At 59.1% G+C, this 113,187-nt stretch carries 110 protein-coding genes, 2 pseudogenes, 1 riboswitch and 1 other annotated feature (2 of these 114 running past the window's edge); of the genes and pseudogenes, 44 read left to right on the forward strand and 68 right to left on the reverse strand.

What is annotated here, in order from left to right:
- The 34 genes and pseudogenes from VV088_RS19035 to VV088_RS19205 all read right to left on the reverse strand — a co-directional run.
- Positions 1 to 454, reverse strand: partial view of a hypothetical protein gene (locus VV088_RS19035; protein ID WP_334602238.1) — the 5' portion only. The gene continues 278 nt to the left of window position 1, outside the view; 454 of the gene's 732 nt are visible here — the first part of the coding sequence; it begins with the start codon at positions 452 to 454; its stop codon lies off the left edge, out of view.
- Positions 451 to 1,548, reverse strand: a complete 1,098-nt coding sequence (locus tag VV088_RS19040) for a phage tail protein I (RefSeq protein ID WP_334602239.1) — start codon at positions 1,546 to 1,548, stop codon at positions 451 to 453. The genes VV088_RS19035 and VV088_RS19040 overlap by 4 nt, the downstream gene beginning before the upstream one ends.
- A 2-nt stretch (positions 1,549 to 1,550) precedes the next feature.
- Positions 1,551 to 2,348 carry an IS21-like element helper ATPase IstB gene (gene istB, locus VV088_RS19045; protein ID WP_334599536.1) on the reverse strand — a complete coding sequence of 266 codons (798 nt, stop codon included), beginning with the start codon at positions 2,346 to 2,348 and terminating at the stop codon, positions 1,551 to 1,553.
- A complete protein-coding gene (istA, locus tag VV088_RS19050) occupies positions 2,341 to 3,564 on the reverse strand; it encodes an IS21 family transposase (RefSeq protein WP_334599537.1) in 1,224 nt (407 codons plus the stop codon). The genes istB (VV088_RS19045) and istA overlap by 8 nt, the downstream gene beginning before the upstream one ends.
- 101 nt (positions 3,565 to 3,665) lie before the next feature.
- Positions 3,666 to 4,826: a baseplate assembly protein gene (locus VV088_RS19055; RefSeq protein ID WP_334602240.1), complete on the reverse strand. Its 1,161-nt coding sequence runs from the start codon at positions 4,824 to 4,826 to the stop codon at positions 3,666 to 3,668.
- Positions 4,823 to 5,149, reverse strand: a complete 327-nt coding sequence (locus VV088_RS19060) for a hypothetical protein (protein ID WP_334602242.1) — start codon at positions 5,147 to 5,149, stop codon at positions 4,823 to 4,825. The genes VV088_RS19055 and VV088_RS19060 overlap by 4 nt, the downstream gene beginning before the upstream one ends.
- Positions 5,150 to 5,154: 5 nt before the next feature.
- A complete protein-coding gene (locus VV088_RS19065; protein WP_334602243.1) occupies positions 5,155 to 5,556 on the reverse strand; it encodes a phage tail protein in 402 nt (133 codons plus the stop codon).
- 3 nt (positions 5,557 to 5,559) lie between these two features.
- Complete coding sequence (locus VV088_RS19070; RefSeq protein WP_334602244.1) at positions 5,560 to 5,922, reverse strand: hypothetical protein; 363 nt, start codon at positions 5,920 to 5,922, stop codon at positions 5,560 to 5,562.
- Complete coding sequence (locus tag VV088_RS19075; RefSeq protein WP_334602245.1) at positions 5,922 to 7,295, reverse strand: LysM peptidoglycan-binding domain-containing protein; 1,374 nt, start codon at positions 7,293 to 7,295, stop codon at positions 5,922 to 5,924. The genes VV088_RS19070 and VV088_RS19075 overlap by 1 nt, the downstream gene beginning before the upstream one ends.
- Positions 7,292 to 7,507 (reverse strand): tail protein X, encoded by a 216-nt coding sequence (locus tag VV088_RS19080; RefSeq protein WP_204789235.1) that lies wholly within the window; start codon positions 7,505 to 7,507, stop codon positions 7,292 to 7,294. Before VV088_RS19080 ends, VV088_RS19075 begins: the two co-directional genes overlap by 4 nt.
- The gene (locus tag VV088_RS19085; RefSeq protein WP_334602246.1) at positions 7,500 to 10,856 is read right to left on the reverse strand and encodes a phage tail tape measure protein; all 3,357 of its coding nucleotides are present in this window, start codon (positions 10,854 to 10,856) and stop codon (positions 7,500 to 7,502) included. The genes VV088_RS19080 and VV088_RS19085 overlap by 8 nt, the downstream gene beginning before the upstream one ends.
- A gap of 185 nt (positions 10,857 to 11,041) precedes the next feature.
- Positions 11,042 to 11,440 (reverse strand): phage tail assembly protein, encoded by a 399-nt coding sequence (locus VV088_RS19090; protein WP_334602248.1) that lies wholly within the window; start codon positions 11,438 to 11,440, stop codon positions 11,042 to 11,044.
- Between the two features lie 72 nt (positions 11,441 to 11,512).
- Complete coding sequence (locus VV088_RS19095; RefSeq protein ID WP_334602249.1) at positions 11,513 to 12,031, reverse strand: phage major tail tube protein; 519 nt, start codon at positions 12,029 to 12,031, stop codon at positions 11,513 to 11,515.
- A gap of 17 nt (positions 12,032 to 12,048) precedes the next feature.
- Positions 12,049 to 13,482, reverse strand: a complete 1,434-nt coding sequence (locus tag VV088_RS19100) for a phage tail sheath family protein (RefSeq protein WP_334602250.1) — start codon at positions 13,480 to 13,482, stop codon at positions 12,049 to 12,051.
- Between the two features lie 3 nt (positions 13,483 to 13,485).
- Complete coding sequence (locus VV088_RS19105; RefSeq protein ID WP_334602251.1) at positions 13,486 to 13,638, reverse strand: hypothetical protein; 153 nt, start codon at positions 13,636 to 13,638, stop codon at positions 13,486 to 13,488.
- Between the two features lie 95 nt (positions 13,639 to 13,733).
- Positions 13,734 to 14,587: pseudogene (istB, locus tag VV088_RS19110) on the reverse strand (IS21-like element helper ATPase IstB).
- The gene (locus tag VV088_RS22895) at positions 14,580 to 15,212 is read right to left on the reverse strand and encodes a Mu transposase domain-containing protein (protein WP_442913114.1); all 633 of its coding nucleotides are present in this window, start codon (positions 15,210 to 15,212) and stop codon (positions 14,580 to 14,582) included. Before VV088_RS22895 ends, istB (VV088_RS19110) begins: the two are co-directional and overlap by 8 nt.
- A gap of 35 nt (positions 15,213 to 15,247) precedes the next feature.
- Complete coding sequence (locus VV088_RS19120) at positions 15,248 to 15,613, reverse strand: DDE-type integrase/transposase/recombinase (protein ID WP_334599652.1); 366 nt, start codon at positions 15,611 to 15,613, stop codon at positions 15,248 to 15,250.
- Between the two features lie 81 nt (positions 15,614 to 15,694).
- Positions 15,695 to 15,844: a hypothetical protein gene (locus VV088_RS19125; RefSeq protein ID WP_334602252.1), complete on the reverse strand. Its 150-nt coding sequence runs from the start codon at positions 15,842 to 15,844 to the stop codon at positions 15,695 to 15,697.
- On the reverse strand, positions 15,844 to 16,146 hold the full coding sequence (locus VV088_RS19130; RefSeq protein ID WP_334602253.1) for a hypothetical protein: 303 nt from the start codon (positions 16,144 to 16,146) through the stop codon (positions 15,844 to 15,846). Before VV088_RS19130 ends, VV088_RS19125 begins: the two co-directional genes overlap by 1 nt.
- Positions 16,143 to 16,442, reverse strand: coding sequence for a hypothetical protein (locus VV088_RS19135; protein ID WP_334602254.1), 300 nt, complete (start codon positions 16,440 to 16,442; stop codon positions 16,143 to 16,145). Before VV088_RS19135 ends, VV088_RS19130 begins: the two co-directional genes overlap by 4 nt.
- Positions 16,443 to 16,457: 15 nt before the next feature.
- A complete protein-coding gene (locus VV088_RS19140) occupies positions 16,458 to 16,805 on the reverse strand; it encodes a hypothetical protein (RefSeq protein WP_334602255.1) in 348 nt (115 codons plus the stop codon).
- Positions 16,802 to 16,990: a hypothetical protein gene (locus tag VV088_RS19145; protein ID WP_334602256.1), complete on the reverse strand. Its 189-nt coding sequence runs from the start codon at positions 16,988 to 16,990 to the stop codon at positions 16,802 to 16,804. Before VV088_RS19145 ends, VV088_RS19140 begins: the two co-directional genes overlap by 4 nt.
- A complete protein-coding gene (locus VV088_RS19150) occupies positions 16,987 to 17,826 on the reverse strand; it encodes a Holliday junction resolvase RecU (protein ID WP_334602259.1) in 840 nt (279 codons plus the stop codon). Before VV088_RS19150 ends, VV088_RS19145 begins: the two co-directional genes overlap by 4 nt.
- Complete coding sequence (locus VV088_RS19155) at positions 17,823 to 18,719, reverse strand: DUF7768 domain-containing protein (RefSeq protein ID WP_334602260.1); 897 nt, start codon at positions 18,717 to 18,719, stop codon at positions 17,823 to 17,825. The genes VV088_RS19150 and VV088_RS19155 overlap by 4 nt, the downstream gene beginning before the upstream one ends.
- Positions 18,720 to 18,736: 17 nt before the next feature.
- A pseudogene (locus VV088_RS19160) lies at positions 18,737 to 19,157 on the reverse strand (DNA N-6-adenine-methyltransferase).
- A 7-nt stretch (positions 19,158 to 19,164) separates the two neighbouring features.
- The gene (locus VV088_RS19170; RefSeq protein WP_334602262.1) at positions 19,165 to 20,046 is read right to left on the reverse strand and encodes a rolling circle replication-associated protein; all 882 of its coding nucleotides are present in this window, start codon (positions 20,044 to 20,046) and stop codon (positions 19,165 to 19,167) included.
- Between the two features lie 290 nt (positions 20,047 to 20,336).
- The gene (locus VV088_RS19175) at positions 20,337 to 20,537 is read right to left on the reverse strand and encodes a hypothetical protein (protein WP_334602263.1); all 201 of its coding nucleotides are present in this window, start codon (positions 20,535 to 20,537) and stop codon (positions 20,337 to 20,339) included.
- Positions 20,538 to 20,541: 4 nt separating this feature from the next.
- Positions 20,542 to 21,480: a radical SAM protein gene (locus VV088_RS19180; protein WP_334602264.1), complete on the reverse strand. Its 939-nt coding sequence runs from the start codon at positions 21,478 to 21,480 to the stop codon at positions 20,542 to 20,544.
- A gap of 14 nt (positions 21,481 to 21,494) precedes the next feature.
- Complete coding sequence (locus VV088_RS19185; RefSeq protein ID WP_334602265.1) at positions 21,495 to 22,574, reverse strand: phosphoadenosine phosphosulfate reductase domain-containing protein; 1,080 nt, start codon at positions 22,572 to 22,574, stop codon at positions 21,495 to 21,497.
- Between the two features lie 5 nt (positions 22,575 to 22,579).
- Positions 22,580 to 22,846: a hypothetical protein gene (locus VV088_RS19190; RefSeq protein WP_334602266.1), complete on the reverse strand. Its 267-nt coding sequence runs from the start codon at positions 22,844 to 22,846 to the stop codon at positions 22,580 to 22,582.
- Positions 22,843 to 23,406 carry a hypothetical protein gene (locus VV088_RS19195; protein WP_334602267.1) on the reverse strand — a complete coding sequence of 188 codons (564 nt, stop codon included), beginning with the start codon at positions 23,404 to 23,406 and terminating at the stop codon, positions 22,843 to 22,845. Before VV088_RS19195 ends, VV088_RS19190 begins: the two co-directional genes overlap by 4 nt.
- A gap of 237 nt (positions 23,407 to 23,643) precedes the next feature.
- On the reverse strand, positions 23,644 to 24,051 hold the full coding sequence (locus tag VV088_RS19200; RefSeq protein WP_334602268.1) for a hypothetical protein: 408 nt from the start codon (positions 24,049 to 24,051) through the stop codon (positions 23,644 to 23,646).
- Between the two features lie 16 nt (positions 24,052 to 24,067).
- Entirely contained in the window at positions 24,068 to 25,048 is a 981-nt protein-coding gene (locus VV088_RS19205) for a hypothetical protein (protein WP_334602269.1), read from the reverse strand.
- Between the two features lie 96 nt (positions 25,049 to 25,144).
- Between VV088_RS19205 and VV088_RS19210 the strand changes: the two genes are divergently transcribed.
- The gene (locus tag VV088_RS19210) at positions 25,145 to 25,345 is read left to right on the forward strand and encodes a hypothetical protein (RefSeq protein ID WP_325307405.1); all 201 of its coding nucleotides are present in this window, start codon (positions 25,145 to 25,147) and stop codon (positions 25,343 to 25,345) included.
- On the opposite strand, the gene VV088_RS19215 is transcribed toward VV088_RS19210, so the two are convergent.
- From VV088_RS19215 to VV088_RS19225, 3 genes are read right to left on the reverse strand one after another with little or no spacing between them, the layout of a single operon-like run.
- On the reverse strand, positions 25,314 to 25,778 hold the full coding sequence (locus VV088_RS19215; protein ID WP_334602270.1) for a hypothetical protein: 465 nt from the start codon (positions 25,776 to 25,778) through the stop codon (positions 25,314 to 25,316). The genes VV088_RS19210 and VV088_RS19215 overlap by 32 nt on opposite strands.
- Positions 25,775 to 26,041, reverse strand: a complete 267-nt coding sequence (locus tag VV088_RS19220; RefSeq protein WP_334602271.1) for a helix-turn-helix domain-containing protein — start codon at positions 26,039 to 26,041, stop codon at positions 25,775 to 25,777. The genes VV088_RS19215 and VV088_RS19220 overlap by 4 nt, the downstream gene beginning before the upstream one ends.
- Before the next feature lie 38 nt (positions 26,042 to 26,079).
- Positions 26,080 to 27,564 carry a hypothetical protein gene (locus VV088_RS19225; protein ID WP_334602272.1) on the reverse strand — a complete coding sequence of 495 codons (1,485 nt, stop codon included), beginning with the start codon at positions 27,562 to 27,564 and terminating at the stop codon, positions 26,080 to 26,082.
- Positions 27,565 to 27,758: 194 nt separating this feature from the next.
- Between VV088_RS19225 and VV088_RS19230 the strand changes: the two genes are divergently transcribed.
- Positions 27,759 to 28,610, forward strand: a complete 852-nt coding sequence (locus VV088_RS19230) for a hypothetical protein (RefSeq protein WP_334602273.1) — start codon at positions 27,759 to 27,761, stop codon at positions 28,608 to 28,610.
- An 18-nt stretch (positions 28,611 to 28,628) separates the two neighbouring features.
- Positions 28,629 to 30,674, forward strand: a complete 2,046-nt coding sequence (gene metG, locus VV088_RS19235) for a methionine--tRNA ligase (protein ID WP_334602274.1) — start codon at positions 28,629 to 28,631, stop codon at positions 30,672 to 30,674.
- Between the two features lie 49 nt (positions 30,675 to 30,723).
- Here the strand turns inward: metG and VV088_RS19240 are convergent, their stop codons facing one another.
- Entirely contained in the window at positions 30,724 to 30,894 is a 171-nt protein-coding gene (locus VV088_RS19240) for a hypothetical protein (protein ID WP_334602275.1), read from the reverse strand.
- 371 nt (positions 30,895 to 31,265) lie between these two features.
- Between VV088_RS19240 and pyk the strand changes: the two genes are divergently transcribed.
- Complete coding sequence (gene pyk / locus VV088_RS19245) at positions 31,266 to 32,696, forward strand: pyruvate kinase (RefSeq protein WP_334602276.1); 1,431 nt, start codon at positions 31,266 to 31,268, stop codon at positions 32,694 to 32,696.
- 47 nt (positions 32,697 to 32,743) lie between these two features.
- Here the strand turns inward: pyk and ilvC are convergent, their stop codons facing one another.
- The 7 genes from ilvC to ilvB (VV088_RS19280) form a co-directional block, all read right to left on the reverse strand.
- The gene (gene ilvC, locus VV088_RS19250) at positions 32,744 to 33,763 is read right to left on the reverse strand and encodes a ketol-acid reductoisomerase (RefSeq protein ID WP_334602277.1); all 1,020 of its coding nucleotides are present in this window, start codon (positions 33,761 to 33,763) and stop codon (positions 32,744 to 32,746) included.
- Positions 33,744 to 34,310, reverse strand: coding sequence for an acetolactate synthase small subunit (ilvN, locus tag VV088_RS19255; protein WP_334602278.1), 567 nt, complete (start codon positions 34,308 to 34,310; stop codon positions 33,744 to 33,746). The genes ilvC and ilvN (VV088_RS19255) overlap by 20 nt, the downstream gene beginning before the upstream one ends.
- A gap of 13 nt (positions 34,311 to 34,323) precedes the next feature.
- On the reverse strand, positions 34,324 to 36,027 hold the full coding sequence (gene ilvB / locus VV088_RS19260; protein WP_334602280.1) for a biosynthetic-type acetolactate synthase large subunit: 1,704 nt from the start codon (positions 36,025 to 36,027) through the stop codon (positions 34,324 to 34,326).
- A 179-nt stretch (positions 36,028 to 36,206) separates the two neighbouring features.
- Positions 36,207 to 36,698: a YfbM family protein gene (locus VV088_RS19265; protein WP_334602281.1), complete on the reverse strand. Its 492-nt coding sequence runs from the start codon at positions 36,696 to 36,698 to the stop codon at positions 36,207 to 36,209.
- A gap of 13 nt (positions 36,699 to 36,711) precedes the next feature.
- Positions 36,712 to 37,506: an SMI1/KNR4 family protein gene (locus tag VV088_RS19270; protein ID WP_334602282.1), complete on the reverse strand. Its 795-nt coding sequence runs from the start codon at positions 37,504 to 37,506 to the stop codon at positions 36,712 to 36,714.
- Positions 37,503 to 37,988 carry an acetolactate synthase small subunit gene (gene ilvN, locus VV088_RS19275; protein WP_334602283.1) on the reverse strand — a complete coding sequence of 162 codons (486 nt, stop codon included), beginning with the start codon at positions 37,986 to 37,988 and terminating at the stop codon, positions 37,503 to 37,505. Before ilvN (VV088_RS19275) ends, VV088_RS19270 begins: the two co-directional genes overlap by 4 nt.
- A 12-nt stretch (positions 37,989 to 38,000) precedes the next feature.
- Positions 38,001 to 39,629, reverse strand: a complete 1,629-nt coding sequence (ilvB, locus tag VV088_RS19280; protein WP_334602284.1) for a biosynthetic-type acetolactate synthase large subunit — start codon at positions 39,627 to 39,629, stop codon at positions 38,001 to 38,003.
- A gap of 61 nt (positions 39,630 to 39,690) precedes the next feature.
- Positions 39,691 to 39,920 (reverse strand) — a binding site (T-box leader).
- A gap of 175 nt (positions 39,921 to 40,095) precedes the next feature.
- On the opposite strand from ilvB (VV088_RS19280), the gene VV088_RS19285 reads away from it, so the two are divergent.
- The 4 genes from VV088_RS19285 (at position 40,096) to VV088_RS19300 (ending at position 43,139) form a co-directional block, all read left to right on the forward strand.
- On the forward strand, positions 40,096 to 41,013 hold the full coding sequence (locus VV088_RS19285) for a diguanylate cyclase (protein ID WP_334602285.1): 918 nt from the start codon (positions 40,096 to 40,098) through the stop codon (positions 41,011 to 41,013).
- A gap of 92 nt (positions 41,014 to 41,105) precedes the next feature.
- Positions 41,106 to 41,885, forward strand: a complete 780-nt coding sequence (locus VV088_RS19290; RefSeq protein ID WP_334602286.1) for an HAD family hydrolase — start codon at positions 41,106 to 41,108, stop codon at positions 41,883 to 41,885.
- A gap of 157 nt (positions 41,886 to 42,042) precedes the next feature.
- Positions 42,043 to 42,423, forward strand: a complete 381-nt coding sequence (locus VV088_RS19295) for a polysaccharide biosynthesis C-terminal domain-containing protein (protein ID WP_334602287.1) — start codon at positions 42,043 to 42,045, stop codon at positions 42,421 to 42,423.
- Positions 42,423 to 43,139 carry an MATE family efflux transporter gene (locus VV088_RS19300; protein WP_334602288.1) on the forward strand — a complete coding sequence of 239 codons (717 nt, stop codon included), beginning with the start codon at positions 42,423 to 42,425 and terminating at the stop codon, positions 43,137 to 43,139. Before VV088_RS19295 ends, VV088_RS19300 begins: the two co-directional genes overlap by 1 nt.
- A 73-nt stretch (positions 43,140 to 43,212) precedes the next feature.
- Here the strand turns inward: VV088_RS19300 and nhaC are convergent, their stop codons facing one another.
- The 3 genes from nhaC to VV088_RS19315 form a co-directional block, all read right to left on the reverse strand.
- Complete coding sequence (nhaC, locus tag VV088_RS19305) at positions 43,213 to 44,646, reverse strand: Na+/H+ antiporter NhaC (RefSeq protein ID WP_334602289.1); 1,434 nt, start codon at positions 44,644 to 44,646, stop codon at positions 43,213 to 43,215.
- Between the two features lie 32 nt (positions 44,647 to 44,678).
- Positions 44,679 to 45,239, reverse strand: a complete 561-nt coding sequence (locus VV088_RS19310) for a hypothetical protein (protein WP_334602290.1) — start codon at positions 45,237 to 45,239, stop codon at positions 44,679 to 44,681.
- Positions 45,240 to 45,657: 418 nt separating this feature from the next.
- A complete protein-coding gene (locus tag VV088_RS19315; RefSeq protein WP_334602291.1) occupies positions 45,658 to 46,338 on the reverse strand; it encodes a FadR/GntR family transcriptional regulator in 681 nt (226 codons plus the stop codon).
- A 261-nt stretch (positions 46,339 to 46,599) separates the two neighbouring features.
- Between VV088_RS19315 and VV088_RS19320 the strand changes: the two genes are divergently transcribed.
- The 7 genes from VV088_RS19320 to VV088_RS19350 all read left to right on the forward strand — a co-directional run bounded on the left by VV088_RS19320 (position 46,600) and on the right by VV088_RS19350 (position 52,509).
- Entirely contained in the window at positions 46,600 to 46,779 is a 180-nt protein-coding gene (locus VV088_RS19320) for a YlcI/YnfO family protein (RefSeq protein ID WP_325228835.1), read from the forward strand.
- A 132-nt stretch (positions 46,780 to 46,911) separates the two neighbouring features.
- Positions 46,912 to 48,573, forward strand: coding sequence for a dihydroxy-acid dehydratase (ilvD, locus tag VV088_RS19325; protein WP_334602293.1), 1,662 nt, complete (start codon positions 46,912 to 46,914; stop codon positions 48,571 to 48,573).
- A 140-nt stretch (positions 48,574 to 48,713) separates the two neighbouring features.
- Complete coding sequence (locus VV088_RS19330; protein WP_325228829.1) at positions 48,714 to 48,917, forward strand: helix-turn-helix transcriptional regulator; 204 nt, start codon at positions 48,714 to 48,716, stop codon at positions 48,915 to 48,917.
- Positions 48,914 to 49,330 carry a hypothetical protein gene (locus tag VV088_RS19335; RefSeq protein ID WP_160572460.1) on the forward strand — a complete coding sequence of 139 codons (417 nt, stop codon included), beginning with the start codon at positions 48,914 to 48,916 and terminating at the stop codon, positions 49,328 to 49,330. Before VV088_RS19330 ends, VV088_RS19335 begins: the two co-directional genes overlap by 4 nt.
- A 14-nt stretch (positions 49,331 to 49,344) precedes the next feature.
- Entirely contained in the window at positions 49,345 to 49,809 is a 465-nt protein-coding gene (locus VV088_RS19340; protein WP_334602294.1) for a hypothetical protein, read from the forward strand.
- Positions 49,806 to 50,696, forward strand: coding sequence for an RluA family pseudouridine synthase (locus tag VV088_RS19345; protein WP_334602295.1), 891 nt, complete (start codon positions 49,806 to 49,808; stop codon positions 50,694 to 50,696). The genes VV088_RS19340 and VV088_RS19345 overlap by 4 nt, the downstream gene beginning before the upstream one ends.
- Before the next feature lie 85 nt (positions 50,697 to 50,781).
- Positions 50,782 to 52,509: a phospho-sugar mutase gene (locus tag VV088_RS19350; RefSeq protein WP_334602296.1), complete on the forward strand. Its 1,728-nt coding sequence runs from the start codon at positions 50,782 to 50,784 to the stop codon at positions 52,507 to 52,509.
- Between the two features lie 58 nt (positions 52,510 to 52,567).
- Here VV088_RS19350 and VV088_RS19355 read toward each other — a convergent pair whose 3' ends face one another.
- From VV088_RS19355 to VV088_RS19380, 6 genes are all read right to left on the reverse strand, one after another.
- Complete coding sequence (locus tag VV088_RS19355; RefSeq protein ID WP_334602297.1) at positions 52,568 to 53,638, reverse strand: PTS transporter subunit IIC; 1,071 nt, start codon at positions 53,636 to 53,638, stop codon at positions 52,568 to 52,570.
- 91 nt (positions 53,639 to 53,729) lie between these two features.
- Complete coding sequence (locus VV088_RS19360) at positions 53,730 to 54,116, reverse strand: hypothetical protein (protein ID WP_334602298.1); 387 nt, start codon at positions 54,114 to 54,116, stop codon at positions 53,730 to 53,732.
- A gap of 102 nt (positions 54,117 to 54,218) precedes the next feature.
- Positions 54,219 to 54,626 (reverse strand): helix-turn-helix transcriptional regulator, encoded by a 408-nt coding sequence (locus tag VV088_RS19365; RefSeq protein ID WP_334602299.1) that lies wholly within the window; start codon positions 54,624 to 54,626, stop codon positions 54,219 to 54,221.
- A gap of 120 nt (positions 54,627 to 54,746) precedes the next feature.
- Positions 54,747 to 55,397 carry a helix-turn-helix domain-containing protein gene (locus tag VV088_RS19370; protein ID WP_334602300.1) on the reverse strand — a complete coding sequence of 217 codons (651 nt, stop codon included), beginning with the start codon at positions 55,395 to 55,397 and terminating at the stop codon, positions 54,747 to 54,749.
- A 100-nt stretch (positions 55,398 to 55,497) separates the two neighbouring features.
- The gene (locus tag VV088_RS19375) at positions 55,498 to 56,910 is read right to left on the reverse strand and encodes an S-layer homology domain-containing protein (protein WP_334602301.1); all 1,413 of its coding nucleotides are present in this window, start codon (positions 56,908 to 56,910) and stop codon (positions 55,498 to 55,500) included.
- 157 nt (positions 56,911 to 57,067) lie between these two features.
- Entirely contained in the window at positions 57,068 to 58,009 is a 942-nt protein-coding gene (locus VV088_RS19380; RefSeq protein ID WP_334602302.1) for a D-2-hydroxyacid dehydrogenase, read from the reverse strand.
- Positions 58,010 to 58,184: 175 nt separating this feature from the next.
- Between VV088_RS19380 and VV088_RS19385 the strand changes: the two genes are divergently transcribed.
- From VV088_RS19385 to VV088_RS19395, 3 genes are all read left to right on the forward strand, one after another.
- Entirely contained in the window at positions 58,185 to 59,117 is a 933-nt protein-coding gene (locus tag VV088_RS19385; RefSeq protein WP_334602303.1) for a LysR family transcriptional regulator, read from the forward strand.
- Between the two features lie 194 nt (positions 59,118 to 59,311).
- Positions 59,312 to 62,149 carry a hypothetical protein gene (locus VV088_RS19390; RefSeq protein ID WP_334602304.1) on the forward strand — a complete coding sequence of 946 codons (2,838 nt, stop codon included), beginning with the start codon at positions 59,312 to 59,314 and terminating at the stop codon, positions 62,147 to 62,149.
- A gap of 16 nt (positions 62,150 to 62,165) precedes the next feature.
- Positions 62,166 to 64,301 carry an efflux RND transporter permease subunit gene (locus tag VV088_RS19395; RefSeq protein WP_334602305.1) on the forward strand — a complete coding sequence of 712 codons (2,136 nt, stop codon included), beginning with the start codon at positions 62,166 to 62,168 and terminating at the stop codon, positions 64,299 to 64,301.
- 56 nt (positions 64,302 to 64,357) lie between these two features.
- Here VV088_RS19395 and VV088_RS19400 read toward each other — a convergent pair whose 3' ends face one another.
- A complete protein-coding gene (locus VV088_RS19400; protein ID WP_334602306.1) occupies positions 64,358 to 64,915 on the reverse strand; it encodes a TetR/AcrR family transcriptional regulator in 558 nt (185 codons plus the stop codon).
- A 48-nt stretch (positions 64,916 to 64,963) separates the two neighbouring features.
- Entirely contained in the window at positions 64,964 to 67,990 is a 3,027-nt protein-coding gene (locus VV088_RS19405) for an InlB B-repeat-containing protein (RefSeq protein ID WP_334602307.1), read from the reverse strand.
- A 294-nt stretch (positions 67,991 to 68,284) separates the two neighbouring features.
- Between VV088_RS19405 and VV088_RS19410 the strand changes: the two genes are divergently transcribed.
- Entirely contained in the window at positions 68,285 to 68,791 is a 507-nt protein-coding gene (locus VV088_RS19410) for a hypothetical protein (protein WP_334602308.1), read from the forward strand.
- A gap of 69 nt (positions 68,792 to 68,860) precedes the next feature.
- Here the strand turns inward: VV088_RS19410 and VV088_RS19415 are convergent, their stop codons facing one another.
- Entirely contained in the window at positions 68,861 to 73,033 is a 4,173-nt protein-coding gene (locus tag VV088_RS19415) for an S-layer homology domain-containing protein (RefSeq protein ID WP_334602309.1), read from the reverse strand.
- A gap of 485 nt (positions 73,034 to 73,518) precedes the next feature.
- Between VV088_RS19415 and VV088_RS19420 the strand changes: the two genes are divergently transcribed.
- From VV088_RS19420 to srtB, 4 genes are all read left to right on the forward strand, one after another.
- Positions 73,519 to 74,115, forward strand: a complete 597-nt coding sequence (locus VV088_RS19420) for a recombinase family protein (RefSeq protein ID WP_325228841.1) — start codon at positions 73,519 to 73,521, stop codon at positions 74,113 to 74,115.
- A gap of 200 nt (positions 74,116 to 74,315) precedes the next feature.
- Complete coding sequence (locus tag VV088_RS19425; protein WP_325228844.1) at positions 74,316 to 74,801, forward strand: hypothetical protein; 486 nt, start codon at positions 74,316 to 74,318, stop codon at positions 74,799 to 74,801.
- 96 nt (positions 74,802 to 74,897) lie between these two features.
- Positions 74,898 to 75,000, forward strand: a riboswitch (cyclic di-GMP riboswitch).
- A 38-nt stretch (positions 75,001 to 75,038) separates the two neighbouring features.
- A complete protein-coding gene (locus VV088_RS19430) occupies positions 75,039 to 78,056 on the forward strand; it encodes a doubled motif LPXTG anchor domain-containing protein (RefSeq protein ID WP_334602310.1) in 3,018 nt (1,005 codons plus the stop codon).
- A gap of 57 nt (positions 78,057 to 78,113) precedes the next feature.
- Positions 78,114 to 78,881 carry a class B sortase gene (srtB, locus tag VV088_RS19435; RefSeq protein ID WP_334602311.1) on the forward strand — a complete coding sequence of 256 codons (768 nt, stop codon included), beginning with the start codon at positions 78,114 to 78,116 and terminating at the stop codon, positions 78,879 to 78,881.
- 116 nt (positions 78,882 to 78,997) lie between these two features.
- Here srtB and VV088_RS19440 read toward each other — a convergent pair whose 3' ends face one another.
- Positions 78,998 to 79,801 (reverse strand): S-layer homology domain-containing protein, encoded by an 804-nt coding sequence (locus VV088_RS19440; RefSeq protein WP_334602312.1) that lies wholly within the window; start codon positions 79,799 to 79,801, stop codon positions 78,998 to 79,000.
- Between the two features lie 134 nt (positions 79,802 to 79,935).
- On the opposite strand from VV088_RS19440, the gene htpG reads away from it, so the two are divergent.
- The gene (gene htpG / locus VV088_RS19445) at positions 79,936 to 81,852 is read left to right on the forward strand and encodes a molecular chaperone HtpG (RefSeq protein ID WP_334602313.1); all 1,917 of its coding nucleotides are present in this window, start codon (positions 79,936 to 79,938) and stop codon (positions 81,850 to 81,852) included.
- Positions 81,853 to 81,889: 37 nt separating this feature from the next.
- Here htpG and VV088_RS19450 read toward each other — a convergent pair whose 3' ends face one another.
- Positions 81,890 to 82,084: a ribbon-helix-helix protein, CopG family gene (locus tag VV088_RS19450; RefSeq protein ID WP_334602314.1), complete on the reverse strand. Its 195-nt coding sequence runs from the start codon at positions 82,082 to 82,084 to the stop codon at positions 81,890 to 81,892.
- A 116-nt stretch (positions 82,085 to 82,200) separates the two neighbouring features.
- Here VV088_RS19450 and VV088_RS19455 point away from each other — a divergent pair, with 116 nt between their 5' ends.
- The 10 genes from VV088_RS19455 (at position 82,201) to VV088_RS19500 (ending at position 87,615) form a co-directional block, all read left to right on the forward strand.
- Complete coding sequence (locus VV088_RS19455; protein ID WP_334602315.1) at positions 82,201 to 82,800, forward strand: hypothetical protein; 600 nt, start codon at positions 82,201 to 82,203, stop codon at positions 82,798 to 82,800.
- Between the two features lie 69 nt (positions 82,801 to 82,869).
- Positions 82,870 to 83,298, forward strand: a complete 429-nt coding sequence (locus VV088_RS19460; protein WP_334602316.1) for a CBS domain-containing protein — start codon at positions 82,870 to 82,872, stop codon at positions 83,296 to 83,298.
- A 48-nt stretch (positions 83,299 to 83,346) separates the two neighbouring features.
- The gene (tsaA, locus tag VV088_RS19465; RefSeq protein WP_334602317.1) at positions 83,347 to 84,018 is read left to right on the forward strand and encodes a tRNA (N6-threonylcarbamoyladenosine(37)-N6)-methyltransferase TrmO; all 672 of its coding nucleotides are present in this window, start codon (positions 83,347 to 83,349) and stop codon (positions 84,016 to 84,018) included.
- Between the two features lie 111 nt (positions 84,019 to 84,129).
- On the forward strand, positions 84,130 to 84,930 hold the full coding sequence (locus VV088_RS19470) for a YhfC family intramembrane metalloprotease (RefSeq protein WP_334602318.1): 801 nt from the start codon (positions 84,130 to 84,132) through the stop codon (positions 84,928 to 84,930).
- A 50-nt stretch (positions 84,931 to 84,980) separates the two neighbouring features.
- Complete coding sequence (locus VV088_RS19475; RefSeq protein ID WP_334602319.1) at positions 84,981 to 85,631, forward strand: MerR family transcriptional regulator; 651 nt, start codon at positions 84,981 to 84,983, stop codon at positions 85,629 to 85,631.
- On the forward strand, positions 85,615 to 85,779 hold the full coding sequence (locus VV088_RS19480; RefSeq protein WP_334602320.1) for a hypothetical protein: 165 nt from the start codon (positions 85,615 to 85,617) through the stop codon (positions 85,777 to 85,779). The genes VV088_RS19475 and VV088_RS19480 overlap by 17 nt, the downstream gene beginning before the upstream one ends.
- The gene (locus VV088_RS19485) at positions 85,763 to 86,017 is read left to right on the forward strand and encodes a hypothetical protein (protein ID WP_334602321.1); all 255 of its coding nucleotides are present in this window, start codon (positions 85,763 to 85,765) and stop codon (positions 86,015 to 86,017) included. Before VV088_RS19480 ends, VV088_RS19485 begins: the two co-directional genes overlap by 17 nt.
- Positions 85,998 to 86,255 (forward strand): hypothetical protein, encoded by a 258-nt coding sequence (locus VV088_RS19490; protein ID WP_334602322.1) that lies wholly within the window; start codon positions 85,998 to 86,000, stop codon positions 86,253 to 86,255. Before VV088_RS19485 ends, VV088_RS19490 begins: the two co-directional genes overlap by 20 nt.
- Before the next feature lie 27 nt (positions 86,256 to 86,282).
- Entirely contained in the window at positions 86,283 to 86,594 is a 312-nt protein-coding gene (locus VV088_RS19495; RefSeq protein ID WP_160665219.1) for a YbjQ family protein, read from the forward strand.
- Between the two features lie 121 nt (positions 86,595 to 86,715).
- A complete protein-coding gene (locus VV088_RS19500; RefSeq protein WP_334602323.1) occupies positions 86,716 to 87,615 on the forward strand; it encodes a hypothetical protein in 900 nt (299 codons plus the stop codon).
- A gap of 70 nt (positions 87,616 to 87,685) precedes the next feature.
- Here the strand turns inward: VV088_RS19500 and VV088_RS19505 are convergent, their stop codons facing one another.
- A complete protein-coding gene (locus VV088_RS19505; protein ID WP_334602324.1) occupies positions 87,686 to 87,934 on the reverse strand; it encodes a helix-turn-helix domain-containing protein in 249 nt (82 codons plus the stop codon).
- A 95-nt stretch (positions 87,935 to 88,029) separates the two neighbouring features.
- On the opposite strand from VV088_RS19505, the gene VV088_RS19510 reads away from it, so the two are divergent.
- Positions 88,030 to 88,263 carry a hypothetical protein gene (locus VV088_RS19510; RefSeq protein WP_334602325.1) on the forward strand — a complete coding sequence of 78 codons (234 nt, stop codon included), beginning with the start codon at positions 88,030 to 88,032 and terminating at the stop codon, positions 88,261 to 88,263.
- A gap of 19 nt (positions 88,264 to 88,282) precedes the next feature.
- On the opposite strand, the gene VV088_RS19515 is transcribed toward VV088_RS19510, so the two are convergent.
- On the reverse strand, positions 88,283 to 89,764 hold the full coding sequence (locus tag VV088_RS19515) for a DUF1846 domain-containing protein (protein WP_334602326.1): 1,482 nt from the start codon (positions 89,762 to 89,764) through the stop codon (positions 88,283 to 88,285).
- A 226-nt stretch (positions 89,765 to 89,990) separates the two neighbouring features.
- Here VV088_RS19515 and VV088_RS19520 point away from each other — a divergent pair, with 226 nt between their 5' ends.
- Positions 89,991 to 90,458, forward strand: coding sequence for a hypothetical protein (locus VV088_RS19520; protein WP_334602327.1), 468 nt, complete (start codon positions 89,991 to 89,993; stop codon positions 90,456 to 90,458).
- 66 nt (positions 90,459 to 90,524) lie between these two features.
- Here VV088_RS19520 and VV088_RS19525 read toward each other — a convergent pair whose 3' ends face one another.
- From VV088_RS19525 to VV088_RS19535, 3 genes are all read right to left on the reverse strand, one after another.
- Entirely contained in the window at positions 90,525 to 95,006 is a 4,482-nt protein-coding gene (locus tag VV088_RS19525) for an S-layer homology domain-containing protein (RefSeq protein ID WP_334602328.1), read from the reverse strand.
- 724 nt (positions 95,007 to 95,730) lie between these two features.
- Complete coding sequence (locus VV088_RS19530) at positions 95,731 to 96,615, reverse strand: DMT family transporter (protein WP_334602329.1); 885 nt, start codon at positions 96,613 to 96,615, stop codon at positions 95,731 to 95,733.
- A gap of 51 nt (positions 96,616 to 96,666) precedes the next feature.
- Complete coding sequence (locus VV088_RS19535; protein WP_334602330.1) at positions 96,667 to 97,509, reverse strand: MurR/RpiR family transcriptional regulator; 843 nt, start codon at positions 97,507 to 97,509, stop codon at positions 96,667 to 96,669.
- A 302-nt stretch (positions 97,510 to 97,811) separates the two neighbouring features.
- Here VV088_RS19535 and VV088_RS19540 point away from each other — a divergent pair, with 302 nt between their 5' ends.
- From VV088_RS19540 to VV088_RS19555, 4 genes are all read left to right on the forward strand, one after another.
- Positions 97,812 to 99,188 carry a sodium/glutamate symporter gene (locus VV088_RS19540; protein ID WP_334602331.1) on the forward strand — a complete coding sequence of 459 codons (1,377 nt, stop codon included), beginning with the start codon at positions 97,812 to 97,814 and terminating at the stop codon, positions 99,186 to 99,188.
- 51 nt (positions 99,189 to 99,239) lie between these two features.
- Positions 99,240 to 100,364, forward strand: coding sequence for a tyramine oxidase subunit B (locus tag VV088_RS19545; protein ID WP_334602332.1), 1,125 nt, complete (start codon positions 99,240 to 99,242; stop codon positions 100,362 to 100,364).
- A 93-nt stretch (positions 100,365 to 100,457) separates the two neighbouring features.
- Complete coding sequence (locus VV088_RS19550) at positions 100,458 to 101,366, forward strand: AEC family transporter (protein ID WP_334602333.1); 909 nt, start codon at positions 100,458 to 100,460, stop codon at positions 101,364 to 101,366.
- A gap of 149 nt (positions 101,367 to 101,515) precedes the next feature.
- Positions 101,516 to 102,046 (forward strand): hypothetical protein, encoded by a 531-nt coding sequence (locus tag VV088_RS19555; RefSeq protein ID WP_334602334.1) that lies wholly within the window; start codon positions 101,516 to 101,518, stop codon positions 102,044 to 102,046.
- A gap of 56 nt (positions 102,047 to 102,102) precedes the next feature.
- Here VV088_RS19555 and VV088_RS19560 read toward each other — a convergent pair whose 3' ends face one another.
- Positions 102,103 to 106,767 (reverse strand): S-layer homology domain-containing protein, encoded by a 4,665-nt coding sequence (locus VV088_RS19560; RefSeq protein WP_334602335.1) that lies wholly within the window; start codon positions 106,765 to 106,767, stop codon positions 102,103 to 102,105.
- Between the two features lie 461 nt (positions 106,768 to 107,228).
- Between VV088_RS19560 and VV088_RS19565 the strand changes: the two genes are divergently transcribed.
- Positions 107,229 to 108,527, forward strand: a complete 1,299-nt coding sequence (locus VV088_RS19565; RefSeq protein ID WP_334602336.1) for a hypothetical protein — start codon at positions 107,229 to 107,231, stop codon at positions 108,525 to 108,527.
- Between the two features lie 178 nt (positions 108,528 to 108,705).
- Here the strand turns inward: VV088_RS19565 and VV088_RS19570 are convergent, their stop codons facing one another.
- Together VV088_RS19570 and VV088_RS19575 are read right to left on the reverse strand one after the other, a co-directional pair.
- The gene (locus tag VV088_RS19570) at positions 108,706 to 109,137 is read right to left on the reverse strand and encodes an RrF2 family transcriptional regulator (protein WP_334602337.1); all 432 of its coding nucleotides are present in this window, start codon (positions 109,135 to 109,137) and stop codon (positions 108,706 to 108,708) included.
- A 49-nt stretch (positions 109,138 to 109,186) separates the two neighbouring features.
- Positions 109,187 to 110,386, reverse strand: coding sequence for a M20 metallopeptidase family protein (locus VV088_RS19575; RefSeq protein WP_334602338.1), 1,200 nt, complete (start codon positions 110,384 to 110,386; stop codon positions 109,187 to 109,189).
- 149 nt (positions 110,387 to 110,535) lie between these two features.
- Between VV088_RS19575 and VV088_RS19580 the strand changes: the two genes are divergently transcribed.
- The 3 genes from VV088_RS19580 to VV088_RS19590 are packed head-to-tail and all read left to right on the forward strand — an operon-like array spanning position 110,536 to position 112,577.
- Entirely contained in the window at positions 110,536 to 110,997 is a 462-nt protein-coding gene (locus VV088_RS19580) for a hypothetical protein (RefSeq protein ID WP_334602339.1), read from the forward strand.
- Positions 110,998 to 111,009: 12 nt separating this feature from the next.
- Positions 111,010 to 111,522 carry a hypothetical protein gene (locus VV088_RS19585; protein ID WP_334602340.1) on the forward strand — a complete coding sequence of 171 codons (513 nt, stop codon included), beginning with the start codon at positions 111,010 to 111,012 and terminating at the stop codon, positions 111,520 to 111,522.
- The gene (locus tag VV088_RS19590; protein ID WP_334602341.1) at positions 111,519 to 112,577 is read left to right on the forward strand and encodes a hypothetical protein; all 1,059 of its coding nucleotides are present in this window, start codon (positions 111,519 to 111,521) and stop codon (positions 112,575 to 112,577) included. Before VV088_RS19585 ends, VV088_RS19590 begins: the two co-directional genes overlap by 4 nt.
- A gap of 68 nt (positions 112,578 to 112,645) precedes the next feature.
- Here the strand turns inward: VV088_RS19590 and VV088_RS19595 are convergent, their stop codons facing one another.
- Positions 112,646 to 113,187 carry the 3' portion of a hypothetical protein gene (locus VV088_RS19595; RefSeq protein WP_334602342.1) on the reverse strand. Its footprint extends 241 nt past the window's final position, so 542 of the gene's 783 nt are visible here — the last part of the coding sequence; the start codon falls outside the window, past its right edge; its stop codon occupies positions 112,646 to 112,648.

Raw genomic sequence — 113,187 nt, forward strand, 5'->3', positions numbered from 1 at the left:
AGGCTTCTGGGGAATAGTCAATAATGACCGTGGCCCCCTCACCAATCGTAATATCCACGGGATACCGCCGCGTGTCAAGCCCCTGCTGCGAATAGGCGCTTACCCACTGGGGATAATCGCCCAGCGTGCCGTAATACAGCATTACTTCCGTGCCGTCCAGGTCTTTTGCGAATACGCCGAACTCCCTGATCCAGAAGCCCCGATCCAGGCCGCCGTTTAAGTCGCTGCGGTATTCCACCATCATGTGAACCGTGTCCCCGTCATAGGTCGGTTCTGTAGACGTGCCCGCCGCCACAGGCTCCACAAGGTCTTCCAGATCGCCGGGGAACACGTCTTCCGGGCAAACGCCCTGGCCCATCATGATCCGGGAAATTTTCAGCGGCATCTTTTCCGCAAGGATTTTTGCGATCAGCGCCCGGCCCCGCCTGGGGATAGTGCAACCGTACTGGCTCATAGTTTATTTTCCTCCTTTAGTTCTGGCAGTTTAGTTTCTGTTACCGTGGTGAACGCTCCAAAAGCCCGCGCCCGGCATACCGCCGGAATGGTGGTCAGGAAGTCTTCCAGCGCTGGCAGTCTGGTTTCCATGATAGCCGCGCCCTGTTTTGCGGCAATCGGCTGATATACCCTTAATTCGGGCTGTAGCGGGTCATACAGCGGCGGCAATGCCGTTTCCGATATAGAATGTACCCCCGCCGAAACACGGCCCAGAATCGGCGGAAACGGCGTTAATTCGGGTTCCGCCAGCGTTGGCAGGGCCGTTTCCATGATATTGTGCATGGCCGCCGAAACGCGGGCCAGAACCGCCGCCGCCGGGAAGTCCGGTTCCAGCGGCGGAAGCCGCGTAACCGCCATACCGTCCCCCAGCACAGGCGTAATGTATAGCTGCATCGGCTCCATAGCGGGTTCCAGTTCTGGCAGTTTCGTAATGGCAAGCCCCCGGCCCACGATCGGCGTAACGTATATGGTTTTTTCCATTTGCGTTTCCGTTATGATCGTGTCCAGCCAGCTTGACAGGCGCTTGACGTGCCAGATCCGCCGCTTCAAATCGTCCAGCACTTCCGGCGTTATCCCTCCCGGGAGTGGGATCGTAATGCGGAAGTGATGCGGTTCCCCCTCATAGTCGAACCACTCTTGAACCGTTCCCCCCGGAAAGAACGCCTGAATCGCCGTTTCCACGGCGTATTTTGTCCCCATGTGCTTATGTACTTTCACGCTGTCTCTCAGCGTCTGGCGCTTCACCGCCAGCGGGTCTTCGTAGCTGTACCAGTCAACGTGCATATCATAGGCCAGTATGTCCACCAGCTCTTCCGGTAGTTGGTCGATCCTGGAATAGATCAGCACGTCTTCCATGTGTCCGCTGACGGTCAGCAGTTCCGCCGTCAGGCTTTTTGCCAGCGCGATCATTTTCGGGTCATGCTGTAGGGCCGTGGGAAATATTTGCGTGAAGTCGATCTGGTAAATGTCGTTATTCATCTTGTCAACGCCAATTTGAAATTGTAAGAAAACGCCGAAGAAATTTTGTAGTTTTTCGGCGGTAAGGGGGGACAAAATCAAGCGTTTCCTTGCTCAAAAAGAGTGTTCACGATTTGCTGCTTCTGGCGCATAAATTCCTTGCGTTCTTTCAGGCGGTAAGACTCGCCCTTGATGTTAATGACAGTGCAGTGATGCAGGACGCGGTCCAGGATGGCGGAGGCGATGGTGACGTCGGCAAAGACCTCGTTCCACTGGGAGAAGGTCTTGTTGGAGGTAAAGACGGTAGACGTTTTTTCATACCTTCTGGCAATCAGCTGGAAGAACAGGTTTGCGCCCTGGATGTCCATGGGGAGGTAGCCGATCTCGTCAATGATGAGCATCCTGTACTTGGCGAGAACCTTGAGCTTGTCTGGCAGACGGTTCTCAAAATGGGCCTTCTTGAGCTGCTCAATAAGCTGATGGCAGTTGATGTAGTAGGTGGAAAAGCGGTGCTGTGCCGCCACAAGGCCCAGAGCGGAGGCCAGATGGGTCTTGCCCACGCCGGGCGGGCCAAGGAAGACCACATTCTCCCCGTTTTCCAGGAAGCGCATGGTAGCTAACTCATCGATCTGGCGCTTGTCGATGGAGGGCTGGAAGGAGAAATCGAAATCGTCCAGGGTCTTCTTGATGGGAAAGCCGGACATCTGGATCTGCTTCTCATAGGCCCGTCTCCGTTTGGATTTGGCTTCTTCTGAAAAAATGTGATCCAAAACCTCCACAATGTTGAGGTTTTCAGCCACGGCCCGTTCCAGGTAGTTATCCAGAATCTCCAGGGTGTTTTTCATTTTCAGGGCTTCCAGGTTTTCCCTCAGCCTGTCCATAGTAAATTCAGTCATACAGCACCTCGTCATATCTGGACAAATCGGAGGGCTTCAAGGGGAAATCTATCACTTTGCCCTGTTCCAGCAGAACATTTTCTGCGTCCATCGTCTGCTTCAACGTAAGCCTTCGGTAATGCTGAGGATTGACAACCATGTCCTTCCTTTGATACGATATTCGGTGCAGAGCGATCTGCTTGCCTTCATAGTAGGCTGCCAGCATACTGTCGAGGGCTACGACTGCCACATCTTTGCCGATGTACTCCGCTGGCACGGAGTACTGATTGCCGGCGTACGAGATGAGGCAGTCTTTTTGTACCCGCCTCAGGTTGATTTTGTCGATGATGTACTCACGGGAGAGAGGGCTCAGGCCCTCTTTTTTCAGCCGCTCAAAGGGAATCTCGTTGGTGGTGGCGTGAACCTTGCCATTGACCTTGTTGCACCAGGCCAGGGCCTGTCCGTTCAGGTCTGCCAGGCTGTTGTACTTGATTCCGACCATGAAGTTGTCCCGCACAAACTGCACCGTCCGCTCCACTTTTCCTTTCGTCTGGCCACGGTAGGGCCGGCACAGAATGGGTTTGAATCCGTAGAATCCCGCAAAATCCTCAAACTGCCGGTTCAGTGTGGAGTCCTCCTGCTTCAAAAGCCGTTTGATCACTACCTGCTTCATATTGTCATATAGAATCTCCTCTGGGTATCCTCCAAAGTACCGGAATGCGTTCTGGTGGCACCGTATCAGTGTGTTTGTGCTCATATCCGTTACAAACTCGATGTACCGCATCCGCGAATACCCTAGAATCATGAGAAAGCAGTACAGTTTCTTCCACTTTCCATCCTCGTACACCAGGTGATCCTCGAAGAATCCCCAGTCCATCTGCCCCTGCTTCCCCGGCATCGTCTCAAACCGCACTGTTGCTTTCTCATTCAAGTCCATCTTCCGGCTGCTCACATACGCCTTGACGATGCTGTAGCCCCCGTCAAATCCCATCTCCCGCAGCTTCTCCAGGATCCGCAGCGCTGAATACGGCGCCTCCTCCAGCCACTCGTCCACGATCTGCTTGTACGGGTCCATCTTTGTTGGCTTGGGTTCGCTCAATGTGTACTCCGGCTTCTGCGGCGATTCCGCGTACCGCTTTGCTGTTCGTGGGTCCATGTGGTACTTCCGGCCCAGCTCCACATAGCTCAGCCCTTTTTGTCTGTCGCTTCGGATATCCATCCACTGTACTCCTTTCATTTCCTGACTCCCTTTCCGGGCTCTTTTTCGCCCTGATTGGGAGTCTATCTTTTTTCCTTCACCTCCGCCACAAAACTACATTTTTTCCTCGGCGTTTTCTTTCATTTTATCATTGGCGCTGACACATCTTCCGTGCCCCCGTTCAGCACCGTTTCCGCCCCTTCCAGCCGCGCAACGGACGTTCCGGGCACAACGGCAAATTCCGGCTGCCGGATCACGACCCTTTTGATCCCTGCGTCCATCAAAAGGCGGTGTAAATAGGACGGGTTAATATCCCGTCCCATTTTCCCGGTCTGCCACTTGACATACGCGGCCACAGCCTTTCTTGCGTCTTCCTCAATGATCGCGCTGCTGGTTTGGCTGTAGCTGGGAAGATATACGGTCACGTCAATGTGGAACGGGACTTCCTCCGGCTTCTTCACGATCACTTTGTCAGTCAGCGGCCTAACCTTGCTTGTGTTCAAAGCGTCCTGTATTTCCTGCATGGTTGCTTCTGTTGGCATTTCCCCGCCGTTGATCAGCACCCGTATGTCAACCACCCCCGGTTCCGGTGTCGTGGCCGAAACGTCCGTAATGGCCGTGGAAACGCTCTTGACGTGGTAACTGTAGCCCCCTTCCGGCCCCGCCGTGCTGAAACTTTCCATGCTTTCCCGCAAGCGCTCATAGTAGCTTTGATCGCTTTCCTTGTCCGCGCCGCCCGCCGTCCGCGTGATATTTTCCACCTTCCAAAAGAAGTCGTAAGTATCCATGATTTCTTTGATCTGCCCGGCGGCTATGTTGTTCCCCACAACGCCCGGCGTAAGACATTCACCCAGAATGTCCCCATAGGCATCCCCGGCGCGGATCTCCAATTCTTCCGTTGTGGAAAAGACGATTTCCCCGTCAAAGTTGATCCGCGTCCCCTGCGGCACGATCACGCTTTGTTCCTGCGGCTCCGAAATGTAGAAGCGGAAAAGGGCGGTTGCCCTTGCTTCCGGCAACCGGAACGTGTCTTTGAACAGTTCCCCCAGGCTGTCCAGGTATTTCCCGTTCGCATAGCGCGGCACGTTCTTTTTTGCGGTTTCGTTGATTATGATCCGCTGCTGAATAACAATGCTGGCGGCCCAGGCAATGAAAAGCCGTTCCGGGGAAGCCGGGTAAACCTTTTTCGTTTTCCCGGTCATTTCCTTGTACATCAATTCAAACAGCGCGATCATGCTGTTTTCTATGGTTTCCGTGTCGGTTTCCACAAATTCAATGTCCGGGTATTCCCGTCTGATCATCCCTTCTTCACCCCCACGATTTCCACCGTTATGTCCATCATCCCTTGAACGTTGCTTGCGTCAACCGTAATCTCCCCCAGGATCGCCCGTGGTTCGTACTGCTCAAACTGATCGTGAATGTTTGCCACAATCTCATTTGCCACCACGTTTACAGGGCGGTGTAAGCGGTCTGTATTCATGCCCAGCCCCCGGATCAGCGTTACAGACTTTAAGTAGCTGTCCAGAATGATTGCGCCGTTTATCAGCACTTCTTCTTCCACCGTCTGCGGGTCAAGGCAAATGTCTTCCAGGATCTTCCCGTTGTTCTTCAAAATCCACGACACGGCTTCTACCTCCTGGCGTATTCTTTCAGTGACAGCGTGGTATTCGCCGCCCAGCAGTTCCCCCGGTTGTCAAAGGTCTTCAATTCTGCGGACATTTTGGTAATAGCCCATTTATAATCACCGTAGACGTGGCCGCCCAGCACCAGCCGTTCTACCGTCCCGCTCCTGATCATAGCCCGCAACCGCTCCACTTCCTGTATCGGGTTCGTGCCCAGGAAGACAGAAAACTTAACGGGCAGGCTGATTGTTTCCAGGTCAGGCCCCAGAAATTCCAGAAGATCCGGCATCATATGCCGGTCGTGCGTGGCGTAGCTTGCGCCCACGTCCCATTGCAGTTTTTCAAACGTCCTTATGGTATTGCTGGACACGACAAAGGACAGCGAACCAAAACCGCCCAGCTTCCCCACAGCTTACACCTCCCCTACAACGTACCCGTCCCCGCTCCCGTCCGGGCGCATGATGCACAGCACCCACGCCCCCGGTTTTGGGTTCCAGTCCATTACATAGGCTTCATGCTGGTGTGGGCAATGGTCACACGCTATTTTTACCAGATCGTCTTCCTGATCCGGCGGCTGCTTGTTCGGCGCAATGTGGCGGGGCCGGGCAACAAATTTCAGTTCCGAACTTTTCAGCCCGTTTTTGTCCTCGAACTTTACGCGCCCCTTCCGCGTTGCCGCGTCAAAAGACTGCACCACGCCGATCCTGATTATCCGTTTCAGCGCGTCCAGTATATCTTTGTCCATTTGCAGGGAAGCGCCGTTTTGTCCCGCCATCAATACCCCTCCAATATCTGCACTAATTCAATGTCGGTTGTGTAGCCGCCCAATAGCTTGTGTTTTGCGCTCTTGATGCGGTATTTCCGGTCAAAGGACTGGAAGCCCCGCAGTTGAACCACCACGCCCGCCACAAGCTGAACGTCCCCAACCATAGAAAAGCTGGCCGTTATTTCCCCTTCGTTCTTTTCCCGCAAGCGCTTTTTTGCAATGCGCATGGCTTCCGCCGTGTCTGCAACCTTTTCATTGATTTCCAGCACTTGCCCCGTTCCCGCGCTGCTGTCCGGCGTGAACGTGTATTCTATCGTTTCTTTCTTTTCGGAATCGGAATAGCTGACATGACAGCTGGTGTATGCTGTATCCTTCATGTTCGTAGACAGCCGGAAAGAAAGAATATCGCTGCTTCCATAAGTAATGGTTTTAATCGGCGGTTTCCCGTCATAGTCCTGCTTGTCAAAGATAACCACGGCTAATTCCGTGATTTTCAACGCTTTCCCTTCCGCGTGGCAAAGCGTCTGTAAAAACCGTATGTCCGATTGCTGCACCTGTTCTTTTTTTGTGTACTGCGGATTTTCCTTGCTTTCATACAGCAGGGACAGGCCAGCTTCCCCGGCGATCTGTCCGGCGATCGCCTTTAGGGTTGTATTCTCCCAGTTGCGGCACTTCTTCTGCATCCGCAACGTGGACGTATACGGAATGGAAGTTCCGCTTAATGTGGTTTTCATCGGCGGCCCCGCAAGGCTGGCGCTGTCGATCTCAAACGTGCCGCAGTTCAGCACGCCGGAACGCCCGCTGCCGTTCCAGTCCAGTTGTGCAAGCTGTACCTGCACCATTTTAACGGACGTGGCCGCCGGGCCGCTCCCTGCGCCGTTTCCGCCGCCGCTGTCTGCGTTTCCGGCTCCACCCTGGGTATCTGTACCCCCCGCCGCCTGCACGGCCTGTACGGCTTCTGTAGGCGTTGCTGTGACTTGTCCCCCGGTTGTGATCTTGAACACTTGCCCAGGATAAATTAAATCCGGGTTCTTGATCCCGTTTTCCTGCACGATCTGCGTATACTTTGACGCGCTGCCCAGGTACTTTGCCGCTATGCCGGAAAGAGTATCCCCGCGCTGCACGATATAGTCAATGGTTTCTGTTGGCGCTATTTCCCGCTGTACCAGCTTCCCCGTTTCTGGCGGCGCAATCGTGGTTTTTACCTCCACCCATTGACTGTTCCCGCTGTTTACGGCGTTGTCGTAGGATAGCTGAAAATCGTCCGCCGCGTCTTCTTCGTTGTCCGTGTACGTTGCGGACAAAAGGCGGTTTGTCAGGTCTTCCGGCAACGCCCCGCCGATTGCCACAACGCGCAATTCAACCCGCCGCGCAATGCTCATTCGAGTATCCCCCTTTTCCACGGCGGCAACTGCACATCTACGGGATCTTCCGCCGCCGGGATGGTCAGAACCACCCCGGCGGGGAAGATAACAATAGCGGCATGATCGGCGTTTGCCTTAATCAGCTGATCCGTGTATAAGACGCTCCCCATTTGCTCATAGGCGATCTTGTCCCACATATCGCCTTGAATGGTTCTGTATGTCTTACTCATAAACCGCCCTTCTTTCGTCTTCCTCGTCCTGCCGCTGCATTTCTCGGATTTCCCGGATCAGTTTCTGGTTGTTTGCTTCCAGCTTCTGTTCCAGATCGTCCGGCTTGTCCCCATTCACAACGATCGTGGGGGAATTGTTTACAGTTATGTTTTGTGTACCGCCGCCGCGTCCGGGGTTCCGTGTGACTTCCGGCGCGGTCTTCACTTCTGCCACGGGGTTTCCCTCGTAGCCGCCCACCTGCACCGCCGCTGGCGCGGCCTTTACCGCTGCGGCGGCCCGGTTGCTGGTTTCCAGGATCTTTTGCGTCCGCTCCGCCGTGTATACGGTCATGCCGGGCGCGTTGGTGATCAGTTCCGGCCCCTTCTCGCCCGCTATAAAGGTGCTGGGCGTTCTGGCCGTGCCCCGTGCGAACGTGGGCAGTTGCGGGATATTCACGCCCTTGCCGCCGACAACTGGCACCCAATCCGGGATCTTGATGCTGTTAAGCCCCGCAATAGCGCCGTTGATAATTCCGATTATGTTGTTGATAACGCCCTTTACAATGCTTGTCAGGGCATCCCACGCGCCGGAAAATACGCTTTTTATCCCCTCCCAGGCTTGCCCCCAGTTACCGGAAAAAACGCCCGTGATAAACTGGATCAGACCGGACAGGACGGTTGCAAGGCCGTTCACAACGCCGCCTATGGTGTTGAACACGTTCTGGAAGATCGCCAGCACGGACGGCAACACGGCTTGAACCGTTGTGAAAATCTGCTGCAAGATCGGCTGTATGATATTCCAGATGGTTGTAAATACGGTTTGCACCACGGGAAGCACGGCGGACAGCACCGCCGTAATAGTAGCTGCCAGGAATTGAACGCCGCTGACGATTGCCGGAAGGACGGTTGAAACAATAAAGCTGAAAATCTGCTGGACAATCGGGAAAACGTTCGTTTGCACAAACGTTATGATCTCGCTGATAACGGGCATGATCCCGGCAATGAATCCGCCGATAACCGGAATAATTCCCGCTATAAAATTCGCTATGGCTTGCACGATCTGCATGATAACCGGGGCCGCCTGCTGTATACCGCCGACAATTCCCGGTATCACATCGGACACGATTACGCCCAGCACTTGTTCCGCCACTGGCACAACGTGTTCCGTGATGAAGCCCACCAGGCTCCCGATCGCGCTTCCTACGGTCTGGGCGGCCCTTATGAAGCCGTCAAAAACCGCCGTTCCCTTCGCACCGAAAATGCTTTCTATCTTCTGGCGGGCCGCGTCCATGTTGCCGCCGGAAAATACGTTCTTGATCGCGTCCCCAGCCGCCGTTACAGCCGCAACGATCTTGTCAAAGATTTCAAGGCCCTTGTCCCCGAAAATCCGGCCTACCGCTTCCCGTACCTTGTCAAAGTTCTTCCGCAGAAGCTGGACAACGGTAATAACCGCCGCAACCACGGCCACTATAGGCAGTATCTTCCCGGCTATTCCGCCCATTCCGCCCAGCAGGTTTTTTATGCCGCCCAGCGTTGTAAGTGATTTTCCCAGGTTTTTTAATCTGCCAATCAGTCCAATGCTCCCAGCTTGCAGGATCAGGAACTTGCTTCGTAGTGTTTCGAGTACAATCTTTGCTGTATTTACTCCCAGGCTCATTTCCTGGAAGCCCAGTTTTAGGCCCAGCCCGCCCAGCTTCAGCGCGGCCAGCGCTCCAACCACCTTTAGGACGGTTTGCACCAGCTGCGGGTTTGCCTGGGCAAATTCTGATACCTTCGTGACCACCCCGGCCACTTTGTCCGCCACGTTGCCTACGATCGGCAAAAGGTTCTGGCCCAGCACAATTTGCAGGTTGTTTATGCTGTTTTTGGCCTTTGCCATTTTGTTTTCCGTGGTGTCCGCCATAATGCCGAACGCGGTTTCCGTTGCGCCTACGCTGTTCAGCATACCTTCAACGCTTTCGTTGAAGCCGTCCACCCCGTTTGACAGGATGGACATAGCCGCTTTTCCGGCTTCCGCGCTGCCGAACATATCAGCTATGGTTTTCCCGCTCTTTTGTGCTTCCTTTTGGAGAACGTCCAGCACTTCCGCAAGGCTTGATCCGTTCGCCATCAGATCGGAAAAACCGCCGCCCGCAACCTTCCGCAGAATCTTGTCCGCCGTGCTTCCACTCTTGCCCAACTCATTCAGCATGGAGTTTGCATAGGTGGTTGTTTCGGCTGCGGCAATACCCTTGGAAGTCATTATGGCGTATGTAGCGCCCAGCTGTTCCAGCGAAACATTATAGGCGTTTGCCGTGGGGATAATCTTGCCCATGACGGACGATAATTCCCCCACGCTCACTTTGCCCTTGTTCTGGATCTGGATCAGCATATCGCTGACGTTCCCCACCTTGTCCGCGCTCATTCCGTAGGCATTTAGAATGGTGGTTAATACGTCAAGCGTTTGTGACGTTTCCGCAAATCCCGCTTTCGCCAGCTTCGTACTGTAGGAAACAAAGTTGACGGCATCCCCGGTTTGCTGTCCCGCCGAAATGGCGTTGTAAACGTCTTCCGCAAGGGCGCTGGCTGCCACGCCCGTTTTATTGGACAGGGCCATAACCTCTTGCGAAATTTTTTCAAGCGGAACCTGCGTGGTATCCGCTATAGTGTTCACCTTCGCCAGCGCCGCTTCGTATTTCTGGGCCGCCTGGACTGGCCCGGCGTAGATCGCCGCCGCAACTGCGGTATAGGCTCCAACTGTGCCCAGTATTTGCGTTTTGGTCGCAGAAATATTTTGCTTGATCTTTTCCTGCTGCTGGTTAAGGTTTTTTAAGCGCTCCTGGGATGCTTGCAAGCGCTCATAGGAATTTTTCAGCCGTTCGTTTGCGCGTTCCAGATCGTCCGTGTTCAATCCGGCTTCCCGCAACTCCTGGGCCAGTTCTTCAAGGGATCTTTGCTGTTCTTCGATTTTGGCAGTAGCTTGTTGTAACTGGTTTTGATTCGCTTTGTACTTCTCTTTTAGCCTGCTGTATTCCTTGCTGGTTTCGGAAAGTTCCTTCTGTAGCCGCTTGTATTCCTCTATGTTCCCTTCTGCTTCTGCGGTTTCCATGGCCCGTTGAAGATCGCGCTTCTTTTGGGCCGTCTGGGCCAGCTCGGATTGCAAGCGGTCATGCTCCGCCGTCAATCGCTGCAATTTCTGCTGGTTTTGCTGGATAGCGGCGTTTGCTTTGTTGTAGCCGTCTATCTTCGATTGCAGGGCGTTGACGTTTTTAACGCTGTCAGACAGCCGCTTTTGCGCCTGTACAGCGGCGTTGAAGGTGCTATGGAAATTTCCGCCCAGGGAAGCAGTCAGCTTGAACAGAAGTTCAAAGTTTTTTTGCGCCCCTGCCAATTACTTACCGCCCCCTCGCTTTTCCTTCCGGGCGGCCTTGTCTTCTTCTTCCACTTCGTTTATGCTTTCTATCCAGTTGAAAAATTCGTGGAGCGGCAAGGCCATCCACTTAAACGGATCGGCATACGTCAGCCGGGCCAGCCTGTACGACTGTTTGCGGAACCAATTTCCGGGATACGCAATTTTTAGTATCCCACAGCCACTAAAAAATCCCGTGCGGCGTTCTTGATCTTGAGATAATGCCGCAAGGGCAGGCGTGCGATTTCATCCGCGCCGATCCCGGACGCACGGGCCGCAATGCCGCACTGGAACGCGCTGGATACTGTAGCATCCAGCACAATAATGTTGCGCTGCTGCAATTCCAGTTCCACCGCTTCCACGTCTTCCCCGGTCAGGCGGTCGAAATAGAAGGTCAGGCTTTTGTACTGCGTCCCCGTGATCTCAATGGGCGGGTTGAAGGTGTGCGTATAGTTCATGCTGTGCGTGTCCTGGGGCGCTTCCGCCGCCGTAGTGGTATCCATACCCGCCGCTTCCGTTGTTTCCTGGGTCACTTTTTCCGCATTCATATTCTCGTTGCTTGCCATTGTCGTTTCCTCCATAAAATTAAATTTAGGCGGGCCAGCAGCACAACGCCGCTGGCCCGCTCTGTGTTCCTGTTACTTGCCCAGTGCCTTTCTTACTTCCGCCAGGTAGTCCACGCCGTTAATAAGGCAGATGAAGTTCACGGGGTCAATCTCCGTTTCCTTCTTCCCGTCCCTGTAAATGGCGTAGTAGTATACGGCGTGTTCGCCGCTTGCGTCCGCCGGGGAAGCCACCGCCGCTTTACCCACGGCCAGCTTTTTCGGCATCGTCCGCAGAATGTGCTTTAACGATTCCTGCTTGTGCTGCCCCTGGTTGCTGTTGTAGCCCTGCTGGGATACGCGGCAATCCAGGTTATGAATACGCGGCTCGTTCATCTTCACGGCGGCGGGCGTAACCGTGCGGAAGCTGAACTTTGCCGTCATGGCTTCCAGGTGTCCGATCACAACGGCTTCAATGTTTCCGCTCAATCCCGCGCCTTTGATTTCCTCCACCAGCCACGCCAGTTCCGGGAACTCCACTTCCGCGATCCCGATATAGTCCACCGCGTCTTCGTACACGGCAAAGTTGTTTACCAGCTGATCAACTTTCGGCATTGTCTATTCCTCCCTTCTTACGCCGCCGGGGACAGCAGCACTTGCAGGTAGGAAAGATCGTATTCCATTACCCAGTCAAGCTGCTGCAACGGGGACGGGGGCGTAACGTAAATATGGAACTTCACCCGGCCCGCCATCAGGTTTGTAAGGGCGTTTTCGCTTTCCAGCATTTCCACCCGGCCCCCCAGGATCTTTTCCTCGGCGGTCAGGCTGTTCAGCCAATAGTTTACGCCCTGCATGATCGCGTCCAGCAGGCGGCGCGTGATCCGGCGGTCAACATCGTTCCAGGAAGTCAGGATCACCGTTTTGGCAATGTACTTGAACATCCGGTTGATGCTGTAGAAGTAGTCAACCGGATCTGTGTTGGCCGGAAATGCGGAAGTGTAGTTGCCCCAGGACACAAAGCCGTTGTAGAAGTTGACACAGGTAATAATACCGTTGTCGTTCAGATAGTTTGCTTTCGGCACGTCCAGCCGGACTTCCTCACCGTTTGCCAGCACCATACTGTCAGCACGCAAAACCTTATTGGACGCGCTTTCGCAAGGCGTGCCGTCCCCGAACTCCCCGCTGTTGTCCGTCTTGGACATACTGCCCGCCAGCTGTACGGTATAGTCAAAGACGCGATCCCCCAGCTTCACTTTCGGCCAGCAGCACAGCTGGTTCACGTTGAAAATGTTCATACGCTTTTTCAGCGCCGGAACGTCCGTGTACCATGTCGCGCCCTTTTCGCTGTCGCTGGGCAGTTCGATCAGCGCTTCCGCTTCAAACACGCCGTTGATATTTTCCGCCTTTGCGGACATGACCGCCGCAACCTCATTGTCGTGTGACCAATTCGGACACACGATAATGTCAGGCGCAAGCGTGTACTTCGGAAAAACATCGTCGATCAGTTCCAGGCCCGTTGTCTTGTGCGTTGTTACGCTGTATCCGCCGATAATATCACTTTTCGTAACCATAGACGGATCAACCGCGTCATAGCTTACCTGCTGGGCCGTGGTGGTGTCGGTCAGGAACTCGATCACGCAATTATCATCCGTGTAAAACACGGTATAATCGGCATCCCGCTCCATCCCTTCCACTTCCACCGTGTCCGCCAGGGCTTCCAGCGGCAAAAGGATCTGGTTTTCCACAGGCTCCATGCTGTCCGCCGCAACCTTCGTTTTGTGCTTTGCGGGGTCAAGCACGTTCACCATGATAACCGGGGCCACGTTGTACAGCGTGAACGCCGTGTAAATCTCCATGCACAGCGGGTATTTCTCCCAATCGTCAGAATACCCCAGGAAACGCACGGCTTCTTCGTAGTCATTCGCCATAATGACTTCGTTGGTCTTCCCGCCCACCATATGCACGGGGGCCGCGCCCACCGCGAAATGCACGCCGGAAGCCACTTTAATAGGCGTGGAAACGCTTGTTTTCAGCTTCGATGCGTTTACGCCGTGTGTCAGCGCCATCTATTATCCCTCCAATCCTTCCGTTGCCGCCAGGGAAGCAATGTCCGCGTAGAACTTATGCAGGGCGTTCCCGCCCGCCGCAATCTTCTGCTTCGCTTCCGCCAGCTTCGACACGGGCACAAGCATATTTTTGACAAGCGGGTATCTTTTCAGCACTTCCGCCATTTCCGGGTGTCAACGCCGATTTGAAATTGTAAGAAAACGCCGAAGAAATTTTGTAGTTTTTCGGCGGAGGGGGGGGGGTAACAAAACTAAGCGTTTCCTTGTTCAAAAAGAGTGTTCACGATTTGCTGTTTCTGGCGCATAAATTCCTTGCGTTCCTTCAGGCGGTAAGACTCACCCTTGATGTTGATAACGGTGCAGTGATGCAGGACACGGTCCAGGATGGCGGAGGCGATGGTGACGTCGGCAAAGACCTCGTTCCACTGGGAGAAGGTCTTGTTGGAGGTAAAGACGGTAGACGTTTTTTCATACCTTCTGGCAATCAACTGGAAGAACAGGTTTGCGCCCTGGATGTCCATGGGGAGGTAGCCGATCTCGTCGATGATAAGCATCCTGTACTTGGCGAGAACCTTGAACTTGTCCGGCAGACGGTTCTCAAAATGGGCCTTCTTGAGCTGCTCAATAAGCTGATGGCAGTTGATGTAGTAGGTGGAAAAGCGATGCTGTGCCGCCACAAGGCCCAGGGCGGAGGCCAGATGGGTCTTGCCCACGCCGGGCGGGCCAAGGAAGACCACATTCTCCCCGTTTTCCAGGAAGCGCATGGTGGCCAGTTCATCGATTTGGCGTTTATCGATGGAGGGCTGGAAAGAGAAATCGAAGTCGTCCAGGGTCTTCTTAATGGGGAAGCCGGACATCTCCCCGCAAGGGGGACGCGATAGCTCTAAGCGGCAAAGCCGCTAAGAGCTATCCAGTGGATCTGCTTCTCATAGGCCCGTCTCCGCTTGGATTTGGCTTCTTCTGAGAAAATGTGATCCAAAACCTCCACAATGTTGAGCTTGTCCGCCACCGCCCGTTCCAGGTAGTTGTCCAGAATCTCCAGGGTGTTTTTCATTTTAAGGGCTTCCAGGTTTTCCCTCAGCCTGTCCATAGTAAATTCACTCATACAGCACCTCGTCATATCTGGACAAATCCGATGGCTTCAAGGGGAAATCTATCACTTTGCCCTGTTCCAGCAGAACATTTTCCGCATCTATTGTCTGTTTCAGCGTAAGCCTTCTATAATGCTGAGGATTGACAACCATGTCCTTCCTTTGGTACGATATTCGGTGCAGAGCGATCTGCTTCCCCTCGTAATACGCAGCCAGCATACTGTCGAGGGCCACGACTGCAACATCTTTGCCGACATACTCCGCTGGCACGGAGTACTGATTTCCGGCATAGGAAATGAGGCAGTCTTTTTGTACCCGCCTAAGGTTGATCTTGTCGATGATGTACTCACGGGTAAGAGGGCTCAGTCTCTCTTTTTTCAGCCGCTCAAAGGGAATCTCGTTGGTGGTGGCGTGTACTTTCCCGTTCACCTTGTTGCACCAGGCCAGGGCCTGTCCGTTCAAGTCCGCCAGACTGTTGTACTGGATCCCCACCATAAAATTATCTCTGACAAACTGCACCGTCCGCTCTACTTTCCCCTTCGTCTGACCCCGATATGGCCGGCACAGAATTGGCTTGAACCCATAGAATCCCGCGAAGTCCTCAAACTGCCGGTTTAGCGTGGAGTCCTCCTGCTTCAAAAGCCGCTTGATGACTACCTGCTTTTGGATGGCTCTTAGCGGCTTTGCCGCTTAGAGCCATCGCATCCCCCTTGCGGGGACATATTGTCATACAGAATCTCCTCCGGGTAGCCTCCGAAATACCGAAACGCGTTCTGATGGCACCGAATCAGTGTATTTGTGCTCATATCTGTGACAAATTCGATGTACCGCATCCTTGAGTACCCCAGAATCATGAGAAAGCAGTACAGCTTCTTCCACTTTCCGTCCTCGTACACCAGGTGATCCTCGAAGAATCCCCAGTCCATCTGCCCTTGCTTTCCGGGCATCGTCTCAAACCGCACCGTTGCTTTCTCATTCAAATCCATCTTCCGGCTGCTCACATACGCCTTGACAATACTGTAACCTCCGTCAAACCCCATCTCCCGCTCCTGACTCCCTTTCCGGGCTCTTTTTCGCCCTGATTGGGAGTCTATCTTTTTTCCCTCCTCTCCGCCACAAAACTACATTTTTTCCTCGGCGTTTTCTTTCATTTTATCATTGGCGCTGACAACAGCACGCAACGTTCCGCCGCCACCGCGCTTCCCTCCTATCTTCCATTTCAGAACGTAAAGAAGCTGTTTTATGTACGGGTGTTTCTGTCTGTATCCCACTATTGCCAGCCCTCCAACTTCTCCACCCTCCGTTCCAGGTTGTGCGCCCGCTCGATCAGGTTGAAGACTTCCTGGGGAGTAAGCCCCGTTTCTTCGTACCTGTTCAGCTTCCGGGCGGCCTGCGTAACGGTTACACCCTTGCGCAAAACCGCCTTGCCGCTGGGCGCTGTCTCTGTCAGCGTGTAGGTTTTCTTTTTGGGCTGCGTTTTCGGTTCCCGTCCCGCTCCAACCTGCGGCATGGCCTTTTTCATGTAGCCATAGCCCGGCACGTTGTCTTTCATGATGCGGTCAAACTGCTTCACGGGGTTTCCCTCCCTTCCTGCGGCTCCACGTCCGCCCCGCACCTGATCGCCAGCCGCCGCAGTTTGCTTTCCCGGTACGCCGCCACGGCTTCCGCGCAACCGTGAAGCACCTTCATTTGTTCCGGCATGATTTCCACGTCCGCAATTTCTTCCGCGATCTGTTCCCGGTTGTCCTTCCCTCTCGCGGCCTTGCACAGTTCCTTTTGCAGTTCCGCCATTTCCTCAAACACCATAAGCGTTTGTGCGTCCGCGCCCCAGGCGGCCAGGGCGGCCCGGTAAATGCGCTGTTCATCCATTTTCCCGCGCTCCTTTCAGTTGTCCACATAGAGGATAATACACGGCTTCCAATACGGTTCATATTCCGCCATCCGGGCTTTGATATATTCCGCAAATTCTTCATCCGTCCCGGTAAAGTCGCATTTATCCTCCATTTCCTCTTGAAAATCGTCCCGATCTGTGAAGCACCGTTCATCATTCACCGTCTGTTCACAGTCCAGAAATTCCCCGATCGCCGCTTTCACGCTGCTACAGGACATATAGCCCCATTCGCCGTTATTGCTGTCTTCCCCAGCGAACACAAGCAGCGGCAATTCCGGGTTTTGCAGGATCAGTTCCCGCAGTTCGTCCGTTGCGTGAAGCAATCCGGTTTCCAGTTTCACCGTTTCCACCAGCCTTTCTTGATCCCGATATTGACGTACACGGCCCACAGACAAAGGCCGATAAACCATTGCCATTCATGCCGGGCCGACAAATACCCTTTTCCGCCGCCCAGGGCCACGGTTTTTTCGTTCCAGCGCGTGCGCCCATATGTCAGGCGGAACGGCCCCCATGCCTTTGTTTTCATCCTCCCCACGCCCTTTCTACGAAATTCCGCGCAAATACCTCCGCCATATCGTCCATTGTCTGGCAGGCGGAATAATCAGCGCCGCCCAGCGCCGCTTCCAGCGTGGTTTTCAGAAAAGCCGCGTGCTTTTCTTCCGGCTCCCGGCGTATGATCTCAAACAGGCGGTTTGCCGTTACCACCCCCACAACCGTTTGCAGGGCCGTTTCCAGCCGTTCAATTTCTGCGGCTTCTCCCACCGCCCGTTCTACTTCCCGGCCTAAATCCTGTAACTGCTTTTCTATCACGGCTGCCGTTGTCGGTGTCCAGTCCGCCACGTCCGGGTGAAGCGGGTCAAGGAACATACACGCCCCGTTGAAGCGCACCCGGTACGGTTCCAGGTCTTCCGCTGTCATGAACTTGCGCCCATAGATTTCCTGCATGGAGCGCCAGACAGGCCAGGGGATAAAGGCGTACACATTCCCGATCCCGGCGCACACGCCCGCTTTCGCCCCGGCTTTCCAATGCTGTTCCAGGCTGTCCCACTGTTCCGCCGTCAGGACGGTTTGCGCCAGCTTGTCCGTGCTGGTGTACTTTGCTTCAAAGCAGATGGAGCGCCCGCCGGACAGCGTGCCCATGAAGTCCGGCTGTGCGTGGGCAATGAAGCGGCCCTTAAATATGCCCCGGTCTTTCTTTTCCAGCACCATAAACGGTTCCGGCATTTTCTCCACGTATGCGATCCCCTTCTGCTTGTAGACGGCGCACGCGGTCTTTATGAAGCCCTCAAAGAAATGCCCCTGGGCATTGTTCTTCTTGCCCTTCCAGCTGTCCAGCGCCTTTTTTCTCTGCTGTTCGTTCATGCCTGCGGCCCTCCTTTTTCATCGAACCAGGTTGCTTCCATGTCCGCAAGATGCAGATGCAGGGCAAGCGGGCATTTCTCCCACGCGCTGGACAGGCTGCGGCCCGCGCCCGCTCGACTGTCAAAGGCCCCCATATGCCAGGAAATGGCCGTGATTTCTTCATCCGTCAACGGCATATGCCGCAGAATCAGGATCACGGACTTTTCCCCGTGGCCGATCGGGAATTGCTCATTGTGGCGGTATCCGCCGCCGTCCTGCTTTTCGTACAGGTGAATTTTGCAAACGTCATGGAGAAGGGCGGCAATGGTCAGCGTGTCAATGTTGATCCCGGTGTTGCGCCTTACCAGCCTGTAATATACGTTCAGTGAATGTTCCAGCAGGCCCCCGGCATAGGCCCCGTGGTATTTTGTGCTGGCCGGGGCTGTGTAGAAGTCCGTGCTTTCCAGCCAATCCAGCAGGCTTTGCACGCCGTCCCGCTCCACAAAAGACAGTAGGTGTATAAATTCCTGCTTCAATTCCTCCACGCCGGGCCGCTTTTGCCCTTCGTAGACAAGATCAGCGTCTTTGCCGTTCAAGTCCATCCCGTCTTCAATCAGGAACGTTTTGCCCAGCCTGTGCGCCAGTCCGATTTCATAGCCCATCCCTTCCGAAATTCCAAAGCGTCCGCCGATCATAACGGCTTCACACTGGATCAGCAGGTGCATACCAGCTTCCATTCCCAGGGCGCGTTCCGCCCGGTCTTCATCGTCCAGGGCTTGCGTGATATACAGATGCGGCGTAATGGGCGCGTAGCCTTTCAGAACCGCCCGGCGCGTCAATTCCTGGGCATACGCCACGTTCCGGGCCGTGTCCCCCCGGTACGGGCTGCATATGTAGCACAGTTTTCCTTCCATTGGTTTACCCCTCACTTTCACATTTTCGGCCCCCGGAAGATCGCCAGCATGGACGGGAAGGGGGCCGGGTCTTTCCCGCCGCCGAACTTCAAGCGGCCTTTGATAAAGCGGATTTCCGCCCGGTTCATGATAAAGTCATGAAAATAGGTCGTATCCGTGCGGGCCGGGATCAGCAGCACCACGATCGTTCCATCCTTGCACCCTTCCCGGTAACACTTTTCAACCCACTTGTACAGCGCCCGGCCATACGGCGGGTTGCAAAATACCCTGTAGCCCCCCCCAGTCCTGGGCCAGCCCGTCTTCCGCTTCCGTGAAATACTTTTCGCACTTATGGTTTTCATCGTTGGCGCACGGGTCAAGCGTGAAATTAAATTCAGCGTCCAGGCTGTCAAAGAAGTCCTGCGGCGTGGCCCATACGCCCGTTGCGCTGCTGAACATTACTTCTTTATTCACGTTTCTTCCTCCCTTTCTTTGCGGCTTTCGACTTTTTCCCCGGCTTTTTCCACATTTTCAAGTAAATGTGCCAGCCCGTTTCCGTGTAGTATTCCGGCCTGATTTCCGCTATTGTGTAGCCTGGGAATTGTTTCTGGAAGAAGTCCCGGCCCTGATCCGTGGACTTTGCCAGGGCTTCAACTTTCTTCTTTGTGTGCTTATGGTCTGCGGGCGGCTGCTCCACGGGCCGTATAAGGTTCCTGGAACTGCTCCACCGCTTCTTCCCCCTGGGGTTCTTCATAACGTACTTGCACAGCGCTTCAATGCCGTTTTCGTTGGTCTGGATACGGTCAGCGTTCACGTATCCCAGGCGTTCCACCGTGTCCCCGTAGCCGTGATCTGCGTCATACTTCCGCCAGTTGATCCTCTCCGCCGTCCACATCATTTCCACTTCGTCTCGGTCAAGCCCGGCGTTCATAATGACATGGTGGTGTATGCGGACGGGGCTTCCCGCGTGGTCTGGATCGTCCTTTGCGTATCCGTATTCTGTGACAAGGATATATTTCAGCGGCGGAAGCCCTAACTTCTTCCTGCGGTACGCTACGCGGTTCAGATAGTTTCCGATCCGCCGCTCTGCTTCCTCCACCGTCTGGGGAAGGTGCTTTGCGCTGTATGTAAGTGTGACGTGAAGATCCCCGGCTCCGAAATTCCCGTTGCCCAGCTGCACAAGGTAACGTTTAGAGTTTTTTTCGTTCAAGTCCTTTTGCTTTGGTTCTGATACCCGTTGACGCTTCCGGCGCTTCCCTCTCACGGCCCGTTCCGCGCTGTCCGTGCGGGGGATAATGTCCACTTCCCTATAGCGCCCGCAGTCAACCTTCTTTTCCCTGTAAAACATGATCCGGCCCCTTCTGGCTGCACTGCCGCGCTGGCGGGCCTGGGGTCATACTTTCCCTTGATCCGCTATTCCCATATATTGACAGCTTCCAGGCTTTCCCCGGAAAGTTAATACCCCATACAAGCCCGTAACGCGGGCGCAAAACCCGCAGAAATAAAGGCGCTTTCCGCCCTTTTACGCTTGCTTTTGTGCCGTCAATGTGGTATAATTTTTCTTGCAGAATTGTCTTTATATCACATCTTTGGCACGGCTTTGACTATGGCGGCAACCATAGTCAAAGCCTTTTCCTTTTACCATTCTTCCGGCATTTCATATTCCGGCGGGAAGGTGCAACCGCCCAGCAGTCCGGTTTCTTCCAGATACGCGGTGCTGTCCGCGTTCATGCAGAAATAGATCGTCCGGCCCGCGCTGTCTTCCAGGCTTTTACACCAATCGCACCCGGCACAATGGCAGATAATGTTCCCTAAATAGTCCCGCTCCGGTTCTTCCACATTTTCACCCCCTGCCCTTGATCTTGTCGTAGTCCTCGAACCGCTCACACGTCCAGAAGATCCGCCGATTGTTTACCCATCTTTGGAGATCCTTGTAAATCGGCGCGGCGTGTTCCCGGTCGTATACCATGACAAACGGGTTGAATTTCAGCCGCCGCAATGTGTAGATACGGTGTAAATCCTGTTCGATCGTGCTGCTGTAGTTGGTCAGGACAAAAACGCCCTTTGCCTGCGGCGATTTCCGGCGGTACAGTTCCCCGAACCGTCTAAAATCTTCTTCCAGGTCTTCTTCCGGGTTGTCCCACGCTAAATGCAGGTAGTCCATGCGGATCTTGTTCAGCGCCGCTATTTTGTCCGGCGTGGCAATCCTTACGTCTATGCCCTGGTTCAAGTCCACCACGGCCCCGGAATCCGCCAGCTGCCCCAGCAGGTCTTCCCATTCCGGGCAGGCTAAAATATTCGGGTCACATATCACGATCTTTTCTTGCCCCATCCAAAATTCCGCCAGATCCGCAACCTTCACGCTGCGGCGGCCCTCTTTGGCCGCTACGTGGCAGAAGCCGCAACCACGCGGGCAACCCCTGGACAAGAAGCCGTAAGCCGTGTTCTTCGTCTGTTCCGGGTATAGGCTATAGTCCGGGTATATGTGTTCAATTTCCGGCGGCAACCGCTGATCCCGCTCCCCGTGGTATACCTCTTTCCCGGCTTCAAGCGTGATGCAGTAACCAGAACCGCCCCGGATCACTTCGTCCGCGTCTATCACGGCTTCATAGTCCGGCGTGAATGAAAATACCTTGCTTAGATACACCCGATCCATATGGCCGGAAACAAGGGGGCTGTACCATTCAACATGATCGCCCCGCTGCTTGTGCCAGGCGGATAACTTCATAAGCGGTAAATTCGGGTAGTTGTGGCCGTCCACGTCCACAAGGCCGATCCTCATGGCCCCACCCCTTTCTAAAACAGGCTTGTTTGTCCTTCTTTTTCCCGCTCCGTCTCCTTCTTTTCTTCCCGCTCTTTATCGCGCTTTGCTTTGCGTTCCGCGTCATACTTTGCCTTGAAGTCCCTATAGGCCCGCGTATACTCATACGCCCCGCCGAAAATTTTCTTTGCCGCCATTGCCAGCCCTGGATCAAGCTGTTCTGCGGCCTGCAATTCCATTTCAAATCTGCTGCCGAACGGACAGCAGGCGCACCCGGTACGCTTGAAGCCGTATTTTTCGTAAAGATCGGAATGGACAACGCCGCGCCGCTGGCAGTATAGTTCTTTGTCCGTGTCCGTGAAGTAAAACAGCGGGCGGAACTGGGCCGCTTCACTTTTGCTTGACGGTTCCGAAAAACAGCTGTTGTATGCCGTGGCTCTTGCGCCGCCCTCTGCTTTTCGTATGCCCACAATGTTGATTGTCGCTTTGATTTCCTTTATGTAGTCGTGGGCAACGTCCTTCTTTGCCCCCTTGCAGCACCCATCCGAAAAGCTGATTTTCGGCGGGTTTGCAATCATAAATTCTTTCAAAAGACGGCACTTTTCAATGTTCATCCGGCTTCCCGGCCCAAAAGCGTTACACCACCAGCGCAAGGCCGCCTTGCAATTCGGGTATCTTGCATAAAGGATTTCAAACGGTTCATCTTCCCGCTGGAAGCCGTGGGCCTGTAGGCGGCTTATGTATTGGCTTATCTGCTTTGACATAAACGGTTGCCCCCAGGTCTTGCACCCCAGCGGAACGGGCGTTTTTGCCTTTTTCCGCTCGATCGTTACCCCGTATTTTTCTTCCAGGAAGCCCAGGTGTTCTTTCGTGGCCGTGTACTCAATCCCCGTGTTGAACCATACATAGTGAATTTTTGCGGACGGGTAATTCTTCGCCGGGTTCAACGCCTGGATCATGTCCAGCATAACGTCACTGTCAGAACCGCCGGAAATGGATACCGCCGCCCGTGCTGATCTGAACATAAGGTTTGCGTGTAGCTTCCGAAACGCGCTATTTATGTTCGGGCACTCCTTTTCCGGGAACAGTTCAAGCATTTTTTCTAATTCTTCCATCGTTCCTACCTCCGCCGCCGAAAATCCGCCGCGTTCGGGCAGGTCTTCCAATGCGGCACAAAGCCCACCGCCGCTTCCAGTTTCGCTTCCTGCGTGGTCACTTCGTCCGGGCGGGCGGCCCGGCCTTTCATCGTGTCCCCTTCGTCCGTGAAAAAGAGATCTTTTCCGTCCCCCTCAATCACGAAAACGGGTTCCGGGTCAATCGGCATCGACTTTCCCGCCGCCGTGCGTATCCAGTCAATTTGCCGCCCGCACCCTTTGCATACGCTCACCGCCGATCCCCCTTCCCGCTGCCGTCCCCTATGGCCTTGTGCGGCGTGTATTTCTCCATCGTGGCGGCCATTTGTTCCGCCCGCAGAATTTCTTCCAATTCTTCTTTTGTAAGCGCCTTTGTTTCCTGTTCCGGCGCTATACCATCCGGCGGAAAAATCCTGTTTTTCATGTAAAAGGCGTACAGAAACACTTCAAATTCCTTTTTTGCGGCTTCATAGAAGAATTTGTGGTTGAACTCAATTTCCAACCGCTGCGCCGCCGTGCAATCCGTCCCATACTTTTTGCGCTTCCGGCCAGACGCGGCCCCCACGCAACCAAAAGCGGGTTTGCCTGTAACGGAAAAGATAATCTGGATCAAGATCCTGCGCTCTAATTCGTCATGGTACGGGAAGAATACCGTTTCCACCCGCTCCACTTCCAGGTCAGCTTCCGTTATGCCGTGTTCCTGCATCAGCCGTTCAAGCGTGGCCTGCGCGGTTGTCTTTTCGCCGCCCACGCCGCGATCGGCCAGGGCCTTTATTTTTTTGATCTTTTCCAGCAGTTCTTCTTTGCGGTTCATTGCTGGTTCTTTTCCTCCTTCCATCAGCTGGCACCAGGCGGGCACATAGGGCAGGAAGCGCCCGGCTGTGCTTACCGTGTAGCCCCGGCGCGGGCCGGGGGCGCTGCACCGGAACAGCGGCGGCATACCCGCCACGGTTTCCACCGTGATACAGCCGCACCCCTCGCACGTCCTGGAAAAGTCCGCGCCTATTCCGTGGTTTACCTTCTTCCGGCGCTCCATGCTCATTCCCCCGCCCTACAGGCCCAGAAGCCGCGCCGTTTCTTCAACCGTCCGGCGGCACTTCTCCACGCCCTCCCGCTCGATCCAGCTTTCCAGGGCTTCCTGCCCCTTTGCCCGGCGGTAAATATCTTCTTCCGCCGGGCACAGTTCCAGCGTGTCAGGATAGAAGAACTGGACGATCCGGGCCGGGCCGCCGTTAAGGTCGATCGACATTTGGATCAATCTGCTGGAACTCCTATGGCTGCTGTCGCTGGCATCCGGGAAGATCCGCACGTCCAGGTTTCCGAACGTGATATGGAAGTATCCTTCCGGCATCCCCGGTTCACGCTCCAACCCCCGCGCCGTCCCCAGTTCCCGGACGGCCAGCGCCGCCGCCGTCTTCTTTGTCAGGCGGAAGCCGCCAGGGTAATACTTTTTAGGCATCGTGTCGCGCTCCTTCCTATTTCCCCGGCACGGCTTCCGGCCACACGCGGGCGGTCATATCCTCAATACAGCCCGCCAGTCTGTAGGCTTCCGCCGCGCTGTTCAGCTTCACAGTTTCGCCGCCCGGCATGGCGATCGCCAGCGCACGCGGGGCGGGTTCCGGTTCCTCCCGGCTTCTGATCGCCTGCGGGTTCCCGGCCATATCAATAACCACGTCAAATACAGTTCCTTCCGGCGCGGGCCGCTTGCCCGCCAGAATATCCCGCATAAGTTCCCATGCGCCCGGCGTGTTCGGTTCCGCTGGTATGCGTACCTCTTTGATCTCCCGCAGTTCAGAAAGAACGGAAATGGCAAATTCCAGCATTACCACATCAATTCCCCAGGCACGGCCCTTTATAAGCCCGTACTGCCGCCCCGCGTCCATGGAATCCCCGCTCCTGTAACGCTCCATTTCTTTACAGAAACTGCACAGATTTTGTAACCGCTCCACAGCATCCACCTTCACGCCGTCCGGCGCTGGATACTGCCCGTGAATGGGTGTATTTTCCAGCCGGAAGGACGCGCCCGGCCCCAGTTTCACCACGGGTTCCGGCCTTTCCGGCGGTTCCGGCTCCCCGTCTGCTTCCGGCTTCAACTGCACCGCCGCGCCGTCCCCGGTTGAAGTGTTCACGTTGAACACTGTCCCTTCTGGGAAGTTCCAGCGCGTTTTCCCTTCCAGGAAGTCACGCAGAAATTCCATGTTGCCTGCCGCCGTGTGCGGTTTTCCGTCTTCCTGTTCGTCCTGCGGAAACTCCCCGCCGCTGGCCGCCTGCATTTTGCCGATCGTTGCGGCCAGCAGGTTTGCCAGTTGAATTTCATTTGCCAGTTCATGGCGGAACTGTTGGGCGGCTCCCTTTGGTTCCGGCTCCTTCTGTGCCGCCCGTATTGCTACACGGTTCACATAGCCCGCCGCCAGATCGACAAACGCGGCGTTGAAAATGTTGATCTTTTCCTGCATCGTGTTTCATCCTTCCTTTTCCGTTCCCCGTCTGGTATACTATTTTCTGGCGGTGTTCCAGCACCGCCGGAATACAGCGTGGAGGGTGGTTAAAATATGGGAGATTACCCCAATCCCAATGTTGTTACTGTTGTTAAAATTGGCGGCTTTACGCTCTATTGCAAGGCTTTTCGCCACCTCACAAAAGAAGAAATGAAACAGGCCGCCGCACTTTGGCTACGCCAGTCCCGGCGCAAGAGTTTCCCCAAAACCGGAAGCGGTGAAGTTATTTCGCTTCACGGGTTTGATCAAGAATGATCTGTGCCAGCACAACAGCTTCCACGCCACCCAGCCCCAGCGTTACACCGTCTTTCGTGATCGTCAACGTCCCCTTTTTTTCATCCGGTATTACCGTCAGTGGGAAGCCGTGCGCTGGCTCCATCTGCGCCATCCTTTCAATGTCTGCCACATCTTCCGGCGCAAAGTTCACGATCATTCCCGGCCCAGCTTCCGTTATGGCCTGGAACAGTTCCGTTTTGTGCTTCTGTTCCGTGTCCTGCATCAGCCACCACAGAGGGTTATTCCGTTCCGCGCTGTGTGGGCAGTTGCCCCCGTCACAGTTTTCCGCCGAACAGGCGGCACAGAAAACCCGGCGAAATTCCGTATCCCACGGCCCATCCGCAACGGGCAGGGTGGCCAGGAACGCCCCCAGGGCTTCCGGCGTTTCCGCGATCTGTTCAAAGTTCTTCATGCTTTTTCCGCTCCTTCCCGCTTCCCAGCCCTGCGTCCGCGCCGCTCAAAAGACTGCTGAACGCGCAACTGGGCAAGATCGGCATTGTAGCGCAACCGCTGGTTTTGCAGGCGGCTTCCGTCCTGCCCCCGCCGTAATTCGGAATAAATGGTGGACAGCGGGGCTTCCAGCTTGTCCGCGATCTCTTTTGCCTGTGCGCCATCATTCCACATCTTTTGAATGATGGTTCTTTCCTCATACGTGCGCATAGTGTAGCAAGCCATACCCTTTTCACCTTCTTTCTTCTGGCCGGGCGTGGCGCTTACGGCCCGCCCGGCTGTTTCCCTTCGTCCTGTTCCGTGGCTTCCGGTCTGGTTCCCGCGTACAGCTTCCCCAGGTTGATTTCCCCGGCCTGCGGCGGGGGTTGCTGGCCCCCTGCCGCTTCCGTGGCATCCGTGCCCGCCATTGCTTCCGGCGTGCCCAGGGCCGTTTCCCGGCCCTCGCTGGCGGCTTCCGCCGCCGTCCCTTCTTCCTGCTGGTTGTCTGCCCTCGTGCGGTATTTGTCTACGTCCGGCCCGTCCGGCTCCATGAAGCTGTCATATTCCAGCCGCCGCCCGCACTCTGGGCACACGTCCGGCATATCTCCCGTTTCGTTGCACAGCAGTTCCGCGCCGCACTCCCCGCAATGGACGATCCCCAGATCGTCCGTGTAGGCCAGCGCGATCGGCTGCGGCTCCACGTCCGCCGCCGCGTCCCGCTCCACCGTGTCCGCCGCCGCGCCGGGCGCTTCCGGCTCATACTGGGCGGAATTGAAACACTGTTTGAACTCCCGCGCCGCGTTGATCACGTCCACGCTGTACCTGCCGCCGTTGATCTGGTTCATTACCCGGTAGAAGTCCCGCCCGCTCTTGATCGTGTCGATCAGTCCGCAGATTTCCCGGAAGTCCTTCTGCTTGGCTTCGTCCATCCAGGCCGGGGCGGCGGGCTGATCCGCCGCCGCTTCCCGTGCTTCCTGGGCTACTCTTTCCCGCGTTTCCCGCTCCGTTTCATACTGGGCGGCGGTGTGGCAATTCTTAAAGTTCTGGGCCGCTTCAATAATCTTTTTGTCGTAGTCGTAGCCCAAAAGCGGTATTGTTACGTTGAAGTCCCGCGCACTCTTGATCCGGTCGATCTTGCCGCATACTTGCCGGAACTGTTCCCGCTGTTCGCCGTCCATCCAGGTTTCCCCGGCTTCCTGGGCCAGCGCGTCCGCTTCCTGCTTGAACTGGTATTCCACGGTTCCCGGAAGTTCCGCCCGGTAGGTTTCCCGCCAGTCACCTTCCGGCTGCTGGAACAGGTCTTCAAAGGCCACTTCAACTTCCCCGTCATAGATCGGGCTATCACCGTATTCCACGCGGTAACTGTCGATCAGGCCGTTTTCATCGTAGGTCACGAAAAAGTGAATCTGGTTGAAGTCTTCCGCCCAGAAGGAAAAGCCGCAAGAATCGCTGTAAATGATCGCGGCCACTTCCGCCTGCTTCGGCATTTCCTTAACGTTGATTTCCTCATAGGGGAAGATCCCGAAATAGCCGCCGTTCTTCAAATACAGGCTGGCGCTGGTGTCTTCGTCACAGCAAAGCTGCTGGGTCTTGTCCTTGCGGTCACGGGTTACGGGGTTCTTGTAGCCGTCCGCCGCGCTGTACCACTCCACCGCACCCCAGCCGGGCTTCGTAGCCATCCGGTACATTTCCGTTTTGCTGGCAACCTTATAAACCGGGACGCTGGCAACTGACGTTACGAAATACCGGGTTTCATCCTTCTTTTTCATGATTGAATCCCCCTTTAGGTATAAAAAAATTAGCTTGCTGGTCGCAAGCTAACTGGTGCTTGTTCCCTGCAAACTAATAGTAACGGCTGCCGAAAAGGACCAAGGCTGTAAAAAAGGTTGATTTTCCGGCCGGTCTGGTATATGATAGCTTGTATTGGTGAAAACCATGTTTCCTGATGAGAGGATTTTGCGCAATGAGAAAAAATATTATCCTGCCCGCCCTGGCTGTGGCCGGAGGCGCGGCCGGCTTCCTTCTGCGGCGGTGGCAGCTGGCCTCCGCCTATCAGCCCGACACGGGCCTGTTTGTTCACGGCGCCCCCGCCACCGGCGCTCTGCTGGGGCTGACCGCCCTGCTGATGGTGGTCTTTCTGGTTCTGGTCTGTAAAAGGCGGGAGGGTCTGGACGACTTCCTCCCAGCCTTTGGCTCCCCCTCCGTGGGGCAGATGACCGTTCTGGCCGCTGCCGGGCTGCTGCTGTTTGCCGCCGGGGGCTTTGGCCTGCGGGAGGGCTTCCGGACGTTCCGCCTGTGGCAGGCTGCTCCCGAGATGTACCAGCTGTCCGCCCCGGTCTCCCAGATGCTCACCGGGGCGCTGTGCCTGGCAGCCGGGTTCGGCGTGCTGTATATGGGCCAGATGGCCTACCGGGGAAGAATCCTTGACGGCGCCTGTCTCCTGGCCCCGTTCCCGGCCCTGGCCGCGCTGGTGTGGCTCTTCGCCGCCCACCTGAAGCACGGCACGGAGCCGGTGCTGATGAAATACGGCTTCTCCCTCTTCGCCGCGCTGCTGTTTACCATGGCCCACTACTATATCGCAGGGTTCCTCTACGGCAAGCCCCGGCCCCGGCGGGTCCTCTTCTGCGCTCTGCTGGGCGCGGCGGTGGGGATTACCTCCCTGGCCGACGGGCTGGACCTGTTCACCGCCGCCGCAACGGCTGCCTTTACCCTGTCCGCTCTGGGCTTTGCCCACGGACTGCTGGGCGGCCCCTGGCCAGACCGAATGCCTCCCTCCGAGGAGGAGACGGATTCGACTGCCCAGCCCAATTTTTGACGGAAGGATTGACTTTATATGGAAGCCAAAAAACGTTTTTATATCACCACCCCCATCTACTACCCCAGCGACAAGCTGCACATCGGCCACACCTACTGCACCGTGGCCACCGACGCCATGGCCCGCTACAAGCGGCTCACCGGCTGTGAGGTGATGTTCCTCACCGGCACCGACGAGCACGGCCAGAAGATTGAGGACAAGGCCAGGGAGGCAGGCATCACCCCCCAGCAGTTTGTGGACAATATCGTCACCGGCGACCGGGGCATCCTGGACCTGTGGAAGCTGATGAACATTTCCAACGACCGCTTTATCCGCACCACCGACGCTTACCACGTGACCGCCATCCAGAAAATTTTCCGGAAGATGTACGACAACGGAGACATCTACAAGGGCACCTATAAGGGCAAGTACTGCAAGCCCTGCGAGTCCTTCTGGACGGAGAGCCAGCTGGTGGACGGCAAGTGCCCCGACTGCGGCCGGGAGGTCCAGGACGCGGAGGAGGAGGCCTACTTCTTCCGGCTGTCCAAGTACGCGGACAAGGTCCAGCACCTGCTGGAGGACACCGACTTCCTGGAGCCCCGCTCCCGGGTGAACGAGATGGTGAACAACTTTATCAAGCCCGGCCTGGAGGACCTGTGCGTCTCCCGCACCTCCTTCACCTGGGGCATCCCGGTGGACTTCGACCCCGGCCACGTGGTCTACGTGTGGGTGGACGCCCTGTCCAACTATATCACCGCCCTGGGCTACGGCAACGACCAGTACCACGACTATGAGACATTCTGGCCCGCCGACGTCCACTTTGTGGGCAAGGAGATCGTCCGCTTCCACTCCATCATCTGGCCCGCCATGCTCATGAGCCTGGGAGAGCCTCTGCCCAAGAAGGTCTTTGGACACGGCTGGCTGCTGCTGGACGGGGGCAAGATGTCCAAGTCCAAGGGCAATGTGGTGGACCCCTACATCTTAGCCGAGATGTTTGGAGTGGACGCCCTGCGCTTCTTCCTGCTGCGCACCTTCCCCTTCGGCTCCGACGGCAACTTCTCCAACGAGGCCCTGATTCAGACCATCAACGTGGACCTGGCCAACGACCTGGGCAACCTGCTCAGCCGCACTGTGTCCATGGTGGGCAAATACTTTGGCGGCACTTTGCCGCAGGGCTCCGGGGCTTCCCAGGCGGAACAGGCTTTGGCCGCCGCTGTGGCCGGAAACGCCGACGCCAGCGGCTCCCTCAGCGGCGAGGGCTGTCAGTTCGACGGAGAGCTCATCGGCCTGGCCGCCGGACTGCGCAGCCGCTACGAGGACGCTATGGAGCACTTCGCCTTCCAGAACGCCCTGACGGAAATCTTTAAGGTCATCGGCCGGGCCAACAAGTATATCGACGAGAACGCCCCCTGGGTGCTGGCCAAGGATATGGAGGCCAATGGCTCCCGGCTGGCCCATGTGATGTACAATCTGCTGGAAACCCTGCGGATCTGCGCCATCCTGCTGACGCCCTTCATCCCCACCTCCGCCGCTGAGGTGCTTCGTCAGATCGGCGCCTGCGAGGCGTGCTCCACCTGGGAGAGCGCCGCCGCCTGGGGTTCCCTGTCCGGGACCGTCACCGTTCAGCGCGGGGACAACCTCTTCCCCCGCATCGACACGGACAAGGCCCTGGAGCAGTTGGAGGCGGCTGCCGAAGCCGCAAGGAAGGCCGCCCTCCCCGGCCTGGGGATCGAACCCCAGCTGGAGGAGAAGGTGGACTTTGACACCTTCTGCAAGAGCGACTTCCGGGCGGTGAAGGTAAAAGCCTGCGAGGCGGTGAAGAAGAGCGCCAAGCTGCTGAAATTCACCCTGGACGACGGCACCGGCGTGGACCGGCAGATCCTGTCCGGCATTGCTATGTGGTATAAGCCGGAGGAGCTGGTGGGAAAGACTCTGATGGCCATCGTCAACCTGCCCCCCCGGAAGATGATGGGCCAGGAGAGCCAGGGGATGCTCATCTCCGCCGTCCACACCGAGAAGGGGGAGGAGGCCCTCAACCTCATTATGCTGGATGACAAGATCCCCGCCGGGGCCAAAATGTGCTGATACGAGAAGCGGACCGCCCGGCGCATCTGCGCCGGGCGGCTGTTTTTGGTTACCCCATCCCCGGCGTCACGGAGTCCGTGTCCACCAGCTGCAGGGTGTCATATTCGTCGTATGCGTAGTAGTTTGTCATGTGGGTCATGGCGTCCCGGGCGGTCAGCTGGCGGCCGCCGTCCACCGTGACCGGGTGGTCCCAGGTGTACTCCACCACCGTTTCCTCCAAAACCTCCCCCTGGGGCAGCTCCAGCGGGACCGCTGGACGCCCCTGGAGCCGGTCGGGGGTGTCCGCCGGTGGAAGCGGCCTCTCGCTCCACGGAGCCGCAGCCGGTCAGAAGTGCCGCCCAGAGCAGGCAGAGTGCCAGCCCCCATTTTCCGTTCGTCATGGTCTGCTCCCCCGTTTGAGCCAGTATAGCAGAATCCCCTGTTCCCTGCAAGACAGACAGGAAAAGCCGTTTTTCTTGGAGGGACAGCCCACTTTTTTTCCGGCGGAAGCTGGATTTTTATGAAAATCTGCCCTATCCAATCCGGTTTTTTTCCTGTAACATAGGGGCGTCCGCAATGAATGAAGAACGATACCCGAAGGAGGTAATCACTATGAGAAGAACAAAAATCATCTGTACCCTGGGCCCCGCAGTGGATGACGAGGAGCTGATCCGCACCCTCATCCGCACCGGCATGGACGCGGCCCGGTTCAATTTTTCCCACGGCAGTCACGCCGAGCACCTGGAACGGGTGAACATGCTGAAAAGCGTCCGGGACTCCATGGGCCGCCCGGTGGCCACCATTCTGGACACCAAGGGGCCGGAGATCCGCATCAAAAGCTTTGAGACGAAATCCATCACCCTGGAGTCGGGAGACACCTTCACCCTGACCACCGAGGAGGTGGTGGGCAACCAGGGCTGGGTGTCCGTTACCTACCCCAAGCTCCACGAGGAGCTGGCCCCCGGCCAGGAGATCCTCATTGACGACGGCCTGGTGGCCATCCGGGTGGACCGCATCGAGGACACTAGAATCATCTGCACCGTGGAGAACGGCGGCACCCTGTCCGCCAACAAGTCCATCAATATCCCCGGGGTCCATATCCAGCTGCCCGCCCTCACCGAGAAGGACATCGCGGACATCCGCTTCGGTGTGGAGAACGACTTCGACTTTATTGCCGCCTCCTTTGTCCGCCGGGCGGCGGACGTGGAGGCTGTTCGGGCCGTCCTCCACGAGTGCGGCGGGGACGATGTAAAGATCATCGCCAAGATCGAGAACCAGGAGGGCGTGGACAACCTGGACGAGATCCTGGCCGCCGCCGACGGCATTATGGTGGCCCGGGGCGACCTGGGTGTGGAAATTCCCGCCGCCCGGGTGCCCATCCTGCAAAAGCAGATGATCCGCAAGGGCCTCCAGGCGGGCAAGCCGGTCATCACCGCCACCCAGATGCTGGACTCCATGATGCGCAACCCCCGGCCCACCCGGGCGGAGGTGTCCGACGTGGCTAACGCCGTCTACGATGGCACCGGCAGCGTGATGCTCTCTGGCGAGACCGCCGGGGGCAAGTACCCGGTGGAGGCCCTTCAGGCTATGGTGGGCATTGTCACCGAGACCGAGGGCGCCATCGACTACTGGAAGCAGTTCCAGAAGCAGCGCATCCTGACCAGCTCCGACCTGAACGACGCCATCACCCACACCTGCTGCCTCACCGCCATGGACCTGGAGGCCAAGGCCATCCTGGCCGCCACCAACTCGGGCCGCAGCGCCCGGATGATCTGCCGGTTCCGCCCGGCCTGCCACATCGCCGCCCTTACCATGCACGAAAAGGTCCGCCGCCAGCTGAACATCTCCTGGGGCGTGACCCCTTACCTCACCGGGGAGGTCACCTCCACCGACCGCATCTTCTCTCTGGCCACCGAGGTGGCGGTGAAGGAGAAGCTGGTCCAGCACGGCGACGTGGTGGTCATCACCGCCGGCATCCCCCTGGGCAAGAGCGGCTGCACCAATCTGATCAAGGCGCAGGTCATTGATGAGGACGCCATGTGACCGCATACATAGAAGAAGGGCCGCCCCATGGGGCGGCCCATTTTTCTTTAGTTGGAGGCGGTATCGGGGTCGGTGTCGTCGCCCCAGAGCATGTTCTTGCGCAGCTCGGCGCCCACGGTCTCCATCTGGTGCTTGGCCAGCTGAGCCCGCTTGGCGTTGAAGAAGGTGCGGCCGTTCTTGTTCTCGGCGATCCACTTTCCGGCGAACACGCCGTCCTGGATGTCGGTGAGGACGGCCTTCATGTTCTTCTTGGTCTCCTCGTAGGGCAGGATGCGGGGGCCGGAGACATACTCGCCGTACTCGGCGGTGTCGGAGATGGAGTAGTTCATCATGGCCACGCCGCCCTTGTTGATCAGGTCGATGATGAGCTTCATCTCGTGGATGCACTCGAAGTAGGCGTTCTCGGGGGCGTAGCCCGCCTCCACCAGGGTCTCGAAGCCCAGCTTCATCAGCTCCACCACGCCGCCGCACAGGACGGCCTGCTCGCCGAACAGGTCGGTCTCGGTCTCGTCCTGGAAGGTGGTCTCCATCACGCCGCCCCGGGCGCCGCCGATGCCGGCCGCGTAGGCCAGAGCCAGCTTATAGGCGTCGCCGGTGGCGTTCTGCTCTACGGCGATGAGGCAGGGCACGCCCTTGCCCGCCACATACTGGGAGCGCACGGTGTGGCCGGGGCCCTTGGGGGCGATCATGGACACGTCCACCCCGGCGGGGGGAACGATCTGCTTGAAGTGGATGTTGAAGCCGTGGGCGAACATGAGCATGTTGCCGGGCACCAGGTTGGGGGCGATGTCCTTCTTGTAGACGTCGGCCTGGACCTCGTCGTTGATGAGGATCATCACGATGTCGCCCCACTTGGCGGCCTCGGAGACGGTCATAACCTTCAGACCGGCCTTCTCGGCGGCGGCCCAGTTCTTGGAGCCCTCCCGCAGGCCGACGCACACATCGCAGCCGGAGTCCTTCAGGTTCATGGCGTGGGCGTGGCCCTGGGAGCCGTAGCCGATGATGGTGATCTTCTTGCCGTCCAGATAGTTGATGTCGCAGTCCTTCTCATAGTACATTTTTGCCATAGTTGTATTCCTCCTTGAGTTTGTTGTCGTCATATATGGTGCTGCGCCCTCTTTCGATGGCGATGGTACCCGTTTTTGCGATCTCCAGGATACCGAAATCGGCCAGCATCCCGGTGAGTGCCGCGGTCTTCTCCTTGTCCCCGAAGATGGCTACCGTGAGGGTCTCCCGGCTGACGTCGATGATGTTGGCCCGGAAGATGTTGGCCATCTGGATGACCTCATCCCTGGCGTTGCGGTCGGCGGCGTAGACCTTGATCAGGGAAAATTCCCGCTGGATGGAGGTGCCTTCGTCCAGGATCTTCACCGCCAGCACGGGGATCAGCTTGCGGCACTGGTCGGCGATCTGATTGATCATCAGCTCGTCGGCCAGCAGGACGATGGTGATCCGGGTGACGTTGGGTTTGTCCGTCTCGCCGGAGACGATGGACTCGATGTTGTATCCCTTCCGGGAGAACAGCCGGGCCACCTGGCTCAATACGCCTGGTATATCCTGGACCAGGATCGACAGGGTGTATTCTTTCTTCTGGGTGTCAAATTCACGTTTCATCCTGTCCGCCCCCTTACTTTAACAGAAAATCCGTGATGTGCGCGCCGCCTGCCACCATGGGCCGGACCATCTCGTCTATGTCCAGCACGCAGTCAATGACGCAGCCGCATCCCGCCTCCAGGGCGGCCTGGAAGGCCGTCTCCATCTCCGCCATGGTGGTGGCCCGGAAGCCCTTCAGGCCATAGGCCTCCGCCAGCCTGACGAAGTCGGGGCCCCGGTCCAGGGTGGTCTCGGAGAAGCGTTTGCTGTAAATCAGATTCTGCCACTGGCGCACCATGCCCAGGGTGCCGTTGTTGAACACCACAGTGATGATGGGCAGATGGTAGTGCTCCACGGTGGCCAGCTCATGGCAGTTCATGCGGAAGCAGCCGTCGCCGGTGGTGTGGACCACCACCTTGTCCGGATTGCCCACCTTGGCCCCGATGGCCGCCCCCAGGCCAAAGCCCATGGTGCCGAAGCCGCCGGAGGTGAGGAGCTGGCCGGGGTAGTCGAAGTGGAAGTGTTGGATGGACCACATCTGATGCTGGCCCACGTCGGTGGCCACGATGGCGTCCTGGGGGGCCAGACGGCGGATGGTCTCCAGCACCTGCTTGGGCGTCAGGGTCTCGCTCTGCCGGGGGACGGAGGGCTCCCGCAGGGGGAGGATATGCTCCTTCCACTCCGGATGGCTGTACTGGGGCAGGCGCTCATTGAGCAGCTCCAGCACCCGCTTGGCGGAGCCAATGATGTGGTGGTCGGTGAGGACGTTTTTGTCGATCTCCGACCGGTCGATGTCGATGTGAACGATTTTCGCCTGACTGGCGAAGGTGTCCGGCTGGAGAGCCACCCGGTCGGAGAACCGGCAGCCTACGGCGATGAGCAGATCGCACTCGTTGCAGGCCACGTTGCTGGCCTGGGAGCCGTGCATTCCGATCATGCCGGCAGTGAGGGGGTGTCCGCCAGGGAAGCCGCCCCCGCCCATGACGGTGATGGCCACCGGGGCGTCCAGCTTTTCGGCAAATGTCCGGAACTCATTGTGGGCCCGCCCCCGGACCACGCCGCCGCCGCAGATCAGCAGAGGCTTTTCCGCCTGGACGATCATGTCCACCAGAACGTCGATGTCTCCCAGGTTGGGCTCGGGCGTCTTCAAATCGTGGCTGCTGGCCAGGGACCGGAGACTGCCGCACTTCCGGTTCTCGGTCCAGGGGACAAATTCGTAGTCGATCTCCACGTTGGGGAAGGTGACATTTTTCACAAAGTCGATGAGCACCGGACCGGGCCGGCCGGTGGCCGCCACAGCGAAGGCCTGGCGCATTACGTCGGGGATGGTCTGGGCGTCCCGGACCAGGTAGGCCGCCTTGGTGATAGGCATGGCGATGCCGGTGATGTCCACCTCCTGGAAGGCGTCCTTGCCCAGGGTCTGCTCGGTGACGTTGCAGGTGATGAAGACGATGGGGGAGGAGTCCATATAGGCGGTGGCAATGCCGGTGACCAGATTGGTGGCCCCGGGGCCGCTGGTGGCGAAGCACACCCCCACCTTCCCAGTGGACCGGGCGTAGCCGTCGGCGGCGTGGGACGCGCCCTGCTCATGGGCGGTCAAAACGTGGTGTATTTTGTCCCTGTAGTTATACAGCTCGTCATAGAGATTCAGGATGGTCCCGCCGGGATACCCGAAGACGGTGTCCACCTCCTGCTCCAGCAGGCACTCCATGATGGCCGCGGTCGCTCTGATTTTCATTATTTCGCCTCTTTTCGATAGGGTTAAGCCCCCCTTGCCAAAGGGGGGTGCCCCCGCAGGGGGCGGGGGGATTCCGGTGATGGGAAAGGCGTGTGGGGAACGAATCCCCCAGTCACGGCTTCGCCGTGCCAGCCCCCTTTCGCAAGGGGGCCTTTTGGGCAGAAACCTGTCAGTTTTCCTTACTGATCCACATCAAACAGCACCCAAAGCCCTTGCTCCGCCGCGTTTTTCCAGAATGGAATCGAATCCGACAGATAATACCAGGTGTACTCAAAGTCGTCCTCGTCCAACTCCATACCGTACTCCTTAGGGTCAATGGCAAAGTAGAGCTTTCGGAATGTTTCCTCGGTCAGCTCCTGGAGGAATGCGTAAATGCGCTGCACCTGGTGGGGGTTCTTGCAGGTGACAATGTAGTCCTCCTCCCCCTCCCGGTCGCCCCGGAGAACCTCGCCGCCCAGAATTACCCAGCAGCCGGGGGCGTTCTTGCCGCCGTATTCCAGCTTTCCGTTGGTCAGCGCCCGGTGGATGGCGTCCCAGGCCTTGTCCAGGTCGCAGGAGTCCTCCTGCTCCATCTCGTCCAGGTAGTCGGGCACCCGGTCCTCTCTGGGTACATTCCGCAGCTTGTCCAGTTCTTCCTTGGTAATGGCCCGAAAGCCGCCAAGACAGCCCATAAAAACGCCTCCTTCAATCCTCTTCCCAGTGTTTTATTACCTTCAAGTAGGCGGGACGGTTTTCCGCCTCCTCGCCATAGACATACAGCGTGTTGGTCCCGGTGTCCAGGCAGGTGTGGCAGAAGCGTCCGCCGGGGAAGGGGTAGGGCTCACACAAGCGCTGGAAATCCACGCCGGCCTCCGCCAGAACTCCTTGAATCTCGTCCGGGTCCTCGAAGGTGTCGGCATCTGCGGTGGTTTCATCCTCCATGACCTCAAGGATGGTAGCAATCAGGAAGGAGGAGACAGAATCACCAAAGGGTGCCCAGTGGTACATAGTATCTTGGTCATTGAAGTACACCGGCGGGTCGGGCTGGTCCAGGTCCTGTCTCCGGATGCCCGCATACCAGCACCCCTGGTTCTCCCGCCAGAACATCAGGTAATTGTCCAGCTGTTCACCCCAGCGTTCCTTGGGCAGCGCCCACAGCCGCTCCTGTTCCTCATTTCCGGTCTCGTTGTGCCTTCTGAAATCCAGCATGGCGTCCTCAATGTAATCATGGGAGAAGCTTAGATGTCCGCCAAAGGGCTTGGCGTCCTTGTCCGGGGTCAGAATGGGGTGGAGCATTTCGTTCAGGCTGGCCTTGCCGCAGGCCAGATAGTACTCCCGCAGGGCGGCGGGGATTTGAAAGCCTGCCGCCGCCTCATAGGAGGCGACCAGCTCCTGGGAAAGGCCCTGGGCGGGGGCTTCCTCATCCCCGAACAGCGGCTCGGCCCACTTGACCAACTCAATGGGGGTAATCTGATACTTCTTTTTCCCGAAAAGCTTCATATCTTCCCCCCGCCCTTTTGCAGGGCAATAACCCCGGTGCGGACCACCTCCAGGATGGAGAAGGGACGGAGCATGGCCTCGAAGGTATCGATGCGGTCGGGGGTGTCGGACAGCTCCAGGGTCATGGAGCTGGGGGAGATGTCGGACACCTTGGCCCCCATAATATCGCAGATGGTCATAATGTCCTGCCGGGTCTTGTTGGTGGCGTTCACCTTGAGCAGGACCAGCTCCCGGCCAATCATGTTGTCCTCGGGGATGGTGCGCACCTTGATAACCTCGATGAGCTTGTTCAGCTGCTTTTCCACCTGCTCCACCACGCTGTTGCCGCTGTCCACGATGATGGTGATGCGGGAGATGGAGGGGTCGTCGGTGACCCCCACAGCCAGGGAATCGATGTTAAACGCCCGGCGGGAGAACAGCCCGGTGATGCGGTTGAGCACGCCGGCCTGGTTCTCCACCAGAACGGAAATGGTCTGTTTCATCTTCGCCCTCCTTTAGTCGGTGGTGGCCACGTCGGGGTGGACCTGGCAGATCATCAGACAGGGGCCGGGTTCCCCGAGGAAGCGGCCGATGGCCTCGTCCAGCTCGTCCTCGCCGCAGACCACCAGGCTGGGGATGCCGTAGGCGGCGGCAATGGCCTCGAAGTCGGGGGAGCCATCCAGGTCCACCCCGAAGGGGCCGTGGTAGGGGGCCTTGCTCTGAATCTGGTGAACCAGCCCCAGGGTGTTGTTGCGGAACAGGAGGATCTTAAGGTCCATTCCGGCGCACTTCACCGCCGCCAGCTCGTTCATGGCCATCTGGAAGGAGCCGTCGCCGCAGACCACCACGGTCTGCTTCTCCGGCTGGGCCACCTTGACCCCCACCCCGGCGGGCAGGGCATAGCCCATGGTGCCCAAGCCGCCGCTGGTGAGGAGACGGCCATGCTTCTGGGGCAGGTATTTGCAGGTGAAGATCTGGTTTTGGCCCACGTCGGCGCACACCACCGCGTCGTCGTCCAGCGCCGCCCCCAGCTTCCGCATCACGGTGCCGGGGAAGACGGAGCCGGGCCGCTGGGGGAACTGACGGCTCAGCTCCGCCCTGCGGTAGTCGGCCAGCCGGGCCCGCCACTCGGTGCAGTCGGGGGCAGTGACGCCCAGGTCCAGCATCTGCCGGAGGATGACCTTCACATTGCCCACCAGGGGGACGGCGGCCTGCATGTTTTTTCCAATCTCTGCCGGGTCCACGTCGATGTGGATGGTGGCCATGCGCCGCTGGATTTCGTCGGGCTGGACGATGGCCCGGTCGGCGGCCCGTGTGCCCACCATGATCAGCAGGTCGGACTTGGCCAGGGCCTTATTGGCGCAGTGGTTGCCGTGGGCGCCGATCATGCCCATGTTCAGGGGGTGATCGGTGGGCATGAGGGAGATGCCCATCATGGTCTTGACCACCGGGATGCCGGTCCCCTCCGCCAGCTCCAGCAGCTCCTCCTTGGCGTCCGCCAGCCATACGCCGCCTCCGGCGCAGATGATGGGCTGCTTCGCCCCGGCGATGGCCTCCACCACCCGCTTGATCTGCAGGTCGTTGCCCTTTACGCTGGGCTTGTACCCCCGGATATTCACCGTCTCCGGCCAGTCAAAGTGCTTCAGCTGCTGCTCCTGCACGTCGATGGGGATGTCGATGAGGACAGGGCCGGGCCGGCCGGTGGAGGCGATATGGAAGGCCTCCCGGACGATCCGGGGGATCTGGTCGGGGTCCTTGACCAGATAGCTGTGCTTGGAGAAGGGGGCCACCGCGCCGGTGATGTCCACCTCCTGAAAGATGTCCCGGCCCAGCAGGTGGCTGGGCACCTGACCGGTGATGGCCACCATAGGGATGGAGTCCATGTAAGCGGTGGCAATGCCGGTGATCAGGTTGGTGGCTCCCGGACCGGAGGTGACCATGCACACCCCCGCCTTGCCGCTCACCCGGGCGTAGCCTGAGGCCATGTGCCCCGCATTCTGCTCGGTCCGCACCAGGGTATAGCCGATCTCGGGCACGTCCATCAGGGCGTCTGCCGCCGGACAGATGGTGGCTCCGGCGTAGCCGAATATGTGAGTTACGTGCTCCCGCTTTAAGCTCTCGATCAGCGCCTGTGCTCCGTTCATAGAAGGTCACCTCCGATAAATATGTAGGCGGAAAAACAAAAAGGCTCCGTCCCATCCAACACGATAGGACGAAGCCGGCGCTCCGTGGTACCACCTAAATTCATGGCCTTGGCCATGCGCTCATTGCCCCGTTAACGGAGGGTAACCGTTCCGGCTTACTGGGCCGTCCCTGCGGCCTTTCATCCGGACTGCTCGCGGGTGACCTTCGGACATGTCCGTTGCGGGCGCTTACACCAGCCGCGCCCTCTCTGCGGCTCTGGACAAGCCTACTGTCCCGGTCATTGCTTTTTGATGATTGCAAACTATCTTACCCCATCCGGCCCCGTTTGTCAATTCCCTTTTTTGGATTTTCACGAAATATCCCTTGCTATTTCCTCCCATTCGGCATATAATAAATGTTGCTTTTCTAAGGGTGTTTTGTTAGGATAAAGAGGAACCATGATGCCCCGGGCAAGGAGTTGTTGAGATGGAAAAAGTATTGATTGTAGATGACAGCCTTGTGCAGGCTACCCAGCTGCAGGCCATCATTGAGGAGGACTATGAGACTACGATTGTTCATACGGCGGCGGATGGCCTGAGCCGGGCCGCCTCCGGCGATTACTCCCTGATCCTGCTGGACGTGATCCTGCCGGACACCGACGGTTTTGCTATGCTGAAGACCCTGCAGGAGCAGGTCATCACCCAATACATCCCCGTGATCCTGATCACCAGCCTGGCCGCCATCGAGCATGAGAAGCTGGGCCTGACTCTGGGCGCGGTGGACTATATCACAAAGCCCTTCCACCCGCTGATCGTCAAGGCCAGGGTACACACCCACATCAAGCTGTATCAGTACCGCAAGCAGGCGGAGGCCCAGTCCATGACCGACCAGCTCACCGGTGTGGCCAACCGCCGCCGCCATGACCACTACAGCGCAATAAAGTGGCAGGAGGCCGCCCGCCTCCAGGTCCCCTTTTCCGTCTGCATGATGGATATCGATAAGTTTAAGGTGTACAATGACACCTTCGGCCACCCCGCCGGGGATAAGGTGATTACCTCGGTGGCCAGGACGGTGGCCTCCAACCTGCGGCGGAGCACCGACTTCTTCGCCCGCTATGGGGGAGAGGAGTTTGTGGCCTTTATGGTGGGCGATCCCTCCGACAAGGCGTTCCTCCATATGAAGCACATCCGCCAGGTAGTGGAGGACCTGCATATCCCTCACAACCCGGAGGTGTCCACCTGGGTGACGGTCAGCATCGGAGGGGTCACCATGGTCCCCCGGCAGGACAGCTCTTACGAGGCCTGCCTGAGCATTGCGGACACCATGCTGTACGACGCCAAAAAGCTGGGCCGGAACCAGGTGGTCTGGGCGAATGAGTCCATGAAGCAGCTGCGGGAACACTGAAACAGATCATATCCACCCCACACACCTTTCGGAACGGACCAGAGTCCGCCTCCGGGAGGTGTTGGACTGCGGGGCGGAGAACAGGAGTGAGGATGATGCGGGAGGCTGTGCGGCTGGTCGCCAGCGACATTGACGGGACCCTGCTGCGGAATGGGGCGATGGAGATCTCCCCGGAGCTGTTTGAGCACATTCGCCGGCTGGAGCGGGAGGGAGTGCTTTTCTGTCCCGCCAGCGGGCGGCAGTACCAGAGCCTGCGGCGGCTGTTCGCCCCGGTGGCGGACCGGATTCCCTTTCTGTGTGAGAACGGCGCGGCGGTCTATGGCCCCGGCAGTCCCGGCCCGGTGTGGAGCAAGACGGTGATGGACCGGGCTCTGGCGGAGGAGCTGAGCCGGGACATCCTGGCGCTGCCCCAGGCGGAGGTGCTGATTTCGGGGGTCAATACAAGCTATCTGTGCCCGAAAGGGTCGGATTTTGAGGCGCACATCCGCTGGTTTACGGGCAATAACGTCTGCCTGGCCGCCTCGCCGGAGGAGGTGCCGGAGGACATAATCAAGGTCTCCGCCTACTGTCCCCAGGCGCTGGAGGAGGTGCAGGCGGCCCTGTGCCCCAAATGGGAGAGCCGGTTCCGGGCCGCGGTAGCGGGGGAGGCGTGGCTGGACTTTACCCTGGCGGACAAGGGGACCGGCATGAAGCAGCTGTGCCGGAGGCTGAACATCAGCCTGGACCAGGTTGCGGCCTTTGGAGATAATTTTAACGACGTCCCTATGCTGTCGCTGGTGGGGCGGCCCTATATCATGGATACCGCCCATCCGCAGCTGAAGGAGCGGTTTCCCACCTGCTCCAGCGTGGAGGAGGCGCTGAAAAAATTTTGAAAAGGTCCCAAAACAGGGCTTGACTTTTCGGGGCTTTCTTTGGTACACTAGGTCTCGCAACGTGTAGCGTCACCGCGTAATTCCGGTTGATTGCTGCGCGTTGCTTTTTTGCGCGGATTTACCGGAATACATTTTATTTAGGAGGTATTGAGTTCCAATGCAGCGACCGGAAAAAGAGGATAAGATGGGGCGGGCCCCGGTTTCAAAGCTGATGCTGTTCGCGACCTACGAAAAGCTCCTTCAGGCGTCCGGCCACTCGGTGCACTCTACCGTCGCCCAGGTGGCCGGCGCTGTGACCAACATCGTCCTGGACCCCGTCATGATCTACGGTCTGCTGGGCTGCCCTGAATTCGGGGCGAGGGGAGCGGCCTATGCTACGGTGACCGGCCAGTGGGTCTTGGGGCTTCTGGGCCTGCTGTTCCACCTGCAGGTGAACCGGAGGGTGATGTCCCACAGCCTCCGGTACTACAAGCCAAACGGCACAATCATCCGGGGATCTACGCCATCGGCCTGCCGGCCATTATCGCCCAGGCGCTGATGTCGGTTATGACCTACGGCCTGAACATCATTTTGGTGGCGGTGGGGGAGTCCCTGGTGACCGCCTACGGACTGTATTACAAGATTCAGCAGTTCATCCTGTTTGCGGCCTTTGGCCTGCGGGACGCCATTACCCCCATCGTCGCCTTTGCCAACGGCATGGGGAACAAGCCCCGCATTTGGGAGGGAATCAAATATGGGCAGCTCTATACCTTTGCCATCATGCTGGCGGGCACGGCGGCGGTGGAGCTGTTTGCGGTGCCCTGTGCCCATGTGTTCGGTCTGAACGGCGAGACGGAGGCGCTGTGCGTCAGCGCAATGTGCATCATTTTCGTCAGCTTTGTGTTTGCCGGGGCCAATCTGGCTATGCAGGGGATGTTTCAGGCCCTGGACGGCGGTGTGGAGTCGCTGATCGTCTCCCTGAGCCGGCAGATCGTCTTTGTGCTCCCCACGGCGTGGCTCTTCGCTCAGACCGTCCTGCGAACCCGGACGTCTCCTGCTACTACAAGGAGATGTCCGCCCTGGCCGCCCAGGAAAGCGGTCTGTCCAAGGAGTTTATTTCCGGCATCAACTCCGATGAGAACGCCGTCATGCGGGAGCTGTACCTCAGCACGAACGCCGTCCGTCAGGCGGCGCCCGCCAGTACGAGCTGTGCGTGGCTCCATCGGGGTGGAGAAGACCGCCGGGCTGATTTGCGGCTACATCAGCCGTATGTAAGGAAAGGCGGCAGGGAGCTTGGCATGCTCCCTGCCGCGTTGTTATGGGACAGTATGGGGGACGGCTCTTACGGTCACTTGCGCCGCAGCGGTTCGTTGCTGGCCGTGCGAATGGTCAGACCGGTAAAGGCGAAGATGATAGCGAAGACAAAGCTGGAGTAGCACAGCACCGCCCAGGGCAGATATGCCAGGGTGGAAACGCCCAAAGTGCTGGCCATATAGGTGCCGGCCACCGCCCAGGGGACCAGAGGGACGACGCAGGTGCCGGCATCCTCCAGGGTCCGGGACAGGTTTTTCCGGTGGAGGCCGAAGGTGTCGTAGGCGGGCGCGAAAATCTCGCCGGGCACCAGGATGGCCAGATAGGAGCTGCCTGTGACCAGGCTCATGAAGATGGTGGCCAGCACCGTGGAGGTGACCAGGCTGCCCACGCTCTTGATGCCGCTCATCAGCTTTTCCAGGATCACGGTGACGCAGCCGCTCCGGGAGTAGATGCCGCCAAAGGCCAGGGCGCAGAAGATCAGCAGCACGGTGCTCATCATGCCCATCAGGCCGCCCCGGTTCAGCAGGGTGTTGATCTGGGGGATGACCTCCCCCTCAAAGCCGGTCATGGAGACATTGAAGCCGCTGTAAAAGGCGCTCATGCCGGTGACGAAGGAGAACCCCTGAAACACCATACCCAGCGCGATGCCCACCAGGGAGGCCAGGAGCATGCAGGGGACCGTCGGCTTATGGAAAAAGGCGCCCAGCAGCACGATGACCGGCGGCAGGAGCAGGATCGGATTGAAGTGGAACATGGTCTCCAGGGTGCCCAGCATCTGCTGGACCAGCTCCGGGCTGGACATGCTCTCCTTGGGGAGGGTGAAGCCCACAACGGTGTAGACGGCGAGGGATAGGATGGTGGCGGAACCGGTGGTATAGATCATGTGCTTGATGTGGTCGTAGAGGTCACAGCCGGCGGCCACCGGGGCCAGCATGGTGGTGTCGGAGAAGGGGGAGAGCTTGTCGCCAAACACCGCGCCGGAGATGACCGCGCCGGCTGCAATGGGCAGGGGCGCGCCGGTGGCGATGGCCACCCCCATCACAGCCACACCGGCGGTTCCGGCGGAACCGAAGGAGGTGCCGGTGAAGGTGGAGATGATGGCGCAGACCAAAAATCCCGTGACGAATAAAAATCGGGGATTAATCAGCTTGATACCGTAGTAAATCAGCATGGGGATGGTGCCGGAGAAAATCCAGCTGGCGATCATAGCGCCCACGCAGATCATCACCAGGATCGACCCGAAGGAGGCGGTGACCTTTTCGATCATGCCCTCCAGCATGTCCTCCCAGCGGATGCCAATCCACAGGGCCACAAAGCCCGCCACTGCGGCGGCTCCCAGCAGACAGACCTGGGTGGGCAGCTTCATCACAGCGTATCCGCCGCCCAGGCAGATCAGAAGGCCCAACAGCGGAACGACCGCCTGCAGCAGCGTGGGCTTTGGCTGTACAGATTCCTGTTTAGTTGTCATGAAAAAATCTCCTTTCTTGATCAAACACAGCTTCAGGTTTTCGTTCTGGTGATCGTCATGGCGCAGCCCTCTCCCTCTCCATCGGCCACCGTGGTGGGGAAGGCGATGTCCACATTGGGAAAGGGCTCGCAGATAGCGTAGTCACAGTGGCCCAGCATGTCCCGGCAGAACATTTTGATGGTTTCCGGACTTTCCCCCAGCTCCGCCAGCGCCTCGGCATGGGGACAGCAGCGGAACAGCTTCACCGCCCGGTCCTCCTCAAGCTCCAGCAGCTCCTGCTCAAAGGTGAGGACGCCGCCCTTGGAGGTCTGGCCCAGCACCGCCTCAATGGGGCCGATGTTCTCTGCCCCCAGCTGGTCAGCGATTTTCTGTCCCTGCCACAGGCCAAAATCCCAGGAACCCTCTCGAATGACCCGGTTGGCATCCACCTCAGGATAGAGTTCCTTCAGCTTTTTCCAAATAAAGTAGATTTGCGTGCTCCGGTCCTTGTAGGCGCTTTTCACCGCCTGATGAAATTCCTCGATCGTCACCGGCTGGTCGAGCTTCAAGCTGTCCATGTACTCCTGGATGCGCTTTTTTCCTGTCTCACTCATGTAAAAACTCCTCTCTTTTTCTCCTCGGCAAGACATAGCTGCGGATGATGTTTTGGTCCTTGCAGCTCTCCTATCATACTATCTTCTCCACTTATTGTCAAAACTTATTTTCCTACCGATTCACTGTGTTGTTTGAATGAGAGTACAGTGCACCGTTTTCGTGTGCGTCTACCAAACGCCTACCAAAACCGCCCCCAACCTCCTGCGCCGCAGGAGGTTGGGGGCGGTCTGCGTTTCCGGACGTCTACCAGATATCTACCGTCCAAACTTTTTTACATCGAAACCGCTCGTTTTTCTGGATTACCTCCTGTTTTCGCAACGAAAACAAGCTCGAAAGGGGCGTGACACAAGTCTGTATTTTGCGGGGAGCAAAAACGGGCTGGAAATTTTGGGCAAAACGTAGAACTTTGCGACAAAATCAGCGGATCTCAAGCTCCATTTCGTCCATTGCATGATGCATATGGACCGCCATGGCACAGCGGGCTCCCTCCGGGTCGCGTTTGACGAAAAACTCCATCAGAAGGGCGTGATCCCGAAGGGTATGCTCAGCCAGCCGCTCACTGTGTTCCCCGGAGACAATCGCGGCTTCCACCGCCTGGCTGATGATGGGAAGCAGGCGGGTCATAAACTCGTTGTGGGTGGCCCGCACGATGGCGGTGTGGAAGTCACGGTCCGCCTGGGTCCGGTCCGCCCCGGAGCGGATGGCGGCGGCCACCCGCTCCCCTTGGGCCAGGATGTCGGCCAACTCCTCGGCGCTGGCACGGCGGCAGGCCAAGGCGGCCATCTCCGGCTCAAAGACTGCGCGCAGCTCGAAGAGATCCCGCAGTTGTCCCTTTACCTGGTCCAGAGCAGAAAACCCAAAATCGTTGATCTCCTCCACCCGCTGAGAGACAAAGGTCCCCCGGCCCCGGCGGACCTCCAGGACACCCTGGGTCACCAGCTCCCGGATGGCCTCCCGGAGGGTGGTGCGGCTCACCCCCATCTCCTGGGACAGCTCCAGCTCGTTGGGCAGCTTCTCGCCGGGGGACAGCTTTTTTTCTGCCGCGATCCGATTGTACAGCCGCCGGGCGGTCTGCCGGGACAGGCTCTGCTTTTCCATGTGCGCTCATTCCTTACTATTCCGAAAAATTATGCTGGAACAATGCTTGGATCGATCCAATTGTTTCTTCCAGGGACATGATGTCCTCGTTCTCAAAGGCGGTGTACTTGATGCGTTCAGCCGGTCGGCCGGCTCCTGGTTCGTAGCATCGAAAAAGACTTCCGTCTCTATGCAATGCGTATGTCTTGCGTTCTCGCTACATATTTATATCACATTATGCAATACGATATAAAGCACATTATGTAATACGAGGTGTAATGCATGAGGAACTTCAAGATACCGGCTGTTCCGCCCACAACATCGAAGTCGATTCGTTTTCCCAATGATGTGATCGAAGCGGTAGAGCTTGCGATTCAAGGGAAGGATTCTACGTTTTCAGCGTTCGTTGTAGAGGCGACCCGATGGGCTTTGGAAAGTTTAAAGGAGCAGGATTCGGACTGAAAGCGTTTCCCCAAACGGGGAGGCTTTTCTTATTCTAGCACATTTCCTCTTGACATGTCCAGCTGCTTATGATACTCTGACATCAGACAACTGATTAGAACTCAGACAACTAGAAGTATGGAGGTCAAACATATGCGCTCTGACGTTGTGAAAAAAGGGGTTCCCGCCGCCCCCAACCGTTCCCTGCTCTACGCCTTGGGCTACACCAGAGAGGAGCTGGAAAAGCCCCTCATCGGCGTGGTCTGCTCCTACAATGAGATTGTTCCCGGCCACATGAATCTGGACAAGATCGCCGAGGCGGTGAAGGCGGGCATCCGGGCCGCCGGAGGCACTCCGGTGGAGTTTCCCGCCATCGCCGTCTGCGACGGCATCGCCATGGGCCATGTGGGCATGAAATACTCCCTGGTCACCCGGGACCTGATTGCCGACTCCACCGAGGCTATGGCCATGGCCCACCAGTTCGACGGGCTGGTGATGATCCCCAACTGCGACAAGAACGTCCCCGGTCTGCTCATGGCGGCAGCGCGGGTAAACGTGCCCACCATTTTTGTCTCCGGCGGCCCCATGCTGGCCGGGACGCTGAATAACGGCCGCCGCACCTGCCTGTCCCACATGTTTGAGGCGGTGGGTTCCTACTACGCCGGCAAGCTGGACGAGGCCGGGGTGGAGGAGTACGAGAACAACGCCTGCCCCACCTGTGGCTCCTGCTCCGGTATGTACACCGCCAACTCCATGAACTGCCTCACCGAGGCCATCGGCATGGGCCTCAGCGGCAACGGCACCATTCCCGCCGTCTACTCCGCCCGGCTCCGCTTGGCCAAACACGCCGGGATGAAGATCATGGAGCTGGTGGAAAAGGACATCCGCCCCCGGGACATCATGACCGAGGCCGCCTTCCACAACGCCGAGACCATCGATATGGCTCTGGGCTGCTCCACCAACACCATGCTCCACCTGCCCGCCATCGCCCACGAGTGCGGCATTGAGCTGTCCTTCGATATGGCCAATGAGATCAGCGACAAAACCCCCAACCTGTGCCACTTGGCCCCTGCTGGTGATACCTACATGGAGGACCTGGACCGGGCAGGCGGCGTCTACGCCGTCATGGCCGAGCTGGCCAAGGCCGGGCTGATCGACACCTCCCTGCCCACCTGCACCGGCAAAACCATTGCTGAAAACCTGGAAGGTGTGGTCAACCGCAATCCTGAGATTATTCGGCCCCTGGAACATCCCTACTCCAAGACGGGCGGCATTGCCGTCCTCAAAGGCAATCTGGCCCCCGACGGCTGTGTGGTGAAGCAGTCCGCCGTGGCCTCTGAGATGATGCAGCACGAGGGTCCCGCCCGTGTGTTCAACAGCGAGGAGGAGGCCATCCAGGCCATCTACGACGGCAAGATCGTGGCGGGCGACGTGGTGGTCATCCGCTACGAGGGTCCTAAGGGCGGCCCCGGCATGCGGGAGATGCTCAACCCCACCTCCGCCATTGCGGGCATGGGGTTGGACAAGGACGTGGCCCTCATCACCGACGGCCGCTTCTCCGGCGCCACTCGGGGAGCTTCGATTGGACACGTCTCCCCGGAAGCCGCTTCCGGTGGTCCCATCGGTCTGGTGGAGGAGGGCGACCTCATCGCCATCGATATCCCCGCCCACACCATCACCCTGAAGGTGTCGGACGAGGAGCTGGCCGCCCGCCGGTCCAAGTGGGTCTGTCCCGAGCCCAAGATCAAGACCGGCTACCTGGCCAGGTACGCCAGGCTGGTGTCCTCCGCCGACAAGGGTGCGATTTTGGGATAAGCCGGACATTTTTTGAGGCCCGCCAGAAGGCGGGCCTCTTTTTTTGAAAGAAATGTAAAGCCCCCTTGACACCAGATGTAAAGCGTGCTATACTTCAGACAGTAAAGCACGCTTTATATTTTTGACAAGGAGGTGGTCCGGTGACCAACCGAATCGCTGAACTGCGCAAGGCCCGGCGCATCTCTCAGGCGGAGCTGGCCGACGGGGTGGACGTCACCCGGCAGACCATCATATCCCTGGAGAGCGGCCGGTACAACGCCTCATTGCTGCTGGCCCACAAGATTGCGAAGTATTTCGGCATGACCATTGAGGAAGTATTTCTGTTTGAGGAGGAGATTCCATGAAAGACTGTTTGAAAAAAGCGGCCCCCTATGTGATGTTTGCGGCGGCCTGGGTTCTGATTCTGGCCACGTTCCTGCTGGGGGAGCGGATCAAGGAGCAGCTCAGCCTTTTGCTATTTACCCTGGGCGGGGTCCTTTTGGGCTTCGGGGCGGTTGGAATCGCGCTAAGCCGCATCCGGATGTCCCCGGAGCAGCAAAAGGAGTATGAGCGGAGCGAACACGATGAACGGAACGTGGCCATCCGGGAGAAGGCGGCCATGTCCTCCTGGTACTGGACGCTGTACATGCTGTGGGCGGTGTTTATGGTCATCCAGATTTTCGTAGGCGGGTTGTGGGGCGTGGCCGTGTCCGTCGTGATCGTGCTCCACTGTACCTTCTATATGATCAACATTCACCGCTGGAACAAGAAGATGTAAGGAGGACTCCGAATATGCTGGTAAAACAACTTTTGACAGGCGGCGGGGACTATAAAAAATCCTTAAAACAGCGCCGCTGGGCGGCGATTGGGATGCTGTGCATTGGCCTGGTGGGCTTCGTGTGCTATTTTCTGCTGGTGCCGGACAGCCATCTGTCCGAGCATGCCCAGGGGTTCTATCTGGGCGCGGCCAGCGGCATCACCGCCGGGTCTCTGATTCTTTTTATCCGCACGCAATACCTGCTCACCCATCCCCAGGCTCAGCGGAAGGCCAAAATCAAAGAGACGGACGAGCGGGCGATGCACATCATGCGCACCGCCGCGCAAATGGCGGGGGGACTCACCATTTTCGGGGTGACGCTGTCCCTGTTCATCGTCCTGCCCCTGAGCATGGAGGCCTACTACGCCCTGGTGGGGGTCATATTCTTCTACACCGCCGTCTTTTTCCTGTCCAGCCTGTGGCTGTCCAGAAAGCTGTGAGCCGCCGGCTGGAGCTGACCGTCACGCCGGAGCTGGCGGGTATCAAGGTGGATACCTTACTGAAGCGCCATTTGCAGCTGTCCGGGACGGTAGTGCGCCGCATCAAATGGCTGGAGGACGGCATCCTGGTGGACGGGGTCCGGGTGAACACCCGGTTCTGCCCGGAGGCGGGGCAGGTGCTGTCGGTGCGGCTGTCCGACCCGGTCCGAAACAGCGGCATCGTCCCTGCGCCGGGACCGCTGGATATCGTCTGCGAGGACGAGGACCTGATCGTTTTGAACAAGGCCCCAAGAGTGTCTGTCCACCCAGGGCCGGGGCACTTTGATGATACGTTAGGTAATTTTCTGGTGCATTATTACGAAACGTCGGGGCAGGAGGCGGATTTTCACCCCGTCCACCGGCTGGACCGGGGGACCTCCGGTCTTCTGGTGTCCGCCAAGCACCCCCACGCCCAGGAGTTGCTGAAAAATCAGCTCCACACCAAGGACTTCCGCCGGGTCTATCTGGCGGTGTGCGAGGGGGTCCCGGACCCGCCCGCCGGGGTCATCGACGCCCCTCTGGGGCCGAAGCCCGGCTCCCTCATGGAACAGATGGTCCGTCCCGACGGCAAGCCCGCCCGCACAAAATACAGGGTGCTGCGCCGCTGGGGGGACCGGGCGCTGGTCAGCCTGGAACTGGAGACGGGCCGTACCCACCAGATCCGGGTCCACATGGCCCACACCGGCCACCCGCTCACCGGGGATTTCCTCTATGGCGCCGAAGATCGGGAGCTGATCGGCCGTCCGGCCCTCCACTCGGGATACCTCTCCTTCCGCCAGCCCATCACCGGGGAACGGCTCCAATTCACCGTTCCCCTGCCCGAGGACATGGCCCGGCTGAAATTGTAAATTCTCACAAAAAAGCTCTGGCAATCTTGTCCCCCCTGTGGTACAATGGTAAATGTAAAATTTCAGCCACTGGAGGTATGTCAATATGTCCTATCGTGATACTTACGAAGCTTGGCTCGCCAGTCCCGCCCTGTCCGCCGGGGAGAAGGCCGAGCTGGAGGCCATCAAGAACGACGAGAAGGAGATCGAATCCCGCTTCTTCTCCCAGCTGGAGTTCGGCACCGCCGGCCTTCGGGGCACCATGGGGGCCGGTACCTACCGGATGAACGTCCACGTCATCCGCCACGCCACCCAAGCCTTTGCCGAGGTCATCCTGGCGGAGGGTCCCGAGGCCGTCCAGCGGGGTGTGGCCATCTGCTTCGACTGCCGCAACAACTCGGACACCTTTGCCCGGGAGGCCGCCTGCGTCATGGCGGGCAACGGCATCCCCGTGCGCCTGTTTGAGTCCCTCCGCCCCACCCCCGAGCTGTCCTTCGCCATCCGGGAGTACGGCTGCATCGCGGGCATCAACGTCACCGCCAGCCACAACCCCAAGGAGTACAACGGCTACAAGGTCTACTGGGAGGACGGCGCTCAGCTGCCCCCCAAGCACGCCGATGAGGTGGCCAAGAAGATGCAGGAGCTGGACGTTTTCGCCTGCGTCAAGACGGCGGACTACGACACGGCGGTGGCCGGGGGCAAGATCGTCATTATGGGCCAGGAGACCGACGAGAAATTTTTGGCCAACGTGATGGCCCAGGTCAACGACAAGGCGGCGGTGGACAAGGTGGCCGGCACCTTCAAGATGGTCTACACCCCCTTCCATGGTACCGGCCACAAGCTCATCCCCGAGGCCCTGAAGCGGCTGGGTATGCAGCACGTCATCTGCGTCCCCGAGCAGATGGTCATCGACGGCAACTTCCCCACGGTGGTCTCCCCCAACCCGGAGAACCCCGAGGGCTTCGCTCTGGCGGTGGAGATTGCCAAAAAGGAGGGGGCCGACTTCATCCTGGGCTCCGACCCCGACGCCGACCGGGTGGGCATCATGGTCAACACCGGAAACGGCGAGTTTAAGGTGCTCACCGGCAACCAGACCGGCGTGCTGCTGCTGGACTACCTCATCGGCGCCATGAAGCGGGTGGGCAAGCTGCCCGAGAAGCCGGTGGCGCTGAAGACCATCGTTACCACCGAGATGGCCCGCAAGGTGGCCGAGGTCAACGGCCTGCAGTGCTTCGACACCTTCACCGGCTTTAAGTTCCTGGCCCAGAAGAAGGACCAGCTGGAGGGCTCCGGCGAGGGGAACGTGATCATGTCCTACGAGGAGAGCTACGGCTACATGCTGGGCTCCTTCGTCCGGGACAAGGACGCCGTCACCGCCTCGGTAGCCCTGTCCGAGATGGCCGCCTGGTACGCCGGTCAGGGCATGACCCTGTACGACGCCCTGCTGGCCCTGTATGAGAAGTACGGCTACTACAGCGAGCGGACCATGAACCTGGTCATGCCCGGCCTGGACGGCCTGAAGAAGATGGCCGAGCTGATGGCCGGCCTGCGGGAAAAGCCCCCGGTGGAGATTGCCGGTGTGGCGGTCAAGGAGCAGAAGGACTACAAGGACGGCAGCGTGGTCTGCGTGGAGTGCGGCAAAACGTCCGCTATGGAGCTGTCCGGCTCCAACGTCCTGCGGTACGAGATGTCTGACGGCACCAGCCTGATCGTCCGTCCCTCCGGCACCGAGCCCAAGGTCAAGGTGTACATCCTGGCCAACGGCGCCTCCAAGGAGGAGGCCGAGGCCAAGGTGGAGAAGTACGCCGCCTGGGCCGAGAGCCTCAAGGGTTAACCGGCAAGACAGAGGACCCGCTTCCCAACGGAAGCGGGTCCTTTTTGCATCGTTTTCCTTATTGGGGAAGGGTCAGGTCGCCCTCCTTGATCCAGCCAGCCTTGCGGCAAATCTCGCAGAAAATGACCGACAGCACTGCGGGCAGGACAAAGCAGATCAGAACCAGCCCGATCCAGTGGAACGCGGTGGGGCTGACTGCCGCCGCCCCCACCTTTGTCACAGCCGCCTCGCTGGGGGCCAGCCAGCCGGTCCACACCCCCAGCTGGCCGCACAGGCCGCAGGTGCCCATGCCCGAGTTAATGGGGTCGCCGTTCATCTCCAGCCGGAACAGGCAGGTGGCGATGGGTCCGGTGATGGCGGAGGCCAGGGTGGGCGGAATCCAGATGCGGGGATTTTTTACGATGTTGCCCATCTGGAGCATAGAGGTGCCCAGCCCCTGGGAAACCAGCCCGCCCCAGCGGTTCTCCCGAAAGGACATGACGGCGAAGCCCACCATCTGAGCACAGCAGCCCGCCACGGCGGCTCCACCGGCCAGGCCCACCAGACTTAAGGTGTGGCAGATGGCGGCGGAGGAGATGGGCAGCGTCAGCGCGATGCCCACCAGCACCGAGACAGCAATGCCCATCCAGAAGGGCTGGAGCATGGTGGTTTGATTGATGAGGGTGCCAAAGGCGTCGGCCAGCGAGCCGATGGGGGGCGCGATCAGGTAAGCCAGGACTACGCCCACGAAGATGGTGACGGCGGGGGTGGCCAAAATGTCGATTCTGGTCTCCTTAGACACCGCCTTGCCAATTTCAGCGGCGAGGATGGCGATAAACAGCACCGCCAGCGGGCCTCCGGCGCCGCCCATAGAGTTGGCCGCCTGGCCCACCGCCGCCAGGGAGAACAGGACCAGGGGCGGAGCCTGGAGGGCGTAGCCAATGGCGATTGCCATCGCGGGGGCGGACATGGCGGAGGCAAAGCCGCCCATGTCCGTCAGGAAGGTCAAACCCAGCTGCTGGCCCAGAGTCTTGATGATGGTGCCGATGAGCAGGGAGCAAAACAGGCCCTGGGCCATGGCCCCCAGGGCATCGATGCCATAGCGTTTGGCGGAGATCACAATATTCTTCCGCTGCAGAAATTTCTTCATCTCAGTCTCCTCTTTTACACAAAAATAGTCCACATAGGTGTCAAGACACCTGTGTGGACTATTATAACGGATGGGGCGTATTTGTCAAGGGCTAATCTTCATTCCGATAGGGGTCCAGTACAATGTTCACCACGGCGCACAGAATGCCGCCTACCGCAAATACCCACCAGGCGGTGCGCCACAGATCCAGAGCCAGACCCAGCCCCACATAGAGGGCGGTGACCAGCGTCATCAGCGCGGCGCAGACGGTGTTAATCAGCGCCCTGCGCTTTTTCACCTCCGGGGTGGGGTTGTTGTCCCGGTTGTACTCGTCGATTTTGTACTTCTCCTCCTGGATGCCGGCGTAGACAAAGGCGGTCACTGCTCCAGCCACGATCAGCAGAAACATGGACATGGCATAAGACTCGAAAGGCTCCTCCTCGGGAAATTTGGCGAAAAACAGCAGCAGCAGGGCCACATCAAGGAGGATGGCCCCCACACCCCCGGAGATAAACCAGACAAATTTCTGCCGGAACGCCTGTTTTTCCGGCTCTGTGTAGAAGTCGGTAATGACCGGATACTGCTTGCAGAAATTATCCCGCTAGAGAGAGCTGGCCACCATGACCACAGTACAGACCGCGATGATCAGCAGCAGGACGGCAAAGATCAGGTACTCGGAAACGCCTTTTGCGTCCAGCAGGCCGCACAGGCCCACCCCGGCGATGATGCCCCCGATGGCGAAGGCCATGCGCCGGGAGAAGCGGTTCATGAATGCGTCGTACTGGGCGGTGTCCTCCACCAGACTGCTCTCCACGCTGCCCCGCATCAGGGTGTCCAGGTCCACGCCGTACAGGTCGCAGATGCGGAGGATGGTGTCCATCTCAGGAAAGCTCTGAGCGCTCTCCCACTTGCTCACTGATTGGCGGGAGACCTCCAGCAGCTCGGCCAGCTGTTCCTGGGTCTGGCCCTGGCGGGTGCGGAGGAATTGAAGATTGTTAGAAAATGCCATTGGAAGTGTACCTCCTTGTTTGTTTGGGATGGCTCCAGCATACCCGAACAAGGTCCGCAACTCCACCGATTTTGTGTTGCACAGAAGGATTTTCTTGTCAACTTTCGGTTGCGCGGGGGGTTAGTCCCCCTTTTTACCCCTTTTCCACAGCACATAAGCCAGGATAAGCCCCCCGATCACCATCGCCAATCCGATGACCAGGATCAAGGTGGTGAACCCCAGGAAGAAGCTTTGGACTCCCGACATGGGGGAGACTTGGGGGGCCACCCCCAGCGCCTCCATCACCGAACTTGCCATCTCCGGAGGACCGTCATAGGCCCAGCCTCCGCCCATGCCAAAGCCGCTCATCATCTGGTTGGACGCGGCAAACATGCTCCCAAAGCCCCAACGGGCGATCAAGCCCACCAGCGTCACCCCGGCCCCCTGGAGGGCGAGATAGATTCCTGCCAGCCAGCCCCAGCGGCGGACCATTTTTCCGATAAATCCGGGGAGGTTGGAGCCCAGTATGTCCTGCGGGGGCTGCGAGGGAGTCTGCGGGGACGGCGGAGGTGGGGGAGCGTCCTGCTCGGGTCCTTCGGCGTCGTTGAGCAGGTGGTCGGCGGTGACCCCGAGGGCTTGGGACAGGGCCAGCAGCTTGCCGGTATCGGGGGACGCCTCCCCCAGCTCCCACTTGCTCACCGCCTGACGGGATACCCCTACCCGGGCGGCCAGCTCCTCCTGGGACAGCTTTTTCTCCCGGCGGTACCATGCAATTTTTTCGTTCAGTTTCATCGGTCGTGCCTCCTTTCCTGTTGGTCAAGCATAGCAGAAAAAGCGGTTGCGTTCCACCAGCAACGGCTGGAAGTTTCCGCAACCAGCGGTTGCAGAGGCGTTAAAAGGGCATCAGCCAACTGTAATCTGGAGCGCCGGACCCGCTTTTCCAGTTGTTGGGGGTGAGGCAGATGTTCAGGTCCACCCGACCGTCAATGCCGTCCACGGTCCCGCTGCTGGAATACTGCCAGACGTTGTAGTGGTACCGGAAGCTGGTGGGGGCGGTATCCTTGGTGTAGTGGGCCAGCCAGAAGGGGTAGTCCGCCAGGTATTCCAGCATGATGCCACGGTTGTAGACCTTGGTGGGGCTGCCGTAGAGCATGGGGGTGTAGCCGGCGTCCTCAATGACCCTGCAGAAGGCCAGCGCGCAGGCGGTGACCGTGTTGCCGTCACAGCCCTGGGTGCGGGAGTTGTCGTAATCCTGCTCCTCCCAGTCGAAGACCACCGGATAGGTCACATTGTAGTCCTTGATCCAGCTCAGGAGCAGGAAAGCCTCCTCCTCCGCCTCCGCAGGGGTGACGGCCTGGGAGAAGAAGTACACCCCAACCTGCATGCCGTTGGACAGAGCGCCCTGCATGTTGGCGTCGAAATACTCATCCTTTTGGAGGGCACCCTGGGTATAGCCCCGGTAACCGGCCCGGATCATTGCAAACTGCATGCCAGTGGCCGCCACTCGGGACCAGTCGATCTCCTTCTGATGGGCGGAGACGTCGATCCCCCGGGTATAGGAGGCGGCCAGATAGGAGAGGTAGCCGGTCTCCTCATCCAGGCTGTACGCCTCGCTGAGATATGGATTGCTGCGGAGGGTCTTGTGCGCGGGCAGGGTATAGCCGTAGGTCATGCCATAGTATGCCTCGGCGTAGTTCATCACAATGGTGGCCCCCTCCGCCCGGGTGGTGTTGTTCTGAGGGAGGAAGGTGCCGTCCGTGTTGCCGGTCATCATCTTCGCCCCATAGGCCCACTCGACGGCGGGGAGCGCCCAGTCCGAGATGTTCTCCCGGTCCGTGTAGGGCGCCTGACCGGCAGGCTCCTGCTGCTCCCGGTTGGTCCACAGAAGGACGGCGATTTCCTCCCGGGTGATGGAGGCGTCAGGGCGGAAGGTGCCGTCCGGGTAGCCGCTGACCACACCGCTGTTCCTGGCCCACCGGATGGCGGCAAAGCTGGGGTGGGTCACGTCTACGTCGGTAAAGGGGGACTCCTCCTCCTGGTTGTCCTCCGCTCCGGCCGCCTCCAGGGGGGAGCCCGCCAGGCGGTAGAGGGATTCGGCCAGCGCCGCCCTGGTCAGGGGCGCCTCGGGCTCAAAGGAGCTGCTGCTGGCGCCGTCCATCAACTGGTGCTGCTGGCAGAAGGCGATGGGGGTGGCGTACCAGGCCCCCCTGCCCACGTCCAGGTAGGTGGTGTTGGCGGCCTGAACAGGGGTCAGGCTTAGGGTCAGCGCCAGCGTCAGGCCGGCGGCCAGGGATCGTTTGTTCATTATGTTCCTCTCTCTCTGAATCTATGTGGGGAGACCGGACTCCCGAAATGTCGTACTTTGTCAGTATAGCACGGATGGGCCGGTGGGTTCAATGGTATTTTTCAGAAAAAGAGACCGCCCTTCGGAGCGGTCTCTTTTGCCCAATTTATGATCTTGCTTACTTCAGATCCAGAGCCTCTTTCACCTTGTTGATGATGTGAGCGCCAATGTCCCGGGATGCGTCCGAGGTCTGAGCGCCCAGATGGGGGCTGACGATGAAGTTGTCGCACTCGAACAGGGGGGAGTCGAAGCCGGCGTCCTCGGTCAGGCCGCCGCCGGCCAGCTCGTTCTCCATGACGTCGGAGGCGTAGCCGCCGATCTTGCCGGCCTTCAGGGCCTCATACATGTCCTTCTCGTTGACGATGCCGCCCCGGGCCATGTTCAGAACCACCGCGTCGTCCTTCATCCCGGCGATGGACTTGGCGTTGAACAGGTCCTTGGTCTCGGGGGTAAGGGGCATATGGATGGTGACGAAGTCGGAGACCTTCAGTACCTCCTCGATGGTCATGCTCTTGGCGTGCTGCTGCTCAAAGACCTCGGCGGGGAGGTAGGGGTCATAGGCCACCACGTCCATCAGAAAGGCCCGGGCCAGCTCGCCCACGCGCTGACCGATGCGGCCAAAGCCCAGAACGCCCAGCGTCTTGCCCCGCAGCTCCCGGCCCACAAACTTATACTTATCCCAGTTCTTGTTGATCTTTACGTCGTTGCAGGCGGGGATGGTGTGGCGGGACATATCCAGCATCTTGGAGATGGTCAGCTCGGCCACGGCGTTGCCGTTCAGACCAGGGGCGTTGAAGACCTGCACGCCGTTAGCCTTGGCGGTGTCCATATCAACATGGTTCAGGCCCACAGAGCACACGCCGATGACCTTCAGCTTCTTGGCGGCATCCAGGATGGTCTTGTTGATGGCGGGGTCCACACGCATGATCAGGACCTCGTAGTCACCGATCATACCGGCAAGCTCCTCCTGGGTGGGGAGGATCTTGGTGTCAACTTCCATATACTTGCCCAGTTCCTCTGCGATTGCGGGAGAGACGACGTCGATGATGAGACATTTCATAAGCCAGCATTCCTTCCTGATTCTTATTTTTTGGGCTGCAGCCCAGATATACCCTTCTCTAATCGTTATTATGCCATATTTTCATCATTTTGGGAAGTATCTTTTTGTCGAGGGTTGCCACAGTTAAACAGCTGTGGTATAATGACTGATACACCAAAAAAGGCGGGGTGTTTTTGTGAACTTTCAACATTTGAAATATTTCCTGATGGTAGCGGAGGAGCTGAACATCACCCGGGCGGCGGAGCGGCTGTATATCTCCCAGCAGTCGCTGTCCAACCACATCGGCAACCTGGAGCGGGAGCTGGACGTCAAGCTGTTCACCCGCTCCCCCAAGCTGTCACTGACCTATGCGGGGGGACTGTTGGTGGACACAGCCTCTCAGATCCTGGATCTGCACAGCCAGTATCTGACCAAGGTGGGGGATATCAACAAGCAGTACCTGGGCGTACTCCGGGTGGGCATCTCCCACACCTGCGGCCTGGCCCTGCTGCCCGACATCCTGCCCCGGTTCCGGGCGGAGTTTCCCCAGGTGGAGTTTTCCCTGTTCGAGGGCAACTCCACCCAGCTGGAGGACGAGCTGTCCCACGGCCGGGCCGACCTGATCATCTGCTTTCAGCCCATCATCATGGAGGGGGTGGCCACCATCCCCCTGACCGAACAGCGGCTGGTGATGGTGGTGCCCAGGTTGTTTACCGACCAGCTCTTCGGTCCCCAGGCGGAGAAGATCCGCCTGCAGTTCGCCCAGGGAGCCGACATCCGGGCCTTTGAGCACCTGCCCTTTGTGCTCATCAAGCGGGGCAACCGCACCCGGAATATTGTGGACCAGTATTTCAGCCGGTACTACTTCAAGCCTCAGCTGATCCTGGAGACGGAGAACACTGTCACCACCCTGGCCATGGCCAGAGCGGGGGTGGGGATCACCATCTGCCCGGAGCTGTTCCTGCGGGCCATCCCTGCTCCCTCCCCAGAGGCGGCGGGGGTGGACTTCTTCCCCCTCACCGACCCGTCCACCTTCAGCAAGCTGGTGGCGGGCTATCGAAAGAGCCGGTACCTGTCCCATTTTGGACAGCGATTCATTGAGATCGCTCAGGACATCCTGGAGGCATAGCAGACGCCCGCCGTAAGGCGGGCGTTTTTCTGTCCGGGCGGACCGTTGTCAATGAAAGGTCTTGTGCTTAAATTTTGGGCATCCGCCCAGGTTTGTCTATTGCTTGGACCGAGGCTTCTCCTTACAATCAAGGTTAACTACCACTACCGGCGGCGCGTCCCCAGCTGCCGGACCATTTTAAGGAGGAATGCTTCATGAAGCGATATGATATCCCCAAGAGGGCGCTTGCCTTGACGCTGTCGGTGATCATGGCGGCGGCCTGCGGGGCCCCCGCCGCCGCCGCTCCCATCAGCGACGGCGTGACCCCCGCCTATGACGAGGCGTATTATGCCGCCCTGGACTACTATGGGAACCTGCTGGAAGGAAGCGTGGTCAAGAGCTACGCCTTGAACGGGGCCAGCTCGATCACGGACTACGGCGAATACGACCAGGTGCTCAACCTCACCGATTCCACCCCCATTCTTATGGAACGCGGGCGCACCACCTTCCAGTTCAGCAAAGCGCCCGCCCACTTCTATTTCGAGGGCAAAACCAAGCAGCCCTTTCAGGAGCTGCCCTGGACGGTGACCCTGCGGTACACCCTCAACGGCGTCCCTGTGAAGGCGGAGGAGCTGGCGGGCAAAACAGGGGTGGTGGAGATCTCGCTGGATCTGATCCCCAACCCCCAGGCCAGCGGCTACGCCCGCAGCAACTACACGCTGGAGGCCATGGCTCTGTTCAACGAGGACGACATTCTCTCCCTGGAGGCCCCCGGCGCGCAGGTCCAGCTGGTGGGCAACCTGCGCACCGTGCTGTTCCTGTGTCTGCCCGGAGAGGAGCGGCATTTCACCATCCGGGTGGGCAGCGAGGACTTCTCCTTCAGCGGCCTGACCGTTTTGATGGCCCCCGCCACCCTGGCCCAGCTGGAGGAGATCTCCAAGCTGAGCCAGCGCAAGGACGACTTGGAGGAGGACTACCGGAACCTGTCCGGCAGCCTCGACGCCCTGCTGGACGCCATGTATGAGATACAGGACGGCCTGTATGCCTCCGCCCGGGGGCTGGACCAGCTGGATCTTGCCCGAGGCACCATCTCCAGCGGCAAGGGCCTGCTCTATGACGAGGCCGGGGTCCTGCGGGAGGACCTGAGCGCCATTGCCGCTCTGCTGGAGCCAGTGGAGCAGCGGACGCTGATCCTCAGCCAGACCATCACCAGCTCCAAGGCGCTGCTGGGGGATATGACGGACACCACAGTGTCCCTCCGGACCCAGCTGAACGACCTGGAAAAAGCCCTGCTGGGGCTGGAGAGCGGGGCCGGCGATGTGCGGCAGGTCATCCGCGGCCTGGCCGATATGAAGAGCAGCCTGCGCTCCCTCCAGCGGGCGCTGGGGGACAGCCACGTCGGCGGCAGCAGCAGCGGCGACCGGAACACCCCCAAGCTCCAGGAGCAGGTGGACAAGGTCAAGGCGGTGGGCAGCATCTACAGCATCGAGGACGAGGGCCAGTTCCTCAACCAGATGCTGGCCCTCCAGGGGAAGAGCCAGGAGGAGATTGCGGGCATCAACCAGCTGCTGAGCATCCCTGCCGGCCAGGTCCCCGAGGGGATGGAGCAGGCGTGGCAGGCCGCCCAGACGGCCAAGGCTGGGATGGAGGCCCTCCACAAGCAGAGCTTCCAGACGTTTTGTGATACTCTGCTGAAGCAGCAGAACCCCAGTATGTCTGATTCGGAGCGAGCGGCTCAGGCCAAGCAGATGAGCGACCTGTGGACCGTCTACAACAGCGGTCCGGCGAAGCAGTCCTCGGGAACGGGGAGTACGGCCGAACAGCCCCCTGCCGCCACGGAACCCTCCGCCCCCGAAGAGGGTGCGCCGGAGGGCGAAGGGGAGGATGAGCCGCAGTCTCCGGCGGAAGAGCAGCCAGATGAGCAGCCGGAGGAAGCGGGCGAGAGCGATCTGCCGGAGCAGGAGGAGCCGGAGGAAGCGGGCGAGAGCGGTCTGCCGGAGCAGAAGGAGCCAGAGGCAGAGACGGAGACCCCGCTGGGCGGACTGGTGGCCGCCTCACTGCTCCGGCCCGGCATGGGGCTGATGTCCGGCGCGCTGATCAGCGGCAGCATCGATCTGGACGGCGCAGAACTTCCCAGCGCCGGCTCTGCGCCGGTCTCCGACGCGGCCTCCGCTCCAGAGCAGATCGCTGACACCAGTCCGGACTCCGGCGGGGACCAGCCCTCCGGCGGCCCGTCCTCGGACAGCGGCCAGACCGTAGGCGGCGCGGCGGTGGACCTGATCGTAGGCGGGCTGGACCAGGCGATGAGCGCTGCCAACGACCGGATCAACGCCATTCAAAGCGAGCTGAACAGCACCATCAACCGGATCACCCGTCCCACTGGCCGGGTGGTGGGTGAACTGGCGGACCTGTGCGATGACGTGGAGGACTTGGTGGATCTGGCCGACAGCGCCGAGGACCTGACCGCCGCCCTGCGGCAGTCCTCCGAAAAAATCCGGAGCATTTTGGACTGCGTGGACAGCCTTCGGGGCACTCTGGATGAGTACGAACCCGTTCTGCAGGAGGGGGTGGCCAATGTGGGCAGCCTGTCCACCTCTGCCGCCGGGACCCTGCGGGACCTGGAGGTCCTGCTGGCGGATACCGAGTCGCTGATGAAGACCTCCGGCGGCCAGCTGGACGCCGGGACCCGGCAGTCGCTCCGGGGGCTGGCCGCCACCCTGCGCCAGACCGCCAAGGCCATGGAGGCCACCGGGGATGTAAAGCAGGCCAAGCTTACCATCAACGACATCATCGAGGACACCTGGCACGAGTACACCGGCGACATCAATAACATCCTGCTCATGGACGCAGAGGCGGAGACGGTCTCCCTCACCGACAGCCGGAATCCCGCTCCCTCCAGCGTCCAGGTCCTGATCCGCACTCAGGAGATCAAGGTGGAGGAGCCGGACGGACCGGCGGAGGCGGAGGCTGCCCAGACGGAGACCACCTTCTGGGGCCGCGTGGCCCAGATGTTCAAGGATTTCTGGAACGCCGTCACCGGCATCTTCCGCTGAAAGGAGAAGAAGATCCATGGTGGAAAAAATCGCCCATAAGCTGACCCGAAACCCCAAGCTGGTAGCCCTTATCGCGGCGCTGATGCTCATCCCCGCCCTCATGGGGTACGCCGCCACCCGCATCAATTACGATATCCTCTCCTATCTGCCCCAGGACCTGCCTTCCTCCCAGGGCGAGCAGATGCTGGAGGAGCCATTCCACATGGCGGCCACCAGCATGCTCATCGTGGAGAACATGCCCGCAGGCTACACCAACCGGCTGATCCAGGAGATCAAGGAGGTCCCCGGCGTATCCAGCGCCATCTGGATCAGCAATCTGGTGGGCATCCAGGTGCCCGTGGAGATGATCCCCGCCAACTTCCGGGACATGTTTTTCTCCGGCAAGGCCACCATGATGCTGATCCAGTATGAGCACGCCGGCGCCTCTGACGAGACCATGGAGGCCATTGAGCAGGTGCGGCGGGTGTGCAATGAAAACTGTTTCCTGGCCGGCTTTTCCGTGGTGGTAAAGGACACTCGGGACGTGATGGACAGCGAGCTGCCCATCTTTGTTGGGCTGGCAGTGCTGCTGGCCCTGGCGGCCATGTCGGTCACGCTGGAGTCCTCGGTGCTCCCCTTTGTCTACCTGGCCAGCATCGGCATGGCGGTGGTCTACAACTTTGGCAGCAACGTCTTTCTGGGAGAAATTTCTTACATCACCAAGGCAATCGCCGCCGTGCTTCAGCTGGGCGTCACCATGGACTACTCCATCTTCCTCTACCACCGGTACGAGGAGGAGCGGGAGCGCTATGAGGACAAGCGGGACGCCATGACCCAGGCCATCATTGCGGCCTTCCGCTCCCTGTCCGGCTCCAGCCTGACCACCATCGCCGGTTTTTTGGCCCTATGCTTTATGCGTCTGACCCTGGGCCGGGACATCGGCATCGTTATGGCCAAGGGAGTGGTGCTGGGGGTGGCCACCGTCGTCCTGGTGCTGCCCTCTCTGGTGCTCCTCTTTGACAGCCAGATCGAAACGCACAAGCACCGGACCCTCATCCCCTCCTTTGACCGGGTCAACCGCTTCATCGTCCGCCGCCGGGTCCCTCTGGCGGTGCTGACGCTGCTGCTCTTCCTGCCGTCGGTTTACGCCCAGCGCCACGCGGAGATCTACTACAAGCTGGACGAGTCCCTGCCCCGGGACCTGCCCTCCATCGTCAGCAACGAGAAGCTGAAGAACGACTTCGACATGGCCACCTCCCACTTTGTGGTCCTGCGGGACAGCATCTCCGCCTCTGACATGAACGAGCTGGAGGAGCGGATCGGACAGGTGCCGGGGATCACCTCTGTGCTGTCCTACCACAGCATGCTGGGCACGGGCATCCCCGACTTTTTCGTCCCCAACGAGGTGAAGGACATGCTGCGCCAGGAGGGCAGCCAGCTGATGATGATCAACTCCAGCTATGAGCCCGCCACCAGCCAGGTGGCCCGCCAGCTGGATCAGATGAACGCCATCCTCTTTGAATACGACCCCAACGCTATGGTGACCGGCGAGGGCGCCATGTACCGGGACCTGATCGACACCTCCTCGGTCGACTTTCAGATCACCAACTACATCTCCATCGCCGCCATCTTTCTGATCATCGCCGTTGTTTTCCGCTCTGTCACCGTCCCTCTGATTCTGGTGGCCACCATCGAGCTGGCCATCTTCATCAACCAGGGCTGCTGCTACTTCCTGGGTACGGAGATCCCCTTCATTGCCCCCACCATCATCAGCTGCGTCCAGCTGGGCGCCACGGTGGACTACGCCATCCTGATGACCTCCCGCTTCCAGGAGGAGCTGCGCTCCGGCAGGGACCGGGAGGAGGCCATCCTCATCGCGGCCTCCGCCTCCGATCCCTCCATCGTTACCAGCGCCCTGGTGCTGTTCTGCGCCACCTTGGGGGTGTCCTTCGTCTCCTCCATCGACCTGATCGGGTCCATCTGCGTCATGCTGTCCCGAGGGGCGCTCATCTCCGCTCTGGTGAGCATTTTCCTGATGCCGGCGGTGCTCTATGTCTGCGAGCCGCTGTTCAACAGGACCAGCCTCCACTGGCGGACCGATCCGCCTCCCAAGGAATTCAAGCTTCACAAGCGTTCCAAGGGGGAGAAAACTTCCACCCTCAAGGCGTCCTGAACGGTGTGCGCCCCCATACCTCCTTGGAAGTACGGGGGCGCACAGTTTGATACGCCTTATGAACTGACGTCCCGGCGGAGGACCTCCCCCTCCCAGCCGCGCTTCAGCTGATAGATCCTTCGGAAATAGGCGGAGATATCGTACCGCATCCCGCTGTTCAGCCAGTCGATGATGTTGCCGAACACCTCGCACTTGTGGTAGCGGATGATCATCTCCTTGTCCTGTTCCTCCACCGGGCGTCCAGCGAAGTCGGCCTCCACATAGGTCTTTACCACATAGAGGCAGACCTCCATCAGGTGCCGCTCGAACACGTCCCGGCTGAGGGAGTGGTAGATGTGAAACACCGCCCGCCGGTTGCTCTGTACAAACTCCGCCGCCGCGCTGCAGCAGTCCTCCAGGGAGTCCACGGTGGGGTGGCCCTCGATCAGCTCCTGCACCCGCTCCGCGATGATCTCCTCCAGCAGGGCGGGCAGATCCTCAAAGTGATAATAGAAGGAGTTGCGGTTGATCCCGCAGGTCTCCACGATGTCCTTCACCGTGATCCGGTTCAGGGGCCGCTCATCCAGCAGGGAGACAAAGGTCTCCTTGATCGCTTTTTTGGTAAAATTCGCCATGGACAGTACCTCCTTTCCGGGCCGGTTTTCCTGCGGCGGGCGGGAGGCTCAGGTCCCCTGGCTCCGGTAGAGGAAGGTCACAGTCTGCCCGCGGGTGACAGTGGCCTCGGGACCGAAGGAGGTCACCGACAATCCGCTGGTGATCCGCTGCTCGACCGCCCACTGTACGGCGCTGGCGTAGTAGGCTCCGGCGGCCACATCCACAAAGGGGTTGATGTAACCGGCCGCCTTGGGCGATCCGGCCGCCCGCCAGAGGAAGCTGACCGTCTGGCCCCGGGTGCAGGCGTCGTTGGGGCTGAAGGTGGTGGCGGTGGTGCCGCCGGTGATTCCCTGCTCCACAGCCCACAGAACCGCGTCATAGTAGTAGGTTCCAGCGGCCACATCCACAAAGGGATTGAACCCGAGCGCTGGCTTGGGCGATCCGGCTGCCCGCCACAGGAAGGTGACGATCTGAGCCCGGGTGCAGGGGTCGTCGGGGCTGAAGGTGGTGGCGGTGGTGCCGCCGGTGACGCCGTTCGCCGCCGCCCACAGGACCGCGTCATAGTAGTAAGCGCTGGCGGCCACATCCACAAAGGGGTTGGCGGGCTGCTGAACGGTAAGGCTCAGGTCGCTCATGGTGATGGACGCCCCGGAGGCGGCGGCGGTAACCGTCCGCTTGGGGGAGGTCTTTCTGGAGTCTGTATTCTCCCCCTGCACCGTCACGGAGCTGTTGCTCCTGGAGGAGACCTTCAGTGTTCCCCGGTCCGCGTCCAGGGTCAGGCCGGTGTCCTTGCCGGTGACCGTGACTACGTCCCAGGTGCTGCCCAGGTTTTCCGAGACCATGGTGATCTCCTGCTGGGAGGCGGAGGAACAGGAGGTAGTGATCTTGCCGTCACCGATGACCACGCTGTTCAGCCCATCGGCGGAGACATTGGCCAGAATGCGGTCGGAGACAAAGCTGACCTCCGAATTGCCGCCGTTCAGGCTGATGGTCACCTCGCCCAGATTGTTCTCCTGAATGTAGAAGCGGTATCCGCTGCCGGGTCCGCCGTCCAGAGTGCCGTCCAGCAGGGTCAGGGTGCCGGAGGTCTGGCTTCCGTTCTTGACCACGGCCCGGCGGCCGTCGGCGGTAGAAAGGGTAAAATCTCCGGTGCTGGAGCTGATCAGGACGCAGCCGGCGTCCGTTGTGCGGGAGGAGGGGGTGGTGTTCCGCCCGAAAACCGTCTGCAGGCTGCGGACGTCGTAGGTCCTGCTCCGGGTGCTGAAGGGCATGATGTATTTCAGCTCCGTGCCCACATTGTAGGAGCTGGCCCCGGAGGTGTCGCTGCTGAACCGGGCGCTGCTGTAATTGGATGTGATCACCAGCTCGCCCAGCTCATCGGGATAGTTGGGATCCCAGATCTCCACGCGGTACTGGCCGTCGCTGCCCCGTTGGATGCTCCGGGCGACGATGGTGTGGCCGCCGGAGCTGGAGTTGAAGCCCAGCAGAGAGAAGCCCCGCTCCGCTGTCAGGTCGGATACGATCCAGCTGTACCGGTCCGTCTGTCCCCGGCCCCAGTATTCCAGCTTGCCCTGTACGCCCGCCGCGGTGGATTGGGCCATCATGTAGTAGTTGATCAGGTCCTGGATGCTGGCGCTCTGCCGCGGGCTTTTCAGGGCCTGAAGGGTGCTGGCCCCGCTTTGGAAGGTGCTGAGCGTGATCGCGCTGCCCCGGGCCAGGCAGTAGACGGCGGACATGCCGAAGCAGGAGCCTTCCCAGTCGTCCCGGCTTTGCGGGTCGTAGAACTCGTAAAATTCCTTCCGCATGTTGTACTTCCAGGTGGGGTGCTCGCCGCTGGTGAGATAGTCGAAGTACTGGTCGGTGATCTTGTAGCTGTCAAAGTAGCGGCTGCTGTTACTGAAGCTGTAGGTGTCCTCGCCCACCGCCTGCCACAGGGCGTAGAGGGTGAGGTCGGCAGTCAGCTTGTCGCCCTGGGACCACTTGACCGGATTTTTCAGATCGGCGCCTGAGAGCGTCCCGGAGTACCAGCCCAGGAAGGTGTAGCCCGTCCGCGTGGAGACGGTGGGGAGGGCGGGAAGCTTGCTGTCGTTGGTCTTCGCCACCCGGATGGGGCTTGGGTCGGTCATGCTGGGTGCGTTGATCTTGAAGGTGATGGTATACACATTGCCAAGGACCCACTTTGCTTTGACCGTCGTGTTGGAGGTGAAGTTGTAGCTCCCCACATTGCTGATGCTCCAGCCGTCAAAGACATAGCCCTCCCTCACCGGGCTGGCCGGGGCGCCGCTGATCCGGTAGTTGGAGCCGTTCCACACCGCCTTCATCGTTTTGCTGGTGGTTTTGTCCGAAAAGGCGCCGCCATCCGCGTCAAAGGTGATGGTATAGGTGATGGCCTCCCACTGCGCGCTGATGGTTAAATTGCTGGTTACACTGCTGGGAAGAGACTGGTCCCAGCCCTTGAAGGCATAGCCGGGACGGGTGGGCGTGCCCGGCGCGGAAACGCTCTGCCCCTCCTTGACGGTTACCGGAATAGAACTCTGACCGCCGCTGAAGCTGCCGCCGTTGGCTTGGAAGGTGACCGTGTAGGTCTTTTCCACCGGCGTAGTCCCACCAGTGTTGCCGCCAGTGCTGCCGCCGCCGGTCTCGCCGCCGCCGGTGTCGCCGCCGCCAGTCTCGCCGCCGCCAGTGTTGCCGCCGCCGGTGCTGCCGCCGCCAGTGTCGCCGCCGCCAGTCTCGCCGCCGCCAGTGCTGCCGCCGCCGGTCTCGCCGCCGCCGGTCTCGCCGCCGCCGGTCTCGCCGCCGCCAGTCTCGCCGCCGCCGGTGTCGCCGCCGCCGGTCTCGCCGCCGCCGGTCTCGCCGCCGCCGGTGTCGCCGCCGCCAGTTTCGCCGCCGCTAGTGTCGCCGCCGCCAGTCTCGCTGCCGCTAGTGTCGCCGCCGCTAGTGTCGCCGCCGCCGGTCTCGCCGCCAGGAGGCGTGGTCTCGCCGGTGGACGGTTCAGTGGTGTCGCCCTCCGCCGCCAGAACCGCCGCTGGCAACATCCCCAGGCACAGGGTCAGAGCCAGTAAAATGGCCAAAATACGCCGTCGTGTTTGCTTCATGCTGTCTTCGCTCCTTTTCTACAGCCAATTTGTTCGGAATTTCTAATTTTTTGGACACTATGCTTCCCTGGAATTGGTTGTATTGCTGAGTTTATTATACGATTCCAGCCTCTGAAAAGCAACCCCTTTCTCTGCTTTCGTCCAGTCACAGGGAGCAAATAGGCGCACTGCCCCCTGATTTCCATTAAATGTATGAAAACGTCCCACTTCGGGGCGTTTTTTTGTGTTTTATAGAGGAAAGCCTCCCCTGCGAACGGGGGCTTGTGCCTCAATTATATTAAGGAGGAAACACACATGTCAAGCAATTACACACCCAACTACCGGTTGAGCCAGTGGGCGCGGCCGGACAAGGTCCTGATGGAGGACTTCAACGCCGACAACGCGAAAATCGACAGAGCCATTAAGGCCCAGGCCGACGGTCTGGCCGCAGAGGTCAGCGCACGGACCGCTCTGGCGGCCCTCACCGCAAAAAAGGGCAACTGCCGGATCGAAACCCGGTCCTACACCGGAACCGGCAAGACCGGCGACGGCGTTTCTGTCTCCATTTCCTTCTCCGCAAAGCCGGTGATCTTCTTCGTCATCGGCCCCAGGTGTCTGCTGGCCGCCGACTGTGCCAGCGGGTACAACACCTTTATCGGCTACATCAGCAACGGTATATACGGCAGTTCCTTTAACGGCGGCGGTGTTGAAATTACCTGGTCCGGGAATACCGCCGTGCTGTCAGTCCCGGAGGGTTACACCGATTTGAACTACGCGAATTACTCCTATAAGGTCATCGCCTTTTTGGCCGCGGATGCCTAAATGGTGACAGGAAGGCCCGCCCCTTGCGGGGCGGGCCTTTTACATAGGAAATGTACGGCAGTTCAGAAATTACTTCGCAATGTCGATGGTGACGGTGTCAGTTCCAGTGTCCAAGGTAGTAACCTTGAAAGTAACCGTGATAACGGCCTTGCCATCGTCACCCGCAGTAGCGGCGGCGAGACCCGCATGGGTCATCACATAGGTGGGAGCGTCAGTGCCACTTCCCAAAGTAGTGGAACCAGCCGCGCTAACACTCTTGGTCGCACCAGCCAGGTCATCCGCACTGTATTCACCAACGGCCGCAGCGGTAAACACCACAGTAACGGTATCGCCAGCGAAAACCTTGGCGGTCGTCTTGTCGGCACCAAAGCTGGCAGCGGCTACGTCATTGGCTCCAGCAATGGTCAGGGTAGCGTAGATTTTGACATTAACTTCGGCTGTTGCGGCGTCAACGTTATTGTACTTGGCAACGAGCTTGCCATCCACGGTGGATACGGCTGTGCCCCCGTTAGCAGCATCGTCGTAAGTCAGATTAGCGTCAGTAGCATCGATCGTACGTGTTGCGGCATTATTGCCAGAGCCGTAGGAAACCACGAACTTGATGCCGGTACCAAGCTCAGAACCTACACCAGCAAGCGCAGTACCATACTCCACTTCGCCTACCTTAGCGGTGTCAACCATGGCGAGACCAGTAACGTCAGTGCGCTCTACAACCTGCACCTTGAAAGCCTGAGCGGCACCACCGGCCTGAGGCGCGATGGCAGTGCTATCCGTTGCGAAAGGCTCGGCCAGCTTGTAGCCAGCGGGGACATATTTCTCCACAGCGTCAGCGGTCAGAGTGCCGTAGCCGAGGGCGTCCACAGTAACGGGCACGGTCTTGGTCTCAAGCGGACCAGTGGTAGTACCAGTGCCACCAGTCTGGAAGGTCACGCGAACGTAAGCGGTCTTGGTGGGCACATCGGTCTCGTCGTCCTTATCCTTGGTGTAGACGAAGGTCACGGTGCCGTTCTTGCCCTCCACGAAGGCGGAAGCGTCCTTGGCATTCTTGAAGGTGTAGCCGGAGGGGGCGGTAACGTCACCCGCCTTGAAGGCGCCGCCGTACCAGTCGAAGCTCTTGGTGCCCAGCACAGTGCCGTCCTCGTCAACCTGGGTGACGATCATGCTCATGGGCTGCACGGGCTCCAGATCGTTCCGGTTGGCGCCGGCGCGCTCGTCGAAGATGATGGAGGTGGCATCGCCGTTCTCGATCACCGCGCAGAGGAAGCCGTCGAAGGCGTCAGCGGACTTATCCAGGTTCTTCAGGGCGTCTTCCACGCCGGTGTAACCGGTGTAGCGGTCGTCCACGTCGTCGAAGGCGGAGCCATGGTTCTTAGCGGCCAGGGCCAGCACCACGTTGACATTGGGGGACACGGAGAAGCCCTCAGTCTGGGCGGTATCGGTGTACAGAGTGCCGTTCTTGAAGCTCAGGTCAGCGCGGCGGTCAGCACTGCTGTCATGCTTGCCATTGACACCGGTGCAGTAGTCGACCCACAGCAGCACGGTCTTGGAGTCCTCATAGTCGGTCTTGTTGCCGTTGACAGCAGGCTTGACCTCGCTCATCTGGTTAATGAAGCGGTCCTTGGTGAAGTCGAAGTAGATGGAGTGGTCAGTGTTCTTGAGGGTGCCGTCAGCTACCAGAGCAGCACGGTCTTTATCGCTGGTGCTGGCAATCTTGTCGTTCTCCTTCAGGCCGGAGACGTTGCCCTTGGCATCGAAGCGGACCTCGTACCACTTGCCCTTCTCAGTGGAGTTCAGGTAGGCGCGGGTGTCGTCGACCTCAGTCAGCTCCACGACCTTACCATCGATGATGGCATTCTGAGTCCACTTCCACTCGTCGTTGCCCAGGTACTCCTCCTTGTTCACGTCGCCGGTGATGTAGGCGTACTTGGCGGAAACGCCCTTGTCTTCAGCGGCCAGGGTGACCACACCGATGATGTAGCCGTCCTTGTTGTAGAGGATGTAGGCTTCGTTCTCGGCGCACATCTCATAGGCCCCGTCCTTGTTACCGGTCTTGGTGTGGTTCTTCACGGTCATGTCCACGTTCTTCACGCCGGTGGTGACGGAATCCACATCAGTAACGATAACCATGGGCTTGTTGCCGTCCTTGACGGTAATCGCTTCCATCTTGGCATTGATGTACACGGTGTCATCATTGCCGTAGACGCGGGTGTAGTCGCCGGTCAGCCCACTGGGGTTATAGGCGGGTTTAGTCCCATCATACTTAACCTTGGAGCCGTTCAGAGAGACATTCTTGTTGTTGATATCGAACTCGCCAACGCCCAAAGGTGCGGTATCTTTGTCATAAGCAACAGCGTCCATGGCGCTCTGGGCAACCTTCTTGGCGCTCTTTACGGTGGAGTCGATGCCCACCTGCTTCAGGGTGTAGACATCCTTGCTGTCCTTGGTGAAGGTACACCAGGTGTTCACCTGAGAGTGGTTGCCATACTGGTTCCAGGCCACATCGCTCTTCTTGGTGTCCACGGTGATGGTCTCCATGGTGCCGTCCAGGAAGATGGCGTTGACTCGGGCGTTGGTGTCGTAGAGATTGCTCTCGCCAGCGTCGGTGCCGGTGATGAAGACGTACTGGTTAGCCTTCTCATTCAGCTCCAGGCCGATGAGGTAGCCGTACTCGTCCAGAATGACGTTGTAGGTGACGTCCTTCATATTCACGTTGTCGTAGAACTCCAGGACCTCTTCGTCATACCGGGCGGTAGTGGCGTGGTTGTACTGGGTGCCGTCAGCGTTGACCCAGTCGTTCTTCTTGAAGGCGTTGATGGTGGTCTCAGAGAGGACCTCGGGAGTGATCATGGACTGCACGCGGCCGTCAGCCACGGTGACCAGGAACTTCTCGTCCTTCTTCACGTCCTCGATGTCGAAATCCTCGCCGTCGACGGTCAGCTTCTCGTCCTTGTCCTCGTCCTTCACGTAGACGGGGGAGGCGGAAGAACCGTTGTTGTACATGTTGTAGCCGGTCAGAGTGATCTCATCCCGCTTGGCGTCGTAGTCCTTGTCGGCGATGGCCAGGTAGGTGTTGATCACGGCGATGTAAACCTTCTCGACGTCCTTGCTGTTGTCCACAAAGACCTGAGTCAGCACGCCGTTGCCGGTTCGGCCCACGCCGTCGGTGTTAGAGCGGACCAGGCTGCCGGTGGTGAAGTAGGAGTTGTCTCCATCGGTATCCGTCAGCAGGTTGCGGGCGCCGGCGGAGCCGGTGTTCACGCCGTCGACAGCGATCTCGAAGTCATAATTGTCGATGACGTCCTTGCTCAGCAGGTCGTACAGCTCGCGGCCGGTCACCTTCTTGGTGTACTCAGCCTTCAGCAGCTCCTTCTTCACGTAGGAGCCAATGGTCTTGCTGTCGAACTCCCAGGTCCGGGTGGGACGGTAGAAGTCGTCCATGGTCTTCTCGTTCAGCTTCAGGCTGCCGTTGTACAGCTGCTCGCCCAGCTCCACGATGGGGTTGTCGTTGGTAGAACCCATGGAGGTGGCGGCCACAGAGCTGATAGCCTGGGCATAGGCCTTGTTGCTGGTGACGTAGACGTAGTTGACCTTACCGGTCAGCACGGAGCCGTCGGGAGTGGTCAGGTTGATGGTGTTGCCGTCGGGCTGAACCATGCCGCTCTTCAGAGCGTTCAGCACCATCTGCGCCACCTGATTACGGGTCATGGGAGCGGTGGCGCTGGAACCGACGCCCTCGAAGATGCCGATGGTGGTGCCCTGACGAACCGTGGCGACTTCAAAGCCGTCGGCGTAGTCGTTCTGGTACTTGAAGTAGCCCAGAGCGCGCATCATCATGGATGCGGCTTCCACGGCGGTGACGGTGGCGGCGGGATCGTAGATGCCGTCGCCGCGGCCGGACACGATGCCGTTGGCGGCAGCGGCGCCGACCCAGCCTCTGGCCCAGTCATACACGCCGCTTACGTCGGTAAAGGGACAGGTGGCGGAATAGTAGTTGTAGTCCAGGTTGAGCAGCTTGCCCATGACGACAGCCATCTCAGCGCGGCTCACGGAGTCGCCGGGACGGAAGTTGCCGTTCTCGTCGCCGACCATTACGCCGACCGACTGCACAACCTCGATGGCCTCGACGTTGTCATCCTCGGCAACATCGGGGTAGCCCACAGCCGCACTGCTGCCGACGACCATCATGCCCAGGAGCATGACAGAGGCCAGAGTCAGGCTGAGGGCCCGCTTCAGGTTTCTCATTCGGATTTCCTCCTTTAATTTTTTTCGGCCTGAGAGGGGCCGGTTTTTGGGCAGAAATTTCGAACGCAGCCTCGGATTGGTAGACCGTAACGATTTCACTTTTCCGAAACAATTTTCTCTGTTCTGCCCAAACTGTCAGAGGTTTTTGAACGTTCTCAACCAGCCACCGCCGTGTCACGCCACTTACAGGCGGTTTTTCGTTGTAGAAACGGGAAACAATCCAAAGAAACGAGCAGTTTCAATGTAAAAAAGTTTGGACGGTAGAGATCTGGTAGACGTCCGGAAATGCAAAGCGCCCCCAACCTCCTGCAGCGCAGGAGATTGGGGGCGCTTTTGGTAGGCGTTTGGTAGATGAGGTCACAGTTCAAATAAGCGAGCTGCGTGGTTCTTCCTTGAGCAGAGGAAACAGATCGGATACAATTTCAAATTGCATAAAATCATGGCTCCTCTAAAATGAATCTATCACAAAAAGGAGGAGCAAACCTATGAGCATCTACGGATATGTACGAGTTTCGACCAGGGAGCAGAACGAAGGGCGGCAGATCATCGCCATGAAAGAATTCGGCGTGGCGGTGGAACACATCGTCCTGGACAAGCAGAGCGGCAAGGATTTTGACCGTCCCGGATACCGGCGGCTGATGCGCAAGCTGAAAGCCGGGGATACCCTTGTCATCAAGAGCATCGACCGGCTTGGACGAAACTATGAGGAGATCCTGGAGCAGTGGCGGCTGCTGACCAAGGAAAAGCTGGCGTCCATTGTGGTGCTGGACATGCCTCTGCTGGACACCCGGCAGGGGCGGGATCTCACCGGGGTGCTGATTGCCGACATCGTCCTCCAACTGCTGAGCTACGTGGCCCAGACGGAACGGGAGTTCAACCGGCAGCGCCAGGCTGAGGGCATCGCCGCAGCCAAGGCCAGAGGGGTCCACTTTGGGCGCAATTTTAAGGAGCGGGGTGAAAATTACGGGAGCGTTATGGCCGCCTGGAAACGGGGGGAGCTGTCTGACCGCGCGGCGGCGAGAGAGCTGGGGGTCGCTCACGGGACCTTCCAGCGGTGGCGCAAGGTCGAATTTGGCCAATAAAGCGTGGGTTGTAATCCACACAGGGTGAGTTATGACCTTAAGCGGGATGAACCGTTCTTGCAGAACGGTGCATCTCGTTTTTGGTCATTTTATAGAAAATATTTTACCACAGCTGCTCAGAAAACGCAATAGCGAAAGTGGCCTACAACCCACACCTTGTGAGCCGTCAATACATAGGAAGGGAGCGCGGAGTACTGGCAATGGGGCACTCAACGAAAAAGCTGGACCTGACCGGCCAGCGATACGGAGAACTGACGGTACTGCGGCCAGCAGACAACGTGGGGGGCCGGACGGCCTGGCTGTGCCGCTGCAGCTGCGGGAAAGAGACAGTGGTAAAGACCTGCCATCTGCGGAACGGGCACACCAAAAGCTGCGGCTGCAAAAACGCCGCCGGAAACCCAAGGGCCGCGCTGGGGCTGACCTACATCGACGGCACCTGCGTGGAGATGCTGGCGGCCAAGACTGTGCGGAAAAACAACACCAGCGGTGTGCCCGGGGTGGACTGGTGGACCTCCAAGCGGCGGTGGCGGGCGGCCATCTGCTTCAAGGGCAAACGCTACTATCTGGGCAGCTACGGACGGTTTGAGGACGCGGTCAAGGCCCGGAAGCGGGCGGAAGAGGAGCTCCACGATGGTTTTCTGCGGGAATTTGCCGCAGAGACCGCCGAAAAAGCGGTCAGCGGCTGATTTTCATTTCACTTCAAAGGAGGAATAGGATATGGAGGTGATTCCACCCGTGAACTCCCCCGCCGCCGCACACGCCGCCGGCGGCGGGAGGATACGCAGGCGGTACGGCAAACCACCGGAAACAGTGGGACTGCAAAGCAAGGGGCCTACGGTATGAATCAGGTGCGCCTGATTCCGCTACGGCAGCCCAGCTACCGGATTCTTTGCGTCCGGATATGCAAAGAAAGGAATTTGATTATGAAAAAAACAATGAAAAAATGTCTGGCCAGAGCGTTGGCCCTGGCCGTGGTCGCTTCCATGACCTGCTCCTACGCCTTCGCGGCCTCCTTCGACGACCTCCAGAACGCCATTGACGGCAACACGAGTGCCGGTACCCACATCACGGACTCCGGCCGCGAGGATCACTATGGCTACGGAGACAAGAATGAGGAGACCGGCAATTACGGCGTGGAGTCCTGGAAGGGCGACGACGGCGACCGCAATGTTCAGCTGAACGAAAGCGTCTCCAAGGAGGATGGCAAAGAGGACGGCGTCGTTGTTGACAAAGAAGACGGCAACGTCACCATCGACCTCAACGGCAATGACATCACCAGCGACAACTACGATCCTGATGTAGGGACCTCGTCTGCCGGCACTCCTGGTGCAGGCGGCGAGTACGGCTCTGTGATTACCGTAAACAAGGACGCTAATCTGACCCTGAAGGATACCAGCAGCGACAAGGCCGACGAGCAGGGTACCATCTCCGGCGGCTTTGGAATCTATGACGGCGGCGGCGGGATCATGGTAGACGGCGGCACCCTCAACATGGAGGGCGGAAACATCAGCGACAATGCCTCATACAGCGGAGGCGGTGGTGTGGGTGTGAAGAATGACGGCGAGTTCAACATGTCCGGCGGCGCCATCAGCAATAATGTTGGCGGCGGCGTGACGGTGAAGGGCGACTCGGAGTTCAACATGTCCGGCGGAGAGATAAAGGACAATTCCGGCTCCGGCGTGCAGGTCAATGACAGCGGGTTTACCATGGACGGCGGCTCTATCAGCGGCAACACAGCCGGTCAGGGCGGAGGCGTCTATATTGAAAACGGCGGCTCCTTCACTATGAACGACGGCGCCATCTCCAAAAACGAGGCCAATAATGGCGGCGGCGTTACTGTGAACGACCATGATTCTTGGAACCAATCCGACTTCACCATGAATGGCGGCTCCATTTCCGGCAATACGGCCGACAACTATGGCGGCGGCGTGTACGCCCCGGGCAAGTCTGACGTCACCATCAACAATGGCACGATCTCCGACAACAAGGCCAATCTCGATGGCGGCGGCATCAATGCCGGCAACCTCACCATAAATGGCGGTACCGTCTCCGGAAACGAAGCCGGCAAGGGCGGCGGCGGCATCACGGTGGATAACTTCACCATGAATGGCGGCACCGTTGAGAACAACGTCGCCAAGGATGGCGAGGGCGGCGGCATCCACATCAATGGAAACGCTGAGATCACAGGCAAAAACGGCAACGTTTATATCCGGGACAACAGAACCGAGACCCAGAAGGACCTGGGCGGCGGCGGTATCTATGTGTCCACCTACGGCAAGCTGGTGCTGACCAACGTGGTGGTCTCCAACAACACCGCTGCGCTCAATGGCGGCGGACTGGCCGCCTGCCAGACCGGGCGCACCCTTGTGTACGCCACCAACGGCGGCGCGTTCTTCGACAACCACGGTCTGGGCGGTCAGGATTTTTCCGGATGGACCGACAAGCAGTGGAACGCTTTCTTCGATAATCTCAGCGAACAGAACCTCAACAGCAACTGCGACGGCGGCAGCGTGTGGAAAACCGCTCAGTCGACGTGGTCCGTAGAGCAGAAGAAGCTGTTTGTGACGGCAGCTCAGGATATCTTCACTGCAAGCCTCGGCCAATATGGCGACTATAACGCTGGCGCGGTTGTGGGCAACATCATGCTGGGCAGCAACAAGGCGCTTGGCGAACAGCTGACCCCGGAGCAGATCGAAGAGGTGGCGAAGCATCTGGCCAACTGGACCGGATATTCGGTTACGCTCGAAGACTCCAACGAGCTGAACGAAGTGGGAGAAGGCAACAACGGCGTCATCTTCGGGGACCGTTTCCTGGTGTTGACCGCGCACCCCACCGAGGAGGCCAAGCAGGCTGCGATGAACGCTGGTAAGGTCTTCATCAGCGGGAACCGGTCCGAGTATACCCACGGCGGCGGCATCGCCAACAACGGTACGCTGATCATTGGCCAGGAGATCGACGTCGATGAGGGGATCAGTTCCATTCCCAGCACCGGTCTGAATAAAGACTGGGTGGATGCGGACGGAAACGAGATTGAGCTGAATGGCGGCGACTTCTCCTTCACCATGACCGGAGGCTTGGAGGGCGAAGAGTCCAAATCGGTTACCGTGAAGAATGACAAGGACGGCAACGCCTCCTTCGATCTTCTCGGTTCCGGCTTCTTCACCGAACCCGGCACCTATGTCTTCACTCTGGCCGAGGTAGAGGACGAGGAGCTGGCCAAGCTGGGGCTTACCTATGATAAATCCCAGTACAAGGTGACCATCATTATTGGCGAGGAGACCATTTCCAAAACTATTGGCGAGACAACCATCAACGTAAAGAGCCTTGTGTTGGACGACATGAAGATCGAGCGGATCAAGAATGCTGACGGCGTGGAGCTGGAAAATCCAGAGGTCGTGCAGAGCATCCAGTTTGTGAACACCGGCAAGCCCACACAGCCGGAGCAGCCCGACCCCGAGGAGCCTAAGGACCCCGAAGAACCCAAGGACCCCGAGGAGCCTAAGGACCCCGAGGAGCCTAAGGACCCCGAGGAGCCTAAGGACCCCGAGGAGCCCAAGGACCCCGAAGAGCCCAAGGACCCCGAGGAGCCCAAGGACACCGAAGAGCCCAAGGACCCCGAGGAACCCAAGGACCCCGAGGAACCCAAGGAGCCTGAGGACCCTGAGGAGCCCGAGGAACCGAGGGAGGACCCCAGAGACGAGCCCATCACCGACATCCCGGAAAATGCGGTGCCTCTGGTGGAAGAGCCTGATGTAGAGATCCCTGATGAGGATGTGCCTCTGGCAGATATCCTCGAGGAAGACGTGGAGATTCTCGACGAGGATGTGCCTCTGGCCAACGTCCCCAAGACGGGCGATATCTCCCTCATGTGGTATCTCACCACTCTGCTCTCCGCCTGCGGACTGGCTTTCCTGAGCCTGCGCAAGAAGGACCGTAGCTGATCACACAGCCGGGACCTTAAGGTCCCGGCTGTTCTATGAAAAAGGGAGGCCCTTTGCATGAAGACAACACTATACCGTCTGGCGGTCGTTCTGTTGGCGCTGGTCCTGCTGATCAGCGGCGGATATATTCTGTGGAAGCAGCTGGACTATCAAAAGGGAGCGCGGAGCTATGAGGCTGCGGCCCGCACGGCAGGCATTCCGCAGTACATCCACATCCCGGAGAAGACCGAAGAGGATGGAGAGTCCGACCCGTTAGAGGTGCTGCTGTCCGGCGTGGACCTGGCCGCCCTGCGGGAGACCAACCCTGATGCGGCGGCCTGGATCGTCATACCGGATACGGTTTTGTCCTACCCCGTGGTGCAGGGTTCGGACAATACGTATTACCTCAACCACACCTGGACCAAGGAACGCAGTGCAGTGGGGGCCGTTTTTATGGAGTGCACATGCGCCCCTGATTTCAGCGGATTTCACACGATCCTCTATGGTCATCGGATGAACAACGAATCCATGTTCGGCGTGTTAAAGAGCTACGAAAACGAGGATTTTTGGCGGGAGCACCCTGCCGTCTATGTGACCACGGATGACGGTGTGAGCACCTACGACATTTTTGCCGCCCACGAGGTGGGGATCAGGGAGATCGTCTACCGGCTGGATGTGGAGGAAAACGGCTGGCAGCAGGAATTCATCAACTTTTGCTTGGAACGCTCCGTTCTCAACACTGGCATCGTCCCCGCCTCAGAGGACAAGGTTCTTACCCTGTCCACCTGTACCGGCCAGGGCCACGCCACCCGCTGGGTGGTGCAGGCCGTCCTTCGGGAGCGCTGAGCCAGCGCATCCGCCCGCCCCGCACGGATGTGCAAAAAAGGGCGCACTGCGCCCTCATTTCCATTAAATGTATGCAAACGTCCCACTTTGGGGCGTTTTCTTTGTATATATGGAATCTACTTCGAAGGTATCAGGTAAGTCTTGTAATCATCAGGATCGGGGTCATTGCCGAAGTCGTTCTCACCGTACACATTGTCGGAACTGTCTCCTTCAGTGATCTGTGTAGCGTCGACGATGTAGCCGTAGTTCTTGGTGGAAGCGGTGTCCTTGCCGATGACCACGGCGGCAACGATGTAGTTGTTGTTGTCGGTCACAGCGAACACGCTGGCGTCGGTGGCGATCTCAAAGCCCTCAGCGTAGTCGTTGGAGTACTGGAAGTAGCCCAGCGCACGCATCAGCATGGAGGCGGCCTTGACCGCGGTCACAGTGGCGCCAGGATCATATACGCCCTCGCCGCGGCCAGACACGATGCCGTTGGCATAGCAGGCGCCGACCCGGCCCCGCGCCCAGTCATAGACGTCGTCAAAGGGGCAGATGGCAGTGTAGTAGTTGTAATCCAGGTTCAGCAGCTTGCCCATGACAACCGCCATCTCAGCGCGGGTGACGGGACGCTCAGGGCCAAAGCCCCGCTCGTCACCGACCATCACTTCGACAGCCTGCAGAACCTCGATTTCTGGTAGGCTCCGTAAGTCCAACCTTTTCGTCGGAAAGTTCTGCGTTTTGACCAAAAATTTCGAGGTTTTTCGACGTTCCCCTCCGACCACCGCCGTGTCACGCCTCTTACAGGCGGCTTTTCCTTGTAAAAACAGGAGGCAATCCAAAGAAACAAGCGGTTTCGATGTAAAAACGTTTGACGGTAGAGATCTGGTAGACGTCCGAAAATGCAGACGGAGGTCATCATAGGAAGCGCTCCATAGCACGAAAGTGTAAACAAATTATGAACCCTATTGCTTTTTCTGTGCGTGTGCGATAGAATACGGTTAGCACTCATATAAATAGAGTGCTAACCACATCGTTATCAAATGAATTTAATATACATGGAGGAATCAAAATTATGGCAAAGAAGCAATTCAAGGCGGAATCCAAGCGGCTGCTGGACCTGATGGTCAACTCCATCTACACCCACAAGGAGATCTTTCTGCGGGAGCTGATCTCCAACGCCAGCGACGCGGAGGACAAGCTGGCCTACAAGTCTCTAACCGACGGCAGTGTGGACGTGAAGCGTGCCGACCTGAAAATCACCATCGTTCCTGACAAGGAAACTCGGATTTTGACCGTGTCAGACAACGGTGTGGGCATGAGCAAGGAGGACCTGGAATCCAACCTGGGCACCATTGCCCGCAGCGGCTCCGGACAGTTCAAGGCTGAGCTGGCCGAGGACGACAAGGCCGCCGGCAAGATCGATGTGATCGGCCAGTTCGGTGTAGGGTTCTACTCTGCCTTTATGGTGGCCGACCATGTGACGGTCATCTCCAGGGCCTGGGGGGCTGAGGAGGCCTGGATGTGGCAGTCCGATGGGGCGGACGGCTACACCGTCACCGCCTGCGAAAAGGAGGCCCCCGGCACGGATATTATCCTGCACATCCGGGCCAACGCCGACGACGAGAACTACGATCAGTATTTGGAGACACACAAATTACAGGAGTTGATCAAAAAATACTCCGACTATATCCGCTACCCCATCGTCATGGAGGTGGAGGACTACCGGATGAAGGACAAGCCGGAGGACGCCCCCGAGGACTACAAACCCGAGTGGGAGACGGTGAAGGAGTGGAAAACTCTGAACTCCATGGTCCCCCTGTGGCAGCGGCCCAAGTCTAAGGTGGAGCCCGAGGAGTACAACGCCTTCTACAAGGAAAAATTTAACGACTGGCAAGACCCCCTGACGGTCATCCACACCAGCGCTGAGGGCGCTGTCACCTACAAGGCCATGCTCTATATTCCGGAAAAGACCCCCTACGACTTTTACACCCGGGAGTATCAGAAGGGTCTCCAGCTCTACTCCTCCGGGGTGCTCATCATGGACAAGTGCGCCGACCTGCTCCCCGACCACTTCCGCTTTGTCAAGGGCGTGGTGGATTCCGCCGACTTCTCCTTGAACATCAGCCGTGAGGTCCTTCAGCACACCCGGCAACTGAAGGTGATCGCCTCCGCTCTGGAGAAGAAGATCAAGAATGAACTGCTGACGATGCAGAAGGAGGACCGGGAGAAGTACGAGAAATTCTGGACCGCCTTCGGCACTCAGCTGAAATACGGCGTGGTGTCCGACTACGGCCAGCACAAGGAGGTCCTCCAGGACCTGCTGCTGTTCTGGTCCTCTAAAGAGGGGGCCAACACCACACTGGCTGCCTACAAGGACCGGATGCCCGAGGACCAGCCCTACTACTACTACGCCTGCGGCGAGAGCGTGGAGAAGATCGCCAAGCTGCCCCAGGTGGAGCGGATTCTGGACAAGGGCTATGAGATCCTCTACTGCACTGAGGACGTGGACGACTTCGTCATGAAGGGTCTGCGGGAGATCGACGGCAAGGAGTTCAAGTCGGTCACCGAGGAGGACGCCCTCCCCCAGACCGAGGAGGAGAAAAAGGCCGCCGAGGAGAAGGCCGAGGCGGGCAAGCCGGTGCTGGAGGCCGTCAAGGAGGCCCTGGACGGCCAGGTGAAGGAGGTGCGGGTGTCCTCTATCCTGAAATCCGGCGCCTGCTGCCTGTCCGCCGACGGACCGGTGTCCATCGAGATGGAGCGGTATATGCGCAAGGTGGAAGGCGGTCAGCCCATGAAGGCCGACCGGGTACTGGAGCTGAACGCTGATTCCGCCCCCTTCGCTGCCCTGAAAAAGGCGGTGGACGCCGGGGACAAGGACACCGTGGCCAAGTACGCGAGGCTCCTCTACGCCCAGGCCCTGCTCCTGGCCGACCTGCCCCTGGAGGACCCGGCAGAGTATACTGAGCTGGTCTGCTCCCTGATGATTTGAGCAAGAAAGTGGAACGCCGGACGGCGTTCCACTTTTGTTACTCCTCAATTTTTACCAGGTCTACTGCGGACGACAGCAGGATATTGATGAGTTCGTTCCTGGACCGGTTGCTCTGTGCAGACAGCACGTCCAGCTTTTCGATCAGCTCGTCCTTCATGCGCACCGACACGATCTTATACCCGTCGTCTCCCCTGCGGGCCGCCTTCTTTTTGATCCGGATCTCTTCTGCCATGCTCGCTCACCTCATAGTGATATTTTAGCTTGACAGAGACTGCTTTAATATACTATAATATTATAGTCTTAATCACACTACAAATATGTAGTGACTCAAGGAGGAATAACAGCAGCATGAAAAAGGTACGTATATGGCTGCAGGTGGTCCTGTTTCTGGCCATCGTGGCAGCTGCCGTGGTCATCTTTATCCTGCCCATATTGGGGGACACCGCCCCCGGCGGACCAAAGCTGTCCTTCGGAGGCGGGGAGACCTGTCAGCTGGGCGGCCCGCTGGAGGAGTTCAACGCCGCCGGCTTCTACATGAGCGAGGACGTCCAGACGCACAGCTTTTCCGGCCACACTGCTCAGGACAACTTTTCTGTGTTCCTGGATGCCGGGCGCAGCCAGTCCTGCGGAAGCGGCCAGCTGGTGAACAAAGGGGACGGCTACCGGTCGGGCAGGGAGTGCATGGTCTACTCCTTTGAGCTGCGCCTGGAGGACGGCGGACGCATGACCTGCGACGGAGTTGAGACTTTGGGCAGCACCCGGGAGGCCATCAACGCCGGCCTGGGCAAGCCCGGAGAGACCGGCAATGCCTATGGCGAGTATGACCGTTACTCCTACTCCAAGCAGGGCCGGGACTATATTTTCCGCTTCTACTATGACGAAAGCGGCATCTGTGTCCGCGCCACCGCCGCCCAGGCAGACCCGAAGCTCTCCTTCCAATCCTTCTAAGATCGTATAAAAAACCGCCCTTTTGGTTACACTGGCAGTGAGCCAATTTTTACCGAAAGGATGGGTTCCATGCAGGTAAAGGACCTTATGAACCCCAGCGCGGTGACGGTGGAGCCAGCCTCCTCCGCCGCGCTGGCCGCCCGGCTCATCAGCCGGCACAACGTGGGGGCGCTGCCAGTGTGCGGCTCTGACCGCCGCCTGCGGGGGATGGTCACCGACCGGGACATCGTCCTGCGGTGCGTGGCCGCCGAGGAGGACCCCGCCCAAACCCCCGTGCGGGACATCATGACCCGCTCCTGCGCCACCGTTGCTCCCGGGGACGACTGCCGGGAGGCCACCCGGCTGATGGCACTTCACCAGGTCCGCCGCCTGCCGGTGGTGGACAAGGGGAAGCTGGTGGGGATGATCTCCCTGTCCGACCTGGCCCGCAGCGGCCGGTTCGACATGGAGGCCGCCCAGGCCCTCAGCGAGATCTCGGAGAACATTATCGTCCGCTGATGGACAAACGCCCTCCTATGCCTTATAATGGTATCGGGAGGGTTTTTTATGGAGATTTGTCCCATCGCCCATATTCGCAGCGATTTTTCGGAAAAATTCGGTATCCCCCGGCAGAGCGGGCTGGTGGAGGAGCTCACCGCCGCCGTTGTATTCGAACCCCCGTACAGGGTGCCGGACGCCCTCCGGGGGTTGGAGGGCTTTTCCCACCTGTGGCTGATCTGGGAGTTTTCCCAGGCTCGGCGGGAGGGCTGGTCGCCCACCGTCCGGCCGCCCCGGCTGGGGGGAAATAAGCGGCTGGGGGTGTTCGCCACCCGGTCCCCCTTCCGGCCCAACCCCCTGGGGTTGTCCTGTGTGCGGCTGGTGGAGGTCCGGCAGGACCGGGCGCTGGGGCCTGTCCTCACAGTGGCCGGGGCCGACCTGCTGGACGGCACCCCCATCTACGACATCAAGCCCTACCTCCCCTACGCCGACTGTAAGCCCGAGGCGGTGGGCGGCTTTGCCGCCCAGCCCAAGGGGGCTGATCTGGAGGTGGACTGCCCCGACCGCCTGCTGGACTGCGTCCCGGAGGGCAAGCGGGCCGCCCTGCTGGCCGTGCTGGCCCAGGACCCCCGCCCCCAGTATCAGGACGACCCGAACCGGGTGTACGGCATGGCCTTCGCCGGGCTGGAGGTGAAATTTCAGGTGGCGGGGGAGCGGCTGACGGTGACGGAGATTTCGTAGGGACAGCCGAGGCTGCCCCTTCCCCCCACTGGAAGCTTAAAAATGTTCAAAAAAACCTTGACTTGCCCCTTTCTGGATGGTGTACAGTGTTTCAGAAAGGAGCTGAAGAACATGGAAAACAATCTGATGGTGGCCCAAGCCACGATGATAGCCATGGCGTTGGCCGGGATATTTACAGTGGTCCTTCCTCTGGGACTGGGGATTTTCTTTTGGAAGAGGACTGGGGGGCGCTGGCGGTTTTTCTTCCTTGGCTGCGTGGTATTCCCTGTGTTTGCCATGGTGCTGGAGCAGCAGGCTCATAGACTGCTGCTGGGAGGTCCGCTGGGGCCGGCACTGCAAGGAAATCTCTGGCTGTACGCCCTGTACGCCGGTCTGATGGCCGGGGCGTTTGAGGAGTGCGGGCGGTGGCTGGCCCTCAAATTGACCCTGCGATGGAGCCGGGGGCCGGAAGATGCTTTGATGTATGGCGCAGGCCATGGTGGAATTGAGGCGGTGCTGCTGGCCGGGATGACCATGCTGAACAACATCATCATCTCCCTGGCGCTGAACCAGGGCGGACTGGCAGCTGTGGAGGACTTCATGGGCCCCATCCCGGAGGCGGGTATGGCGGCAATCCAGGGGATGGCCGCTGCCCCGGCGGGCCTCTACTTCTGGACGGCCTTTGAGCGGCTGTCAGCGGTGGGCCTGCACATCGCCCTGTCGGTACTGGTGTATACCGCCGTCCGCAAGCGGGGGGCGTGGTATTGGTTCCCTGCGGCCATCCTGATTCATACCCTGGTGGATATGGCGGCGGTTTTGACCAACGCCCTTTTCCCGGTTGCCGTTACGGAGGGGACAACCGCCCTGCTCACCCTGGGGGTGATATTCCTCGCCCGAACAATTTATTTGGATCAAAAGCAGAAAACCTCTTGACGTTCCCCCTTATGGAGGGTGTAGAATAGAGACAGAAAGGGGGATTGCCCATGAAAATTAACGAGGTGGAGGCCCAGGTAGGCATCACCAAGAAGAACATCCGCTTTTATGAGGAGCAGGGGCTGCTGTCCCCCCGGCGCAACAGCGAGAACGGCTACCGGGACTACGGCGAGGCGGAGGTGGCCATCCTGCGGCGGATCAAGCTGATGCGCAAGCTGGGCGTACCGCTGGAGGAGATCCGCCGGATGCAGGCCGGGGGCACGGTGGCCGACGGAATGCGCCGCCACCTGGTCACCCTGGAGCGGGAGCGAAGCAGTTTGGAGCAGTCCATTCAGCTGTGCGGCAGCCTGAAGGACCGGGAGGAACGGCTGGACGCCCTGGACGCCGCCGTCCTGCTGGAGGAGATGGAGCGGCTGGAGCAGACGGGCACCACCTTCCGGGACAAGCAGAAGCAGGACGCCAAGCCCGTCCGGTACGCCGGGGCGGTGGTGATGGCCCTGCTGACCACCGCGCTGATGGCCGCCCTCATTGTGCTGATGGTGTGGGGCTTCACCGCAGACCCAGCCGACGCCCCGCCACTGGCCCTGCTGGTGGTGCTGGTGGCCATTCCCGGGGTGATTATCCTGGGGGTGCTGCTGGCCCTGTTCCAGCGGATCAAGGAAATCCGGAAAGGAGAAGAGGACGATGCAAAAAACTATTGACGGGCCGGCCCTGGCCGGAGCCGCAATGATCACGATTCTTACCGGAGGGCTGCTGCTTCTGCCCCTGGGACTGGCCTTTTTTCAGACTCTGGTCCAGCGGCGGGAGGAGCTCAGGAAAGGAGAACTGAACGATGCGAAAAACTACTGACGGAAAGGGCTTTGCCGGGGCGGTGACGGTCACCATCCTGGTGGCCGGGTTCATGTTCCTGCTCACCGGAGCCATGCTGGCGGGGTACTTCGACGGCTTTACCGAGCCCTTTGCCACCGGCGTGATTTTGTTTGCCGCGTTTTCGTACCTGGCTGTTGCGGCGGGGGTCATCGTCGCCCTGTTCCAGCGGTGGAAGGAAATTCAGGGAGGGGAAGAGGATGCGGCCAAAAAGTATTGACCGCCCGGCGGAGAAGCGGGCGGCGGTGCGGTCGGTGGTGCTCAACGTCTTGTTGCAGCTGATCACGGCAGGGGCGCTGCTCTACCTGCGGTCGGTCACCCAGACCGGCTGGCTGCGGGGACTGATGCTCTTTCTGGCCATGAGCGATTTGATTACCATCCCCTTTACCTTTGCCGCCCTGTGGCAGCGGGTGCGGGAGATTGAAAAGGGCGAACTGGAAGAAGCCAAAAAATACTGATTCCATTTTTATAAGGAGGACAATATTATGCTGCTGGTAAACATCGATTACATCCCCGGAAAGGAATTTGAGGTGCTGGGCATGGCCAAGGGCACCGTGGTCCAGTCAAAGAACTTTGGCAAAGACTTTATGGCTGGTATGAAGACCCTGGTGGGCGGCGAAATCACCGGCTACACCGAGATGCTCAACGAGGCCCGTCAGATCGCCGTCAAGCGCATGGTGGACGAGGCCGAGGCCCTGGGGGCCGACGCGGTGGTGAACATCCGCTACGGCTCCTCCGCCGTGATGCAGGGGGCCGCTGAGGTCATCGCCTACGGCACTGCGGTGCGGTTCAAATAAACAGATGCAAGGGACGGTCTGAAGACCGTCCCTTCGTTCAGAAAATCTTAATTTGACAAGTTTTTTCAGCAGGGCTATAATTCAGTCAGCGCACCCCACCACAAATCAGGAGATGACTGTTATGTTTGGATTTGGCAAAAAGGAGGCCAAAACGCCGGAGGAGCGGTTGGCTGAGCTGCAAAAGAAGCGGGACTGGGCCGGACTGGTCAAGACCTATTACGAGCTGGGGGTTTCCGCCATGGACGGGGGCGATCTGAACCACGCCCAGCTGTGGCTGCACCGGGCGGATACCATCTACAGCGCTGACGACACCACCTATGAGAAGGTGGGAGACAAGCTCACGGACGACTGCTCTGACCGTATCGGAACCCTGGAAGACGAAGAGGAACTGTTCTATAACGCCGTCCTCGCCCAGATCGAGGCCAAGGCGGAGGCGCTGAACGACGTTCAGGCCCGGGTGTGGGGCCTGCTGTCCATAGCCCGGCTGGTGAAGCTGAGCCGGCGGCTGTCCGCCCTGCCCGGCTGCGAGGCGCTGGGCGAGCTGGACTGGGCGGTGGACATGATGTTCCGCTCCCTTCAGACCCTGCCCCCTCCGGAGGAGTACCAGCGCCTGATGGACCTGTGCAACGCCCTCTATGAACTCAACGGAAAGCCGGCGTACTACACCGGGGAGATCGAGGTTCCCGGCGGAGCCCCCTTCCAGATGTTTGACTGGAACGGCATGTTCGGAGTGGAACAGGAGCTAAACGGCTACACCGACAGCCATCTGCGGCTGCTGGCCGCCCTGAGCCAGGAGGTGGTCGACCCCACCGCCGCCCCCGAGGCCGACGTCGTGGCCTGCGCCCTCCTGCCCGACTACTACGTTCGCACCGGGGCGGAGGACTTGAGCCAGGTCCCCCAGATCAGGGCCGAGCTGGAGCGTATCTGGAGCGACTACGATTTTGTCCGCTCCGGCATTACCTGGGACGCGGTAGAGAAGAAGCTTGACGAATACAAGCAGCTGGATATCCTGGCGGGCTAACGGACAGCTCCCCCGCGGAATGCACACAAAGCCTCCTTGAACGGAGGCTTTGTGACCGTCTGAACGAGTCTCAGTCGTCGGCTGAGGCTCTTTTTCGATTGTAAGGCGTCGGGTCGTCGGTCAGTCCCACCAGATAGTCCAGAGATACCTTGTAAAAGACCGCGATCCTCGTGATGATGGACAGTTTTGGCTCCTGTCTGGCCGCCTCGTAATTCTGATAAGCGTGTTCTGTGATATCACAGTATATGGAGACTTGCCGCTGTGTGTATCCAATCGTTTCCCGGCAATCTCGCAAGCGTTTCGCTAATATATCTCGCATTCCAATCAACACCCACGTTTGTTCTTGATATATTATTATAGAGTGTTATAATGGGAGATATACCAATAAACGAATGTTAATGATTGAGGTTGAATATGGAACCAAAAATTACCTACAACGTAAACGATGAACTGATCCGCGGCGTCATTGCAAGGGCGGTGATGTCGGAGCCGCGGCGGATGGGACTCTGGCAGGACATGCTGCGGGCGCTGTACCAGGGCGCGGAAAAGACCGAGGCGGGCACCGTGAGCGCCTTTTTGTTCTGGGCGATGGTGGACCGGCTGCTGGAAGAATATCATACAGGTGAAAAACAGGGACTGTCCGGCTGAGCGGACAGTCCCTGTTGTTTTACCGGTGGTACAGCTGATTGGTCTGATAGTTGGGTTCGCAGGTGAGCTGGAGGCCCAGCCGCTTATAGGTGGTGGCATCCGCCGGGGAGAGGATCACCGAGCAGTGGGCCTGACAGCCCTTCAGGGCGGCCAGCTGCTCCAGGGCGGCGGCGGCCTTGGGGTCCAGGCTGGCGGAGGAGGCCAGAGCGATGAGCACCTCGTCGCTGTGCAGCCGGGGGTTGGCGGAGCCCAGATACTTCACCTTCACGGTCTGGATGGGTTCGATGGCGGACTGGGCAATGAGGTGGACGCCGTGTCCTCCCGCGCCGGACAGATGCTTCAGCGCGTTGAGCAGGGCGGCCGCGGAGCAGCCCATCAGGTCGGAGGTCTTGCCGTTGATCAGGGTGCCGTCGGCCAGCTGGATGGCCATGGCGGGCTCGCCGGTGACCTCGGCCAGCTGGTTGGCCCGGGCTGCCGCCGGGCGGACGTCCACCGTGACCCCCGCCTGCTGCATGAGCAGCTCCAGCTTGTACACCGCGCTGTCCGAGCCCTTGCCCTGGCGGCGTTCGCACAGAGCGTCGTAATACCGGCGGACGATCTCCTGCCGGGCGGCCTCCTGGCAGGCGCCGTCGTCGGTGATGCAGCTGCCCGCCATGTTTACCCCCATGTCGGTGGGGGACTGGTAGGGGCATTTTCCCGTAATCTTTTCAAAAATCGCGGCCAAAACCGGGAAAACCTCCACGTCCCGGTTGTAGTTGACGGTGGTCACGCCGTAGGCCTGGAGGTGGAAGGGATCGATCATGTTTACGTCGTCCAGGTCGGCGGTGGCGGCCTCGTAGGCCAGGTTGACGGGGTGCTTCAGGGGCAGGTTCCAGATGGGGAAGGTCTCAAACTTGGCATACCCGGCCACGGTGCCCCGCTTGTGCTCGTGATAGAGCTGGCTGAGGCAGGTGGCCATCTTGCCGCTGCCCGGACCGGGGGCGGTGACCACCACCAGGGGGTGGGAGGTCTCGATGTACTCGTTTTTGCCAAAGCCCTCGTCGCTGACGATCTTTCCGATATTGTGGGGGTAGCCCTCGATGGGGTAGTGGCGGTAGACCTGCAGGCCCAGCTGCTCCAGGCGGCCCTGGAAGGCCCCGGCAGCGGGCTGGCCGGTGTACCGGGTGACCACCACACTGCCCACATACAGCCCCCGGCTCCGGAACTGGTCGATGAGCCGGAGCACGTCGCTGTCATAGGTGATGCCCAGGTCGCCCCGGACCTTGTTCTTCTCGATGTCCCCGGCGTTGATGGCGATGATGATCTCCGCCTTGTCCTTCAGCTGCTCCAGCATGCGCAGCTTGCTGTCCGGCTCAAAGCCGGGGAGCACCCGGGAGGCATGGTAGTCGTCAAACAGCTTGCCGCCGAACTCCAGGTACAGCTTGCCGCCGAACTGGGCAATGCGGTCCCGGATGTGCTGGGATTGGGTTGTCAGATAGTTTTGGTTGTCAAATCCCGCCATATTCAAGTCTCCTCTTCTTGCGCTTCAACCTTTTACAAGTTATTTTACATCGTTTGGTGGGATACCGTCAAGGAAAATAAAAAAAAGACGCAATGCGCCCTGATTTCCATTAAATGTATGCAAACGTCCCACTTTGGGGCGGTTTCTCTGTATTTATGGAGGGCCGTTCAGCCCCCCTTCGCAGGGGGGAGCCGCTCTCAATCATATATTATGGAGGATCTCAACCATGTCAAGCAGCCACACGCCCAACTACCAGCTCTCCCAATGGGTGAGGAGCGACAAGGTCCTGATGGAGGACTTCAACACCGACAACGCCAAGATCGACGCGGCCCTCAAGGCCGAGGCCGACGTCCGGTCGGCGGCGGTGTCCGCGCTGGAGCAGAAGGTGAACGCAGTCCCGCTCCAGCGGTTCGCCAGCGGCACCTACACCGGGAACGGCCAGGCCAGCCGGCTGATCAGCCTGGGGTTCCGGCCCGTGATCGTGTTCGTCTGGGAGGGTACCGGAATGGTCTCCTGCCTGGCCGACGGCCACCACCCCGCGATCTACGGCGGGATCGCGACCTACCGCGCCAGCAATCCCGCGCTGAGCATCGCTGAAGACGGATTCATCGTCCGCTATGTGGTCGCCTCCGGCGGGCCCTTCTACGTGACCAATACGCAGGGCCAGTCCTTCTCCTACGCCGCTCTGGGCTGACAAAAGCACCCCCGCGCCATTGCGGCGCGGGGGTAGCTTTCTGGCTTGTCAGAACATTACGGACGATCAGTCTGCAACAGACTTGTCAGCCAGGCCGGTCTCGGCGCGGAAGGCACCGGACGCCATGATGTTGGCGGAAGTTCCCAGAGCAGTCTCCAAATCACTATTGCTGGAAATCTGAGAACCACTCTTCAGGACCTGCCAAGTGTACACAGCGCCGGGAGTCAGGCCACCAGTGCCAATCGCCTTACCAGTGGCGCAAAGTCTGGGCATATACTGGTCGCTAATGTTCTCGTCAATGTACCGCTGGTCGAAGTAGAAATAATGCTTGTCACTACCACCGAATTGAGCCTCGTTGACAATCACGGTCTCGCCAGCCGCATTCTTGATGACCAGGTAGTAGTATTCGTTGCTACTGCTGGCAGAACGGAACACGAAGGCCAGGCGGCCAACGCCGGAACCGACATCGTAGCCCATGCTGGAACCATCCCAGTTGGTGGCGTTCGTAATCTCGTCAGTGAAGCTGTACACGCCATCGGGCTTGCTCTTGAGAGCAGCCACAACCTGGGCCTTCCAGGCAGTCATGTCATCGACATAGTTAGCATCGTTCTCATCGGAGGGCTGAGCGGTGGTTACCAGCGTGCCGGGGTTGCTGGGCAGAGCCGCAGTGGGAGCCTCGTTCTGCTTCGCTTCGATGGTCACGGTGAAGCTGTTCGCACCGACCGCAACGTTGCCGACAGTGACATTGACATTCTTGATGCCGCCAGCATTCAACTCAGCAGCGGTGAAGGAAGCAGTGCCGCTCACAGAACCGCTGACCACGATGTCAACGCCCTTGGTATAAGGCCCAGCAGCAATGGTCAGAGGCAGGACCAGAGTGGAGCCGACAGCCACATTAGTGGGAGCGGTGTTTCCATCGGTACCCTTCAGAGCGCCAATAGTCTGGATCGTAGCCGCAGCAGCGCCAGCGGTGGTGCCGCCGTTACCTGTAGTCTGGACATAACCGGTGGTAATAACCAGCGGGGTAGCCAGAGTATTAACGCTAACATACTTGGTACTGTTGTCGGAAGGATAGCCAGTGTAGCTCTGAGTTGCATTCGCAGCCTTGGAGGTGGCATACAGGTAGCCAGTGCCCTTCCGGGAAGCGCCACCAGCATAGGTCAGGAAGTCGCTGTTAGTGATGTTGGAGTTGGCGTGCCACAGGACATAATCACGGACCACGTTGTCAACAGTGATAGAATACCAGTTGTTGTACACCACCATAAAGAACGCATCGTTGCCGTTGCGGTCCTTGGCAATCACCCCACCGTTCATAGTAACATTCGCGCCAGAAGTGGTAGCTCCGGTGAGCTGCATCAGGTTCATCTGGCCGTAGGTGTCCAGGGTGTAGCCGTTGTCAGTCAGAATCTGACGGACACGGTTCTGGATCATAGCATTGTTAACAGTAGTCGCATCAATCAGATTGATCTCGATGGTGCTGCCATTGATACGGTCAACAGGCGCGCCAGCGGGGGCGCTGGGGTTGGTGTTGGTGTCAGTGGTGTAGACCACGTCCACCACGACGGTCTTGGCATAGCCGGTGACGGCGTCGTTCACAGTGGCGACCTGGGAGATGTAGCCCCGGTTGTCGTTCACGGTGGCGTTGACGGCGTTGACTGCGCTGGAGCCGTTGTTGTACATGGTGAAGTGCTGGCTGGAGCCGCTGGGATTGCGCACGAAGAAGACCACATCGGGCTCAAGCAGGGTGTAGTTGTCCTCGGTGGCCTCGGTCACGACCCACAGGGTGTTGCCGTTGGTGCGCAGGGAGCGGATGTTTCTGCTGTCCACGTCCTTGCTGTTGTTCTGCTGGCCAGCGACGGCGGAATTGTAGTCCACGGTGTTGTAGTCCACCTTGAAGGTGTAGCCGTAGTCGGCGTTCCGCTCGGGGTTCATCTCGGAGGTGCGGGTCTCGGGCAGGATGACCATCTCGGTGATGATGCCGTCAGCGCCCACAGCGGCGCGGATCAGGTCGCCCTGGACGGGGGTGACAACAGCGGAGGCGCTGGTCTTGGTCAGCACGCCGTTCGCGGCGCTGGAGGTGAAGGCCTGGGGCACCTCAGACTGGAAGGTGGTCAGCTCGTTGTTGCGGATACCCTCGAAGGTGTACAGGTAGCGGTCGCCCTTGTCGTCGGTGGTGCGGGTGATGGCGGAATCCAGGTAGATGTACTCGTACCCGTTGGCGCCGTTGGTGCCGATAACCACCGCGTAGGTGATGAAGCCGCGGCTGTTGTAGATGAAGAAGGTGTTGTATTCGATGCCGGTGTAGGTGGTCACGTCGCTGGGCCGGATGCTCACATTGCGCAGGCCGGTGGTGATGCTGTTGACCTTGACAATAGAGCCGCCAGCGTCCACGGTGCGGTCGGCGTCCACGGTGATGTAGACGGAGTCGTCATTGCCGTAGGCGATCCCGTTGGACCCGATGGGCATGTCGTGGCCGGTGCTCAGGTAGTTGTCGCCGCTTCCGGTCACGTTGCCAGTGGTGGTGAAGGCGGTGGTGAGGGAGCCGTGCATGTTGTCGATGTACCAGGTCTCGCCGGCGCCCCGGTTCTGCACGCCCTGGCGGTCGACCATGCGCTCCAGCACGTAGGTGCCGTCAGCCTTCACGGAGTAGGTGAACCAGGCGTTGACGGAGGGGTCGTCGCCGTCATTGCCCACGCTGACCAGCTTGTTCAGGTTGGCGTCCACCCAGGCTCCGGCAGTGCCGCCGATGCCGCCGGTGCGGTCCCAAACCTTCAGCTTGGAGTCGTCAATGCGGACGGTCTCCATGGTGCCGTCGGTGTGGATGATCAGGGCCTGGTCGATAGCCTGCGCCAGCACGCTGGAGCCCTGGTCGTAGCCCACCACGAAGATGTAGTTGTCCGCCTTTTCAACCTGCTTGATGCCCAGAATGTTGCCGAACTGGTCCAGATACAGGTTGTAGGTGGCGTCCCGCAGCTGGCTCTCCACGTCGGCGGAATACTGGAAGAACAGATCCTCGTCGTGAATGGCCTTGACGGCAGCGTTGTAGCGGGTGCCGTCGGCAGTGACATTGCTCAGCTTGCGGAAGGGGGTGTTTTCATAGGCCTTGTTGCCGGCGGAGTAGTCGGACAGCGTCACATCCGCGACCACCTCCATCTCGTTGATGGACTCGATGGAGTAGTTGTAGTACTGAGCGTTGTAAACATGGTCGGGAGCGGCCATGGTGATGCGGACCAGGTCCTCAGACTCCAGGCCCTCGATCATGGCGTAGTCCTCCACCTCGACCGTGACAGGATAGGTCAGAGCGGCAGGGTCCGCAGCCCCGTTGGGGTTGTTGTTGGTCACGCCGTAGTAGACATCCATGCGGATATCCTCGCTGGTGGCGTTGTAGTCGGTCTGCGCCTCGGCCAGATAGTTGTTGATCACGGCGATAGTGATCTCGTCATAGGTGTTGTCGACGTAGAACTCCGTCACAGCGCCGCGGTCGGTGTTGTGCAGGTCGTCGGTGTTGGACCGGCGCAGGTCGTTCCGGCTGATCTGATCATTGGCAGGCAGCGTGCTATTCTCAGCGCCGTCCACGAAGACCAGCAGCTCCTTGTCGTTGATGGCGGTGGTGCCCAGCAGGTCATAAGCCTGGCGGCCGGTGACGGCCACGTTATAGCTCTCCACCATCAGCTCCTTCTTGGCATAGGTGCCAATGGCATTGCCCTTGTACTCCCAGTAGCGGGAGGGACGGCCAAAAGCGTCGATCGTGTGATCGGTCAGCTTCAGGTCGCCGTCATACAGCCGCTCGCCCAGCTCCACGATCCAGCCATCGTTCTGAGAGCCAACGGAGGTGGCCTGAGTACGGCTGATGGCGGTGGCGAAGGACTTGGCGCTGGTGACGCTGACGTAGTTGACCTTGCCAGTGTACACAGTGCCGTCGGGGGTGGTCAGGTTGATGGTGTTGCCGTCAGGCTCCACAACCGCAGACTGCAGAGCGTTCAGCACCATCTGAGCCACCTGATTACGGGTCATGGGCTCGGTAGCGCTGGAACCGACGCCGTCAAAAATGCCGATGGTGGTGCCCAGACGGACGGTGGAGACCTCAAAGCCGTCGGCATAGTCGTTCTGGTACTTGAAGTAGCCCAGAGCGCGCATCATCATGGATGCGGCCTCCACGGCGGTGACGGTGGCGGCGGGATCGTAGATGCCGTCGCCGCGGCCGGACACGATGCCGTTGGCGGCAGCGGCGCCGACCCAGCCTCTGGCCCAGTCATAGACGCCGCTTACGTCGGTAAAGGGACAGGTGGCGGAATAGTAGTTGTAGTCCAGGTTGAGCAGCTTGCCCATAACGACAGCCATCTCAGCGCGGCTCACGGAGTCGCCGGGACGGAAGTTGCCGTTCTCGTCGCCGACCATTACGCCGACCGACTGCACAACCTCGATAGCCTCGACGTTGTCGTCCTCGGCAACATCGGGGTAGCCCGCAGCGCTGGAACCGACCACCATCATGCCCAGGAGCATGACAGAAGCCAGAGTCAGGCTGAGGGCCCGCTTCAGGTTTCTCATTCGGATTTCCTCCTTTAATTTTGTTCGGCCTGAGAGGGGCCGGATCTTGGGCTGGACGCGTCCTGCTTCGGACATTTGGTAGACCCCGTAAGTCTGAGCAAAGGTTCCGAATATTCTGCGTTTTGCCCAAAATTTTCGAGGTTTTTCGACGTTTCCCTCCGGCCACCGCCGTGTCACGCCTCTTACAGGTTGTTTTTCGTTGTAAAAGCAGGTGGAAATCAAGAGAAACGAGCGGTTTCGATGTAAAAAAGTTTGGACGGTAGATATCTGGTAGACGTCCGGAAATGCAAACCGCCCCGAACCTCCTGCGGCGCAGGAGATTGGGGGCGGTTTTGGTAGGCGCTTGGTAGAACAGCTGCTTCGACAGCAGTTTATTTGTTCCTATAACAGCAGAAGATGGCAATGGGCCGCTGTCTAAAGCGCTCAATTAATAATTCTCAAACAATTCCAAAACAATGCTCGAATGAAAAAATGGTAAACTTACCACAGGCTGGCGGAAAAGAGTCTGCGGCAACACCGGATGACCGGGGGTTTTCTCATTTCGCCGGACCTTGCCCTCAGCGGCGCGGCGGCCAAAAAGGCGGGGGACGGCAGGAGCGGAACGTTATCATTTGTTTTCGAATCCAAAGCAAACCGAAGGCACTCCCTTGACAGGGAGTGCCTGTTTGTCTTTTTCATATCCGGTACGAAGGGCCAAGATGCGCCACTGTACATTTTTGTTCGATCATCGCCTCTGTTCCAGCATATCATACACCGCGATCATAACCGCCGCCGCGATAACAAGGGCGGCCCCTGCCAGCAGACGGAAGCTGATAGTTTCTTGAAAGACAAAGAACCCTACAGCCAAACTGGTGACTGGCTCAAATGTACTCAGAATAGCGGCGCGCTGTCCGCCAATCAGAAATGTGCCTTGTTGAAACAGCACTACAGCGCCTACGCTCAGGACCAGGGAGAATACCAGCGAAACCAGCCAGACGACCGGTTTTTGGGGCAGACGGAGCTGACGCGTCAACAAACATACGGCCAATATAAACGAGGAGCAGATCAACGCGATATAAAAGCTGAATTTGAAGCCCGAGACCTCCTGCTGCCGAAACCGTGAGAGCAGAATGATGTATATGGCATAGGTCACACCGGAGCACAGAGCCAGCACACTGCCCCAGAGAGAGATGGGTACGCCTGGATCATAAAACAGGGTGATGCCAAGCGTACAGATCAAAATGCAGATCATCGGGCCAAAGCGGACCCGTTCCCGAAAGAACAGGACACCGCCCAGCACCGTCACAGCAGGGTATATAAAATGGAATACCGTTGCAGTGCCCGAAGAAATGTAGTTGTAGGAGGAAAAAAGCAGGACCGGTGTAATACAACAGCCAAAAAAAGCAATCACGCCGATGTTCCCAATACAGCCTTTTGGAAGCCGGAGAGTCCCACTGCTTTTGCAGGCAAGAAATGCCAGAACGGGAAGGGACAGTGCGTTTCTCAAAAAGACCAGGGTCAAAGCATTGACGCCATCGGCGTAGATGATTTTTGCGCCCAGGGGCATACAGCCAAAAATGACTGCGCTGATGATAACAAACAGATAACCTTTCACAATATTTCGCTTCATATGAGGGCCTTATTCCTTTCCGCTCCCCGATATGCAACGAATCTTGCTCGATCAACTGCCCAGGATCTCGCTGGTCTGAATCAGGGACTCTAATTGCTTCATGCGGATCAATGCATCCTCACCCTTCTGCACCGCAACGGCGTTGCACAAATAGTCCAGCAGGCAAATCGGCGCCAGCGAGGTGTTTTTGATACCGCAGGCATCCACGTAACAGGACAAAAGGATGGTGGCATAGGGCAGCAGCTCGTCATAGGGCGCAGAGGTGACCAAAATGATCGGGATTCCCTGCGCCTTCAGCATGGGGAGGATATGCAGCGTCTCTTTGGTGTAGCGGTGAAAGAGGAACACAAGGCAGACATCCTCGGGCGTCAGACTCAGGACCGCCTCAATGCAGTTGTTGTAGATACCGAGCATAAAGGCGTTGTCTCTCACCGTAAGAAAGCGGGTATAGGCATAGTGAGCCAGTGCATAGGACTCCTTCAATCCAAAGGTAAAGACGCGCTTGGCATCGGAAATCAGCTGCACGGCGTCGGCCAGGTGCTGGTTAGACATCTCCGAGAAGGTCTTTTCCAGGCAGCGGATCTCTTGCTGAAGGGTTTGAGCCAAGAGGTCGTTGTTAATGGAATCCTTCAGGGTGCGCTGAAACTTGACTGGGAGCGAGGGCTGGTATTTAACCTCACCGCGCAGGGTGTCCTGAAATTCTTTGAAGCCGGAAAACCCAACTTTGCGGCAAAAACGGATCACGCTGGTGGTACTGACTCCGATCTCATCCGCAATGTGGTCCAGGGTGTAAAAGGTAAAATCGTTGATGTGGCCCAGAAAATATGACGCAACCTGGCGTTCAGACTTGGTCATGGTATCAAATTCCTGTTTGATTCTCTCCGTGATATTCATAGAAGCTTCTCCCAAACAAAATTGTAAAGAATACAACTCTATTTTAGTAGAAAATACTACTCATATCAATATATTTTGTTAGAATATTTTCGTTTATCCGTAATGTGTCTATTATTATACTCAAGATTTCGAGAAAATCAATGTATTATTTCATACAAAATATTTTCCGGAATAACGTATAATTTGCACAATTATTTTTCAAAATTTAAAATACATATTGACATAATCGGTAAAAGAGGCCATAATGTACACGCCGGCAAAAAAGTAAAATATACATTTTTTAGATAAGAGGGAGGAGAACTATGATACCAACGACCGAAATCTCCGGCGGAATGCTGGACGCCCTGATCGTCTATGTGGCCATTCTCGGCATCCTGCTTCTGATTGCGACCTGGCTCAGGCTCAAAATCCCGATTCTCAAAAAATATCACATCCCTGCCGCGCTGATTGCAGGTATCATCGGCTTAATCCTGGGACCCCATTTTATCGGCCTGATCCCCTCGCATATTACCGCCTGTTGGTCCGCTTTGTCCGGCCGGTTGATCGTGTTTGTCTTTGCCCCCATGCTGATGGGCTCTGCGGCCTCCAAGGTGGACAAGGGAATGGTAAAAAAGCTGGGCGGCGCCTGCTGCCTGTCCTATGCATTATGCGCCCTGCAGTATGCAATCCCTATCCTGCTCTGTGTGTTTGTGCTGACCCCCGTATTTAACGTCAACCCTCTTTTCGGCACGATCGTAGAACAGGGCTGGGCCGGCGGACATGGAACAGCGGGCGGTATGGCTCTGGTCTTTGAGGAGCTGGGCTGGATGGACGGCCAGTCCCTTGCCGTTACCTCCGCCACCATCGGCCTGGTATTTGGCATTGTAGGCGGCGTTGTGATGATCAACATCGGCATCCGAAAGGGCTGGACCGCCATTATGAAAACCAGCGCCAGCATCGAAGGCGATGCCAAGGAGCTCTATCCGGACGAGACCAGCAAGCCTGTTGACACCCGTACCGCAGTCGCTCCCGGCGTGGTGGACAACTTTGCGTTCCACGCCGCACTGATCAGCGTTGCTGTTCTGATTGGCTGGATCATCAATTGGGCGCTGAAAACCTATCTGAATTTCTCTGTGTCCTGGTTTGTCACAGCCCTCTTCGGCGGCCTGCTTCTGTGGCAGGTCATTAAGAAGACCCCTGTGGCCAAGGCAGTGGACCAGGCCACCTTCTCCCGGATCCAGGGCATTTCCCTTGAGTTCCTGGTCGCCGGTGCGGTTGCCTCTGTCAACGTCCCCGTTGTGGTGGCCTATGCGATGCCCCTCATCATCCAGCAGACCATTATGTGCGTGCTGATGTGGTTCATGATGATGTGGTATGTCCGCCGCCTGTTTGGAACCTATTGGTTCGAAAACAGCATGGTATACTTTGGCACCTTTACCGGCGTGGCCGCGACCGGCCTGCTGCTGCTGAAGACCTGCGATCCCAAGTTTGAAAGCGACGCCAGTACCATCTTTGCCGCCCGCTCTCCCTTCTGCTCCTGGGCTGTCGGCGGAGGCATCCTGACCTCCATGACACCGGTTTGGGTCGCCCAGTACGGTGCGCTTCCTGTGGGAGCCGTCTACTTCGTTGCTTTGGTGATCGCCCTCGTCCTGCCTATCCTGTTTGGATGCTGGCACCCTGTGGACAAAGAGTCTGCCTGACCCTTTCCAATCTTTCACCTAAAAAACATCTATAGAAAAGGAGTTTTACCAATGGGAAAACGTACTGAATTTCTCTTTCTGAACGAAGAAGAGATGATCGAAGCCGGGGTTTTGGACTCTGCGCGCTGTGTCGATGTGCTGGATGAAATGTTTCAGCTGCTGGGAAAGGGCGACTACATCATGGGCGGCCCCAACCACAATGAGCATGGCATAAAGCTCGGCTTCCCCAAGGACCCCCAGTTCCCCAATATGCCCGCTGATGGCCCTGACCGCCGTTTTATGGCGATGGTCGCCTATCTGGGCGGACGTTTCAACATCGCCGGCGAGAAGTGGTACGGTTCCAACATCATTAACCCCAGCCGCGGACTTCCCCGCTCGGTGCTGATGGTCATGCTCAACGATGTAGACACCTGTGAGCCGGTGGCCCTCATGTCCGGCAATCTGGTCAGCGCCGTCCGCACCGGGTCTGTTCCCGGCGTCGGCGTCCGCTACTTAGCCCGCAAGGACTCCAAAATCGTGGGCCTGATTGGAGCGGGGCCGATCCAGAAGGCATGCCTGCAGGGCATCATGGTCGATGCGAAGCAGGTGGAGGAGATCCGCATCTTCGACCTGAACAGCGAGACCGCAAAGAGCTTCGGCGACTGGGCCAAGGAGCAGTACGGCGTCAACTACGTGGTGTGCGAGTCCATCGAGGACGCCATCAGCATCGCTGATATCATCAGCTCTGCCACATCCCGTCTGCGCCCTGTCAACATCCAAAATGAGTGGCTGAAAAAGGGATCGCTCATCATGTTTACGGGCGCTGGCCTGATCGACGAGCCCTATTACACAAGCTGCAAGCTGTATTTTGACAACGCAAAGATGCACGCCGCTTACATGGACGATGCCCGCCGTTCCGCCGGTCCCCTGGAGGCGGCCTATCAGGGGATGATGGGCGGACAGATTTACTCCCTGATCGACGCCGGCAAGCTGCCGGCCATCGACAAGATCCCCAGCTTGGGCGACTGCGCCTGCGGCACGATCAAGGGCCGGGAGAGCGACGATGAACGGATCTGTCTGATGACCAGCGGCATGCCCATCGAAGATGTGGCCTGGTCCTATGACTGCTATCTCCGGGCAAAGGAGATGGGTCTGGGCACGACGCTGAAGCTGTGGGAGTCTCCCCATTGGTCATAAGCTTCCCGTCCGGCGCTGAAGCGGAACGCGCCACAGCATTTGCTGTGGCGCGTTCGTCTCTGCAGCCGAAACTTTGCCTTTTGGAGGAACGCTATGTATGATGTTGTCCTGTGGGCCCTCACCTATATGATCACGATGTTTCTGGCGTATGGGCTGAAAAGGCTCGGCGTCTTTCATACGGAAGACAGAAAAGTGTTCGCGAACCTGATCTTTAACCTCACCCTTCCCGCCATGCTGGTCAGCAGCTTCAGCGCCGCCTCGGTGGACTTCTGGTATATCGTGTCCTTTGTACTGGGCCTGCTGGTCAACGTCCTGATGCTGACGGCGGCCTGCGCCGCCTCGGCCAGAAAGGCCCCGGATCTGAAAGGGATATATACCATCAACGGAGCAGGGCTGAATCTGGGGAACATCGGGATCCCGTTTTTGCAGAATTTCTTTCCCCAGTCCATTCCGTATCTGTGTATGTTCGACTCGGGCGATTCCTTTTTCTCCCTCGGGACTACCTTTGCAATTGCGGAAATGCGGATGGGACGAAAGAGCGGCCCCAAGCTGCACGCCATACTGTCCAGCCTGTTCCGCTCCGTCCCCATGATCACCTATGTCGTGATGACGGTCCTCTCTCTGCTGGAGATCCGGCTGCCCGGTCCGGTTCTGTCGCTGGCCGGCTTCATCGGGCAGAGCAACGGCTGTCTGGTCATGATCATGGTGGGCATCTCGCTGGAGATCAACATCAGCAAGGGGGCGCGCAAAGAGGTGTTTGCCTTGCTGTTCCTGCGTTATGCCTGCGGCGCAGTCAGCGCCCTCGTGATTTTTTTCCTGCTCCCGGCTCCGCTGGCGATGCGGCAGGCCCTGGCTCCCGCTATGTTTGCCGCGGTCCCAAACGTCTGCATGATCTATACGGACCGCCTGAATGTGCGGATGGACATTGCCAGCGCGCTCAATCCGCTGTCGGCCCTTCTCATGGTGCCTATTATGACCATCGTGATCCTGCTGGTCCGCTGAGCAGAGGAGCGCAGATCAGCGAAAAAGGGCGCACTGCGCCCTTTTTTCCATTAAATGTATGGAAACGTCCCACTTCGGGGCGTTTTTTTCTGTAGTTATAAGGGCTCCCTCAAAGGGGGAGGCTATTATGACTGAAAGGGGTACTTTTTATGCCAGCCAATCACACACCCAACTACCAGCTCTCCCAGTGGGAGCGGGCCGACAAGGTCCTGATGGAGGACTTCAACGCCGACAACGCCAAGACCGACGCCGCGATCAAGGCGGTGGATGTCCGGGTGGACGGGAAAGCGGACCGCTCCGCCCTGGAGGCCCTGACGCAGACTGTGAGCAGGAAAGCAGAGCAGTCCGCCCTGAACAGCCTGAGCAGTCAGGTGGCTCAGCGCGGCAACTGCCGGATCTGGACCACCACCTACACAGGGAGCGGCCAGTTCGGGCAGGACCACCCCACCACCATCACCTTCCCCAAAATGCCGGCGATTGTGTTTATCCTGTCCCCGAACAATTACCAGCTTACGCTGGCGCCGGGGCAGACCTACGGCTACGTCCAGGGCGGCAACACCCTCCCGCTGACCATCTCCTGGAGCGGCAATACCGTGTCCTGGTATCACCACATGTACTCCTCCCCGCAGATGAATGACACCAATACCACATATCGGGTGGTCGCGTTTATGACCGCCTGACGCAAAAAGCACCCCCGGGCATATGCCCGGGGGTTTCAGCTTTCTGCTGGAATGATTTATGCGGTGGGAGCGGTCATGTCGAACGTGACCTTCAGAGTCTTGGTTCCGCTCTCATAGGTTCTCTCGTTGGCAAAGGGAATCTTGCTCTGGCTGCTGTCCCAAGCTCCGGCAGCTTCCCACTTGCTGTTCGTGCTGTTCCACTTCACGAGCACACAGCGCAGCATCTCTCCGATCTCGCCATTGTTGTTCTGAACCGTGTTGTACAGAACGAAGCCCCACTTCGTGTCCTCTCCGATGCCCCAGTGGTCGTCAGCCGCCCACTGTGTCTTGGCTTCCTCGGCGGTGCTGAAGCCGGTGTAGGCGATCAGCGCCTCGTCAGAAATGCTCTCGGGAGTCACAATAGTGCCTTTGATGCTGATGTTGACAACTTTGCCCTCGCCTGCTTCAGCAGTCACGGTCAGCCCGGTGGCGGCATACTCCGCAATGGGAGCCAGCCAGGTATCGGCGGCCGCGTTCTTGGAGGGCAGGGTCACCAGACCAGCGAGGTCCTCCGCCGTCTCCACAGGAGCGGCAGGGTTGGACTGGGTAAAGGTGCTCTCGTTCGCCGTGCCGCCAGCCGTATAGGTTCCAGCGTCGTCGGCAGCTCCGGAGGTACCGGTGATGCTGTCCTTAACGGCCAGATTGGTCGTAACGCCGGAGGCGATGGTCACGGTGAAGCCGCTAACGACACTGGTCTTAGTAACCGCGGCAGGAGCCAGCTCAGCGCCAGCATTGACCACCAGGCTGCCGTTGACCAGAGCCAGCGTGCCGCCGTTCATGGAGCGGATGATGGCTCTGCCAGCATTGGAAGCATCGCCAATGTTGAGGATCACGTTGCTCAGCACGCCGCCAGCGCGCAGGGTGTTGGCGCTGTGGACGTTGATGGTAACATTGCCAATCGTGGTGTTCGTGGTCGTATTGGTCTCAGCAACAACCAGGGTGCCGTTGACGTTGATCACAGCAGTATCACTGCCGCCCCTGGTCAGGCTGGTGCCAACATTCACAGTCGCTCCGCTAGCGATGTTAACGGTGTGAGTCTGGCTGCTGGCGGTGGCGACGGTCATGTTGTTGCTCACGGTCACATTCTTGCCGATATTGGTCGTAGTAGCGCTGCCAGAAGCCGCAGAAAGGGTCAGGTCGCGGGCAGTCACAGTATAGGTGATGTTCGCGCCGGCCTTGGTGGTGTACTGGCGGTCAACGATCAGAGTACCGGTACCGGTGATGTCGTTGTTCCAGGTGCTGGCATTCAGGCTGCCGCCCACGATATGCAGGGTCTTGCCAGCGGGGATATTCAGGGTGTTGGTTGCGCTGTCGGTAGGCACCCAGCTGCTGTTCTCGGCACGGATGACAACCTCATCGCCCTCAGCCGCATCGGCCAGCAGGACGTTGGCATCATAGATGTCGATGGTGCGCTCGCCCACAATGGCGTCCTTGGTGACTCTGATGGTCACGGTGTTGCCCAGGGCGGGAGCGATGATGGTCCAGGTGTCGCTGCCAGTGGTGTGAGTCACGCCAGCGCCGCCGCTGATGGTGGGAGTGAAGCCACTCTTCACCGTCATCACGATGGTGCTGCCGGCGGGGATCACGACCGTGCCGGTAGCGGTGCTCCTGGCCTCGCCGTTGACGGTCAGGGTGCTGATGCCGTTGCCGTTGTTGGTCAGAGCCATGCGGGTCTCAGGATAGGTCGTGCTGGTGCCGAGAGTCTCGGTGTTGTCGATGAATACGACCCACTCGGCCACGCCGTTGCTGTTCAGGACGGCGATGATCTCACCGGCGAACTGCTTGTTGCCGTCGAGGTTGTTGCTGGAGTCGTAGTCAGCGTCGTTCAGGATGCTGTAAGCGGCGTTCACGGTAGCGTAGTTCTCCCAGGAGTCCTTGCCGTTGATCCGCTGATAGACAACCGCCTTAGCGTCACGGGCGACGGGCAGGCCGATGTTGCCGTTCTCCTCGTTCGCTGTATAGCGCAGGGTGTTGCCCTTGAACGCCAGGTCAGTCGCCAGAACGCCGTTGCTCAGCACGCGGGTGTTCGGCATAGCGGTGTTGGTGACCATAGCCATGGTGCCCTCGACCCACGCGTTCTTGGCGGTCAGCAGGTGATAGACGTCGTAACCCTTCAGAGTAACGACTTTCTGGGCATAGTCGTAGTTGTCGTACAGGTTGTTGTCCTCGTTGGGATTAACATTGCCGTTGTCATTCTCCACATCCTTGATGCGGGTGACATAGCCGTCGGCATCCAGAACCAGCTCCTGCACGGTGCCGGGCTTCAGGCTGCTGATGGTATTGGAGAAGCGGCTCTTAACAGTCCTGGTGGTCAGCTCGCCGTTCATCACAGCGGGGAACTCCCAGAAGTGAGTGACGTTGCCGCTCTCGTCGGTCTCTTTCCACTCGCGCTCAATGCCGTCACGGATGTAGGCGTAGTTGTCCACAATGCCCTCGGCCTCGCCGTAGACGATGGCGGCGACAATGTAGTTGTCCTCATAGACTGCGTGAATCCACTTGCCCTGAGGAATGACCAGGTTCACGTCCTGAACGCCGGTGTACAGACCAGTGACCTCGGTGATGGCCCGGCCGCCGTTGGGCAGGTCCACGTCGCCGTCATCCACGGTGATGTAGATGGAGGCGTCCTCACCGAAGGAGCGGTTGGTGCCTCTGTCCTGAGCGTCCTCGCTGTTGGACAGATAGATGTTGGAACTGTTGACCTCACGGTCGCCGGCGGTCTGCTTCACGTCCAGCGTCCAGCCGTCAACGGGAGTGAGGGTGTACACACCGTTGTTCAGGGTGTACTTGTACCACATGTTCTCCAGAGCGTAGCCGCCGTCACCGGCTCCTACGCCAGTGTTAGTGGAACGGGTGCTCCAGCGGATATAGTCCAGATTGGCGACGTTGGCCTGCTCGTAAGCGGCGGTGTAACCGGCACTTGTAATCCCAGCAATCACCTCATTGGACACGTTGTAAGCCTTGATGTTGTCATCGGTGTCCTTGCAGTTGACGTCGATGGCGGCCATGGTGCCGTCGGTAAAGATACCGTTGGCCTTGACGGTGTTCACGGAGAGGTGGCTGCCGTCCCGGTCGTAGCCGGTGATGAAGACATACTGGTTGTTGCCGGAGTACAGCTCCGCGCCGATGAAGTAGCCGTACTGGTCCATGTAGACGGTGTAAGTCTTGTTGACCAGCTCGTTGGCGTCGAAGTCGTTCAGAGTGTTGAACTTGTACCAGGCCTGCTGGTTGTTCTGGATGGTCTCACCGTTGTAGGTGATGCCGGTCACGCGGCCCACACGGCCAGTGCCGGTGCTGGAATACTCAACGTTGCTTCTGCTGAAGCCGGTGAGCTCCTGATCCTCGATGATCTCCACATCGAAGACTCGGACGATTTCCTTGGCGGTGTGGGCGGCGCTGGCATCGGCCCACTGGACCAGGCACCAGTCGTCCTTCTTCATGTTGGCGATGTAGGGGGCATCCTCCACGTCCACGCGCTTGGAGATGCTGCTGCCGTTCTCGCCGTTGTAGATGGTCAGGGTGATGGTCTCGCTGTTGGCGTTGTAGTCAACGCTGGCCTGAGCCAGCCAGGTGTTGATGGACACGATGAAGAACTGATCGTTCTCGATGTCCAGATACACCTCGGTCAGGATGCCGCGGCCGGTGTTGGCCAGATTGCTCTCGTTGGAGCGGACCAGGTCGTTCTTGACGATGGTGTTGTTCGCACCGTCGAAATAGGTCCGCAGAGTGTTGTCGCGGATGGTGGTCTGGCTCAGCAGCTCATAGATCTCGCGGCCCTTCACACCCACGGTGTAGTCCTTGACCAGCAGCTCCCTCTTCACATAGGTGCCGATCTCGCTGCCGTCAAACATCCAGGTGCGGGAGGGACGGCCAAAGTCATCCTGAGTGTTGTCCCGCAGCTCCAGCTTGCCGTCGTACAGCCGCTCGCCCAGCTCCACGATCCAGCCGTCGTTCTGAGAGCCAACGGAGGTGGCCTGAGTGCGGCTGATGGCGGTGGCGAAGGACCTGGCGCTGGTGACGCTGACGTAGTTGACCTTGCCAGTGTACACAGTGCCGTCGGGGGTGGTCAGGTTGATGGTGTTGCCGTCAGGCTCCACAACCGCGGACTGCAGAGCGTTCAGCACCATCTGAGCCACCTGATTACGGGTCATGGGCTCGGTGGCGCTGGAACCGACGCCGTCAAAGATGCCGATGGTGGTGCCCAGACGGACGGTGGAGACTTCAAAGCCGTCGGCGTAGTCGTTCTGGTACTTGAAGTAACCCAGAGCGCGCATCATCATGGATGCAGCCTCAACAGCAGTGACGGTGGCGGCGGGATCGTAGATGCCGTCGCCGCGGCCGGACACGATGCCGTTGGCGGCAGCAGCGCCGACCCAGCCCCGGGCCCAGTCATAGACGCCGGCGACGTCGGTGAAGGGGCAGACCGCTTCGTAATAGTTGTAGTCCAGGTTGAGCAGCTTGCCCATAACGACAGCCATCTCAGCGCGGCTCACGGAGTCGCCGGGACGGAAGTTGCCGTTCTCGTCGCCGACCATTACGCCGACCGACTGCACAACCTCGATAGCCTCGACGTTGTCGTCTTCGGCAACATCGGGGTAGCCCGCAGCGCTGGAACCAACCACCATCATGCCCAGGAGCATGACAGAAGCCAGAGTCAGGCTGAGGGCCCGCTTCAGGTTTCTCATTCGGATTTCCTCCTTTAATTTTGTTCGGCCTGAGAGGGGCCGGATCTTGGGCTGGACGCGTCCTGCTTCGGATACTTGGTAGACCCCGTAAGTCTGAGCAAAGATTCCGAATATTCTGCGTTTTGCCCAAAATTTTCGAGGTTTTTCGACGTTTCCCTCCGGCCACCGCCGTGTCACGCCTCTTACAGGCGGTTTTGCGTTGTAAAAACGGGATGTAATTTAAAGAAACGAGCTGTTTCGATGTAAAAAAGTTTGGACGGTAGATATCTGGTAGACGTCCAGAAATGCAGACCGCCCCCAACCTCCTGCGGCGCAGGAGATTGGGGGCGGTTTTGGTAGGCGTTTGGTAGACGGATGCACAGACAACGATTGACGTTATTTTCGTTTTGGCCTATAATGAGTTAGACTATCATAGGCTAGATCCTATTTCTGTAAATGACTAAGAAGAGGAGGCTGTTCAGATGGAACAGGCAAAAAAGACAAGACAGGAAAATGTGGCGGCGGGTCTGGTTGGCGCCTTGTTGGGGTCGCTGGCCGGTGTTTTGTGCACCGTTGTGATCGGTCAGATGGGGTATGTGACATCCATCTCCGGCCTGGTTATGGCAGTAGGGGCGCTGAAGGGTTATGAGCTGCTAGGCGGCAGGCTGAGCAAAACGGGTGCCGTCATCTCATCTCTTCTCATCTTGATCATGACCCTGCTGGCCCACAGGCTCACCTGGGCCATTGCGTTGACCTCGGTTATTCATGTTGATGTGCTGGAGTGCTTTCGGGCCATTCCGATCCTGCTGAAGGTGGGCACGCTGGAGAGTGCTCCCTACTGGAGGGACCTGGCTATGCTGTATCTGTTTACGTTGCTGGGCGCGGTACCCACCATCATCAGCGGGCTTCGCAGCACCTCCATGCCGGATCTGCCGCAAGAGACCACAGCCGCCGTTCAGGGAACGGACATGCCGGAGGCGGAATTTTATCCTGGAAAGACTGCATGGGTACGTCCCTTGCGGATCTGTTCGCCGCTGTCCATGCTGGTGGGGATCGCCGCAGGAGTTGTGCTGCTGTTTGTCAGTGCCGTGCATGAGAATGCCTTCACGCCTATGCTGGCCGCCGCAGGCTGCATCATCAGCTCCTTTGTGATGATGGGATTCGTCTTGGCGGATGTGCAGATGTGCGACAACAGCATGCGGATGATGGTCCGCGCACGGGGAATCCTGTGGAGGGTGAACCTGCCGATGCTGAACCGGGCGGATACATACCGGTTTACCCGGAAAACTGGAGCGGTGCGGGCCATCCAGTGGGACCGCCTGAGCGAGGAGGAGCAGAGACAGGCCAAGGCATCCATCCTGCGGGCAGTCACCCTGTTGAGCAGCGGTCAGGTGATGCCGGGCAGCGCCTTGAGTCTGGCAGTCACGCCGCTGATAGAACTGCAGGTCCTGAAGGAGACCAGCCGCAGCTGGAAGGGAATCTATTCGGTCAGCGGAGGCAAGCAGAAAAAGATCACCATTCCCAAGGCGTACCCCAATTTTGCCCCGGCGCCCGGTCTGGAGCCGGCAGATGCTCCTCTGCCGGTTCGCTGGAGTCTGCTGGGCATGGCTGTGCTGCTGGCGGTGGTGCTGGGGCTTGCGGGCGCAGGGCTGGGCCGCCAGCTGGACGGACCTGCGGAGCGAGGCGCGGTTCGTGCACGCCCGTCCGCTGTCTCTGAGATGGAGCATCCTGGAGTACCAGCCGCTGCAGGCGGCACGGGCAATGTGTGGAGTGTGTTGTGATCTACCGCGCCCACAGAGGCCACATTCCGGTATGCTTCCGGGGTATATTCAACGAGCGGCTGAACGCTCTCTCTGCACAGACTGAACATACAATTGCTGACATACTCAAGGAAGGATCGTAAAACGAGCCTATGCACGGCGCGCCGCGGGATGGGATTCCGCGGCGCGCGTTTTTTACTCAGATCACATAATCATTTCCGCTCCGGTCTTGCTGCATCAGGTCTGCGAGGGTGATATGATCCAGATAATCGTTGATGACCTGCGCCAGCCCCTGCCAGATGGGAAGCGTGCGGCACTTGGCCGCCCTTGGGCAGACTGCGGCATCGGCCTCCATGCATGAGACTGGAGCCAGGGAGTCCTCCGTCAGCCGCAGGATCGCGCCCACGGTATACTGCTCCGGCGCTTTGGTCAGCTGATAGCCTCCGCCCTTGCCGCGCAGGCCGTTGAGCAGCTTGGCCCTGACCAGCAGCTTGATGATGTTCTCCAAATATTTTTCCGAAATCTCCTGCCGCCGCGCAATGATCTTCAGGGGGATGAAGCCTTCCCCCTGGTGCTCGGCCAGATCGATCATGACCCGCAGGGCGTAGCGGCCCTTTGTGGAAATCAGCATATGGGATTCACTCCTTTTTGAAGCCTGTTATACAGCATAGTGGATCGAACTACAAGCTCTCGCCGGTCTCCCGCTCCTGCTTCAGCCAGTGAGCGGCACAGGCGGCGTAGAGCCAGGCTCCGGTGGGCAGGACGTCCTCATCCAGCTGGAACCGGCCGCTGTGAAGGGGCGCCAGTGTCTCCGGCTTTTGGGGGTTTGAGACGCCCAGATAGGCGTAGACGCCGGGGACCTTAAGAAGAAATTCCGAAACGTTGTCGCCGCCCATGGACAGGGGACGGCTGGTTGTTACGGTCAGGTCGGGCCGGAGGGCGGCGATGAGCTCCGCCGCCTCGCGGGAGGCCGGCGGGTCGTTGACCAGCGCGGAGGCGATGTCGTCCCAGGTCACCTGAGCTGTTCCGCCGTACATGGCGGCAATGCCGCTGGCGGTGAACTCCACCTGCTCTCTGGCCCTCTGGCGGGAGGCGGGGGAGATGGTGCGGGTGGTGCCCTCCAGCACGGCGGTTTCGGCCAGGGCGTTGTAGGTGGTGCCGCTGTGGAAGGAGCCGATTCCCAGGATCACCGGCTCCACCGGTGAGGTCCGCCGGGTCACCTGGGCCTGGAGCGCCGTGACGATATGGCTGCCGATATACAGCGCATCCACCCCCAGCTGAGGGTTGGAGACATGGGAGGACCTGCCCCGGATCAGGATGCGGAAGCCGTCCACCGCCGCGTTGTTCAGGCCGGGCTTTATCCCAACCGTGCCTATGGGCAGGTCGGGGGCCACGTGGAGGCCGAATACCCGGTTTACCCCATCCAGACAGCCTGCGGCCAGAAAGTCCGGCGCGCCCTTTCCGGTCTCCTCGGCGGGCTGGAACATCAGGCGGACCTCGCCGCTCCAGGCGTCCCGCCGCTCCGCCAGGAGCTTTGACGCGCCCAGCAGCATGGCGGTGTGAGCGTCGTGTCCGCAGGCGTGCATGACGCCGTCATGGCTGCTGCGGAAGGGGCAGTCGTTCTGCTCCTGGATGGGGAGGGCGTCGATATCGGCCCGGAGGGCGACCGCGCCGGACCCTGGCCGGCCTCCACGGAGAAGGCCCAGCACGCCGGTCTGGCCAACCCGCTGGTGGGGGATATTCAGGGCGTCCAGCTCCCGCTCGATGAGCCGGGCGGTCTGATGTTCCTCCAGAGCCAGCTCGGGATGGCGGTGCAGCTCCCGGCGGAGGGCGGAGAGATGGGGCAGCAAGGAATTTGCGGCCTCTTTGGTCAGATTCATATGCATAACCTGCTTTCGTAAACGGTCTGGTTTCGATCCAGTATACCATATTTTTGGAGGAGTGGGAATAGCTCGATGGGGCGAAGGCACTGGAACCGGAGAGAGTTTTCTGGTATAATGCGGGTATCACACAATTGGGAGGTGCGGGCTTGATGGAGCGGGGCTCCTTTGAGACGCTGGGGGATATGGAGGTTACAGGCGGCAGGATCGGCTGGCTGGCGGCGGGACCAGTGGAGGCGCTGGTCCGGACAGGGGGCGCTCAGGGGGTGCAGAGCCGGATGCGGCAGATGTTCCTCGCCTTTCTGCGGAACGAGACCGGTGAGGCCGCACCGGACTGCATGGTGTGCAGCAATTCCAGAGGGGATTTCTATACCGGAATCCGGGCCGCGAGGCTGAGCGATCTGTGCCGCCGGGAGAGGACGGTTTATATGGGCTATTACGATGTGCAGATGGACCCTGCCGCTCCGCGCCTGCTGTGGTGGAACGCAGTCCCGGCGCAGAAGCTGAGGAGCATGGAGGGCGTACAGCGAAACGGAGACCGCTGTCTGATCCGTATCTCCGAGGGCGTCATGGCGGAGAGGTGGAGAGCGGCGGCGGAGGGACAGTCATGAAGCACAGTCTGCATGCGCTGTTTGCGCCGCCGGATCAGAGGGGTGGCCCTCGGGGCGCTGCCAGAATGGCCGGAGCTTGCCCCCTGCTTTTCAGGCCGCCGGGATCGGGAGGGGAAGGTGGACCTGCCATCGCTTCAGGTGGATTTTGCCCGCTTGAGAGGGGTTTTTATTGCCAAAAACCTGGAAAGCATGCAGTATGATCTGGCCGTTTTGGATGAGTTCCAAAATTATACCCAGATCCTCTCCCTGAGCGGTCAGGCGGATACCGAGGCGGACCAGATCGTTCAGCGGCTGCTGGGCGCGGTGCTGGAGCAGATCTGGGACATGGATGAGGGAGAGGACGGGGACAGCTGTCCGGCGCTCACCTGTCCGGAGCAGTTTGGTGAGGAATTTGACCGCCTGATGCGGTTCATGGGAGAGGGACAGGAGACTGGCCTCCAAACTCCTGCGGATGCGGGCATATTCCGCACAACCCGGGGGCTGCGGCGGCCCATCCGCCTATCATTGAGGGGCGCACTGGCGTGATCCAGCCGGACTTTTTCTACGCACTGCGGGTCAATCAGGTGGGGAGCGGCCGCTGCCAAGCCCGCTACAGCTGGCCGACGCCCTATGCGCTGACCTTCTCCTATGGGTACCGGTTCAACCGGGACTGCGGGGAGGAGGACGCCGGGCTTGAGCTGGTGCATCGGGCGCTGGCCGGAGAGGAAGGACTCAGCGGAGTTCCACTGACGGAGCGGGCCCTTGTGGAGCTGTTCGAGGGCATCTTCTGCGGCAGAAGCGCAGGCGGCTGCGGGCCGCAGGCGGTGCGCCGGTTTTATGGAGCTGCGCCGTCTTACGCCAGGGCCGTCCGGCAGTACTGCCAGGACGGCTGCTTTGAGGATATGATCCGGGAGTATACCGCCCTCCTGGCCGGGGAGTTTGGGGAGCGGGACGAGGAGATGGCCAAGGCGGTGGAATGGGCAGCGGCCTATCGGCAGCCCAAGGCCCGGCTGACCCTCTGGGACGAAGTCTGGGACGGCCCCCGCTGGTATGAGCTGGCGCCGTCCAGCCCCTTTGCTGCGGGCCTGTACGCGACCAACCGGGAGGGGACAAACGGGGAACGGCGGCTGGCAGAGATCAAAAACGCCTTCAACGCCCCGATCCAGCCCTTCGTGTATGCCACCACCTCCATCGGCACCGAGGGGATCGACCTGCACTGGTATGCGCGGGATATAGTCCACTGGTCGGTGCCCTCCCGGCCGGCGGACCTGGAGCAGAGAGAGGGACGGGTGCTGCGCTACCAGTGCCACGCGGTCCGCCTGAACGAAGCCCTGATCCGGGAGGGCCGGGTCCGGGCCAGTGAGAGAGATTGTGTTCGGGAGGCTTACCTGGGCAGCGGGATGTATCCGGCGCAGCTCAGCTTTTTCTCGGATGAGGAACGCTCTGCCCAGTCGCCGGAGGGCTGCTGGCATGTGCGCCGCTATCGGTATTTTACCCCCTTCAGCTGGGAGGAGGCCAGCTATGCCGAGGCGGAAAAGGCCATTCAAAGCTATCAGAAGCTTTTGCGCAGGCTGCAGACAGCGCCGTCTGGGCGGGGATGAGCGGAGGCTGAAATAAGAGGTCCGTCCCGGTGGGGCGGACCTCTCTGTCGTTTTTGTGAGCGGTCAGGCTAAAGCTCGACTGTGATGGGCGAGTCCAGTGTGACCGGTCCGCCGATCCATGCGGACACCGCCGCGCCGTTCCGGCGGGTGACCGCGGCCTGGATCACCCCGGAGGGTTGGAGATAGCTTTGGGCGAAGGCGCCGTCAGCGATATGCTGGCTTTGGGCGATGGCGGCGGCCAACGAACCGGAGCCGCAGCTCCCCTCCCACACCAGCGTACCGGCGGAGGGCACCTTGACCAGCGGGGTCATCGTCCCGCTGGAGGGGTCCAAAAAAATCACACCGTACGCCTCCAGACCGGAGAGCTGTGAGAAGAGGGACTCGGCGTTCCGGAAAAAATCCAGGCTGGGAGGGACCCCCTCCACCACGAAGTGGGCGATGCCTGTCAGGTCCACCAGCGTGCCGGAACAGCCGTCCGCTGAGGCAGGGCGCACCGACCGGGGCAGAGGCATTTCGGCCCGGGCGGCGCCCTGGGCCTCGTCGACCTCCACGGTGACCGGATGGCTGCAGCCGCTGATCTCCACCTGGACCTGGGAGAGGCCGCCCAGCT

Source organism: Lawsonibacter sp. JLR.KK007, assembly GCF_036941135.1.
Classification (GTDB): Bacteria; Bacillota; Clostridia; order Oscillospirales; family Oscillospiraceae; genus Lawsonibacter.

Excerpts from the sequence above, each read along its gene's own strand:
- nhaC (WP_334602289.1), bottom strand. The coding sequence starts at position 44,646 with ATGACAACTAAACAGGAATCTGTACAGCCAAAGCCCACGCTGCTGCAG.
- VV088_RS19355 (WP_334602297.1), bottom strand. The coding sequence starts at position 53,638 with ATGAAGAAATTTCTGCAGCGGAAGAATATTGTGATCTCCGCCAAACGC.
- VV088_RS19550 (WP_334602333.1), top strand. The coding sequence starts at position 100,458 with ATGTATGATGTTGTCCTGTGGGCCCTCACCTATATGATCACGATGTTT.
- VV088_RS19335 (WP_160572460.1), top strand. The coding sequence starts at position 48,914 with ATGAAAGACTGTTTGAAAAAAGCGGCCCCCTATGTGATGTTTGCGGCG.
- VV088_RS19470 (WP_334602318.1), top strand. The coding sequence starts at position 84,130 with ATGGAAAACAATCTGATGGTGGCCCAAGCCACGATGATAGCCATGGCG.
- VV088_RS19230 (WP_334602273.1), top strand. The coding sequence starts at position 27,759 with ATGAGAAAAAATATTATCCTGCCCGCCCTGGCTGTGGCCGGAGGCGCG.
- VV088_RS19535 (WP_334602330.1), bottom strand. The coding sequence starts at position 97,509 with ATGAATATCACGGAGAGAATCAAACAGGAATTTGATACCATGACCAAG.
- VV088_RS19100 (WP_334602250.1), bottom strand. The coding sequence starts at position 13,482 with ATGGCGCTGACACACGGCGTAAACGCATCGAAGCTGAAAACAAGCGTT.
- VV088_RS19310 (WP_334602290.1), bottom strand. The coding sequence starts at position 45,239 with ATGAGTGAGACAGGAAAAAAGCGCATCCAGGAGTACATGGACAGCTTG.
- VV088_RS19380 (WP_334602302.1), bottom strand. The coding sequence starts at position 58,009 with ATGAAATGTCTCATCATCGACGTCGTCTCTCCCGCAATCGCAGAGGAA.
- ilvC (WP_334602277.1), bottom strand. The coding sequence starts at position 33,763 with ATGGCAAAAATGTACTATGAGAAGGACTGCGACATCAACTATCTGGAC.
- VV088_RS19450 (WP_334602314.1), bottom strand. The coding sequence starts at position 82,084 with ATGGCAGAAGAGATCCGGATCAAAAAGAAGGCGGCCCGCAGGGGAGAC.
- VV088_RS19285 (WP_334602285.1), top strand. The coding sequence starts at position 40,096 with ATGGAAAAAGTATTGATTGTAGATGACAGCCTTGTGCAGGCTACCCAG.
- VV088_RS19375 (WP_334602301.1), bottom strand. The coding sequence starts at position 56,910 with ATGAACAAACGATCCCTGGCCGCCGGCCTGACGCTGGCGCTGACCCTA.
- istA (WP_334599537.1), bottom strand. The coding sequence starts at position 3,564 with ATGAAAGGAGTACAGTGGATGGATATCCGAAGCGACAGACAAAAAGGG.
- ilvB (WP_334602280.1), bottom strand. The coding sequence starts at position 36,027 with ATGAAAATCAGAGCGACCGCGGCCATCATGGAGTGCCTGCTGGAGCAG.
- VV088_RS19540 (WP_334602331.1), top strand. The coding sequence starts at position 97,812 with ATGATACCAACGACCGAAATCTCCGGCGGAATGCTGGACGCCCTGATC.
- VV088_RS19480 (WP_334602320.1), top strand. The coding sequence starts at position 85,615 with ATGCAAAAAACTATTGACGGGCCGGCCCTGGCCGGAGCCGCAATGATC.
- VV088_RS19270 (WP_334602282.1), bottom strand. The coding sequence starts at position 37,506 with ATGAAGCTTTTCGGGAAAAAGAAGTATCAGATTACCCCCATTGAGTTG.
- VV088_RS19560 (WP_334602335.1), bottom strand. The coding sequence starts at position 106,767 with ATGAGAAACCTGAAGCGGGCCCTCAGCCTGACTCTGGCTTCTGTCATG.
- VV088_RS19555 (WP_334602334.1), top strand. The coding sequence starts at position 101,516 with ATGCCAGCCAATCACACACCCAACTACCAGCTCTCCCAGTGGGAGCGG.
- VV088_RS19500 (WP_334602323.1), top strand. The coding sequence starts at position 86,716 with ATGTTTGGATTTGGCAAAAAGGAGGCCAAAACGCCGGAGGAGCGGTTG.
- VV088_RS19475 (WP_334602319.1), top strand. The coding sequence starts at position 84,981 with ATGAAAATTAACGAGGTGGAGGCCCAGGTAGGCATCACCAAGAAGAAC.
- VV088_RS19395 (WP_334602305.1), top strand. The coding sequence starts at position 62,166 with ATGGTGGAAAAAATCGCCCATAAGCTGACCCGAAACCCCAAGCTGGTA.
- VV088_RS19490 (WP_334602322.1), top strand. The coding sequence starts at position 85,998 with ATGCGGCCAAAAAGTATTGACCGCCCGGCGGAGAAGCGGGCGGCGGTG.
- VV088_RS19095 (WP_334602249.1), bottom strand. The coding sequence starts at position 12,031 with ATGCCGAAAGTTGATCAGCTGGTAAACAACTTTGCCGTGTACGAAGAC.
- VV088_RS19135 (WP_334602254.1), bottom strand. The coding sequence starts at position 16,442 with ATGGATGAACAGCGCATTTACCGGGCCGCCCTGGCCGCCTGGGGCGCG.
- VV088_RS19170 (WP_334602262.1), bottom strand. The coding sequence starts at position 20,046 with ATGTTTTACAGGGAAAAGAAGGTTGACTGCGGGCGCTATAGGGAAGTG.
- VV088_RS19300 (WP_334602288.1), top strand. The coding sequence starts at position 42,423 with ATGTCGGTTATGACCTACGGCCTGAACATCATTTTGGTGGCGGTGGGG.
- VV088_RS19485 (WP_334602321.1), top strand. The coding sequence starts at position 85,763 with ATGCGAAAAACTACTGACGGAAAGGGCTTTGCCGGGGCGGTGACGGTC.
- VV088_RS19370 (WP_334602300.1), bottom strand. The coding sequence starts at position 55,397 with ATGAAACTGAACGAAAAAATTGCATGGTACCGCCGGGAGAAAAAGCTG.
- VV088_RS19430 (WP_334602310.1), top strand. The coding sequence starts at position 75,039 with ATGAAAAAAACAATGAAAAAATGTCTGGCCAGAGCGTTGGCCCTGGCC.
- VV088_RS19410 (WP_334602308.1), top strand. The coding sequence starts at position 68,285 with ATGTCAAGCAATTACACACCCAACTACCGGTTGAGCCAGTGGGCGCGG.
- srtB (WP_334602311.1), top strand. The coding sequence starts at position 78,114 with ATGAAGACAACACTATACCGTCTGGCGGTCGTTCTGTTGGCGCTGGTC.
- ilvN (WP_334602278.1), bottom strand. The coding sequence starts at position 34,310 with ATGAAACGTGAATTTGACACCCAGAAGAAAGAATACACCCTGTCGATC.
- VV088_RS19400 (WP_334602306.1), bottom strand. The coding sequence starts at position 64,915 with ATGGCGAATTTTACCAAAAAAGCGATCAAGGAGACCTTTGTCTCCCTG.
- VV088_RS19220 (WP_334602271.1), bottom strand. The coding sequence starts at position 26,041 with ATGGCTTGCTACACTATGCGCACGTATGAGGAAAGAACCATCATTCAA.
- VV088_RS19350 (WP_334602296.1), top strand. The coding sequence starts at position 50,782 with ATGTCCTATCGTGATACTTACGAAGCTTGGCTCGCCAGTCCCGCCCTG.
- VV088_RS19075 (WP_334602245.1), bottom strand. The coding sequence starts at position 7,295 with ATGAGCATTGCGCGGCGGGTTGAATTGCGCGTTGTGGCAATCGGCGGG.
- VV088_RS19405 (WP_334602307.1), bottom strand. The coding sequence starts at position 67,990 with ATGAAGCAAACACGACGGCGTATTTTGGCCATTTTACTGGCTCTGACC.
- VV088_RS19155 (WP_334602260.1), bottom strand. The coding sequence starts at position 18,719 with ATGGAAGGAAAACTGTGCTACATATGCAGCCCGTACCGGGGGGACACG.
- VV088_RS19290 (WP_334602286.1), top strand. The coding sequence starts at position 41,106 with ATGATGCGGGAGGCTGTGCGGCTGGTCGCCAGCGACATTGACGGGACC.
- tsaA (WP_334602317.1), top strand. The coding sequence starts at position 83,347 with ATGGAGATTTGTCCCATCGCCCATATTCGCAGCGATTTTTCGGAAAAA.
- VV088_RS19515 (WP_334602326.1), bottom strand. The coding sequence starts at position 89,764 with ATGGCGGGATTTGACAACCAAAACTATCTGACAACCCAATCCCAGCAC.
- VV088_RS19510 (WP_334602325.1), top strand. The coding sequence starts at position 88,030 with ATGGAACCAAAAATTACCTACAACGTAAACGATGAACTGATCCGCGGC.
- VV088_RS19425 (WP_325228844.1), top strand. The coding sequence starts at position 74,316 with ATGGGGCACTCAACGAAAAAGCTGGACCTGACCGGCCAGCGATACGGA.
- VV088_RS19200 (WP_334602268.1), bottom strand. The coding sequence starts at position 24,051 with ATGCCTAAAAAGTATTACCCTGGCGGCTTCCGCCTGACAAAGAAGACG.
- VV088_RS19195 (WP_334602267.1), bottom strand. The coding sequence starts at position 23,406 with ATGAACCGCAAAGAAGAACTGCTGGAAAAGATCAAAAAAATAAAGGCC.
- VV088_RS19570 (WP_334602337.1), bottom strand. The coding sequence starts at position 109,137 with ATGCTGATTTCCACAAAGGGCCGCTACGCCCTGCGGGTCATGATCGAT.
- VV088_RS19320 (WP_325228835.1), top strand. The coding sequence starts at position 46,600 with ATGAGGAACTTCAAGATACCGGCTGTTCCGCCCACAACATCGAAGTCG.
- VV088_RS19455 (WP_334602315.1), top strand. The coding sequence starts at position 82,201 with ATGAAAAAGGTACGTATATGGCTGCAGGTGGTCCTGTTTCTGGCCATC.
- VV088_RS19145 (WP_334602256.1), bottom strand. The coding sequence starts at position 16,990 with ATGAAAACAAAGGCATGGGGGCCGTTCCGCCTGACATATGGGCGCACG.
- VV088_RS19055 (WP_334602240.1), bottom strand. The coding sequence starts at position 4,826 with ATGATCAGACGGGAATACCCGGACATTGAATTTGTGGAAACCGACACG.
- VV088_RS19565 (WP_334602336.1), top strand. The coding sequence starts at position 107,229 with ATGGAACAGGCAAAAAAGACAAGACAGGAAAATGTGGCGGCGGGTCTG.
- VV088_RS19460 (WP_334602316.1), top strand. The coding sequence starts at position 82,870 with ATGCAGGTAAAGGACCTTATGAACCCCAGCGCGGTGACGGTGGAGCCA.
- VV088_RS19315 (WP_334602291.1), bottom strand. The coding sequence starts at position 46,338 with ATGGAAAAGCAGAGCCTGTCCCGGCAGACCGCCCGGCGGCTGTACAAT.
- VV088_RS19070 (WP_334602244.1), bottom strand. The coding sequence starts at position 5,922 with ATGGCGGGACAAAACGGCGCTTCCCTGCAAATGGACAAAGATATACTG.
- VV088_RS19420 (WP_325228841.1), top strand. The coding sequence starts at position 73,519 with ATGAGCATCTACGGATATGTACGAGTTTCGACCAGGGAGCAGAACGAA.
- VV088_RS19185 (WP_334602265.1), bottom strand. The coding sequence starts at position 22,574 with ATGGAAGAATTAGAAAAAATGCTTGAACTGTTCCCGGAAAAGGAGTGC.
- VV088_RS19225 (WP_334602272.1), bottom strand. The coding sequence starts at position 27,564 with ATGAAAAAGAAGGATGAAACCCGGTATTTCGTAACGTCAGTTGCCAGC.
- VV088_RS19585 (WP_334602340.1), top strand. The coding sequence starts at position 111,010 with ATGCGCTGTTTGCGCCGCCGGATCAGAGGGGTGGCCCTCGGGGCGCTG.
- VV088_RS19545 (WP_334602332.1), top strand. The coding sequence starts at position 99,240 with ATGGGAAAACGTACTGAATTTCTCTTTCTGAACGAAGAAGAGATGATC.
- VV088_RS19520 (WP_334602327.1), top strand. The coding sequence starts at position 89,991 with ATGTCAAGCAGCCACACGCCCAACTACCAGCTCTCCCAATGGGTGAGG.
- VV088_RS19340 (WP_334602294.1), top strand. The coding sequence starts at position 49,345 with ATGCTGGTAAAACAACTTTTGACAGGCGGCGGGGACTATAAAAAATCC.
- VV088_RS19365 (WP_334602299.1), bottom strand. The coding sequence starts at position 54,626 with ATGGCATTTTCTAACAATCTTCAATTCCTCCGCACCCGCCAGGGCCAG.
- VV088_RS19205 (WP_334602269.1), bottom strand. The coding sequence starts at position 25,048 with ATGCAGGAAAAGATCAACATTTTCAACGCCGCGTTTGTCGATCTGGCG.
- metG (WP_334602274.1), top strand. The coding sequence starts at position 28,629 with ATGGAAGCCAAAAAACGTTTTTATATCACCACCCCCATCTACTACCCC.
- VV088_RS19090 (WP_334602248.1), bottom strand. The coding sequence starts at position 11,440 with ATGGCAAGCAACGAGAATATGAATGCGGAAAAAGTGACCCAGGAAACA.
- pyk (WP_334602276.1), top strand. The coding sequence starts at position 31,266 with ATGAGAAGAACAAAAATCATCTGTACCCTGGGCCCCGCAGTGGATGAC.
- VV088_RS19390 (WP_334602304.1), top strand. The coding sequence starts at position 59,312 with ATGAAGCGATATGATATCCCCAAGAGGGCGCTTGCCTTGACGCTGTCG.
- ilvD (WP_334602293.1), top strand. The coding sequence starts at position 46,912 with ATGCGCTCTGACGTTGTGAAAAAAGGGGTTCCCGCCGCCCCCAACCGT.
- VV088_RS19525 (WP_334602328.1), bottom strand. The coding sequence starts at position 95,006 with ATGAGAAACCTGAAGCGGGCCCTCAGCCTGACTCTGGCTTCTGTCATG.
- ilvN (WP_334602283.1), bottom strand. The coding sequence starts at position 37,988 with ATGAAACAGACCATTTCCGTTCTGGTGGAGAACCAGGCCGGCGTGCTC.
- VV088_RS19265 (WP_334602281.1), bottom strand. The coding sequence starts at position 36,698 with ATGGGCTGTCTTGGCGGCTTTCGGGCCATTACCAAGGAAGAACTGGAC.
- VV088_RS19295 (WP_334602287.1), top strand. The coding sequence starts at position 42,043 with ATGCAGCGACCGGAAAAAGAGGATAAGATGGGGCGGGCCCCGGTTTCA.
- VV088_RS19530 (WP_334602329.1), bottom strand. The coding sequence starts at position 96,615 with ATGAAGCGAAATATTGTGAAAGGTTATCTGTTTGTTATCATCAGCGCA.
- htpG (WP_334602313.1), top strand. The coding sequence starts at position 79,936 with ATGGCAAAGAAGCAATTCAAGGCGGAATCCAAGCGGCTGCTGGACCTG.
- VV088_RS19080 (WP_204789235.1), bottom strand. The coding sequence starts at position 7,507 with ATGAGTAAGACATACAGAACCATTCAAGGCGATATGTGGGACAAGATC.
- VV088_RS19210 (WP_325307405.1), top strand. The coding sequence starts at position 25,145 with ATGGGAGATTACCCCAATCCCAATGTTGTTACTGTTGTTAAAATTGGC.
- VV088_RS19495 (WP_160665219.1), top strand. The coding sequence starts at position 86,283 with ATGCTGCTGGTAAACATCGATTACATCCCCGGAAAGGAATTTGAGGTG.
- VV088_RS19505 (WP_334602324.1), bottom strand. The coding sequence starts at position 87,934 with ATGCGAGATATATTAGCGAAACGCTTGCGAGATTGCCGGGAAACGATT.
- VV088_RS19415 (WP_334602309.1), bottom strand. The coding sequence starts at position 73,033 with ATGAGAAACCTGAAGCGGGCCCTCAGCCTGACTCTGGCCTCTGTCATG.
- VV088_RS19150 (WP_334602259.1), bottom strand. The coding sequence starts at position 17,826 with ATGAACGAACAGCAGAGAAAAAAGGCGCTGGACAGCTGGAAGGGCAAG.
- VV088_RS19215 (WP_334602270.1), bottom strand. The coding sequence starts at position 25,778 with ATGAAGAACTTTGAACAGATCGCGGAAACGCCGGAAGCCCTGGGGGCG.
- VV088_RS19180 (WP_334602264.1), bottom strand. The coding sequence starts at position 21,480 with ATGAGGATCGGCCTTGTGGACGTGGACGGCCACAACTACCCGAATTTA.
- VV088_RS19120 (WP_334599652.1), bottom strand. The coding sequence starts at position 15,613 with ATGGGGTTTGACGGAGGTTACAGTATTGTCAAGGCGTATGTGAGCAGC.
- VV088_RS19575 (WP_334602338.1), bottom strand. The coding sequence starts at position 110,386 with ATGAATCTGACCAAAGAGGCCGCAAATTCCTTGCTGCCCCATCTCTCC.
- istB (WP_334599536.1), bottom strand. The coding sequence starts at position 2,348 with ATGACTGAATTTACTATGGACAGGCTGAGGGAAAACCTGGAAGCCCTG.
- ilvB (WP_334602284.1), bottom strand. The coding sequence starts at position 39,629 with ATGAACGGAGCACAGGCGCTGATCGAGAGCTTAAAGCGGGAGCACGTA.